This window comes from Bradyrhizobium sp. NC92 (assembly GCF_025200865.1).
Taxonomy (GTDB): domain Bacteria; phylum Pseudomonadota; class Alphaproteobacteria; order Rhizobiales; family Xanthobacteraceae; genus Bradyrhizobium.
In genome coordinates, this window is sequence record NZ_CP104171.1 from 1,639,416 (window position 1) to 1,752,383 (window position 112,968).

The following is a 112,968-nucleotide window of genomic DNA, read 5'->3' on the forward strand; positions in this document are numbered from 1 at the left end:
CGGATCGTCTTCGGACTCCTGATAGGCCGTGGAGCGTACGAAGGCGATCGAGCGCGTGGTGCGGTAGCAGACCGAATGCGCCTTGATGTCGAGACCCGGCGTCGCCGGCTTCTGGTAGTCGATACGCAGATCGAGGGTTGCGATGGCGCGCGTGCCGTCGAGCGCAAGTTGCACCGCCATGCCGCAGCTCTCGTCCAGCATCGCAGTGACGACGCCGCCGTGCAGCACGCCGGTCTCGGTGTCGCCGACGAAGACCGCACGGTAGGGCAGGCTGGACCAGGCCTCGGCCGGCGCGAAGCGGTCGAGCTGGAGCCCGCTGATGTGGCCATAATCGGAGCGGCGGTCCTTGATGGCCTCGGCGAGTTCCTCGAAGGCAAGCGTGGTCGGTAAGGTGCTCATGGGGACGTTCTAGACCAGTGCCGGGCCGCGCAAAACCCCGAATGGGCCCCGCACCGGGCGGTTTGGTCTCGACAGGGCGGGCCGAAGCGCCGATGGTGGACGCTTCGTTCGTCGATGAACTGCAAGGAGCGCCCATGGCCGACCCCGAAACGCCCGCCACCAATCAGGGGCCCGTCACCATTTCGAGCTCCAGCTCGGAGCGGGCGCCGATCATCTATTTCGACGGCGCATCCTGCTTCGGCCACCACAACGGCGCGATCCAGATCGAGCTCGCCGCAAATCTGTTGATGCCGGTCGGCGCCGCCGTCAGGGTCGACGTGGTCCAGACCGCGCACTTACGTTGCAGTGTGGCTGCGGCGCTGGCACTGCGCGAAGCCCTCGACAAGGCGCTGGCGATGTATCAGCAGGGTCAGAAGCAGCCGGTGGCGGAGGAGATACCGGCAGTGAAGAACTGAAGGCGGTTGCGATCGCGTGTCGTGCGATCGCACACTTGCTAAAGCGGAATGGCTTTAGGTTGAATCGATGCCACGGGCTCGCTGCAACCTCTCCCGCTTGCGGGAGAGGTCGCGCCGAAGGCGCGGGTGAGGGCTTTCTCCTCTAGGGGATTGTCCCGTCGCGGAAACACCCTCTCCCGCAAGCGGGAGAGGGAGTGCACCTCCGCTGCAGCGATCGAACTGATCTCATCACGCTCTAATTTAGCTCACATGCACCTTCGGCTTCTTCCCGCCGTTCCACTTGCCGTCGAGCGCGCGCTCGATCTGGGCGGCGAGCTGCAGCAGCAGGCCGTCATTGGCCTGCTTGGCGATCGCCTGGATGCCGAGCGGCAGGCCGTGGTCTTGCGCCGCCATCGGCATCGAGATGGCCGGCATGCCGCAGAGATTGGCGAGCGGCGTGAAGGCGAAGAAGCGCCAGAGATTGTCGAACCAGTCGCGCACATCGGGGTTGTCGGAAATGGTGAGATATTCCCTGGTGCCGACCTTCGGCGTCGGCAGCGCCGTGATCGGCGTCAGGATCACGTCCCATTGCTCGAAGAAGCTGCCGAAGCCGCGCGAGGTCGTGTTGAACACGCCCTGCATCTTCGCCCGCTCGGCGAAGCTGGTATGGCGCCCGGCTTCCCAGATGCGGATGTTCATCGGCTCGATCAGGTCCTCCGGCGGCTTTTCCAGCCCGCGCGCGGCGAGCATGTTGGAGATCACCACCGCGAAATTCGAGATGTAGCAGGTGGTCTGCGCCTCGAAGGCGGCGGGGAGGTCGATCTCCGGCAGCGCATAATCGACGTGATGGCCGAGGCCTTCGAGGAAGCGTCCGGTCTTCTCCAGTTCAGTGGCGATCTCGGGCGTCGCGGTGTAGTTGCCCCATGTGTGAGACAGCGCGATGCGAAGCTTTGCCGGGTCGCGCTTGATCATCTCGCAATAAGGCTGCGCCGTGGTCCAGAACGGCATGAACTCGCCGGGCGCAGGCCCGCGCGCATGATCGACGAAGGCGGCAGTGTCGCGCACGCTGCGCGACTGGCAGCCCTGGATCGAGACGAGGCCGGTGAGATCGGACATGTGCGGCGCCAGCGAGAACACGCCGCGCGAGACCTTCAGGCCGATATTGCCGTTGACGCCGGCGGGAATGCGGATCGAGCCGCCGCCGTCGGTCGCATGCGCGATCGGCACCACGCCCGCGGCGACCATCGCGGCGCTGCCCGCCGACGAGCCGCAGGTGGTGTAGTCGGTATTCCAGGGATTGCGGGTGACATAGACGGCGGGATTGTCGGCCGAACTGCACACGCCGAATTCCGGCGTCGTGGTGCGTCCGATCAGGTTCAGCCCCGCCTGGCGGAATTTACCGGTGAGGAACGTGTCGGCGCTCGCGCGATTGCCGCGCATCAGCAGCGAGCCCATCTCCTGCAGCCGGCCCTTCATGGTCGGCCCGAGGTCCTTCATCAGGAAGGGCAGGCCGGCGAAGGGACCTGCGAGATTGGCGCCGTCCTTGGCGGGATCGGCGATCACGTCCTCGAACAGCTCGACCACGCCCGACAGCGCCGGATTGACCTTGGCAACGCCGGCGACGGCCTGGCGCGCCAGCTCCTTAGCCGTCAGCTCGCCCTTGCGGACACGCCCCGCTAGCGCGACGCCATCGTGCTGCGCCCATTCATTCCAGCTCATCGGCAAAGTCATGAAGTCAAAGTCCCCTTAAGGTGCGGCGTCACCTTTTTCGCAAGGGACCGCGTGAATCAACCGAGCCGCCGCGAGGGGCAGGGTTGCATGGGACGGAGGGGTCGCAGAGGAAGGCCGTATCAATCCGACAGTCGTGCGATCACTGCAACCGGTCCGCCACCGGCGGGCCCCTGATGCTCGGCGCCGCCGGAGACATAGACCGCACCGGTGCCGGCGAGACCTGCAATCAGGCCGCCGACGGCGGCGCGGGCGTGGCGGGTCGAGCTGATGTCGGTGTCCTCCAGCATGGTGTGGCGAAAGCCGCGCACGCTGCCGTCAGGCGAGGCCTCCGCCTTGGCGAAGATGTTGACGAGCGCGCGGCCCGGCCGCGGATTTGCACCAAGCCCGACGCTCTCCAATGCCGCGGTCACCGCCGCGGCGTCGATGGCATCCCCCGTCACGGCATGCCCGATCTCGCACTCACTCGCTGAAGATACCGAGTTGCCGAGCACGATGACGACATTATGCATCAGCTCGATCCCGGACGAGGTCGAGGCGACCTTCGAGAACAGGTCGTAGCGCCGCAGCACATCCTCGTCCCTGATGTTGGAGGCGATCTCGCCGAGCGCGACCGCAACGCCGAGCGCGGAGGCGCCGCGCGAATAGGCCATCGAGCTGTAAGAGCTCGTCGTCGCCGTTGTGTTGCCGCGCGCATGTGCCGCCGCGACGCGGTCGCTGGTCAGCAGCGGGCATTTGATCTGCACGAAATGGACGTCCGCGGGATCGCTGATGCCGGCATCTGCCATCGCAGCCTTCACGGCCCTGGCCGTCTCGGTGATCTGCGCCGAGCGCCCGAGCTCCTCGGGCAGGAAGTCGCGCGTCTGCGCCATGCCGATGCTGAGGCGCTTGCCGGAGAGGCCTGCCGGGCGCTCGGCTTCGCGGCGCGTGAACACCGTGACGTGCGGGCTCAGCACGCCCTCGGTGCCGCCGGACATCACGAAGGCGATCCGCTGCTCGACGGCCTCCGGCGACAGGCCGAGCTTGGGCGCCAGCGCCGTACATAGCGCGGCCACCGCGTATTCCCGGGTAAAATCATTGACGCCGCCATTGCCTTCGGTCTTGCCGAGAACGGCGAGGATCGCGTGGGGATCGATCGCGCCAGACCCGATCAACTCCATCAGGCCGGAGACATCGCCGGGGCCCGTGGTGGCGATCCTGAAGACGCCGACCGATGTCGTACGCATGATTGGTCCTTGGTTCGGTGGCCCGGCGAGCCCACCAGCCGTGGAACGGGGGTGATGTCAAGGTGCAAGTGCGTAGGGCGGATTAGCGAAGCGTAATCCGCCTCTTCTGTCTCCGCGGGGATCAAAGCGGCGGATTACGCCTTCGGCTAATCCGCCCTACAAGACCTTGCGTTGCCCGACGGGCAAAACACCCGACCGGCTGGTCAATCCGCGTGCGCGAAAAGATTCGCCTTTACAGAATTTCCGATTTGTCGCATTCTCAGCTGCCGTAGGTTCGCTCCTTCCTGCTTGGCAAGCATCACAAACTCTCGCCGTTGATCCATGACTGACACCTCTCGCCACGGCATCGCTCGCCCCCTTGTTTGACGAATCGAGCCGATTTTGACGTGTCAACCATGTCCCCGAACACCTGTCAGTCATGTCTCCGGGCTAAACACTTTCGCTCGCATCGCTGGCGCGCTGCGCTGCGTCCGGGACACGAGAGCGCGGCCTCAAATCGACGAATGTGGCGAGATGGCATCGGTCGGGCAAAAAAAATCCTCTGTCGACGATTGCGCGCCGCACCTTGATGAATCAACCTTGGTTGGTCCATAAGCGGCGTCCCGCGGCCGGTGGTTCGCCCCTGCGCCCGCGTGCTAGGACAGAGGGAATCTCGCGTGGCCAACATCAACCAGAAGATTGCGCAGGAGCTTAGGGTTCGCGCCGAGCAGGTCGAGGCGGCGGTGACGCTGCTCGACGGCGGCGCCACGGTTCCCTTCATCGCCCGCTACCGCAAGGAAGCGACCGGTGCGCTCGACGACGCGCAATTGCGCACCCTGGAGGAGCGCCTGGTTTACCTGCGCGAGCTCGAGGACCGTCGCAAGGCCGTCCTCGAATCGGTCCGCGAGCAGGGCAAGCTCGACGCCGCGCTGGAAGCCAGCATCATGGCGGCCGACAGCAAGGCCCGCCTCGAGGACATCTATCTGCCGTTCAAGCCGAAGCGCCGCACCAAGGCGGAGATCGCCAAGGAAGCCGGCCTCGAGCCGCTCGCCAATCAGCTCATGGCCGAGCCCGGCGATGATCCGAAGGTCGTGGCGGAAGGCTTCATCAACGCGGAGAAGGGCGTTGCGGACGCGGCTGCTGCACTCGATGGTGCGCGCGCCATCCTGGTCGAGCGTTTCGACGAGGACGCCGACCTGATCGGGAGCTTGCGCGAGGAGATGTGGACCAATGCGCGCATGGCCTCCAAGGTGCGCGACGGCAAGAAGACCGAGGGCGAGAAATTCGCCGACTATTTCGATTTCTCCGAGCCGCTGACCAAGCTGCCCTCGCACCGCATCCTCGCGATGTTCCGCGGCGAGAAGGAAGAGATCCTCGATCTCCAGATCCAGGCCGAGGCGGAAGCGCCGCCGCCGGGCGTGCCGAGCGCCTATGAATTGAAGATCATGAAGCGGTTCGGCATTGCCGACCTCAAGCGCCCCGGCGACCGCTGGCTGATCGACACCGTGCGCTGGGCCTGGCGCACCAAGATCCAGGTGCATCTCAATATCGATCTGCGCATGCGGCTGTGGAACTCGGCCGAGACCGAGGCCGTGCGCGTGTTCGCCTCGAACCTGCGCGACCTCCTGCTGGCCGCGCCCGCCGGCACCCGCGTCACCATGGGGCTCGATCCTGGCTATCGCACCGGGGTGAAGGTTGCCGTGGTCGATGCCACCGGCAAGGTGGTCGACACCACCGCGATCTATCCGCACGAGCCGCAGCGGCAGTGGAACGAGTCGCTGGCGACCCTCGGCCGGCTCGCGATCAAGCACCGCGTCGAGCTGATCGCGATCGGCAACGGCACCGCCTCGCGCGAGACCGACAAGCTCGCGACCGAGCTGGTCAAGGGTCTGCCTGAGCTGAAGATGAACAAGATCGTGGTGTCGGAAGCCGGCGCATCGGTCTATTCGGCCTCGGCCTTCGCCTCGGAGGAGCTGCCCGGCCTCGACGTCACCCTGCGCGGCGCGGTGTCGATCGCGCGGCGCCTGCAGGACCCGCTCGCCGAGCTCGTCAAGATCGAGCCGAAGGCGATCGGCGTCGGCCAATATCAGCACGACCTCGGCCAGGCCAAGCTCGCCAAATCGCTCGATGCCGTGGTCGAGGATTGCGTGAACGCGGTCGGTGTCGACGTCAACACCGCCTCCGCGCCGCTGCTGGCGCGCGTCTCGGGCGTCGGCTCCGGCCTGGCCCAGAGCATCGTGGCGCATCGCGACGCCAACGGTCCGTTCAAGTCGCGCAAGGCGCTCAAGGACGTGCCGCGGCTCGGGCCGAAGGCGTTCGAGCAGTGCGCGGGCTTCTTGCGCATCCTCGGCGGCGAGGATCCGCTCGATGCCTCCGGCGTGCATCCCGAGGCCTATCCCGTGGTGCGGCGGATTCTCGAAGCGACCAAGAGCGACATCAAGGCGCTGATCGGCAACGGCGACGTCGTTCGCACCTTGAAGCCGAAGGATTTCGTCGACGAGACCTTCGGTCTGCCGACCGTGACCGACATCCTGCGCGAGCTCGAAAAGCCGGGCCGCGATCCGCGCCCGGCGTTCAAGGCCGCGGTGTTCAAGGAGGGCGTCGAGGAGATCAAGGATCTCAAGAAGGGCATGATCCTCGAGGGGACCGTGACCAACGTCGCCGCCTTCGGCGCCTTCGTCGACATCGGCGTGCACCAGGACGGCCTCGTGCACATCTCGGCGATGTCCAAGACCTACATCAAGGACCCGCGCGAGGTGGTGAAGCCCGGCGACATCGTCAAGGTGAAGGTGCTGGACTTCGAGGTCGCCCGCAAGCGCATCTCGCTGACGCTGCGCCTCGACGACGAGGTCGGGCCAAAGAAGGACGCACCGGGCATGCAGCGCGACAACAATCAGCGCAACGCCAGCCGCATGACCTCGTCCGCGCCGCGCAAGCAGGAGCCCTCGGGCGGCGGCGCGCTCGCCGAAGCGCTGCGCCGCGCGGCGGAGAAGAACAACGGCAAGCGGGCGTGACCTCTTTTTAATCTCTCCCCGCTCTCTGCGGGGAGAGGTCGGACCTCGCTCCATCCACATCGTCATTGCGAGCGCAGCGACTTGTCCGCCGAAGCCTTCGGCGAAGGCGGAAGCAATCCAGAATCCCACCGCGGAAAGACTCTGGATTGCTTCGTCGCAAGGGCTCCTCGCAATGACGGGGAGAGAGCTGGGACTCGCCTCCTAACACCCGCGTCAGAATCTGGCGCGTTTGTAAGTTGAAGATGCCGGTCCCTTGCTCTCATCTGAACGTCCTCGGGCGGCGCCAAGGCGACCGCACTGCAAGGAGGACGCTTCGATGAACAACAGGCTTCTCAAAGGCCTCACGGCGAGCGTGATCGCGGCCATGATGGCGGTCGCCTCACCGGCGCTCGCGCGCGGCGGCTTTGGCGGTGGCGGCCATGGCGGTGGCGGGCATGGTGGCCATTTCGGCGGCGCTGGGCATTTCGGCGGCGGCATGCACGCCGGCGGCTTTGGCGGTATGCGGGCCGGCGGCATGGGCGGTGCACGCTTCGCTCACGTCGGCGGTTCCGGCTTCGGCGGGGCACGGTTCGCGCATGCGGCGATCGGGCCGCGCTTCGCCGGCGCGGGCTGGCATGGCCATCACGGCTTCCGCCATCACCACCATTTCCGTCGGTTCGCCGTCTTCGGCGCCCCCTATGTCTACGCCGGCTACAATGACGGCTGCTGGCGCAGGAGCTGGACGCCCTATGGATGGCAATGGGTCAATGTGTGCGGAGACTATTGGTACTAGCATCGCCGTGCCGCACCATTGTCGCGATCGCCACCGGGCGGTTCCGTCCAGCCCCGGAACGGGATAGTCTGGTGGCGATTGTCGCGCGGAGTTTTGCATGACCGGAGGTCACCGTCGCATCCTGGTCGTCGAGGACGATCCGGAGACCGCAGGCCAGCTCGTCGAGGAGCTGACGGTTTCGGGCTACGACGTCGACCTCGCCGCCACCGGGCGCGAAGCCCTCAGCCATGGCGCCGCGCGCGACTATGCGGTGATCACCATCGACCGCATGTTGCCCGATATCGACGGCATCAGCGTGATGCGCCAGCTGCGCGACGACGGCGTTGCCGCCCCCTTCCTGATCATCTCCGCGCTCGGCGAAGTCGACGACCGCGTGCGCGGCCTGCGCGCCGGCGGCGACGACTACCTCGTCAAGCCGTTTTCCTTCACCGAATTGCTGGCGCGGCTCGAGGCGCTCGGCCGCCGCAGCGAGACCATCGCCAAGGAAACGCTGCTGCGCGTCGGCGATCTCGCCGTCGACCTGATCGCGCGCAGCGCCTCTCGCCGCGGCCGCAAGATCCCGCTGCTGCCGCGGGAATTTCAGCTGCTCGAATATCTCGTCCGCAACGAGGGCCGCGTCGTCTCCCGCGCGATGCTGCTGCAGCACGTCTGGGACCTGCATTTCGATCCCTCCACCAACATCATCGATGTCTATGTCGGCCGCGTCCGCCGCAAGGTCGACGATGCCCAGGCCTATCCGCTGATCCACACCATCCGCGGCATCGGATATTGCCTCCGTGCTCCTGGCTAAGACGCTCCGCTCCTCGACCTTCCGCCTGGCGCTGATCGCGATCGCAGCGTTCGGAATGATCGTCGCGGCGATCATGGCTTACGTCTATTTCGGCACCCTGGCCTATGTGGAGAGCCGGCTCGGCACGGTCGGCGATCATGACGGCTTCACCGGCATGATCGAGCTCGCGATGGCTGCCGTCGCCGCGCTCCTGCTGGTGCTCGCCGGGCTTGCGGCCGTGCTGGTGACGCGGCGCACCGTGGGGCGGATCGAGCAGATCAATGCCACCAGCCGCGCCATCATGCTCGCAGGCCTCGACCAGCGCATCCCCTTGCGCGGCAGCAACGACGAGTGGGATCGCGTCGCCGAAAACCTCAATCAGATGCTCGACCGCATCGAGACGCTGATGGGCGAGGTCAAGCAGGTCAGCGACAATGTCGCGCACGATTTGCGCACGCCGCTGACGCGGATGCGCGGCCGGCTGGAGAAGGCCTATCACGCCCCGCGCAACAGCGAGACGGACGCCGCGCTGATCGGCGACACCATCGCCGATCTCGATGCCGTGCTCGGCATGTTCGCCTCGATCACGCGGATCTCGGAGATCGAGACCCGCGCCCGCACCGGCGCCTTCCGCGTGCTTGATCTTTCCGAGATCGCCGCCGAGGTGGTCGAGCTCTACGATGCCGCCGCCGAGCAAATTGCCACGCGCCTCAGTTTCGATGGCGACCGCGAGGTCGCGATCACCGGCGACCGCGACCTTTTGTTCGACGCCATCGCCAATCTCGTCGACAACGCGATCAAGCACGGCCGCAGGGGCGGGCAGGTGATCGTGAGCTGCCGCAGGACCGATGGCGGTGCGGTGATCTCGATTGCCGACGACGGTCCTGGCATTCCCGCCGAGCAGCGCGATCATGTCTTCAAGCGCTTTTACCGGCTCGAGCAGAGCCGCTACACGCCGGGCAACGGCCTCGGTCTCAGCCTCGTCGCCGCGGTCGCGCGGCTTCATGGCGCCGAGATTGCGCTGCATGACAATGCGCCGGGCCTGAAGGTCGAGCTCAGCTTCCCGCCGATTTCGGCGAAGTGAGGCTCGGTGACTCAGAGCTCGATCACGCCGCGGCGTGCCGCATGCGCGACTGCATCGGTGCGACCGGTGGCATCGAGCTTGTCGAGCAACGAGCCGACATGGAATTTCACGGTGTGCACGGAGATGCCGAGCTGCCGCGCGATCATCTTGTTGGAGGCACCCTCGGCCATCAGCGCCAGCACGTCGAGCTCGCGCTGCGTCAGCGCGATGTCCGCAGGGCTGATGCGCGGATCGCGGGCGACAATCGTCGCCGCGGCGGCTTCGCTGGGCGCAGCGAGGCGCAGCCCGGCGACATTGCCGAGCAGGGCCGACAGGCGATCGGCGAGGGCGGGATCGTCGATCTCCAGGGCGAGTACGATCTCGGCCGCCTTGTCCTCGCTCACGCCTCCGGCCTCTCGCCGACCGTGACCTTGAAGCTGACCGGCTCGCCGCCGCGGCGCGCGGCGATCTCGACCACCGCGCCGACGCTCGCAGGTCCCAGCGCCTGCGACAGCGCGCGCACGCCCGACAGCTTTTGATCGTTGACCGCCACGATCACGTCGCCCTGTCGGATACCGGCCGCGGCGGAAGGCCCGGCCTTGTCGACATTCATCACCATCGCGCCGATGCCGTCGTCGAGGCGCACCGGCTGCAGCCCGAGGCCGAGATAGCCGCGCGCGATGCGGCCGCGGCTTTCCAACTGCGGCGCGACGCGCTCGATCGTTGCCGTCGGTATGACGAGCACCCGCCGCGGCCCCAGCACGGCCATGCCGAAGGCGTCGCCCGATGCGTCGAGCGCGAGGCCACCCTGCTGACCGCCGCTGAGGCGAACGTCGAGCTCGATCCGCGCATCGATGTCGCCGCCGCGCAAGGAGCGCCAGCTCTTGCCGGACGCCGAGACCATCCCAAGCGCCGCACTGGGTGTCTCCCGGTTGGTCGCGACCACGATCGACAACGTGCCAAGCGGTGGGACCGTGGTGGCAAGCTTGACCGGCGTGACCGCGGCCTCGGTGCGCAGCAGCGCAATGTCGGTCGTGTGGTCGCGCCCGGCGATCGTGGCGGCGGCCCGGCTACCGTCGGCGAGGCCGATCTCGACCTCGCCCTCGTCGGCCAGTGCCTCGTCCGCGGTGACAATGAGCCCGCTCTTCCAGACGAAGCCGGTTGAGCGGGAGCGATGCGAATGCACGGAAACGACGGACGGCGCGGTGCGCGCCACCAATTCCGCGAGCGCGGACGACAGTGAGGACAGGGGACTAGGATCGGTCATGGCGGGCTCCTGTAAGTTGCCCTCAATCTGGGATGCCGCAGGCGATTGCGAAACTGGCCGGGTGGCCAGGAGCAGAACGAGGACCAGAACAGGGGAGAGCGGCGGACCTCCGTAGGACCACGGCCGACGAACATGTGATTGGGAGCGCCTCACGGGAACGTGTAGCAATCCCGAAATTGCGCCCCGTGGCCTCTAGGATTTCGAGCCCTCATGACAATCGACCTCACCCGCCGCACCCTGCTGCAACTCGCCGGCGCCACCTCGCTCGCGATGGCCGCCGCAGCCGCAGCCCGTGCCGAGGGCACACCGCAGGGCGGCGGCCCGACCTTTGCCAGCCGCACGCCGATGCGGGTCGGCATGGTAACGCTGCGGGTGAAGAACCTCGACAAGGTTGCCGATTACTACCGCGACGTGATCGGCCTCACCGTGATGGAGCGCTCGGCGGCCACAGCCAGGCTCGGCACGTCAGGCCTCACGCTGCTGGTGCTGGAGGCCCGGCCCGATGCGGCGATCGAGCCGCGCAGCGCCGCCGGCCTCTACCACACCGCCTTCCTGATGCCGACGCGCAAGGATCTGGCGCGCTGGCTGGTTCATGCCGCCTCGCACCGCGTGCCGTTGTCGGGCTTTGCCGATCATCTCGTCAGCGAATCCGTCTATCTTGACGACCCCGAAGGCAACGGCATCGAGATCTATGCCGACCGCGATCCCTCGCAATGGCAGTGGAGCGAGGGCAGCGTGAAGATGGCGACCGACGAGCTCAACATCCCCGACCTGCTGTCACTGACCAATCCGCGCGTCCCTGATTACGCCAAGGCGCCGGACGGAATGCGCATCGGCCACATGCATCTGCGCGTCGGCGATCTCGCGCAGGCCGAGAGCTTCTACCACGGCACGGTCGGCCTCGACCCGACCCGCAAGCGCAACGGCGCCGCGTTCCTGTCGTCGGGTCGCTATCACCATCACCTCGGAATGAACGTCTGGCAGAGCCAGGGCGCCGGCCAGCGCGACGAGTCCGCGACCGGCCTTGCCTGGTTCTCGCTGGTGATGGCAAAGCCGGAGCTGCTCGCCGCGCAGGAAGAACGGCTGCGCAAGGGCGGTGCGAAAGTCACGGCGCTCGCGGATGGGGTGGAGGCGATCGATCCCTGGGGCACGCGGGTGCGTCTGCTCAGGGTTTGATCGCCGGCGCCGGCATTGGTAAGAGCGGCAGACGCAAACCTATCGACCGGGATCCGCGCCGACATGTCCGAATTCCACGGTGTCTTTCCGTACCTCGTCTCGCCCGTCGATGCCGATGGCACGGTGCGGACCAACGTGCTGGCAAAACTCTGCGACGACCTGATCGGCGCCGGCGTGCACGGGCTGACGCCGCTGGGCTCGACCGGCGAATTCGCCTATCTCAACGCCGCGCAACGCACGGCGGTCGTGCAGACCACAATTGAGGCCGCGCAAGGCCGCGTGCCTGTTGTCGCCGGCGTCGCCTCGACTTCGACGGCGGATGCGGTGGCGCAAGCGAAAGCCTACCAGAAGTGTGGGGCCGACGGCATCCTGGCTATCCTGGAGGCGTATTTCCCGCTGGCCGATGCGCAGGTCGAATCCTACTTCCGCGCCATCGCCGATGCCGTGGACATTCCCGTCGTCATATACACCAATCCGCAATTCCAGCGCTCCGATCTCACCCTCGACGTCATCGCGCGCCTCGCCGAGCATCCGCGCATCGGCTACATCAAGGATGCCTCGACCAACACCGGCCGGCTGCTCTCGATCATGAACCGCTGCGGCGACGCCTTGCGCGTGTTCTCCGCCTCCGCCCACATTCCGGCGGCGGTGATGCTGATCGGCGGCCGCGGCTGGATGGCGGGACCTGCCTGCATCATCCCGCGCCAGAGCGTGATGCTCTACGAACTCAGCAAGGCCGGCCGCTGGGACGAGGCGATGGCGCTGCAGCGCCGGCTCTGGCGGATCAACGAAGCCTTCGCCCGCTTCAATCTCGCGGCCTGCATCAAGGCCGGCCTTTCGATTCAGGGCTATGACGTTGGCGACCCCATCCCGCCGCAGGCACCGCTGACGGCCGAGGCGCGCAAGGTGGTGGAAGCTGCGTTGCGCGAGCTGACATAGCTGTTTGCCACGCGGCAATATGCCCCGGCACCCCTGCGGGAGCCAAAAAGGCCCTTACCTGCCCAACCGAGAAACTTCCGTCCGTTTGCGACGTTGCTGCGTCAGCGACCTCTGTCGCCTACGCATGCGCATGTCAGAGCCCGCGTTCAGCACAAGACACGGTGGTCACCAATGAATCGTCGCTACGCGATTGCCGCGGCCGCCTTCGCCGCCCTGCTGCTCGCCGTCACTGCCGCGAAAATCCTGCATGTCCCGATCTCATATGTCCCATGGGCGGCGCCCTCCGCACGTGCCGTCGAGCAGCGCGGCCCGCTGTCGGATGGCGAAAAGGCAACCATCGACATCTTCGAACGCGTATCGCCATCGGTCGTTCAGGTCGCGGCCAGGTCGGCGGCAAGTCCCCTCATGGGCGAGGAGAGCCAGGGCGGTGGCGGCGCTTCCGGCACGGGATTCGTCTGGGACGGCGAGGGTCACCTGGTGACGAACAATCACGTCATCGCCAATGGCGGCGAGATCGCCGTGCGCTTTGCGTCGGGTGAAGTGGCCAGGGTCGACCTGGTCGGCACGGCGCCCAATTACGATCTCGCGGTGCTGCGCATTCGCAGCGTGCGCCAGCTTCCAGCGCCGATCGCTCTCGGCAGTTCGAGTGACCTGAAGGTCGGGCAATCCGCCTTCGCGATCGGCAATCCCTTCGGGCTGGATCAGTCGATGACCTCCGGCATCATCAGCGCGCTCAAGCGCCGGCTCCCGACCCATGGCGGCCGGGAGATCGCCAATGTCATCCAGACCGATGCCGCGATCAACCCGGGCAATTCAGGCGGGCCGTTGCTGGATTCCGCCGGCCGGCTGATCGGCGTCACCACCGCCATCATATCGCCGTCCGGCTCGAACGCCGGCATCGGCTTTGCGGTGCCGGTCGATGTCGTGAACCGGATCGTGCCCGAGCTCATCCGCAATGGTCGCGTGCCGACGCCCGGCATCGGCATCGTCGCCGCCGGCGAGGATGTCGCGACGCGGCTTGGCGTCGAGGGGTTGATCGTGGTGCGCACGGCCCCCGGCAGTCCTGCCGAGCGGGCAGGCATTCGCGGCGTCAACTTTTCGACGGGCGCGGTCGGAGACATCATCACCGCGGCCGAAGGCAAGCCGGTGCGCCGCCTCTCCGACCTGACCGATGCGCTGGAGCAGGCCGGGGCCGGGAAGACCGTTCGGCTCACGGTTAAACGCGGCTCCGACAGCCGCGATGTCAATGTGGGCATCGTGGATATCGACCGGTCCTAGAGCATGATCCGGAAAAGTGTGAAGCGGTTTTCCGAAGAGATCATGCTCAACAAAGACCTTAAGCGCGATGACGATTCGTCCAAATCTCATCGCGCTTTAGCCAATCCGCGCCTGCAAGGGGCCTTGATGCGCATTGCAGATGTGCCGGGGCTCGGTTGTCTGGCGCGCAAAATCGGTTAAAACCGCCGCGGTCGTTTTCCGGATCTCGAGGATACAGCGGAATGAACATTCTTCCCGGCAATTTGCGTTTCGGAGCGGGGCAGCCCGTCAAGCGTTTGGAAGATCAGAGGCTACTCACCGGGAAGGGACAGTTCATCGACGACAAGCCGGCGGACGGCGCCTTGTGGTTGCACCTGCTGCGCTCGCCGCACGCCCACGCGAAGATCGTCGCGATCGACACCAGTGCCGCGGCCTCGATGCCCGGCGTCGCTGCGATCTACACCGGCGCGGACCTCATCAAGGACGACATCGGCACCATACCGACGCTGAACATCTTCAAGCGCCCGGACGGCAAGCCGATGACGGTGGCGCCGCGCCGGCTGCTCGCCCACGAGGTCGTGCGCTATGCCGGCGAGGCCGTGGCCGCGGTGGTGGCATCATCGCGCGTGGAAGCGCAGAGCGCGGCTGAAGCGATCGCGGTCGAATATGACGTGCAGCCCGCGGTGGTCGATCCCGTCGAGGCGGTGAAATCAGGCGCGCCCGTGGTGTGGCCGGAGGCGCCCGACAACATCGTCGGCGCGATGGCTTACGGCGATGCCGCCAAGGTCGACGAGGCTTTTGTCAAGGCGGCGCATACGGTCGAGCTCGATATCGTCAGCCAGCGTCTCGTTCCGTCCGCGATGGAGCCGCGCTCGACCATTGCCGAGATCGACAAGAAGTCCGGCCGTCTCTTGCTGCACGTGCAGTCGCAGACGCCGGCCTCGACCCGCGACGTGCTGGCGGAGGCTGTGCTCAAGCGTCCGAAGGACAGCGTCCGCGTGCTGGTCGGCGACATCGGCGGCGGCTTCGGCCAGAAGACCAATCTCTATCCCGAAGACGGCATCGTCGCCTATGCCGCGACCAAGCTGAACAAGAAGATTCGCTGGCGCGGCGATCGCACCGACGAATTCGTCGGCGGCACCCACGGCCGCGATCTGACCTCGACGGCGTCCTTCGCGCTGGACGAGAAGGGCAAGGTGCTGGCCTATCGCGTCAAGTCGATCGGCTGCACCGGGGCCTATTCCTCAGGCGCGGCCAACATCATCCCGCTGGTGCTCGGGCCGTTCGTTCAGACCGGTGTCTATGACCTGCCCCTGGTGCACTTTGAGGTGAAGACGGTGATGACCCACACCGCGCCTGTCGGCGCCTATCGCGGCGCGGGCCGGCCTGAGGCCGTCTTCATCGTCGAGCGCCTGTTCGACGCTGCTGCGCGAAAAATCGGCATGGATCCACGTGCGATCCGCAAAGCCAACTACATCAAGCCGGCGCAGCTGCCCTATACCAATGCGGCCGGCCAGGTCTACGATTCCGGCGCCTTCGCGCACATGCTCGACCGCGCCGTGAAGCTTGCCGACTGGGACGGCTTTGCCGCGCGCAAGAAGGCGGCGAAGAAGAAGGGCCTGCTCTACGGCCGCGGCCTCACCTCCTACATCGAGTGGACCGGCGGCCGCGCCCACACCGAGAAGGTCAGCCTGCACGCGACCTCGCAAGGGCGCGTCGTGCTGCATTCCGGCACCATGGCGATGGGGCAGGGCTTGCAGACCACCTACACCCAGATGATCTCCGACTCGCTCGGTATCCCCCTCGACAAGATCGACGTCGTGCAGGGCGACACTGATCTCGCCATGGGCTTCGGTAGCGTCGGCTCGCGCTCGCTGTTCGTCGGCGGCACCGCGGTCGCGGTATCCTCCAACGATCTGATCCAGAAGGCGCGCGAGAAGGCGGCGAACGTGCTGGAGACCTCGGTCGAGGACATCGAATATCAGGGCGGCTTGCTCACCGTGGTTGGCACCGACCGCCGCATCAGCCTGTTCGATCTCGCCGAGAAGGAGAACGGCGCCAAGCTCAGCGTCGATTCCGAAGGCGAGGTGGATGGACCGAGCTGGCCGAACGGCACGCATATCTGCGAGGTCGAGATCGATCCCGAGACCGGCGTCTCCAAGGTCGTGCGCTACACCACCGTCGACGACGTCGGCGTCGCCGTGAACCCGATGCTGGTCACGGGGCAGATCCATGGCGGCGTAGCGCAGGGCATTGGCCAGGCGCTGTATGAGGGCGTCTCCTACGATGCCGACGGCCAGCTGCTGACCGCGAGCTACCAGGATTATTGCATCCCGCGCGCCGACGACGTGCCGCCGATCGTGGTGACGCTCGACGACACCGCGCGCTGCCGCACCAATCCGCTCGGCGCCAAAGGCTGCGGCGAGTCCGGCGCCATCGGTGGCCCGCCCTGCGTCACCAACGGCGTGATGGACGCGCTCGCCGAGCTCGGAATCACCCAGCTCAACACGCCCCTGACGCCGCAGAAGATCTGGCAGGCGATCCGGGACGCGAAGGCGGGCTAATGGCCACAAGTGCACCGTCATTGCGAGTGTAGCGAAGCAATCCAGTTTATCTCCGCGGAAAGATTCTGGATTGCTTCGTCGCAAGAGCTCCTCGCAATGACAAGGGAGAGATCGTAGCCCTCAAATCCCCAGCATCATCTTCGCGATGATGTCGCGCTGGATCTCCGAGGTGCCGCCGAAGATGGTGTAGGCGCGGCCGTTGAGATATTCCGGCATCACCGTCAGCATCTCCTCAGGCGTCGCCGGCTCGTGGTTGAGCTTGTAGAGCGGGCGCATCGGCTCGACGGCGAGGGCGTCGTGGCCGATCACGTCGGCCCCGAGCCGCGTGACGGCCTGGCGGATCTCGCTGTTGCGCAGCTTCAGGATCGACGACACCGCACCGGGATTCTGGCCGGTCTGGAGTGCCGAGAGCACGCGCAGCTCCGTCATCTCCAGCGCGTCGATATCGACCTCCACCTCCGAGATCCGCGTTGCGATGTCGGGGCTGTCGATCGCCCGCCCCGTGAGGTCGGACTCGGCGAGATCCGCGATCGCCTTCAAGCCTTCGCGCAGCTTGGCCGAGGCGATGCCCGCGCCGCGCTCGAACTCGAGCAGGTATTTGCCATAGGTCCAGCCCTTGCCTTCCTCGCCGACCCGGTTGGCGACCGGCACGCGGACGTCGTCGAAGAACACCTGGTTGACCTCGTGGTCGCCGCCGATGGTCAGGATCGGGCGCGTGGTGATGCCCGGCGTCTTCATGTCGATCAGGATGAAGCTGATGCCGTCCTGCTGCCGCGGCCCGTCGCTGGTGCGCACCAGCGCGAACATGCGGTTGGCGTGATGGGCGTGCGTGGTCCAGATCTTGGTGCCGTTGATGATGTAATCGTCGCCGTCGCGCACCGCGCGGGTCTTGAGCGACGAGAGATCGGAGCCGGACCCCGGCTCGGAATAGCCCTGACACCAATAATCCTCGCCGGAGAGAATCCGCGGCAGGTAGAAATTCTTCTGCTCGGGGCTGCCGAAGCCGATGATGACGGGCCCGACCATCTTGACGCCCATCACGTTGACATTGGGCACGCCGGCGCGGGCGCATTCTGTCTCGAAGATCCAGCGCTGCGCCGGCGTCCAATCGGGGCCGCCATATTCGACCGGCCAGCCAGGCGCGCCCCAGCCCTGGGCGTGCAGCGCGCGCTGCCAGGCCATGCCGATATCAGGGTCGGAGAACACCGATGGCGTCAGCGCGGTCGCGCGCTTCATCTCCTCGGTGAGGTTCTTGGCGATGAATCCGCGCACCTCGTCCTGGAAGGCGCGCTCCTCGGCATTGAACGACAAGTCCATGATGCGCTCCTTGTTAGACCGAGACGGCCCTGCGGCCCAGCGCGGCGTGGCGGGCATAATGATGTGCGGTGCCGCCGAACAGCGTGTCGAAGGCGACCAGCCGCTTGAAATAGGCGCCAACCTCGAGCTCCTCGGTGACGCCCATGCCGCCATGGAGCTGGATCGACTGCTCGCCGACGAAGCGCGCGCATTTTCCGATCTTCGCCTTCGCGCCCGACGCAGCCCGGGCACGCTCGATCGCAGCGCTATCGGCCTTCAGCGCAGCCCGCAGCGCCATCGAGCGCGCCTCGTCGACCTGCATCGCCATGTCGGCGAGGCGGTGGCGGATCACCTGGTTGGCGGAGAGCGGCCGGCCGAATTGTTTTCGGATCTTGGTGTAGTCGAGCGTGGTGTCGAGCAGGGTCTGCATGATACCGACAGCTTCCGCCCCTAACGAGGCCATGGCGCGATCGATCGCCCATTCGATCGCGGGCAGGGCATCGCTGCCGTCGCCGAGCAGGGCGTCTTCCGGCAGATGCGCCTCGAGCAGCTCGATGTTGCAGGCCCGTCCGCCGCCGAGACGCGGATAATCGCTGATGACGAGACCTGACGTCGTCGCCTGCACGAGGAACAGGCCGATCCGCCCCTGGGGTCCCCGATGATCGTGGATATGGGCGGAGACGATGATCTCGTCGGCGGCATGTCCGTCAAGTACGGCGATCTTGCTGCCGGAGAGGCGCCAGCCTTGTCCTGTCTTGTTGGCGCTGGTCGTGACCCTGGCAAGATCGAACCGGGCGGCGCGCTCGGCATGCGCAAAGGCAAGCTTCAGCGATCCGTCCGCCACCTTGGGCAGGCTCGCCTGCTTCTGCTCGCTGGTGCCGCATCTGGCGATCAGCGCGGCCCCGAGCACGACCGTTGCGACATAGGGCTCCGACACCAGGCCCCGGCCAAAGGCCTCCATCAGGATACCGATATCGACCGCGTTGCCGCCGAGCCCGCCATACTCTTCGGGAAGCGGCAGTGCCAGCCAGCCGAGCTCGGCGAATTGCTTCCAAACGGCCGGGCTGAAGCCGAGCGGGTCATTCGCCATCTTGCGGCGATGATCGGCGTCATAGCTTTCGACTACAAAGCGTTCCGCGCTTTCGCGCAGCAACTTTTGCTCGTCACTGAGATTGAGATCCATCGCGTCTACTCCGCGGCGGCCGGCGGCTTGCGCACGGAGGGATGCAGGCCGGATGGATCGACGATCATGCCGAACTCCTGGAGATTGTGCGCGTGACAGAGCTGATGCAGCGCAAAAGCCTGGTCGATCGCGGCCGGTTGGCCCATGACGTCGACCGAGCGGTTGACCGCCTCCTTGGTCAGCTTCAGCGCGAAGGACGGCTTTGTCGCGATCCTTCGTGCCAGCTCCAGCACGCGCGACGACAGCTCGGCGCGCGGCACGATTTGGTTGACCATGCCGAGCTGGTGCGCCTCCTCGGCGCTCCAGCTGTCGGCGGTGAACAGGAACTCCTTGGCCTTACGCGCACCCAGCTCCCAGGGATGCACGAACCATTCGACGCCGCAGACGCCCATGGTGACGACGGGATCGCAGAACTGCGCATCGTCGCTGGCGACGATGAGATCGCAGGCCCAGGCCAGCATCAGACCGCCGGCGATGCACTTGCCATGGACCTCGGCAATGGTGGGCTTCGCCAGGTTGCGCCAGCGCCGCGTGATCTGGAGATAAATTTCCTGTTCGCGGGCGAAGCGGCCATGGGCGTTCGGCTCGGCAAAGCCACCCCAATTTCCAATCGGCGGAAAATCGACCCCTGCGGTATTCTTGTCTCCGGGACGCAGGTCGTGGCCGGAGGAGAAGTGCGGCCCGTTGCCGGCGAGAATGATCACCTTGACCGCGTCGTCCTGCACCGCCGCATCGAATGCGGCGTTGAGGTCGTAGGTCATTTGCAGGTTCTGCGCGTTGCGCGCCTCGGGCCGGTTCATCACGACACGGACGATCGCCGGCTCCGGCCGTTCCACGAGGATGGTCTCGAACGAGGACATCGCGTTCCCCCTGGCGTTTCCGCTTTTGTTTTGCGGGAGTTGACTATGTCGGCCTGCGATAGGCAAGAGGCTTGCGTCAGCCGGCTGCTTTTCTCGGGCGCGCAATCTGATAGTTTGCGTCGGATTCCACCGGGAGAAATTTAATGCGCAAGATCCTGACCGTGCTGGCCGCCCTGGCCTCGCTGAGCCTGACCAATTGCGGCTACAACGCGATCCAGAGCGAGGACGAGCAGATCAAGGCCAATTGGTCCGAGGTCGTGAACCAGTATCAGCGCCGCGCCGACCTCGTGCCCAACCTCGTCAACTCGGTGAAGGGCTTTGCCCAGCAGGAGAAGGACGTGCTGCTCGGCGTCACCAATGCGCGGGCCAAGGTCGGCAGCATCCAGGCGACGCCTGAGGTGCTGAACGATCCCGCCGCGTTCCAGAAATTCCAGGCCGCGCAGGGCGAGCTCTCCAGCGCGCTGTCGCGGCTCCTGGTCGTCACCGAGAACTATCCGCAGCTGAAGTCCGATGCCTTGTTCAAGGATTTGATGTCGCAGCTCGAGGGCACCGAGAACCGTATCACGGTCGCGCGCAACCGCTACATCAAGGCGGTGCAGGACTATAACGTCACCATCCGATCGTTCCCGACCAACCTCACCGCGATGGCGTTCGGCTACAAGGAAAAGCCGAACTTCACGGTCGAGAACGAGAAGGCGATCTCGACCGCGCCCAAGGTGGACTTCAATCCGGCACCGGCGCCGTCGAAGTAAGCGCGTTCGGTCCCGATGCGCGTCCTACCCACCACTGTCATTCCCCGCGAAGGCGGGGAATCCAGTACGCCGCGGCCTCTCCGCATCCCGCCGGCGTCTCTGGAATACTGGATCGCCCGGTCCAGCCGGGCGATGACAGCGAGGGTGTGGTGCGCGGTCCTCGCCATCGCACTCCTCCTCACCTTTGCCTTCCCCACCCACGCCGACGTCGCCGTCCCCCAGCTCACCGGCCGCGTCGTCGATCAGACCGGCACGCTCTCCAGCAGCGACATCGCCACGCTCACGCAAAAGCTGCGCGATTTCGAGAACCGCAAGGGCAGCCAGATCGCCGTCCTGATCGTCCCGACCACGCAGCCGGAGACGATCGAGCAATTCTCGATCCGGGTCGCGGAGGCCTGGAAGATCGGTCGCAAGAAGGTCGACGACGGCGCGATCCTCGTCGTCGCCAAGAACGACCGGCATTTGCGCATCGAGGTCGGCTATGGTCTCGAAGGCGTGCTCACCGACGTCAACTCGCGGCGCATCATCGACGAGGACATCACCCCCAAGTTCAGGAGCGGCGATTTCGCCGCGGGCATCAGCGCAGGCGTCGACCGCATGATGCGGGTGATCGACGGCGAGCCGCTGCCGTCACCCTCGCGCAGCGTCAACTTCGCCCACAATCTGGACGACCTCGCGCCGGTGTTCGCGGTGGCGCTGTTCGCCTCGATCGGCGTCGGCGGGTTTTTCCGCGCGATCCTGGGGCGGCTGCTCGGATCATTGGTGACCGGGGGCATCATCGCAGCGGTGACCTGGTTCATCCTCGGCTCCGCCGCGCTCGCCGCGGCCGTCGGAATCCTCGGCTTCATCATCGGATTTATCGCCGATCTGTTTTCGGCGATCACGCCGGGCACAGGTCGCTCGCGCGGCGGCTCGTGGTCGAGCGGCTCCTCGGGTGGCTGGAGCAGCGGATCTTCCAGCAGCAGCGACAGCGGCAGCTTCAGCGGCGGTGGCGGCAGTTTTGGCGGCGGCGGTGCCTCGGGGAGCTGGTAGGACATGAGCATCAAGCGCATTGCCACGCATCTTGTGCAGCATCATTGGCGGGCGAAGCAGATTTTCCCGCAAGCCGTGCTCGACCGCATCGAGCAGGCGATCAAGCGCGGCGAAGCCACCCATTCCGGCCAGGTCCGCTTCGTCGTCGAAGGGGCGCTCGACGGCCGTCCACTGTTCCGCAACCAGCCGGCCCGCGCGCGCGCGCTCGACGTGTTCTCGCATCTGCGCATCTGGGACACCGCCCATAACAACGGCGTTCTGATCTATCTCCTGCTCGCCGACCGCGACGTCGAGATCATCGCCGATCGCGGCATCGATGCGAAGGTTGGCGCCGAGGGCTGGGAGACGATCTGCCGCGCGATGGAGGCCGAGTTTAGGTCCGGTCAGTTCGAACGCGGCGTGATCAGCGGCATCGAGGCGGTGTCGCGCCAGCTGGCAAGGCATTTCCCGCCGCAAGGGCCGCATGCGAACGAACTGCCGGATGCTCCGGTCGTGATGTGACGGAGTGTGATGTGGACGGAGCGGGCGCCACTCCACATCCGTCGTTGCGAGCGTAGCGAAGCAATCCAGGCTGCCTCCGCGGAGGAATTCTGGATTGCTTCGCTGCGCTCGCAATGACGCTGGAGCAGCAGCGCGCTCAACGCTCTCCGTCATCCTGAGGCGCGAGCGTAGCGAGCCTCGAAGGATGAGCGGCCCAGCGCCCATTCCGCCGCCGTTCATCTTCCCCCCGATTACGAATTGTTTGACGCCCGCCACACCGGTTCCACTTTGCCGGCCCAATTCGGCCCCGGATAACTTCCTAAAATTTCGGTAAGCGGGTCCCGAGGTAAGGATTTCGCAAGCAATGAAAGTTACCAAAAGGTCAACCGAGACTGGAGTATTTGAGCCGTGAGCGAACCCATGCCCGAGCAGGCTGCCCAGGATTCCGGTGCTGTCGACGCCACAGCGCCGGTGGTCCTCGAGGCTGCCGCCGGTATCGACGCCCCCTCGATCGCCCCCGACCACGAAGCACCGCCCAAGCCGGATCCGGTCAAGGCGGACGCCCCGAAGATTGAGCTGCCGCGGATCGAAGTGCCGAAGGTCGAAGCCAAGACTGAAGTCAAGACTGAGGCCAAGCCCGAGCCGAAGCCCGGCAAGCTGATTGTCATGGCGCCCTCGGATCGTTCGTGGGACCGTGAGGACTTCGCCCCCCATGTGAAGGCGGACGAACCGCGCGAGGCCGGCAGCAAGCGTCACCTGTCGGCCATGGCCGCGGTGGTGGCGATTGCCGCCAGCGTCGGCGCGATCAGCGGCGCGCTTGCGACCGCCGGCGTGATGCATTTCGCTGCTCCAGCCCAGGCGCCGGTCCAGGTCGCCGACACCAGTGCGCTGGATGCCTCCGTCGCGCGGATCGATGCCGACTTGGTCGCACTGAAGGCCAATGTCGAGCAGAGCTCGAAGTCCGGCCTGAGCCAGTTCAACCGCGCCAACGACCGGCTGGACAAGCTCGAAAAGGCGCAAGCCGAGCCGCTGGCCAGGATCGCAAGGCTGTCCGAGGCCGTCGACAAGCTCCGCGCCACGCCGCCCGCCGCGCCCGCGCAGGCCGCAGCAGCGGCGCCCAAGGAGACCACCGGCTCGATCGCGCCGACACAGGTCGCGACCGCGGCGGCCGCAGCTCCCAAGACCGAAGCTCCCAAGACCGAAGTGGGACGTCTGCCGACGATCGAAGGCTGGCGGCTGCGCAACGCCGGCAACGGCGGCGCGCTGATCGAGGGCCGCGACGGCCTCTACGAGGTCTATCCCGGCGATCCCATCCCCGGCCTCGGCCGTGTCGATGCGATCCGCCGCCAGGATGGTCGCTGGGTGGTCGTCACCAGCAAGGGGCTGATCACGGCGCGCTGAGCGTCCGGTATCCGACTTTCGAAGAGGCGCTTCACCGCGATGTGAGGCGCCTTTTTGCTTGAATAGGCATCCCTGCGCGGTGTTACTTCAGGCATGGGCCGCGCCTTGCGAATTCTCGTTGCTGCCGCCGCATTGCTGGGCGGGGTCGTTCCGCTCTTCGCAGCGGAGAGCACTGCGCTGACCCGCGGCACCGCGATCACCGACCCCGCTCTCCTGCGCAAGTTCGACCAGACTAATGCGCTGACGATCTCGCGTCTTTTGTCGCCGGAGCGGAATTCCGACGTTCCGCTCACGACCGAGCTGATGTTCGCCTCGCTGCCGCAGCTGAAAGCGATTCTGCCTGCGATCGATGCGGAATTCGACCGCTACATCGCCTGGTACAAGTCGGCCTATCCGGGCGAGACCATCGGCGTCGGCGAGGGGTTCGACGCGCAATTGTTCGATCGGGCCAATCTGAAATCGCGCGAGGCGCGGTTCGTGCTCGCCGGCATCGTCAATCGCATGGACCGTGCCTATGTCTCGCAAGAGTCCTGCGGCGAGATCCGGCTGATCTTTCGTCTCGCGCGGTTCGACGGCGGGCCGGATGGCAGCAAGACCACAACGCGCCTGCCGATGACGTTCAATCTCGTGATGAAGGCGCGCGACGCGCGCCGGACGGATGCGAACGGCAAGCCGGTCAGCTGCGCCGAGATCGCGCGGCGCTGGCTCGACAATGGCGACTGGCAGGGCTTGATCGGCAGCCGCGCCCAGCCTTACGACGCCATGCTCGACCAGATCGAGACCAACATCCAGGTCTCGGTCGCGCCGAAATCGGCGCTGCACGATTTCCGCTCCGACTATCTTCTCAAGGTGTTCAAGTACGACGCCGCCACCAGGACGTTCGAGGAATCGACGCTGGAGAACCAGATCGACCGCGACCGCATTCTTGCCGACGACGCGCTGCGGCGCGACTTCAAGGCCTGGCTGCTCGCGCCCGAGAACTTGCGCGAGTTCGATCGCGGCACGGTGCTGATCCCAGAGAAATTCCTGGCCAAGGCCGCAATGGTGCCGACCCCAGCCGGCCTCGACGCTTCGGCCTTGCAGCCGGAGTTCGGCTTGATGCAGGGGGAGGGCAAAGGCGATCCCGTCTTCACTGACAATGACGTGGTTGGCGCGCTGAAGCAGGCGGCCGCCCGCGGCCTCGACCTGCAGAACGTCCGTTCGGTCGCAGGCTTCCAGCGCCGCCTCAACGACATCACCTGTGCCGGCTGCCACCAGACCCGAGGCATCGGCGGCTTCCATTTCCCGGGCGTCGATTGGCTTGCGGACAAGCCGTCTAATTCCACCATCGTGCCGGCCTCGCCGCATTTCTTCGGCGACCAGCTCCGCCGCCGCGACATCCTGACCGCGTTCGCGGCCGGCAAAAGCCCTGATTTCTCACGCGGATTTGCCGATAGGCCGCAGACCCGCGGCAGAAGCGAGCTGGCCGGCAGCGAATATCAGGACGGCTGGGGCGCGCATTGTTCCCTGCAAGATCCGGGATCGGGAACGCCGGACAAGAGTTTTACGTCATGGAGCTGTGCTAACGGTCTGACCTGCCAGGCCGCCGCGGCCTCGCGCCGCATCGGCATGTGCTTCATCAAGACGCGTTAGCGCGTGATCCGGACCCGGAGGGCCGCGCCAGCGCAAGTGTGTAGCCGTTTTCGGAAAAGATCACGCGCAAGCTAACAGATCGATTTGGATGACCCATGACGGACACGAGCGAAGCCAACAAGATGCGCAATCGCGAGATTGCGCGCAATGAGGAAGCCAAGCAGATCACCGGCAGCGCGCGTGTCAGCATCTGGGCGGTCGCGGTGGCTGTCATCATCGGCGGGATTCTGCTCACGCTGGGCTGGCTGTCGCTGAGGTGATCGGAGCCGTCACGTCGCGTAATTCGTCATCCGCTTGCCGGGTAGCAGCTCGTAGGCCGGCTTCCAGCCCGGCAGCGCGGCCATGCGGCCGAGCCAGGCATGGATGGCCGGATGGCTCGCGGCGAAATCGAAGCCGTGCTCATCGCTCGGATAATGCAGATAGGCCATCATCGAAATGTCGGCGACCGTCGGCCTTGCGCCGATCGCGAAAGCATTGTGCTGGAGATGACCGTCGAGGATACCGAGAAAGTCTTCGAGTCGCCGGCGAAAATGCTTCAGCACCTGCGGGTCGTTCTTCTCGGTGAAGGCGCGCATGAAGCGGTAGGTCGCCATGTAGCCGGTGAGCTTGTGGTTGTCCCAGAACAGCCAGCGCAACAGCTCGAACTTCTCGTCCTCCGTCTCGGCGCCAAAGCGGCCGTATTGCTCGGCCAGTTTCAGCAGCAGCGGCGCGGTCTGCGTCATCTTCACGCCGTCGACCTCGAGCACGGGAATCTCGCCCATCTCGTTGACGGCCTTGCGCCACTCCGCCGTGCGCGTGACGCCGCCGGCGAAATCGGTCCAGACCGGCTCGAACGTCTCGCCGCAGAGCGTCAGCATCAGCGCCAGCTTGTAGCTGTTGCCGGATTCGGGGAAGTAGTGAAGGCGATAGCTGGGCATGAGACCTCGCGGCATCGGTGTGTTGCCGGTTGTTATAGCGAGATAGTCCAGCATCGTCATTGCGAGCGCAGCGAAGCAATCCAGCAATGCATCCGCGGAGACACTCTGGATTGCTTCGCTGCGCTCGCATGACGGGGTTAGAGCGGCGCGTCCTAGCCGACAGCCCCCGAACCCCTCAGCTGCTTGATCGCCGCCTCGTCATATCCCGCCCCGCGCAAAATCTCGTCACTGTGCTCGCCGACGGCCGGCGGCTTGCGCGGCTGCACCTTCTTGGCGCCGTCGATCCAGATCGGGCTGTTGATGGTGAGCATGGTGTCGTTCTCGAACGGCACCAGCACCTCGTTGTCCAGCATCTGCTTGTCGTTCGGGATGTCGTCCAGGATGGCGACGACGCCGAACACGAGACCGTTGCCGTCGAGGATCTTTCGCCATTCGGCGAGATCCCTGGTGGCGAAGGTCTCGTCCAGGATCTTGATCAGCTCGACCGAGCGGGCGTGGCGGTCGGCCTTGGTGACAAAGCGGGGATCATCGATCAGGTCTTCGCGCCCCACGCACTTGGCCAGCGTCGGAAACTGCTTCTCTTCGTTGAGCAGCGACAGGATCAGCCAGCGGCCGTCCTTGCACTGATAATGGTTGGCGACCGCGTTGAGCGCGCGCTCGCGCGGGCGCCGCTCGCCGAACTTGGCGCCGCAGAGTTTTGCCTGCGCCAGCACGCTCGCCGCCCACAAGCCGTTCGCCATCAGGTTTGAGGCGACGTGCGAGCCCTTGCCGGTCTTCTCGCGCTGATACAGCGCGGTGACGATCGCGCCGTAGAATGCCATGGCGCAAGGGTGATCGCCCATGCCCGCGACCGAGCGCGCCGGCGTGGTGTCGGTGTCGGCGCGGACGAGGTCCATCAGGCCGGAGCGCGCCCAATAGGCGTTGCTGTCGAAGCCGGGCTTGTTGGCTTCCTCGCCCTTCTCGCCATAGCCGGTGAAGGAGGCGTAGATCAGCCGGTCGTTGAGATGAGCGAGATGGTCATAGGTGATGCCGAGCTTGATGCGCACCGGCGGCGGCATGTTGGTGATGAAGACATCGGCTTCTTCCACGAGCTTGTAGAGCACGGCCTGCGCCTCCGGCTTGGACAGGTCGAGCGCGATGCTCTTCTTGTTGCGGGCCTCCAGCAGCCAGGCGTAATTGTGCTCGCCGCCCGGATAGCCCGGAATGTTGGGCAGATTGCGGTAGGGGTCGCCGGCGCCGGGCGGCTCGATCTTGACGACGTCGGCACCGAAATCCGACAGCACGGTCGCGGCCGCGGGCGCTGCGATGAAGCTTGCGCAGTCCAGAACCTTCAGGCCGGCAAAAATGCCCTTCTCCATCGCAGCGTCGCTCCCTCGCTTCAGTCGTTTCCCGCGCGCTGGAATTGGCGCGGGCAGGTAGTGGGAGCATTAGACCGATGTTTTGCCGGGATGCAACGGCGCCTGGCGCGGGGCCTCACTCCTCTCCCGCAAGCAATGCGGCATTGCCGCCGGCAGCCGCGGTGTTGATCGTCACCGTCTGCTCGGTGGCGAAGCGCGCGAGGTAGTGCGGGCCGCCGGCCTTGGGGCCGGTTCCGGACAGGCCGCTGCCGCCGAACGGCTGCACGCCCACCACGGCGCCGATCATGTTGCGGTTGACGTAGATGTTGCCGACCTGGACGCGGTTGATGATGGCCTCGATCGTATCATCGATGCGGGAATGGATGCCGAGCGTGAGCCCGTAGCCGGTGCGCGCGATCGCTTGCAACACACGCTCGAGGTTTTCCGCGCGGTAGCGAACGACATGCAGGATCGGGCCGAACACCTCCTCGGTGAGTTGACCAGCCTCCTTGAGCTCGAAGATATGCGGCGCGACGAAGCAGCCATCCGGCGCGTGGCCTGCAAAGTGCAGCCGCGCCTCGCGCTTCATCCGCGCGACATGCGCATCGAGGCGTTGCTTGGCCTCCTCATCGATCACTGGACCGACATGGGTCGCGACATCGGCGGGATCTCCAATCCCGAGTTCGCGCGCGGCGCCCGCGATCATCTCGATCATGCGGTCGGCGACATCCTCTTGCACGAACAGGAGTCGCAGCGCCGAGCAGCGCTGGCCGGCGGAGCGGAACGCGGAAGTGACGACATCATCGGCCACCTGCTCGGGCAGCGCGGTGGCATCCGCGATCATGGCGTTGATGCCGCCGGTCTCTGCGATCAGCGGCACGATCGGCCCGTCCTTAGCCGCGAGCGTTCGGTTGATGCCGCGGGCAACCTCGGTCGAGCCGGTGAAGACGATTCCGGCGACATCAGGATGCGCGGTGAGGACGGCGCCGATACGGCCATCGCCGGTGACGAGATGCAGCGCGCTTCTGGGGATGCCGGCCTCGTGCAGCAAGGCGACGGCCTCGCGCGCGATGCGCGGCGTCTGCTCGGCGGGTTTTGCCACCACACTGTTGCCGGCCATCAGCGCCGCGGTCACTTGGCCCAGGAAGATCGCCAGCGGAAAATTCCACGGCGAGATTGCGACGAACACGCCACGGCCGCACATGACGAGCGCGTTGCTCTCGCCGGTCGGGCCCGGCATGGTCGTATCAACGCCGAACAGCTTGCGGCCCTGCGCGGCGTAATAGCGGCAGAAGTCGGCGGCCTCGCGCAGCTCGGACAGCGCGTCGTCGAGCGTCTTGCCGCCCTCGCCTTGCAGCAGCGCGATGAAACGGGCGCGGCGGCTTTCCAGGAGATGCGCGGCCTGCTCCAGCGCCGCGGCGCGTGTGCCTGCAGGCGTCCGGCTCCAGCCGGCAAAGCCGGCGCGCGCAGCCGTCACCGCCGCATTGGCTTGATCCGGTGTTGCGTTAGCGACAGGCTTGAGATCGGCCGCCTCGGCCCTGACGTCGGCCAGCAGCTGGTCGAGTGCGGCGCGCTCACCGAATTCGACGCCGCGCGAATTGCGCCGCTCCGGCGCGAACAGATCTGCCGGCAACGGAATTTTGGTATGAGCTGCCTGTTGCGGCCGGACAATGGCTTCCGCCGGACGCTGCAGCAGCGCCGAAACCGGCACGCGATAATCGGCCGCCTGCGCCACGAACGACGAGTTGGCGCCGTTCTCCAACAGCCGTCGCACCAGATAGGCGAGCAGATCGCGATGGCTGCCGACCGGCGCATAGGTGCGGTAGGCGATGTCAGGATGATCCTTGGCGAGTTGCTCGTACAGCGCTTCGCCCATGCCGTGCAGGCGCTGGAACTCGAAACCGCCGCCATCTTGCGCGAGCTCGAGCACGGTCGCGACCGTCAGCGCGTTGTGGGTGGCGAATTGCGGGAATATGCGCGGCCGCAAGGCGAGAAGCTTCGTCGCGCAGGCGATGAAGTTCAGATCGGTCATCGCCTTGCGCGTGAACACGGGATAGCCGTCGAGCCCGCGCTCCTGCGCGCGCTTGATCTCGGTGTCCCAATAGGCGCCCTTGACGAGGCGCACCATCAGCTTGCGGTCATGCGCGCGGGCCAGCGCATCGACATAGTCGATCACCGCGCTGGCGCGCTTCTGATAGGCCTGGATCGCCAGGCCAAATCCGTGCCAGCCGGCAAGTGACGCATCGGCGAGCGTCGCCGCGATCACGTCGAGCGACAGTTCCAGCCGGTCGGCCTCCTCGGCATCGACGGTGAAGTTCAAATCGTAGGTCTTGGCGCGCTGCGCGAGATCCAGCAGTTGCGGCACCAATTCGCGCATCACGCGGTCGCGGCTGATCGCCTCGAAGCGCGGATGCAGCGCCGAGAGCTTGACGGAGATACCGGGCCGGTCGGGCAGGGCATGGTTGCCCGCCGCCTTGCCGATCGTCTCAATTGCGGTGGCATAGGCGTCGAAATAGCGTTTGGCGTCAGCGGCCGTGCGCGCGCCTTCGCCGAGCATGTCGAAGGAATAGCGCGGCTTCTGGCCGGAGCGCGGCCGGCCCCGCTCCAGCGCCTGCTCGATGGTCTCGCCGAGCACGAAATGATTGCCCATCAGCCGCATTGCCTGGCGCGTCGCGGTGCGCACCGCCGGTGCGCCGAGCCGCTTCACCAGCCGGCCAATGGTGCCGTCGGGCGTCTCCCCCGGCTGGATCACCCGGGCGGACAGGCCGAGTGCCCAGGCCGAGGCGTTGACCAGGAACGCCGTGGACTTGGTCTCGTGATGGATGAAATCGCCCTCGCCGAGCTTGTCCTCGATGAACTGGTCGGCGGTGCGTGCATCGGGCACGCGCAGCAGCGCTTCCGCCAGCACCATCAGCGCCAGCCCCTCCTTGGTCGAGAGCGCGAACTCCCGCAGCATGTCCTCGACCCCGCCGAGCCGGTCGTCGCGCTTGCGGATGGCCTCGATCAGCCGCGTCGCAGTGCGGTCGATCCGCGCCTCCTGTGGTGGGGCGAGATGCGAAGCCGGCAGAAGCTTTGCGGCGATCTCGGCGTCATCGGGGGCGTAAGGCGCTAAGAAGGGCGGCGGGATGTTCGGCATGGCGTGTCCTGTGGCTAACATCCAGGATAAGGCCCGCGTGACCGCAGTTCGATAGACAATCTAGCCAGTTTGCCTTAGAAAATGAAGATAGGAAACAGCTTGGCCTCATAAAGTATGGAACTGGACCGAACCGACCGGAAAATCCTCTCGATTTTGCAGGAGGATGGGCGCATCGCCAATGTCGAGCTCGCCGAGCGCATCGGGCTGTCGCCGACCTCGATCGGCGAGCGGCTGAAGCGCCTGCAGCGCGAGGGCTTTGTCGAAGGCTATGGCGCGCGGCTCAATCCGCACCGGCTCGGCCTTGGGCTCCTGGTGTTCGTCGAGGTGCTGCTCGACAAGACCACGCCCGACAATTTCGAGCGGTTCGCACGGGCCGTGAGGCTCGCCCCTGAAGTGCTGGAGTGTCACATGGTTGCCGGCGGCTTCGACTATCTTGTGAAGGCGCGGCTTGGCGACATGACCGCCTATCGACGCTTTCTCGGCGAGACCCTGCTGTCGATGCCGGGCGTGCGCGAGACGCGGACCTATGCGGTGATGGAGGAGATCAAGCGCGACGCACCGCTGCCGGTGGGTTAGCGAAGTGCAGTCGCGATTGTCATTGCTGTGGTTCGATAAGCGGTCTTCGCAGGAAAAATAGCTATCCTTGTGCAATCGCAACGCCTGTCGTCGAATGCACCGGCCGTCTTCTTAAATTTTTTTGGCCCGCTCCCGGACAAATCCGGGAGGCAGCAAAGGCTGGCTCGGGCTTATACTTTGAGGTTCTCCGCGGAGGTCTTGCCCCGGTTTGCGATCTCTTCGTATTCCACCGTCTGTCCCTCGTTGAGGGTCGACAGACCGGCCTTCTGCACTGCCGAGATATGCACGAACACATCCTTGCCACCCGACGCAGGCTGGATAAATCCATAACCCTTCGTCGGGTTGAACCACTTGACCGTACCTTTAGCCATCACGACTTCTCCGCGGGTCTTCCTCCGAGATCTCGAACCGCCAGTCCCCGCCAACCGGCCGGTTCGGTCCTAACAGGATACGCGGAATGTGGCAGGCTTGGTAGCTCAAACCACATCGCCATTTCGCCGAATTCCGCTCAACTTCGCGGCGTTTTTGCCGCTTTTGCCCGTTTCGCGGTCAAATGGCCGGCACGCGTGCCGGCGTCCGTCAATACGTCGCAGCCAGATAATCGACGATCTTGCCGACATCGGCATCGTCGATCGGTGCGCCATAGACCTTGATCATCTTGGTCACCGCGGCCTGCCAGAAGGCCCTCTTGTCCTTCATCGGCGGCTGCGTGGCGACGTAGTCGGACGAATGGCAGGCGCCGCAATTGCCCTGCACGACCTCGAGATTGGGTCCGGGCTTGAAGGCGGCGACCTCGTCGGGGGTCTTGTAATTGACCGGCGCTGCAAGTGACGAGCCCATCAATGCGGCGGCGGCGAGCGTGATGGCGAGGAGAACGGTGCGCTGCATGATCAGTCTCCTTCAGGCCACGCTGACGCGGACGGTTTCGACGACGTTGCGCAAATAGCCCGCCGGGTTCCAGCGCGGCGTGTCCGGCTGGGTCTCGCCGCCATTGCCGGTGGCGCGGACCTTGAGCTCGTGGCTGCCGGCCGCGAGCTTCACCGGCAGCTTCCATTCGCGGAAGGCGTACTTGCCGAGATCCTTGCCGAGCTTGGCGCTGACCCAGGTCTTGCCGGCGTCGGTGGAGACCTCGACCGCCTTGATGCCCTTGCCGCCATCGAAAGCGATGCCGCGCAGGGTCACCGCTCCCGCCTTCAGCTTGGCACCGTCGGGGATGCTGGTGATGAAGGAGCGGATGGTGAAGCGGTTGATCGGGATGGTCGCCTTCGGCGCAGTGCCCGGCTCGACCGCGTTGTTCGGCGTGTCGGGGATGCGATAGGCCGACTTCATCCAGAAGCCGTCATAGACGTTGTCGATGACGGTGATCTCGTTGAGGTGCTTGACCCAGTAGGTGCCGTAATAGCCGGGCACGATCAGGCGCAGCGGGAAGCCGTTGAGGAACGGCAGGTCCTCGCCGTTCATGCCATAGGCCAGCATCACCTCGCCGTCGCTGGCGTGATCGATGTCGAGTGCCTTGACGAAATCCGGCGTCTTGTCGTTGACCGGCCCGTCCATGCCGTTGAACGTCACCTGCTTGGCGCCGGCCTGCACGCCCGCCGTCTCGAGCACCACCTTCAGCGGCACGCCGCGCCAGCGCGCACAGCCCATCGCGCCGTTGGCGAGCTGGCCGCCGGCCACGCGCGGCTCGAAGAAACCGCGGCTGTTGCCGGAGCATTGGTTGACGGCGACGAGCTCTGTCGCCTTCATCTTCCGGATGTCTTTCAGCGACAGTTTCAGCGGCTTGTCGACCTTGCCCTTGACCTCCAGCGTGAACTTGTCGGGGTCGAGATCGTAGGGCAGGTCGGAGAGGTGATAGCGCACGAAGAATGCGTTGTTCGGCGTGATCGGGCCGTCGTTGAACACCGCAAACGGCGTCTCGAGCTGCGGCGGCCGGCTGGTCAGGCCGATCATCGGCCGCTTCTGCGGATACTTCACCAGCGGTCGTTCGCCGTTGGCGAAGGGCAGGGTCACGGTGTCGAGGGCCAGCGCCCTGGTGGCGTCCAATCCTGCCGCCAGCGCGGCGAGGCCCGCACCTTTGAGCAGGTCGCGTCGATCGAACATGTGGTCTCCTCCCGGAGCTTTTCTTCTGACCGCGGTCATCACCGCGAGACCCGCGCTCATCTGTCGCCTCGATTTGGATGATGTCAATTCGTGCTTTCGCAGCAAGCCCATGCCGCTGCGTTGCAGCAGGCCGGTGTTGCGCTTGTAGGAGATTGAGCCGAGCTGCTGTAGCGCAGGCGGGAGAGGGAGCGCACCTCGCGCTTGGCTTGCGCCTTAAGCCGCCACGCGCTCGCTGCGATCGACCAGCCCCGCCAGCTCCCTCGCATTCGCCACCACGCGCACCGCGAGCACCTCGTCGCGGCCGCGGATGGCGACCTCCTGCTGCGGCAGGGCGTCCTCGGCAATATCAGCGGTGCGGCGGATTTCTTCCGAAACGATCGCCTCGCAGGCCAGCGTCTTGGTCATGTCCTGCAGGCGGGCCGCGACGTTGACGGCATCGCCGAGCGCGGTGAAGACGATGTGATCGCGATAGCCGATGTCGCCGATGATGACCTCGCCGCCGTGGATGCCGATGCCGAAGCGGATCGGCTGGCGCAGATCGTGGCTCAGGAGGTCGTTGAGCGCGTCGATATGCGTGGCGATCCCGGCTGCGGCCTTGAGCGCCTGCCGGCACGCGGTTTGCGGGTCGGCCGCGAGGCCGAACAGGGCCAGCATGCCGTCGCCGACGAACTGGTTCGGCTGGCCGCCGTTCTCGATGACCGCCTGCGACACCGCGCCGAGGAAGCGGTTGACGATGAAGACCGTGTCGAACGGCAGCCGCTTCTCGGCCAGCTGCGTCGAGCCGCGCATGTCCACGAACAGGCTGACGAGATAGCGCTCCTGGCCGATGCTGGCGGATGTCGAGGCCTGCCCGTCCGCTCCATGCGTGTGAGGCGTGAAGAGCTGGAAGAAGGAAAGGTCGGAGGTCGGGCGCAGCTGACAGGCCAGCCGGATCGAGGGATCGGCGGTGCCGACGCGGGTGAGCACGAAGGCCTCGCGCTGCGACGGTGTGGGAAGGGTGTCATGATCGCCGATGATGCGGATGCGGCAGGTCGAGCAGCGGGCGCGGCCGCCGCAGACGCTGGCATGCGGCACGTTGTGGCGCAGGCTCGCTTCCAGCACGGACAGGCCCTTGGGGACGCGCACCGTCTTGCCGTTGCCGTAGGACAGCGCGATCATGCCGCCGCGACGTTCGCGCAAGGCGCGCGCGCCGCGCGCCACGAGCACCAGTCCAAGCAGTCCGAAATAGCCGATGGTGAGACCGCCCGCGATGCGGTCGAGCGTGTTGCCTTCCGCAGCCGTTCCGACCTGGCGGCGGGTGAGATTGTGCGTACGCCATTCGCCGTCGTCACTGTCGGCGGCAACGCTGCGGCCGCCCTGGTAGACGCCGAGCAGCGACAGCGTCGGGATCAGCACGGCGGCCGCGAGCAGATAGGGCGCCGCGCGCGTGAAGAACGGCTTCAGCCGAAGCCAGAAATAGATGCCGATGCAGCCGTGCACCCAGGCAATGAGAAGCAGGATCGTCATCTGCCAGAGTCGGCCCGGCGCCGCGACGAAGAATAGATAGAGCTCCTGCGGATAGAGCTTCTCGTGTCCGTACAGCGTCTGTCCGAGCCGCACGCCGATGACGTGGCCCATGACGAGCACGGGGATGCTCAAGCCGAGCACGAGCTGGAGTGGCTCGATCGTCCGCCAGCGGAACTGGCGGCGCTGATATAGTGCGTAGAGGCCGAGCCCCATATGGGTGAGTGCGGCCGTGTAGAACACGATCGCGACCGGGAGGAACTGCCAGAACAGCGTGTGGTAGTAGACCCCGGTCTCCATAGCATCGACCGAGATGTTGCCGAGCGCATGGTTGAGGAAATGACTGACCACATAGGCGAACAGGATGATGCCGCAGACGAGCCGCACCTGCCGCACGCCGGTGGCGCGGACGACGGACATCTGTCTGGGAGCGGTGGCCATGATTCGATTGTATCAGTTCATGGAGGAGAACAGCCAGCGTAGCCTTTAATTCCCGGTGTGGACAGGTTGTAAGGTCACATGCGCGGCAAAGGTTACCAAACCGTAGGGTGGGCAAAGGCGCGCGCCGGCGCGCCGTGCCCACGATCTCTATCCTCAATAACCGTGGGCACGCTTCGCTTTGCCTACCCTACGGCCCCTGTGGTTATGGGTCACGGGTCTGCGCTGACGCTTGCCCGGGCCACAGCGGTATCTGCGGCACGCTCCCCACATTGACTCCCCCTCCCAAGTCGGGGAAAAGCGCGACCGTGACGATCGCTCCCGACATCTCTGCGAAGCCAGACGGCGCCGAACGCCGTCTCATCCTGATTGCTGCAGCGATCATCGCCGCGATGACGCTGCTCCGCATCGTCTACGCCTCCGTCATCGAGCTGCGCACCGACGAAGCCTATTACTGGACCTGGTCCAAGGAGGCTGCGCTCAGCTTTCTCGATCATCCCCCCGGCATCGCCTGGCTGATCCGCTTCGGAACCGCGATCTTCGGCGACACCAATCTCGGCGCTCGCTTCGGTGGCATCGTCGCGATGCTGGTGACGCAGCTGCTGCTCGCCGACATCGTCCGCCGCCTCACCCATGATGCGCGCGCGATCGTGTTCGCGGTGCTGATGCCGGAAGCCGCGCTTTACTACGGCCTTCTGATGGCCAAGGTCGCGCCTGATGTCGCCATGATCCCGTTCGCGGTCGCGATGATGTGGTCGCTGGTGCGGCTGGCGCAAAGCGGCGACGGACGCTGGTGGCTGGCGGCGGGCCTGTTCGCGGGCCTCGCGATGCTCTCGAAATTCACCGTGATCATGTTCGCGCCGGCGGTTGCCGCTTTTCTGCTGGTGCCGGATTGGCGCTGGCGCTGGCTGCGCAGTCCTTACCCTTATCTCGCCGTCCTGGTCGCGATCGCCGTGTTCTCGCCGGTGCTGATCTGGAACGCGCAGCACGACTGGGCCTCGTTCCGCTTCCAGGGCGTGCGCGCGACCGCCAATTACGGCCTCTCGCTGCGTACGATCGGCGATTACATCGGCCTGCAATTCGGCCTGGTCGGCTTCGTCATGCTGCCGGTGGTGTTGACGGGCCTGGTGCTGACGGCATGGCGCGGCTATCGCACGCGCGAGCCGGTCGCGATCCTGTTGTCGACCGCGGTGCTGGTGCCGTTCGCCTACTTCTTCTTCAAGTCGCTGACGCTTCGCGTCGGCGACACCTGGCCGATGTTCATGTGGCCGGTCGGTTTTGCCGCCACCGCGGTCAATCTCGTCACGATGAGGAAAGAGGGATGGTCCGCCCGGATGCTGGAATCCTCGCTGTTCTGGGTCAGGACAGCGATCGTCTCAGGCATCGGCTTCACCATCATCGTGTTCCTCTACTACGTCGCCGCGCCCTGGAATCTGCTCGGCAAGCTCGACCCGATCGGTGCCGAAGCCGGCTACGAGCAGGTGGCCGCGCGCGCGCAAGCTGCGCTCGACGAAACCGGCGCGACCTGGATCGCGACCACGGACTACCGCACCTACGCCATGATGCGCTGGCTGTTCCGTGGCCGCGTGCCCGTGATCGAGATCAACGAGCGCGGCCGCTTCCAGGATTTCCGCGATCCCGGCATGGACAAGATCAAGGGCCACGCCGGAATCTATGTCGGGCGCGAGCCGGACGATCGTTCATCGCTGTGGGAGAGCATCCCCGCCCAGCGCGAGCAACTCGGCCAGGTCGATCGCCGCTGGCGCGGTGTCGTGACGGACACCTATGTGCTGGAGAAGCTGACCGGCTGGACCCCGGAGCTGTCACCGCCCAAGGACTCGCCGCTATTTTTGTGGCGCGTGCTGGCGGGAGAATTCGAAGCCCGTTCGCGCGCATAGGGCGCTTTCTCTTACCCTCCCCTGGAGGGGGAGGGTCGATCGCGCGCAGCGCGAGCGGGGTGGGGTGATCTCTCCACACGGGGTACTGCCGGATGTGGAGGCACCGTCACCCCACCCCGTCTCGCATCGCTGGCGCGCTGCGAGCCGACCCTCCCCCTCCAGGGGAGGGTAAGAAAGAGAGCCGCTACTCTTCACCGTCCTTCTTCCGCAGCAGGTCCGTCGCCAGATCCGACAGCTTCGGCGGCGGCAGGGCCGCGAACGGCAGCGGCCGCGTGACATCGATCGCGGCCAATCCCAGCCGCGCCGTCAGCAATCCGTTCAGCACGCCTTCGCCGAGCCGCTGCGACAGCTTCGCCGCGATGCCGTGGCCGAGCATCTGCTGCACAAGGCTGTCGCTCGCGGCCATGCCGCCGGTGATGGCGAGATGGGTAATGACGTGGCGGAGCAGGCGGATCATGCCGAGCGCCCCGGGACGGCCGCCATAGAGATAAGCGAGCTGGCGGATCAGGCGCAGCGCCGCCACGAACACGAACAGCACGTCGATTGCGGCGCGCGGCGAGACCGCGGTGACGATCGAGACCTTTTGCGCCGCTGAGGACACCAGCCGTCGCGCTTCCGCGTCCAGCGGCGACATCAGCTCGCGCTCGGCGAGGCGGATCATGTCGGCGCCGTCGATGATCTCGCCGGCATGGCTCTCCAGCGTCGCGCGGGCGCGCGCCAGCTGCGGGTTCTGGTGCGCGATCTTGAGCAGGTCCTGCACGATGACCCGGCTCTCCTTGCGATCGTCACTGGCCAGCACGGCCGCTGCGCGCTGATGCAGCTTCTCGATGGTCGCAAGCCGCGCCAGCCCGAACGCCTCGCGCCCGATCACCACCGCGAGCGCCAGCGCGGTGACGCAGGCGAAGGCAAGACCGACGAAGCCGAGCGTTTCGTTGCGCGCGAACAGATCCTCGATCAGATGGACTACGCCGAGCCCGGTGCCGAGCAGCGTCAATCCCGCGAGCCCCGACCAGAACAGCGTGCCCCAGGGAAAACCGCGCCGCGCCGGGAGTGCGGCTTGCACCGGCACCGGCAGCATCGCGGGATCCGGCTCCGGCGTGATCTGGATCGTCGCGCGGGCGAGGCGGCTGGTCTCGTCGGCCTCGGTGACGACGACGCCGGGATCGTCCAGACGGAACGTCGCCGGCCGCCGTGGCTTCGATCGGTCGGTCATGACAGCTTGTCTCCGATCAGGAACTGCAAGGCACGGTCGAGGCGGATGTGTGGCAGCGTCGGCTCGTCGGCCCCCTCGCGTTCGAGCCTCGGCGGCCGGAAGCGCAGGAAGCGGAAATCGCTGTTCCCCGCCGCCTCCCTCGCGAGCCCGCGGAACGCATCCGTGCCGTTGAACAGCGGTTCGGGATCGACGGGCAGATCGCCCGGAAAGGTCGCAACCTCGGTGTTGCCGTCGAAGAACTCGCCACCGGCGCTTTCGCCTGCGGCCGGTGTTCCCAGGATCGACGGCAACTTGTCGCGGCCCCGCGCCACCTGCGCTTCGCGCGTGGCGCGGACGGCGGCGAGCGCGACGACGTCGATCGCCGCGCCGGTGTTTTCCGCGCGGGCGACCGCGCGCGACACGGCGCGGCGCAGCACCGCCTCGAGCCGGTCGTGGCTGGAATGATGCAGATGATCCGCCTTGGTGGCCGCGAACAGGATGCGGTCGATGCGTGGCCGGAACAGGCTGGAGAGGATCGTGCTGCGGCCGATGTTGAAGCAGTCGAGAATGCCTGATAGCGCGGCTTCGAGATCGTGCAGCGCCTCGGGGCCGGAGTTGAACGCGGAGAGCGCATCGGCCAGCACGATCTGGCGGTCGAGCCGCGCGAAATGATCGCGGAAGAACGGCCGCACCACGACGTCCTTGTAGGCCTCGAAGCGCCGCACCATCATCGCCCACAGCGATCCCTCGCCCGCCTCTCCGCCTGCGGGCAAATCCAGCGGCGCAAAGGTCAGCGCCGGCGTATCGGCGAGATTGCCGGGCATCAGGAAGCGGCCGGGCGGCAACAGGCTCATCGCAAAGCGCTCGTCGCGGCAGGCGCGCAAATAATCAGTGAAAAGCTTGGCGGCCGTCAGCGTCGCCTGCTCGTCCTCGCGCGCCTCGGGCTTGAGCGTTGCGAGATGGGTGTGCCACTCGGCCGCGAGAGGCGCGCGCGGCGCCTCGCGCGACAGCGCCAGGCTCTCCGCCGACCATTGCTCGTAGCTCTTGTGGAGCAACGGCAGGTCCAGCAGCCATTCGCCGGGATAGTCGACGATGTCGAGCGTCAGCGTGCGATCGGCGCCGTTCGGGCGCTGGTAGTCGATCACGAGCCTGAGCTCGCTGATGTCCACGGTCGAGTTCGGCCAGCGCCGTTCCTCGATCAGGGCGCGCAGATGGCTTTCATAGGCAAAGCGCGGCACGGCATCATCCGGTTGCGGCGCCAGGTGCGCCCGCGCGATCCGGCCCGAGGCATAGGCCTCGAACACCGGAAACCGGCCGCCGCGCGTCAGCCCGTGGATCAACGCGGTGATGAATACGGTCTTACCGGCGCGCGACAGGCCGGTGACACCAAGCCGCACCGTCGGGTTGAAGAAGTGCTCGCCATAGTCGATCAGCGCCCGGGCCGACAGCCGCGCCTCCTCGACCATATCCTGGAAACTGAATGCCATATGAACGTGGGGGATCTCGGGCGAGGGATACGCAAATTGGACTAGTCACAAAAGTGGCAATTGCCTGAGGAAATTCAAGCTTTCATACTTCCACCGCCTTTGTCGGCAAATCAGCCGTTTGAACGATGCGCCGATCCCGAGAGACCCATCCAAGAGGGCATTGCCACGCTTTGCGGATTGCCATGACCGTCTTCCAAATGAAACAGTTCGCGTCCAATTCCGTCCACGCCGCAGCCGACGCGATCGGCTGGGATTACGATCGCGCCGAGCTGATCGCCGACGGCATCGTCCACGCGATCGGTGTTCTCTCAGGCCTCATCGCCGCAACCGTGCTGGTGGTGCTGACGGCGGTCTATGCCGACGCCACCGACATCGTCGGCGTCTCGATCTATGTCGCCGGCCTGCTCTCGATGCTGGTGCTGTCGGCGACCTATAATCTCTGGCCGGTCTCGCCGGCCAAATGGCTGCTGCGTCGCTTCGACCATTCTGCGATCTATCTCTTGATCGCCGCGACCTACACACCGTTCATCCTGGAGCTGAAGGACAGCGTGTTCGCGCTGGTGCTGCTCGCCGGCGTCTGGTGCGTGGCAATTCTTGGCATCGTGCTGAAGCTGCTCTATCCCGGCCGGTTCGACCGCGTCTCGGTCGGCATCTATCTCGCGATGGGCTGGAGCGGCATGATGCTCTACGATTCCGTGGTCAGGGCGTTGCCCACGCTGGCGCTGGGCTTCATCCTTGCCGGCGGCTTGCTCTACAGCTTTGGCGTGATCTTCCACGCCTGGCGGCGGCTGCGCTTCCAGAATGCGATCTGGCACGGCTTTGTCTTGGCCGGCGCGGCATGCCATTATACCGCGGTGCTCGACCTCGTGTTGAGCTGACCCGCGACGCGGAATAAGCGGCGCGTTAAAAAAGCGACACAAGACAGAGGAGACGTCGCATGCAGGTGACCGGCAAGGTCGTGGTCGTCACGGGCGGCGCAAACGGCATCGGCAAGGCGCTGTGCGAGGCCTTTCACAATGCGGGTGCGGCCAAGGTCGTGGTCGCGGACATGGACGCCGCCAATGCGAGAGCGGTCGCCGCCATGGTCGATGGCGCCGCCTTCAAATGCGACGTCGCGCAGGAAAAGGACATCGTCCACGTCATCGAGGAGACCGAGCGGCAGTTCGGGCCGATCGCGCTGTTCTGCTCCAATGCCGGCATCGGCGGCGGCTTCGATCCGATGTCGGAGAATGCCGGTGGCGCGTCCGACGAGCCGTGGCAGCGCAGCTGGGCGATCCACGTCATGGCGCATGTCTATGCGGCGCGGCATCTCGTCCCCCGCATGAGGGCGCGCGGCGGCGGCTATTTCCTCAACACAATCTCGGCCGCGGGCCTGTTGTCGCAGGTCGGCAGTCCGGCCTATTCGACGACGAAGCACGCCGCGGTCGGTTTTGCCGAGAACCTCGCGATCTCGCACAAGGCCCACAACATCAAGGTCTCGATCCTGTGTCCGCAGGGTGTCGACACCAACATGCTGCGTTCGATCCCCAAGGGCCCGCAATCCGGCGACGGCGACCTGACGCCCGAGCAGGTGGCGAAAGACGTGCTCGCCGGCCTCGAGCAGGAAACATTCCTGATCCTGCCGCACCCGCAAGTGCTCGGCTACATGCGCAAGAAGACCGAGAACTACGACCGCTGGATCGGCGGCATGGCCAAGATCCAGGCCAAGATGCGGGACGAGTTCCGGAAGTAGACGCCGCGATTGATGCTGTCATGCCCCGCCTAGTGCGCAATTGCGCACGGGGGGCGGGGCATCCAGTACGCCGCGGCGTGTCGGCTCAACACAACCGTCTCGGCGTACTGGATCGCCCGGTCAAGCCGGGGGATGACACCGATAGTGTGGCTACACCGCCGCTTCCTCCACCCGGCTCTGTCTGAGCGCCTGCGCATAGAGCATCATGCCCTCGCGCACAGTGCGCTGCTCGGCCGGCGTCAGCGCCGCCAGCGCGCCGCGCACCTGCTGGCGGCCGAACGCATGCAGTGCCTCCAGCGTGCGCCGGCCCTTTGCCGTCAGCGACAGCCGCTTGCTGCGCGCATCCGCCTCGTCCGGCATCTCCTTGAGCTCGCCGCAATCGATCAGCTTGCGCACCAGGCGGCTGACGCTGGATTTCTCCAGCCGCAGGAAATCGCCGAGCTCGCCCGAATTCATCGGACCGCGGATGCCGATCTCCAGGATCGTGTGCACAGCGGAGGGCGGATAGCCCGAGGCCGCCACCGTGGCGTCCATGAAGCCGAGCTCGCGCACCATCAGGCGCGAGGCGGCGCGGATGTCGTCGATCAGCGAAAGTTCGGCCATGGCTTGACTCGGCCCATATAGTTGTATCATACAACTATATGCGCGCAACGGCGCGCGCAAGTGTTTTGGAGTGGACCATGAGCGGAGCTTTGCCGGCAGGTCATCGGATGAGCGGCAAGGTCTGCCTGGTCACGGGCGGCGGCAGCGGCATCGGGCGCGCCACGGTGCTGCGGATGGCATCCGAAGGGGCGGAGGCGGTCATCGTCGCCGGCCGGCGCGAGGCCGAGATCGAGGCCACCGCCGCCGCGTGCCGCGAGCTCGGCACGGAGGCGATCGCGCTCAAGACCGACATCACGAAGGAAGACGAGGTCGCGCGCCTCGTCGGCACGGCCGTCGAGCGCTGCGGCCGGCTCGACGTCGCCTTCAACAATGCCGGCTTCCAGGAGCGCCGGGCGCCGCTGGAGGAACAGGGCACGGAGATCTACGACAGCGTGTTCGACACCAATGTTCGCGCGCTGTTCCTGTGCCTGCGCCATCAATTGCCGGCGATGCTGGCGAAAGGCCGCGGCAGCATCGTCGTCAACGCCTCCGTCAGCGGCGTGCGCAACCCCAATCCCGGCTTCTCGCTCTATTCGGCCTCCAAGGCTGCCGCGATCTCGCTGACGCGCTCGGCGGCGATGGAGAGCGCGCCGCGCGGCATCCGCATCAACGCCGTCGCGCCCGGCCGCGTCGTCACCGACATGATGCTGCGCGCCGGCGTCGGCGATGTTGTGACGGTCGGCGCCGGCCTGCCGTTGCGGCGGATGGGCAGCCCGGAGGAAGTGGCGGAGGCCGTGGTGTGGCTGTCGTCGGATGCGTCGTCCTATGTGGTCGGGCACGTGCTCGCCGCGGATGGAGGATTTCTGGCGTCGTGATGCCGTAGCCGGGATGAGCGCGCGTCAGTGTTTCTGCCCGTACAGCACCGGCACCGCGGAATCCACGACGACCTCGACAAGGCTCGTGCCCTCGAACGCCATCCCGCGCTTCAGCGCTTCGCCCAGCTCCGCCGCCTTCGTCACCCGCATCGCATGGCAACCCATGCTCTCGGCAAGCCGGACGAAATCGATCCCCGGCAGCTCCAGCCCCGGCACGTTCCGCACCTGCATCACCTGGCTGAACGAGCGCATCGCGCCGTAGCCGGAATTGTTGATGACGACGACGGTGAGCGGCAGCTTGCGCTGCGCCGCGGTCCAGAGCGCCTGGATCGAATACATCGCCGAGCCGTCACCGATCAGGCACACGGTGCGCTGCTTCGGCTTGCCCAGTGCCATGCCGACCGCGGCGGGCAGGGAATAGCCGAGGCCGCCGCTCGACATGGTGTAGAAACTGTCCTGGCCGCGCATCGGCATGAACTTCTGCATCGCCGGCCGGTGCGAGGGCACTTCCTCCACCAGTGATGCGCCGTCGGGCATCGCCTGCGACAGCGAGTGCAGCAGGAATTCGACCGGCAGCGGATCGGCGGCCTGCGGCGCCGGTGGCAGCGTGCGGCCTTTTGGCGTGACGCGCTTGCTCTCGGGCAGCAGGTCGAGCAGCAGGCTCAGCGCTGGCTTTATCGTGGCGATGACGCTGGTGCCGACCGGTGTCACCGCGGCAGCATCCGCATCATCCGTGATCTGGAAGATGCTCGCGCCGCCGTCGAAGATCGCGGCGTGGCCTTCGACATGGAAGGTGAACACCGGCGCGCCGATGACGACGATGAGATCGTACTCGCGCAGCGCGTCGGACAACTGGGCCGGCGAGGCATGCAGAAAGCCCGCAAATTGCGGATGCCGCTCGGGGAAGGAGCAGCGGGCCGAGAACGGACTGACCCAGACGCTCGCCTTGGCCTTCTCGGCAACGCGCACCATCAGCTCGACCGCGCCGGCGCGATCGATTCCGGGACCGACGACGAGGGCAGGGTGCTTTGCCGAGCCGAGCGCAGCCACCAGCGCCTTCATCGGCTCCAGCTCTGGCCCGATCTCGCGACTGACCTTGCGCGCCTCGATCGGCGCGCAGGCATGGGCCCAGTCGTCGATCGGGATCGACACGAAGGTCGGCCCGCACGGCGGCTGCATTGCGGTGTAATAGGCCCGTGCGATCGCGGCCGGCACGTCCTCGGCCCGCGCCGGCTCGACGCTGTACTTGACGTAAGGCCGCGGAAACTCCGAGGCGCGCTCGGCATAGAGGAACGCCTGCAAGGGAAGGATCGAGCGCGCCTGCTGGCCCGCGGTGATCACCAGCGGCGTCTGGTTGCGGTGGGCGGTGTAGATGTTGCCGAGCGCGTTGCCGACGCCGGCGGCCGAATGCAGATTGACGAAACCGGCATTGCGCGTCGCCTGCGCATAGCCGTCTGCCATGCCGACGGCAGAGGCTTCCTGCAGCGCCAGCACGTAGTCGATATCGCCAGGCCAGTCGCTGAGGAACGGCAGCTCGGTCGAACCAGGGTTGCCGAACACCCTGTCGATACCGAAGGCGCGCAGCAGGTCCAGCGTTGCCTGCTTCACGGTGACGGACTTGCTGCCGGTCTTGCCGTTCTTGCCCATGGTTTCCGTCCCCTGTTTATTGCCGCGCTACCAGCCCCGCCCGTCATTGCGAGCGAAGCGAAGCAATCCAGACTATCTCCGCGGAGGCAGTCTGGATTGCTTCGTCGCTTCGCTCCTCGCAATGACGAGGAGAGACTATTACCACACCGCCGTGCCCTTCATCGTCGGCTGCCCCTCCGCGTTCGCGGTCCAAAGCTCCATGCTCTCGCCGCTGTCATTGGCGTTAACCGAGAACTCCGTGCCCTCGAACAGCGGCTGCACGCCGCGATACGTAAACTTCTTCGGTGCCTTGCCGCCGCGAAGCTTCGCCGCCATCTCGACGATCAGCGCCGCCTGCAGCGGGCCGTGGAAGATCAGGCCCGGATAGCCCTCGACCCTGGTGACGTAGTCGCGGTCGTAATGGATGCGGTGGCCGTTGAAGGTCAGTGCGGAATAGCGGAACAGCAGCACGGGATCGGACACATGCGTTTCGCGATGCTGCGCCTGCGGCGGCGGAGGCGGGGCCTTGCCGCCCGCCGGCGCGCCGCCCGTCATCTCGCGATAGACGATGTCCTGCCGCTCGCGGATCGCCGTGCCCCTCGGCGAGGAGATGCTGTGCTCGACCGAGACGAAGCACAGCGTGCCGGTCGATCCGGTCTTGATCTGCACGTCGGCGATGCGCGAGGTCCGCGTCGATTCATCGCCGACCTGCAGCGGCTGCAGGAACTCGATGTCGCCGCCCGCCCACATCCGGCGCGGCAGCGGCACCGGCGGCAGGAAGCCGCCGCGGGTCGGGTGGCCGTCGGGGCCGAGCATCGACATCGGAAACACCGGCTGCGCCAGGCACCAGTGCACCGTGAACGGCGCAACGTCGCCCGCCTTGGGCTCGCCGACCTCCTGGAACAATGTCGCGCGCAGGCCCTTCACGAGCTGCGCGGTGACGACGTCGGTGGCCTCCTGGCTGCGGCCGATCCATTGCCGCAAATGATCGATGTCGAGCTTCTCGGTCATGACGCCTCGCTCTCATTATTTGGATTGGGGACGCTCGCCGATGGCGGGCACGGCACCGTAAGAGCGCGTCTCGCCGACGACGATCGGCGCCGGCGCGGGATAGCTGACGCGGCCTTTCGGCGTGTCGACCTCGATGCGCCGCAGATGCGGATGGTTGGTGAGGTCGGCCATGGTGTTGACTTCGGCAAAGGCGATGTCGGCGTCCGACAGCCGCTTCAACAGCTCATCGCGCGTCATCCTGCCGAAGATGTCGGCCACGGTTTTGTCGGTGAAATCCCGGTTACGCACGCGCTCGACCATGTTGGCGACGCGGGGATCGGCTGGCAGGTCCGGCTGATCCAGCACTTTTGCGCACAGCGTCTTCCACTCGCGCTCGCTCTGGATCGAGATCAGGATGTCCTTGCCGTCTTTCGAGGTGAACACGCCGTAGGGCGCGATCGAGGGGTGGCGCAGGCCCATGCGCTTGGGCGGATTGCCGGCCTCGGCATTGAGCAGCGGCACGGTGCACCAGTCCGCCATCACGTCGAACATGGAGATGCGGATGTCGGCGCCCTTGCCGCTGCGCCCGCGCGCGATCAGCGCCTCCAGGATCGCCGCATGCGCGGTGGCGCCGGTCGCGACGTCCACGATCGACATGCCGACGCGCGAGGCGCCGTCGGGATTGCCGGTGATCGAGGCAAGGCCGCTCTCGGCCTGGATCAGCAGATCATAGGCTTTGCGATGCGCGTAGGGGCCCTCGTCGCCATAGCCGGTAATCGTGCACGAGATCAGCTTTGGATAGTCCTTCAGCAGCCGCTCGCGCGAGAAGCCGAGCTTGTCCATCGAGCCCGGCTTCAGGTTCTGGATCAGCACGTCGGCACCCGCGATCAGCTTCTCCAGCTCGGCGCGGCCTTCCTTCGTCGTGAGATCGACCACAGCTGATTGCTTGCCGCGGTTGAGCCAGACGAAATAGCTGCTCTGGCCCTTGGCCGCCGCGTCATAGCCGCGGGCGAAATCGCCCTCGGGCCGCTCGATCTTGATCACCTCCGCGCCGGCATCCGCCAGGCGCGATGAGCAGAACGGCGCCGCCACCGCCTGCTCGACCGCAATCACCCTGATCCCGTCAAGTGCTCCCATGGCCCGACCTCAGTACGAGCGCGGCATGCCGAGCACGTGCTCGGCGACGAAGGACAGCACGAGATTGGTCGAGATCGGCGCCACCTGATAAAGCCGCGTCTCGCGGAACTTGCGCTCGACGTCGTATTCCTCGGCAAAGCCGAACCCGCCATGGGTCTGGATGCAGGCATTCGCCGCTTCCCAGGACGCATCCGCCGCCAGCATCTTGGCCATGTTGGCCTCCGCGCCGCAGTCGAGTCCGGCCTCGTATTTGCGCGTGGCTTCCTTCACCATCAGCTCGGCCGCGCGCATCGAAGCGTAGGCCTTGGCGATCGGGAATTGGATGCCTTGATTCTGGCCAATCGGCCGGCCGAACACGGCGCGCTCCTTGGCGTAGTTCGTCGCTTTCGCGATGAACCACTTGGCGTCGCCGACGCATTCGGCGGCGATCAGGATGCGCTCGGCATTCATGCCGGACAGGATGTAGCGAAAACCCTTGCCTTCCTCACCGATCAGATTCTCCGCCGGCACCTTCATGTCGGTGAAGAACACTTCGGTGGTGGCGTGGTTCATCATGGTGCGGATCGGGCGGATCTCGAGGCCGTTGTTCTTGGCCTCGCGCATGTCGACGATGAACACCGAAAGGCCATCGGTGCGCTTCTTGACCCGGTCCTTCGGCGTGGTGCGCGCCAGCAGCACCATCAGGTCGGAATGCTCGGCGCGGCTGGTCCAGATCTTCTGGCCGTTGACGATGTAGCTGTCGTTGCCGTCCTTGCGCGCGAACGTCTTCAGCGAGGAGGTGTCGGTGCCGCTGGTCGGCTCGGTGACGCCGAACGCCTGCAGGCGCAATTCGCCGCTCGCGATCTTCGGCAGGTATTTTGCCTTCTGCTCGGCATTGCCGTGCCGCAGCACCGTGCCCATCGTGTACATCTGGGCGTGACAGCCGCCGCCGTTGCAGCCCGCGCGCTGGATCTCCTCCAGGATCGCCGCGGCCGCCGACAGCTTCAGGCCCGCGCCGCCGTATTCCTCGGGGATCAGCACCGAGAGATAGCCGGCCTCGGTCAGCGCATCGACGAACGCCTTGGGGTAGGCCATCTCGCGATCGAGCTTGCGCCAATATTCGCCGGGGAACTGCGCGCAGAGCTTGGCAACGGCCTCGCGGATGTCGGCGTAATCTTCGGTGTGGTGTTCTTGACTCATGGCGTTTCCAATTCTTAGCGGCAGTTAAGATAACGCCGGCCAACCCACGGGCGTTGTGAAAACAATGCCCGCCCCCTATGCTCATTTGTTATAGCGTATGGAGTAGCCTTCCAGGATTGGCAAGCATGGATTTCCGGCAGCTCAGGACCTTCAGTTGCGTGGCGGAGCTCGGCAGCCTGTCCAAGGCCTCCGACACCTTGCGCGTGGCGCAGCCGGCGCTCTCCCGGCAGATCAAGCTGCTGGAACACGAGCTGCGCACTGAACTCTTCACGCGCAACGGCCGCGGCATGGTGCTGACCGAGGCCGGCCGCCTCCTGCTCGCGCGCACCTCCGGCATCGTGCGGCAGATCGACCAGATCCGCGACGATATCCAGTCGGCCAAGGGGCCGCCCTCGGGTCAGGTCGTGCTCGGCCTCGTTCCGACCGTGAGCTGCGTGCTGTCGGCGCGCTTCGCACGGCGCTGCGTCGAAAAATTTCCCGGCATCTCGCTGCGCATCGTCGAAAGCTACAGCGGCCATCTGGTCGAATGGCTGCATCGTGGCGAGATGGACCTCGCCATCCTCTACGGCCGCTCGGCCGATCTGCATCTCAACGTGCAGAGCCTGGGGCGCGACAACATCGTCGCGGTCGGCCCGCGCGGCTGCGGGCTGGCGCGGAAGAAGAATGTCGACATCGGCTGGCTGCTGCGGCAGCGGCTGGTGCTGCCCTCTCATTCCCACGGCCTCCGCGCGCTGATCGAGCACGCCGCGGCCCAGCGCAAGATCAAGCTCGACGTCCAGCTGGAGGCGGATTCGTTCCGCGTGTTGACCAGCCTGGTCGAGGAGGGCCTCGGCTTCGCGCTGCTGCCGCCGTCCTCGGTCCACGGCGAGGTCGCGGACGGGCGGCTGGAAACCGCCCCCGTATCCAAGCCGATGACGCGCGAGCTCATCTTTGCTTCTCCAATCGACCGCCCGGCCTCGACGGCCTCGCTCGCCATCACCGCGCTGTTGCGCGAGGAGGTCGCCGCCTGCCGCAAGGACGGCGTGTGGGACATCAAGTTGAGTTAGATGGCGTGTGGTAGAACAGTCAGGCGCCGACTTGCCTTCGCATCTGGCGCGAGCTGTCATGCCGGAATTTTATAGCTGGGGGAGGTGTGATAGCCGAGCGTTAGGGACGACGTGCTCCTAGCCCCACCCTCGGTGTCATTGCCCGCGAAGGCGGGCAATCCAGTATTCCAGAGACAGCAGTGCTTGAACCGAGAAGCCGCGGCGTACTGGATGCCCCGCCTTCGCGGGGCATGACAGCGGAGTTTTGGAGAGGCGCCTTGCCTCAAAGAACTCCGCAGAGCGGCGCCTACCCCGGTATCCGCACCGGCAGCGTCTCATATCCATTGATGAAGCTCGAATAGATCCGCTTGGGCTCGCCGACCACCTCGATGCGGTCGAAGCGCTTCAGCATCTCCTCCCAGATGATCCGCAGCTGCAGCTCGGCAAGGCGCATGCCGACGCAGCGGTGGATGCCGAAGCCGAAGGACAAGTGCGTGCGCGGGCGCGGGCGGTCGATGATGAACTCGTTCGGCTTCTCGAACATCTCCTCGTCGCGATTGCCGGAGACATACCACATCACGACGCGGTCGCCCTTCCTGATGTGCTTGCCGCCGATCTCGGTATCGGCAAGCGCCGTGCGCCGCATATGCGCCAGCGGCGTCTGCCAGCGGATCACCTCCGGCACCATGGAATCGATCAGCTCCGGGTTGGCGCGCAGCTTGTCGTATTGTTCGGGATTCTCGTTCAGCGCCAGCACCGAGCCGGTCATGGTGTTGCGCGTGGTGTCGTTGCCGCCGACGATGAGCAGGATGATGTTGCCCATGAGGTTGTCGGGGTCCATGTGCCGCGTGGCCTCGTTGTGGGCCATCAGCGACAGCAGGTCGTTGCGCGGCGCCGAGTTGACGCGCTCGTTCCAGAGCTTGGACATGTAGGCGTAGCACTCGTCCATCTCGCGGCGGCGCTCTTCGGCGCTGGCGACGATGCCGCTCTTGGGCAGCGCGGTGGAGACGTCGGACCAGCGCGTCAGCTTGCGCCGCTCCTCCCAGGGGAAGTCGAACAGGGTTGCCAGCATCTGCGTGGTCAGCTCGATCGAGACGCGCTCGACGAAGTTGAAGGTCTCGTTGCGCGGCAGATTGTCGAGCACGGTCTGCGAGCGCTGGCGGATCAGCTTTGCGAGCTCGTCCAGATGCGTCGGCGTGAACATCGGCGACACCGTCTTGCGCTGCGCCGAATGCCTGGGCTGGTCCATCGCGATGAAGCTCGGATAGTCGTAGCCTTCCGGCACGTCGCGGATCGAGATGCCGCCGAGCTTTGAGTCCGAGGAGAAGATGCCGTGATTGGTGTCGACATGCATGATGTCGTTGTATTTCACCACCGACCAGTACGGCTCGATCGGCGCGTTGGTGCAGTAATGCACCGGCTCTTCGTTGCGCAGCCGCTCGAACCATGGCCACAGCGTATCGTCCTGGAACAACCGGGGCGCGCCGGGGTGGAACTGCGACAACGGCGTCGCATAGGCCTCCTCGCGGGCCCTGCGCATGCGTTCGGCCTTGTCGGATTTGACCGGCGCTTGGATGTTCATGATCGTGGCTCCAGTTGCGTTCGACTCACGCCGCAATCTTCACCGGCAGCGTCTCGATACCCTTCACGAAACTCGAATAGACCCGCGTGGGTTCGCCGACCACGTCAATATGGTCGAATCGCTTGAGAATTTCCTCCCAAATAATCTTGAGCTGAAGCTCGGCAAGCCGCAGGCCCACGCAACGGTGAATGCCGAAGCCGAAGGACAGGTGGGTGCGTGGGCGCGCGCGATCGATGATGAATTCGTAAGGCTTGTCGATCGCCTCCTCGTCGCGGTTGCCCGAGACGTACCACATCACGACCTTGTCACCCTTCTTGATCTGCTTGCCGCGGAACTCGAAGTCGGAGAGCGCCGTGCGGCGCATATGCGCCAGCGGCGTCTGCCAGCGGATCACCTCCGGCACGAAGCTGTCGAGCAGATCAGGGTTCTCGCGCAGCTTGCGATATTGGTCGGGATGCTGGCTCAGCGCGAGAAGCGAGCCCGACATGGTGTTGCGGGTGGTGTCATTGCCGCCGACGATCAACAGAACGAGATTGCCGAGGAAGTTCTTTGCATCCATGTCGCGCGTAGCAGTGCCATGCGCCATCATCGACAGCAGGTCGCTCTTCGGCGGCTGTTCGATGCGCTCCTTCCAAAGGCGGGAGAAGTAGGCGGCGCATTCGGCGAGTTCGGCCTGCCGCTCGTCCTCGGTCGCGACGAGACCGTCGGGGCCGGGAATCGTGGTGGCGACGTCCGACCAGCGCGTCAGCTTGCGGCGGTCCTCCCAGGGGAAGTCGAACAGCACCGCCAGCATCTGCGTCGTGAGCTCGATCGAGACGCGGTCGACCCAGTCGAACACCTCGCCGCGGGGCAGATTGTCCAGGCACTCGGCCGAGCGCTTGCGGATGTTGATGGCGAGATTGTCCAGGTGCGTCGGCGTGAACATCGGCGCCACGGTCTTGCGCTGGGCTGCATGGCGCGGCGGATCCATCGAAATGAAACTCTCGCGGCGCAGATCCGGATCGATGTCGCGGATGGTGATGCCGCCGAGCGAGGAAGCGGAGGAGAACACCGCATGGTTGGTCTCGATCTCCATGATGTCGTTGTAGCGCGTCACCGACCAGTACGGCCCGAACATCGAGTCCTTGCAGTAGTGCACGGGATCTTCCCGCCGCAGCCGGTCGAAATAGGGCCAGAACGTATCGGTCCTGAACAACTCGGGGTCGCCGGGATCGAATTGCTCCAGCGGCAGCGACGTTGCGCGCTCGCGCAATGCGTCGAGCTTGGCCGCGCTTTCGATGGTCCCGTGCATGACCGTTCTCCCTGGGTATGAACCGCGCGTCGTTGAATTCTGCGCTGCGGTATTTGATTTGCAATTACAGCCGGTTGTCTGCGCCGGGGCAAGGGAGAGTTTTGCCACATCCAACCCTTGAGCGTAGGCCGAATGGAAGCGCGTAGCCTGGATGGAGCGCAAGCGAAATCCGGGAATCGTGCCGCTGCCGCTGTCCTGGATTGCGCGTCGCTCCATCCAGGCTACGCGACATCGACGAGCGTGATCCCCCGCACACCGTTTTGTCGTGGAAGCATGGCAGAAACCGACCGGAATCGAGCTGAATCGAACCCGCCCATCTTGGGGATCGACTAACCTCTGATCTATAGTTTGACCGGAACAGATCCGCATCCCGAGGTTGCCGCCGTGAACGACATGCAATGGACCCCGATCGGGTCCGAACCCTTACCCCCGCCGCTGCCGCCGACGCGGGTCGATTTCTCCGGCAACCGCTCCGAGTTCCGCAAACTGGTCACCAAGGGTGCCTTGCTGGAGCTGGTCACCTTCGGCTTCTACCGGTTCTGGCTCGTCACCGACATCCGCCGTCATCTGTGGACGCACACCGCGATCGACGGTGATGCGGCCGAATACACCGGGCGGGCCAGGGAGCTCCTGGTCGGCTTCCTGTTCGCGCTCGCGATCCTGGTGCCGATCTATCTCGCCTATTTTCTCGTCGGCATCGAGTTCGAGCGCTGGCAGGGCTTCGCCTCGACGCCGCTGTTCATCGCCTTCTACGCCTTCGGCCAGTTCGCGATTTTTCGCGCGCGGCGCTACCGCCTGACGCGCACGGTCTGGCGCGGCGTCCGGTTCTGGATGGACGGCTCGGGCTGGGCCTACGCGTTTCGCGCCATGCTGTGGGGCTTGCTGGTGTTCCTGACGCTCGGCCTGGCGCTGCCCTGGCGCGAGGCTGCGCTCGAACGCTACAAGATGCGGCACACCCATTACGGCGATCTCCGCGGCGATTTCGAAGGCAACGGCTGGACCTTCTTCAAGCGCGCCTGGTGGCTGTGGCTGCTCAGCCCGATCGCGCTCTTCATCTTCCCGCTCGCACCGTTCTTCTACGCCGAGTTCAAGGCGCGCGAATGGCGCTGGTGGCTCGACGGCATCCGCATCGGCGGCGTCGGCCTGTCCTCGAACCTGCCGCACGACGCCTTCTACGGCCTGTACTGGAAAGTGATCGGCTGGTGGATGCTGCTCACGGTCGCGTTCGCGGCCTATATGGGCGGCAGCGCCTTGCTCGTCGTCACGCTGACCGGCGTTCCGGCCGAGGAGATCTTCGCCGGCGACAATGCGACGAAGAGCATCCCGATGGTGGCGATGATGGTGATCGGCTATTTCGCGCTCGCCCTTGCCATCAACATCGTCATGCGCGTCTATCTTCAGCGCGATCTCTGGGCCAAGGTGCTGGAGACCGTCGAGGTGCACAACATCGGGACCGCGGCGGACGTGCGCGGCAGCGGTCAGCTTGCCAGCGCGCTCGGCGAAGGCTTTGCCGACGGACTCGATGTCGCGGGATTCTGAGCTGTGAGTGACGTGTTTGCCGAGACCCCGGCGCAGTCGGCCAAGCCGACCATCTTCTTCGACGGCGTGTCGAGCCGCAGACGGCAAGTGACGCTGATCCTCGGCGATGCGCTCGAGATCGCCGAGGACGGCGCGACGCCCGTTCGCTGGGCCTATGCCGACATTCGCCGCGTCGACGGTCCCCCCGGAATGCTGCGCCTGGCTGCGACGTCAGCACCGCCTCTGGCCCGGCTAGAGATCCGCGATGCCGCGCTCGCCGCCGAGGTGGTCGCCCGCTGCACGCGTCTCGACGAGCACCAGACGACGCGCCGCGGTGTCGCCAAGATCGTGGGCTGGTCGGTTGCCGCCGCCGTCTCCATCGTCTGCGTCGTCCTGTTCGGCGTGCCGCTCGCCGCCGACCGGCTCGCGCCGCTGGTGCCCAAGCCCGTGGAACGGCGCATTGGCGATGCCGCCGAGGTCCAGATGAAGACCATTTTCGGCCGCAGCGTCTGCGAAGACCCCGCGGGCAAGGCCGCCTTCACGAAGCTCGTCAACCGCCTGCGCGATGCGGCCGGCCTCGACGATACCATGACGGCCGGCGTGCTGCCGACCGCGGTGCCGAATGCCTTCGCGCTGCCCGGCGGCAAGGTGTTCGTGCTGAAGGGCCTGCTCGACAAGGCCGAGAATCCCGACGAGCTTGCCGGCATCCTCGCCCACGAGCTCGGCCATCTCAAGCATCACGACAACATGCGCGGCCTGATCTATAACGGCGGCACCTCGTTCCTGATCGGCCTGTTGTTCGGCGACATCACCGGCTCATCGGCCGTGATCTTCGCCTCGCGCAGCCTGGTCGAAGCCTCCTATTCGCGCGAAGCCGAGACCGGCGCCGACACCTTCGCGATCGAGATCATGCATGCGCTCGGCCGTTCGCCGAAACCTGCGGCCCAATTGATGTTCCGCATCACCGGCAAGGAAGGCGGCTCCTCGCTCGCCACGATTCTCGCCAGCCATCCGCTGACCGAGGACCGGCTCGCGCGCATGACGACGGAGGATCGGCCGGTCAGCGGCCCACCGCTGCTGACCGACAAGGAGTGGCAGGCGCTGAAGGGCATTTGCGGCAGCGGGAAGGTGTGAGGGCCCGCTCTCAGCGCATCACTTCGCCGGCGCGGCAGGTGGATTCGATCCGGTCGTGACGCTCGGCGCGTTGTTCGGATTGGTCGACGTCGCCTGCGGACCCACCTCGCGTCCGTTGTAGAAGAAGACGGCGGCGACCACGGCGATCACGAAGATCGCGCCGATCGCCCAGCCCACCGGGCTGTTGCGGCGCGCTCTGTCGGCCCTGCGGTCATCATTCTGATAGGTCATCGTGCTCTCCATGCTAGAGCAGGAGAACCTCGCGCGATGGAAGCTGTTCCTAAAGCGCGCGCAGCGCTTAGCGCGTTCCGTAGGCGCGGTCGCCGGCATCGCCGAGGCCCGGCAGGATGAACCCGTTGTCGTCGAGCCCTTCATCCACCGCCGCGGTCCAGATCGGCACGTCCGGATGCAATCCGCGCAGCCGCTCGAGCCCTTCAGGAGCTGCGATCAGGCAGGCAAGGCGGATGTCCCTGGCGCCGCGCTCCTTCAGCCGGTCGATGGCGGCGACGGCGGTGTTGGCGGTGGCGACCACCGGCGTCACCACGATGGCGAGGCGCTCGCCGAGGTCAGAGGGCGATTTGAAGAAATACTCCACCGCCGCGAAGCTGTGCGGCTCGCGGTAGAGGCCGATATGGGCGACGCGAGCGGTCGGCACCAGGTCCATCATGCCGTCGACGAAGGTGGTGCCAGCGCGCAGCATCGGCACGAACACCAGCTTCTTGCCGGCGATCTTGGCCGAATGCATCGTCGCCAGCGGCGTCTCGATGACGGTGTCGGCGAGCGGTAGGTCGCGCGTCACCTCGTAGCACAGCAGCATGCCGATCTCCTTGATCAGCTCGCGGAACGACTTGGTCGAGATGGACTTGTCCCGCACCAGCGTCAGCTTGTGCTGCACCAGCGGATGATCGACGATCGTGACGCCTTCCATGTAATGCTCCCGGCGAAATGCACTTAGTTGACCTATGCGGTGCTTCTTCCCTTCTCCCCTTGTGGGAGAAGGTGGCGCGAAGCGCCGGATGAGGGGTATCTATCCGCGAACTCCAACTGAGAGATGTGCCCGCGGAGACAACCCCTCACCCGCCTCGCTTCGCGAGGCACCCTCTCCCGCAAGGGGAGAGGGTTTAGAAAACCGTGCCGTCGCTGATCACCTTGAGCGGCGGCGATCCATCGCGGCGGCGTGCAAAGGCGATGGCGCGGCCGGCGGCCCAGGTGCCGCCTTCCAGAATACTTGCAAGCGGCAATGTCTCGGACGTACGGCCGAGCTTGACGCGAACCCGTTCGGCAAGGCGATCCAGCAGAGCAACGGTCAGCGCGCGCCACTCCACGACGAGCAGCGAGTCCACCGCATGCGCGCGCTCGGCATCCGCGGCTTCGCGCAGGCGCAGCACCTCATGGTCGACGAACAGGCCGCCATTGCGATATTCGGCAAGCCCGGTCAGGCCGTCGATGTCGGTCACCTCGAAGCCGGCGCGCTGCAGCGGTTCGATCAGCGAATAGCTCAGCCATTGCGATAGCTTGTGCAGCGGGACGAGGCCCGCAGTGCCGTCGTCCGCCTTGATCGCAGGATGGCGCCAGCAATCGCCGAGCGGGACGCCCGCGAGCTCGAGCCGCGACGGCCAGATCGGGCCGAGCTGGTTCAGCACCGCGGACAGGATCGCGGGCGCAGCAACAGTGCCGCCGATCGCCCGCGCCGCGATATGATCGAACAGCCCGCCTGGCCGCGGCGTATCGTGCAAGCCGAACACTTCCGCACGCTCCGAGACCTGCTTGCCCAGACGACGCAGCAGGTCGGTGCGTCCCTCCAGGCCGAGCAGCGGATTGGCATCGCTCGCCTGAAAGGCCGCGGCGAGGGAGGCGAGGGGCAACTTTGCCAGCACCTCCGCATCGGCCCTGAACGGCGCACGCGCGTCGCGCGAAAACAGCCCGCTCGCGAACATGTCGAGGCTCGCGATCGCAAGCCCTTCCGATCGGCCTACCTCCGCTCCCGTCGCGGCGTCGCGATAGCGCCACGCCGCGCCGGCGCCGGCGTCGAGCAGCACGCTGACGATGGCGAGGTCGAACTCGGCGCGCGCCCGCGCCGCGCGATCCGGCCAGGACGCAGCCTCGGCAAGCCGGGCCCAGCGGTCGACGCCGCCGAGCACGAAGTGCCGCCAGCGCGCATGGAACGGAATGTCGAGCGTCGGATAGGCTTTACGCGTGACCGCGAGCACGGCCTCGGCAACGCCATCCATGCGGTCGAGATCAACGGTGAAATGGGTGAGCCCGCCGGCAAGGCCGAGCTCGAGCATCTGCCCGGCGCGCGCGCGCACCGCCTTTGCGGTGAGCAGTGCGCGCGCCTGTGATTCCAAAGCGTCCGCCATCGCGATCAGTATTTTTCCAGCGAACGCCCGACCACGCCGTTGACGTCCTTCTCCGGCGCGATGTCGGTGGAGTAATAGCCGGCGGCCTTCTTGGCGGCGATCTCGACATGGGCGTCGGCCGGGATCAGCTCCAGCGGGATCGGCACGCGCTCGACGATGTCGATGCCTTGCGAGGTCAGCGCGTCGTATTTCATGTCGCTCATCGACAGGAAACGGTCGATGCGCTTGAGGCCGAGCCAGTGGATCGTATCCGGCATCAATTGCTGGAAGCGCGCGTCCTGAACGCCGGCCACGCACTCGGTGCGCTCGAAATAGGCGGCGGCCGCATCGCCATCCTCCTGCCGCTTGCGCGCATTGTAGACCAGGAATTTGGTGACCTCGCCGAGCGCGCGGCCCTCTTTCCGGTTGTAGATGACGAGCCCGAGCCCGCCCTCCTGCGCGCCGCGCGCGGATTCCTCGATGCCGTGGATCAGATAGGGCCGGCAGGTGCAGATGTCGGAGCCGAACACGTCGGAGCCGTTGCATTCGTCATGCACGCGGCAGGTAATCCTGGTGCGATGGTCCGGCAGTTTTGTCACGTCGCCGAACAGATAGACCGTGGTGCCGCCGATCGGCGGCAGGAACACCTTCATGTCCGATCGCGTGACGAGTTCGGGGAACATGCCGGCAGTCTGCTCGAACAGCGTGCGCCGCAGCTCGGTCTCGCCGGTGCCAAAGCGCGCCGCAAGGCCCGGCAGGTACCACACCGGATCGATCGCGATCTTCACCACCGAGACGCTGCCATTGGCGTGCACGACCTCGCCGTCGGCGCGGAGCCGCTTTGCGGCGATCGCTTCGCGGATCTCCGGCAGGTCGAGCCGCGCCCGCGTCACCGCGATGCTCGGGCGAATGTCCGCGCCCTCGGCGATCTCCTGGCGAAAATTCTCGGCGACCAGGTGCCCCCAGGGATCGAGCGCGACGATTTTCGTGGGATCGCTCCATTGCGGGAACGGGCCGATGGTCGCGGCCGGAAAGGTGTTGGTGAGATCGGGCCTTCGAATCGGATCGAGCGCGCCGGCGGAGACCGCGAGCGCCCGGTACATCGCATAGGAGCCGCCATGGCTGCCGATCACGTTGCGGTCTCCGGCGCGCGATACCGTGCCGATGATCGGCCCGCGGGCGCGCGCATCAGTGGCGCCCCAATGGATCGGAAAGGCGGCCTTCCTGCCCGGCTCCGGATGGGAGGTCAGGCGGATGTGGTCGGTACGGTTGGCACGGCTCATGTCCAGGCTCCCAAAAAGCCAACGGCCCGCCGCTCGGACGGGCCTGGCTCGCTTGCGACGCCGAACCGGCGGCGCAAGCTCAATCCAACATATTGTAGCGGCCGGTGACGACAGACAAGTTAATCGTGGCAGGGCGCAGGGGCCGCTCGCGGCCAAATTCCGGGCATCGGGAGGGCCGTCAGGCCTGCCGGCATCCGATGCCGCGCCTCATCGAGCTTGCCGCCGCGCTCGGGAGGCCAGTTTAAGGAATTGAAATAGTTCTGTTTTTCGTGTTTTCAAGGAGGTGTTGCTTCGTGCGGCGGGCTTCAAGTTCGGCGCACCGCGCTTTCCCTGCCTTGGAGACTGCCATGCCTGCCGCCAGCTACATCGATCCCCGCAACGGAAAGCTCTATCCCCTGGACCAGCCGCGCTGGTGCTCGGACGAGCGCACGCCGCTGCTGGTGACGCCGGGGGCGGGCATCTCGCGCCAGGACATCGATGGCCGGACGCGGTCGCTCTGGCGCTATCGGGCGGCGCTGCCGGTCGAGATCAAGACCCCGATCACGCTCGGCGAGGGTTGCACGCCGCTGGTCCAGCAGGAATGGGGCGCTCTGCGCCCGCTGTTCAAGCTCGAATGGTTGAACCCGACCGGCAGCTTCAAGGATCGCGGCTCGGCGGTGATGCTGTCCTTCCTGCGGCAGATCGGCATCGACGCCATTCTGGAGGATTCCTCCGGCAACGGCGGCTCATCGATGGCCGGCTTGGGTGCGGCCGGCGGCATGCGCGTCAAGATTCTGGCGCCCGCCTCCACGTCGCCGGCGAAGATCGCGCAGGTCCGCGCCTATGGCGCGAGCGTGCAGCTCGTGGAGGGCCCGCGCGAGGAATCCGAAGCCGAGGCCATCCGCCAGTCGAGCCAGACCTTCTACGCCAGCCACAATTGGCAGCCGTTCTTCCTCGAAGGCACCAAGTCGCTGGCCTACGAGATCTGGGAAGATCTCGGCTTCCGCGCGCCCGACAACGTCATCGTTCCCGTCGGCGCCGGCAGCAGTCTCCTCGGTTGCGCCTTCGGCTTCCGCGAGCTGTTGAAGGCCGGGCAGATATCGAAGCTGCCGCGCCTGTTCGCGGCGCAGCCGCTCAACTGCTCGCCGATCGATGCAAGCTTCAAGGCCGGCGTCGATACGCCGGTCGCGCGCGAGGTGAGCAAGACCGTCGCCGAGGGCACCGCGATCAAGACCCCCCTGCGCCTGCGCGAGATCGTCGCCGCACTTCGCGAGAGCGGCGGCGGCACCATCGCGCTCACCGAGGACGAGATCGTCGCCGCCCTGCGCCGCCTCGCGCGGCAAGGCCTGTTCGCCGAGCCGACCAGCGCCAGCGCAGCTGCGGCCCTGGACAAGCTCGCGGCTGCCGGGGCGATCAGAGCGAACGAGACCACGGTCGCTGTTCTCACCGGCACGGGCCTGAAAGCCGCAACCACTGTCGCCGATCTCGTGCAATAGAGCCCTTGTGCCGCGGAGCTACGCTAACGCGTTGAACCTTCGGTGTGCGTCGCCAGCCTCATGAAGATTGAGCTCACGCAAAGGGAGAGTTCCATGACCGCGCAGGATCCGTTTGCAGGTTTCAAGGCCATCCAGAAGGAAGCTTGGTCGCTGTTCACGCCGATGGAGGTTTTCACGACTCCAACCGCGGCCAAGCTGGTCGGTTTTGCCGGCATTGCCGCCGGCCAAAAGCTGCTCGACGTCGGATGCGGCACCGGCGTTGTCGCGATCACGGCCGCGCGCCGCGGTGCGAAGGTCAGGGGTCTCGACCTCTCGCCGGTTCTGATCGAGCGCGCCCGCGAGCACGCAGGGCTGGCGAATCTCGATGTCGACTTCGTCGACGGCGACGCCGAGAGCCTGCCCTATGGCGACAGCGAGTTCGACGTGGTGCTCAGCCAGTTCGGCCACATGTTCGCGCCGCGTCCGGACGTCGCGATCGGCGAGATGCTGCGCGTGCTGAAGCCCGGCGGCACCATCGCCTTCTCCACTTGGCCGCCGCATCTCTATGTCGGCCGCATGTTCGCGCTGGTCGGCCGCCATCTGCCGCCACCCGAGGGCGTCGCATCACCGGCGTTGTGGGGCGATCCGAAAATCGTCGCCGAGCGTCTCGCGGGGAAGGCGAAGGAAATCTCGTTCGAGATGGACATGATGACGCCGTCCACGCTCAGCCCGCAGCATTTCCGCCGCACCATGGAAGCGACGATCGGGCCGTTGATCAAGCTCGTCGCCCAGTACAAGGACGAGCCGGACAAGCTCAGCAGCTTCCGTGCCGAGTTCGAGGCGTTGATCTCGGAGTATTTCGACGCCGGCAACAATATGATGCGCCAGCAGTTCCTGATGACGAAAGCCAAGAAGGCGTGAGGCGCGATCGAGGGTGAACGCGAGGTCTTCTGAGGATGAGGTTAATCAGCGTCAGTGCTCGTTGACACTGCTGCCGCGCACTCCGCCCTCATCCTGAGGAGCCCGCCCAAAGCGGGCGTCTCGAAGGATGGCCGCAGGGAAAAGCTCTCAAATGCGACTGCCCTCCCTTGCAAGGGGAGGGCAGTGCGCTTCACTCCTTCAGGTCATTCACCCGCTTCACCCAGGCGCGCACGTCCTTGAGCACGGCGGGCAGCACCGCCTTGACCTCCGCCACGGTCATGCCCGCCTTGATGCGGGGATCGTACAACAGGTTGAGGATGTACTGGTCGTAGACGTCGAAATAGCCCATCGAGACGTTGTCGTTGAACATCGTCCAGGGCACGCTCGTGGTGTCGTTGATCGGCCCGAGCGATTGCAACAGCTCCTCATAGGCGCAGTCGAGGAAGGTGAAATCGCCGTTGTCGACGGTGAGGATGACGTCGGAATGCTCGATCTCGAAATTGTCGTTCTTGCGGAAGCCTGACAGGCATTGCGGATCGAGTGAGGAGCGGATCTCGCGCGCCTTCTCGGCGCCGTAGAAGCTCGAGATGGTGCGGAAGAGATCGCGGTCGCGCACCAGCTTCACGCGCACGTTCGCCGCTTCGTTGGTCTCGATCATGGCGATGTCGAGATGCTGCACGCGCTTGCCGATGTCGGCCACGACTTTGGCGAGCTGCGTCTTGCGATCGGCGCGGTCGCTCTCGGCGTAGACGCGCACCGGCCCGTCGAACTTGCGGATGCGGTCGACGCGGCCAGCGAGGTGATATTCGGCGCCGAACGCGGTCTTCAGGAAGCCGTCGACGATCTCGCCGTCGGTGAAGCTCTTCTTCTCGGCGCGCTGGCGCGAGGAGATCGCCGGCAGCTCGCCGGCCGCGGCCATGGTAGCGGTGTCAGGCGCACAGGTGAGCGTCACGAGCACCAGCAGGGCGAAGCGAAGGCCGGGCGAGGGCGGGACAGATGCGCTCATCGTCCTGCGACGCTGCCGCATTCGCGCCCCGCGCACAAGACCGCAAATTCACGCGCCCTGCGGGTTCCGGCCGTCGTCTGTAGCAAGAGAGTTACAGTGTCGTAGGGTGGGCAAAGGCGCGCAAGCGCCGTGCCCACCATCTCAAAACCGTGGGCACGCCGGCGAACCGCGCGTTCGCGCGATCCTCCGGCTTTGCCCACCCTACTACGAGAGTTTGCGTCTGGTCAGTTGTTCAGCACCACCACCGTGGTGCCGATCGAGACGCGGCTATAGAGGTCGGTGACGTCGTCGTTGGTCATGCGGAAGCAGCCCGAGGAGACGGCCTGACCGATCGTCTCCGGTTCGTTGGAGCCGTGGATGCGGTACAGCGTCGAGCCCAGATACATGGCGCGGGCGCCGAGCGGATTCTCGATGCCGCCCTTCATGTGGCGCGGTAGGTCCGGCCGGCGCGCCAGCATCTGCGACGGCGGCGTCCAGTCCGGCCATTCCTTCTTGGCGGTGATCTTGTGCACCCCGCCCCAGCGGAAGCCGTCGCGGCCGACGCCGATGCCGTAGCGCAGCGCCTGCCCGTTCCCGAGCACCAGGTAGAGCCGCCGCTCGGAGGTGTTCACCACGACCGTGCCGGGCGCGTAATTGCCGTTATACATGACGGTGGTGCGGGGAATCGGGCTCGCACCGTGGCCGAGATAGCCGGTGGAACTGGTGCCCGTGAAGTCTATCATCCCCGCCGCGGATGCGTCGGCTGCGCCAGCCAGCAACAGCGCCATTGCGGTCATCGGTGCGGCAAAAAACCGGATCATCATTTCCCCCAGAAAAAATCGATTCAACCGAAGCCAGAGGCCACATTTGCGCGCGTTCCGCAAGCCACGGGCCCGTGAGGGTCGCATCGTTAACGACTGGCGTTACCAAATCGCAACTGCGCCAATTTGCTGGAAAGCGTTAGCCAAATCCGCGCCTCGTCACGCGGGGCAGGGCCGCAATGCCCGCTATTGCTTTGACGGGCCGCGCGAACAATGATTGACCGAACGGATTACTGGAAACGCCGGTTGCGGGAGCAGACAGAATGAACGGTGCGGAAAGCCTGGTGCGGACGATGGTCCAGGGCGGGGTGGACGTCTGCTTCACCAATCCCGGCACCTCCGAGATGCATTTCGTCGCGGCGCTCGATCGTGTCCCGGGCATGCGCTGCGTGCTCGGCCTGTTCGAAGGCGTGGTGACGGGTGCGGCCGACGGCTATTTCCGCATGAAGGGCACGCCTGCCTCGACCCTGCTGCATCTCGGTCCCGGACTCGCCAACGGCCTTGCCAATCTGCACAACGCCAAGAAGGCCAATTCCGGCATCGTCAACATCGTCGGCCAGCACGCCGTCTACCACATCGGCTACAACGCGCCGCTGACCTCCGACATCGAAGGCCTGGCCCGGCCGATGTCGTCCTGGGTCCGCACCTCCCCGGATTCCAAATCGGTCGCCGCCGACGGCGCCGCCGCGATTGCCGCCGCCAAAAGCGCGCCGCCGCAGATCGCGACCCTGATCCTGCCCGCCGACACCGCCTGGAACGAAGCCGACGGCATTGCCGAGGTTCCGGCCGAGCAGCAGCGCGCGAGCTATTCGCCGCAGGCGGTCGAGCAGGCCGCAAGAATCCTGCACGGCGACGGCGAAGGCACGCTGCTGCTGATGACCGGCAGCGCGCTGAGCGAGCATGGCCTCGCGCTGGCCGAGCGCATCGCCGGCAAGACCGGCTGCACCGTGATGGGCCCGACCTTCCGTCCGAAGATGGCGCGCGGCCGCGGCCGTTTCTCGATCGACCGCATCCACTACGTGATCGAGAACGCGCTGCCGATGCTGGCAAAATTCCGTCACATCGTGCTGGTCGAGTCCGACGATCCCGTGGCGTTCTTCGCCTATCCGAACAAGCCGAGCATGCTCAAGCCGCAGGGCTGCGAGGTGCATCGCATGACCTCCTGGGGCGAGAATTCGGTCGCAGCGCTCGAGGCGCTCGCCGGCGCCGTGAAGGCCAGCGCCAGGGACGTCAAGCCGCAGGCTTTGCAGGAGCTGGTCAAGCCGACCGGCGCGCTCACCTTCGCCTCGATCGCGCAGGCCATTGCCTGTGCGATCCCCGAGAACGCGATCATGGTCGACGAATCCCTCACCACCGGCCGCGGCTTCTTCCCGCCGACGGCGGCGGCCGCCCCGCACGACTGGCTGCAGAACATGGGCGGCTCGATCGGCTTCTCGACCCCGCTGTCGATCGGCGCGGCGATCGCCTGCCCGGACCGCAAGGTCATCACCATGGTCGGCGACGGCAGCGCGATGTACACGATCCAGTCGCTGTGGACCCAGGCGCGCGAGAACCTCGACATCGTCACCATCGTGTTCGCCAACCGCATCTACCAGATCCTGCGCGGCGAGTTCGACAATGTCGGCGCCGGCGAGCCCGGCCAGCGCGCCAACGACATGCTCCGCCTCGACCGGCCGACGCTGGATTTCGTGGCGCTGGCCAGGGGCATGGGCGTGCCCGGCCGCGCCGTCACCAACGCCGACGAGTTCAACAAGGCGTTGGCGGAAGCCGTCGCCGAGCCCGGCCCGCGGCTGATCGAAGTTCAGATGTAGGGCGGCAACAGACAGAGCGCCATGAGCCCGGAGGCATGATGCAGACCGAGCTGAACAAGGTGATCGCGGCGCTCCGGGACTTCTACGCCCAAGAGGCTTTCCTGTTCGAGAAGGATGTCGGCGAGCGGGCGGTCACGCACCGCTTCGCCGTGCATCTGGAAAAGCAGTTTTCGGGCTGGTCGGTCGATTGCAATTACGACCGGCTCGGCGAACGCACGCTGCATCTGCCGCACGGCACCATCATCTCGACCGACGACCATCTCGGCAAGTCGATCTACCCCGATGTCGTCGTGCATCAGCGCGAGATCCCGAACAATCTGCTCGCGGTGGAAATTCGCAAGGCGAGCAATCACACGCCGCTCGATCACGATCAGCACAAGCTGCGGGCGCTGACCGACGTCCATGTCTGGTTTCCCTATTGGGTCGGCTTGCTGCTGGTGCTGGACAGGCCCCATGTGACGATGTCGGAGGTCTATGTCTCCGGCGCCGTCGACGAGGCACTGTCGCGCTGGTTCGCGACGCGGCTGGAGGAGACCGGCCTCGGAGCGCGCGCATAGCGGGGCGCGGCGGCGCAGTGACGCGCGCTGCGATGTCATGACGATAGGCCATTGCCGGTAATGTGATCCCCACCACAGTTCCGGCATGGGATAGGACTATTGTCGACGGACTTGCACGCGTCGATGCCGGAGGCCTACGCTGGCCCATTCGGATCAGGCATATTGGAGGTTCTGATGCAGAAATCATATTTGCTGGCTGCGACGGCAGCGCTGGTGCTCATGGTGCAATCGCCGCTGGCGCTGGCGCAGGGCGCTCCAGCCACGGGCGGAACCGCCGCGCCTGCCGCGACAAGCCCTGCGCCGGCTGCGACGACGACAGCGCCGAGCGCGACCACCGACACGTCCAGCCAGCCCACTGACGGCAAGAAGAGCGCATCGAAGAAGCCGGCGAAGAAGAAGATGACCCGGCAGCAGGAGATCGATCATTCGATCGACACCGGCACCGTGCCGGCGCGCTACCGCAGCTCGGTGCCCAAGCAGTACCAGCAGTACATTCCGTTCGACAAACGGTAACGGATCGCACGGCGGCGCGACGTGAGCGAACGTGGTGCCGCCGATCATTCGGCCGGGGGGGGATTGATGAGTGACGAGGTGAAGGATGCCGGCCTTGTGGCCATGATCAGCAGCATCCTGGGAGGCAACAAGCGCGCAGACCATGTTGCACCGCCGCCGCTCGCCGAGGTTCCGCCGATTGTGCCGGCCGATCCCGCGGAGCCCGTCGAGACGTCCAAGTCCGATGCGGCCGCGGCCAAGGCCGAGCGCGCGCCCGATGCGGTCCCGGCGGCCACAAAGCCGGCCGAGTCAATCGCAACCACGCGGGACGGCAAGCGCCTGCTGCCGGCGGAGGCAATCGCCGATCTGGTGCTCGGCGAGCTGCGCAAGCTGGAAAACTTCCCGAGCTCCGGCGTTTCGGTCACGGTCTACGGTTACCGGCACTGGAACGCGATGCTGACCTTCGCGCCGTTCTCGACCAGTTTCCAGAACGCAACCCGGTTCCGTCAGGCCGTGCCGGATCTCGTCTTCAAGCTCCGCCGTTTTGTCGAACTTGAGATATAGTCTCGGACGTCGGCGCCACACGGCGTCGCCAACGAAACGTTCGACAGGATCTTCAAATTGAGCGTCGCCTTCACCAAGGAAGAGAGCGCCGAAACTGCGTCCGAGACGCTGTTGCCGGACCGCCCGATCTCGCCGCATCCGAACCTCGTGACGGAAGCAGGCTTCAAGGCGCTGCAGACGCAGCTTGCCGAAGCGCGCGCGGCCTACGAAGCCGCGCAAGCCATCGAGGACGTCAACGAGAAGCGCCGGCAGTCGGCCGTGCCCCTGCGCGATCTCCGCTATCTCACCGAACGCTTGCGCACGGCCCAGGTGATGACCGATCCTGTCGCGACCGAAATCGTCGCCTTCGGCAGCACCGTGAGCTTCAGTCGCGCCGACGGCCGGGTGCAGACCTACCGCATCGTCGGCGAGGACGAGGCCGATCCCAAGGCCGGCTCGATATCGTTCGTCGCGCCGGTCGCGAGGTCGCTGATGGGCAAGGCGGTCGGCGACGTCGTCGGCTCTGGCGCGCAGGAGATCGAGATTCTATCGATCTCGTAGGGTGCGCCAACCCAGGTGCGGTTGCGTGGCAAAGAGCGCCATCGACAGCATCAAGCCCATTGGCCTAAAGCATGATCCGGAACAGCGCGAGGCCGTCGTCTCCGCCAAACAAAGCTTGATGATTGGATGAGACGGTTTTTGTCGGGAGCGCTGCCGTTCTACGCGCTGGCTGCCCTCGCCATGTGCATGTACCTCGTACTTTACAGGACGAGCCTCTTCGACCTGAACGCCATCGTCCATGGCGCGACCGGGTCGGCATGGTTTCCGGCCTTCATGTTCGTCTGCGTGCTGGTGGAAGCGGTCTTTCCGTATTTCGGCTATTTTCCCGGCACCGCCCTCATCCTGATGTCCGTGGCGCTCAGTCCGAAGGCCGTGGATGGCTCCGTCTTCGTCGCGGCGTGGCTCGCCATCATCCTGGGCGCCGTTCTCAGCTACGGACAGGCTCGTTTCTTCCGGCCGTTCCTGCAGCGGGTGGCCTCTAAGGCGGCCCTGCGCCGATGCGAGTCCTTGTTCGACGCCTATGGCCCCTATGCGCGCATTGCCTTGTTCGTTCATCCCAACGCCTGCGCGATGTATTTCACGGCGCTCGGACTGCTCGGCCGCAGCCTGAGGCGCGAGCTCGCTTATCTCGGCGTCGGTGCGGCGGCGGCGGTGGGCATTCTGTTCCTCATCGTGACCAGGCTGGTGTCGTCCATCGGCCCCACCGACGATGGCGAATTGCAGGTGCTGCTGGCAGCCGCGCTGGTCGCCATCGGGACACTGATCGGTCTCTACACGGCCTGGCGGCCACAGCGCGCGGCGTGAAATGCACTCTCCGCCGTCATTGCGAGGAGCTCTTGCGACGAAGCAATCCAGAGTCTTTCCGCAGAGGGATTCCGGATTGCTTCGCTGCGCTCGCAATGACGAGGATTACATCGTGCATCACACCTCCGGCAGCGCAACGCCCGTCAGCTCGGTCAATTGGCCGATGAGCTGGTGCTGAAATCTCGGATCGGTCGCCTCGCGGGCCGGCTCTTGCTGCTCGAGATGATGCCAGTAGTGCCCGCTCACCCGCGCCGCGTGATCCTCGCTCACCGCCAGCCAGGTCTGGGTCCGTTGCCCCGTGTCGATATCGACCGGGGCGCCCGCGCCGCCCATCTTCGTGCGCACCCAACCGGGATCGACGGCGTTGCAGAGGACGTTGGGCCAGCGCCGCGCCAGCGCGTAGGCGAGCGCGACGACGTGCAGCTTGCTCTCGGCATAGGCCTTGGCCGCATTCCAGGCCCGCTTGGTCCAATCGAGGTCGTCGAGCGAGCCTTCTCCGCCGCGGTGCAATCCGCTGCTGAGATAGACCAATCGGGCGGGCCGCGCGATCAGGGCCGTCAGCATGAACGGCGCAAGCGTGTTGATGGCCAGCGTCTCGGCATGGCCTTCAGGGGTCGCGCCGCGGCTCGGCCGCGTGTAGACGCCGGCATTGTGGATGACCGCATCCGTGCGCCCGATCGCGTTGACCTGGTCGGCGATGCTCCGCGTCTCCTCGGCGCTTCTGAGATCGCCGATCACCAATCCCCGGGCGCGCGAAGCGAGCCCGCCGAGGGCCGCAGCACGATCGGCCGAACGCGCGTGCAGCACAACGTGGTGGCCCCGATCGAGGAGCGATTGCGCCGCCGCCCGGCCGAGGCCATCCGTGCTGCCGGTGATGAATATGGTCGCCATGGGGTTCTCCTAGGGTGTTTCAGGACGCAATCTACGGCGCTCGCGGCACTCGGGTCCCGCGCCCCCGAGGCCTGCGGACCCGAAGCAAAGCGGCCTCCAGCGGCATTTTGCGGAACTCGCCGCTTTCGTCGATCACGAAAGGCGAATTGACGCGTAGTCGATCGAAAATCAACTCACGGTACCTCTGGTCGAAAGCACCTGATGGTGGAATAATTCCCGATACATTCTTGATTAGATTTTGACGTCGGCCGCGAACCGGCTGGCGACGTGGATTTTCATCATGGCCGCGCTTCCTCAGGACGTTGTGGCGGATTTGCAGCAGGAGAACGCGCGGCTCCTGGCCGAATTGCGCGCCGCACAAGATCGCGAGACCGCCACCGCGGACATTCTCAAGATCATTGCCAGTTCGCCATCGGAGGTGAAGCCGGTATTCGATGCGATCGCGAGGCGCGCAAATGCCTTGCTCGGCGGCTTTTCGACGACCGTATTCCGCTTCATCGACGGCAATGCCCACTTGGCGGCGTTCACGCCGACGAATCCTGCCGCCGATGAAGCGTTGAAGAAGATGTTTCCGCGTCCGATCGCCGATTTCGAGAGTTTTGCGAGGGCAGAGGCCGGTAAGGTGGTGCCGACGCCCGATACTGAAGCGCTGACGAACGACATCAAATTCATCGCGCGGGCCCGCGGCTTTCGCAGCATGTTGTTCGTTCCGCTCGCGACCGGCGGCGTGGTGATCGGCATGATCAGCGTCACGCGAGCCGAGCCGGGGGCCTTCGCTCCGCATCATGTGCAGCTTCTGCAGACCTTCGCCGACCAGGCTGTCATCGCCATAGAGAACGCGCGGCTGTTCGACGAGGTGCAGGCGCGTACCGACGACTTGCGGGAATCGCTGCAGCAGCAGACCGCGACCGCCGATGTGTTGAAAGTCATCAGCCGCTCCGCGTTCGATCTGCAAACCGTTCTCGACACGCTGACGGAATCGGCGGCGTGGCTGTGTGGTGCCGACATGGCGGCAATCGTCCGGCACGATGGCGATGGTGGCTACTATCATGCAACTCGCTACAATTTCTCGCCCGAGTGGGCCAAGGCCTCGGCGGGCGTTCGGCTCAATGCGGGACGCGGTAGCCTGGTCGGGCGCGTCCTGCTGTGCGGCAAGGCTGTTCAGATCCCGGACGTCCTGGTCGATCCGGACTATGCCTATCCCGAGCAACAGAGGGCCGGCGGTTACCGCACCCTCCTGGGCGTACCCTTGCTCCGGTCCGGAGAAACGATCGGCGTGCTATTCCTGGGCCGCAAGACCGTGAACTCGTTCACGGATAAGCAGATTGACCTGGTCTCCACTTTCGCCGATCAGGCCGTGATCGCGATCGAGAATGTGCGGCTGTTCGATGAGGTCCAGGCGAAGACGCGCGACCTCGCCGAATCGCTCCAGCAGCAAACCGCGACGGCCGATGTGCTGAAGGTGATCAGCCGCTCGACCTTCGATCTGCAAACCGTGCTCGACACGCTGGTCGAGTCGGCGGCACGGCTGTGCGAAGCGGAGATGGCCTTCATCATGCGCCGCGAGGGCGATGAATATCAGGCCGGAGCAGCGGTCGGGTTTTCCGAGGACTACATCGCTTTTCTGCAGGCTCATCCGATCGCCCCCGGCAGGGGCACGGTCACGGGTCGAGCCGTCCTCGAACGCCGTCCGGTGCAGATCCTCGACGTCGCTGCCGATCTCGAATACGGCCTGCAGGCGTCGATCACGATGGCGGGTCAACGCACGGCGCTCGGTGTTCCACTCCTGCGCGAGAATGAGCCGATCGGCGCGATCGTGATCGCCCGCAAGCGCGTGCAGCCCTTCACCGAAAAACAGATCGAGCTCGTCGCCACGTTTGCCGACCAGGCGGTGATCGCCATCGAGAATGTCCGGCTGTTCGAACAATTGAAAACCAGGACGCGCGATCTGTCCGAGGCGCTGACGTACCAGACCGGCAGCGCCAATATCTTGCGGGTCATCGCTTCCTCCCCGACCGAAGTCGGTCCGGTGCTCAAGGCGATCGTGGAAAGCGCATGCGGGCTTTGCGAGGCATATGATGCACTGGTCATTCTGAGGGATGGCGACGATATCGTCATCCAGGCGCACCATGGCCCGGTTCCCGTGGTGTGGAGCCGACGACCGATCAGTGTCAAATCGCCGACCGGCTGGGCGATTATCGATCGTCGCACCGTTCAGGTGCACGACCTGCTCGGGCCCGAAGGGGAGCAATACCCGACAGGACGCGAATATGCGCTTCGCTCCAACGTTCGGACCGTTTTGAGTGTGCCGCTCTTGCGCGAAGGCGAGAGCATGGGGGCGATCGTGCTGCGTCGTACCGAGGTGCGCCCATTCGACGACAAGCAGATCACGCTGCTGCAGACCTTTGCCGATCAGGCTGTCATCGCCATCGGCAACGTGCGTTTGTTCGAGCAATTGAATGAATCGCTGGAGCGGCAGACGGCAACATCGGAGGTGCTGGAAATCATAAGCGCTTCATCGGGCGCACTTACTCCGGTCTTCCACAAGATGCTGGAGAATGCGACGCGAATTTGCGGCGCCGGTTTTGGCACCATGAATCTCTACGAGGAGGGCGGCTTTCGCACGGTCGCATTGCACAACGCGCCGCAAGCTTATGTCGATACCCGGCTCTACCAGCACATTCGCCCACATCCCGCGAGCGGGCTCGGCACCGTCGAGAAGACGCATCAGACGGTTCATATCGACGACATCAGGACGCAGCCGCCCTATGTCGAAGGCAACCCCAACGTTCGCGCGCTTGCCGACCTTGCCGGCGCAAGGACCCTCGTCATCGTGCCCATGCTCAAGGAAGATGAGCTGATTGGCACGATCACGATCTTCCGCCAGGAAGTCAAACCCTTCACGGACAAGCAGATCGAGCTCGTATCCAATTTCGCGCACCAGGGCGTGATCGCGATCGAAAATGCGCGCCTGCTGAATGAGTTGCGCGAGCGCACCATGGAATTGTCGCAATCGCTCGAGGAGTTGCGAAATGCGCAGGACCGGCTGATCCAGACCGAGAAGCTTGCCTCGCTCGGGCAACTCACGGCCGGCATTGCGCACGAGATCAAGAACCCGCTCAATTTCGTCAACAACTTTGCGGCGCTGTCCTCCGAACTCACCGACGAGCTCGGCGACGTGCTGCGCTCAGCCGGCCTGGGCGAGGCGGAAAGGCAGGACATCGACGCGCTGATACACATGCTGAGAGGTAACCTTAAAAAGATCGTGCAGCACGGAACGCGCGCCGATTCCATTGTCAAGAATATGCTTCTGCATTCCCGCGAAGGGTCTGGCGAACGCCGCGCGGCCGACATCAACGCCATCCTCGAGGAAAGCCTCAACCTCGCCTATCACGGAGCCCGCGCGGAAAGAGCCGGCTTTAACATCACGCTTGAAAGAAAGCTGGATCCGTCTGCGGGCGCGCTCGAGCTGTATCCGCAGGAAATCACGCGGGTGTTCCTCAATCTGGTTTCAAACGGCTTCTACGCGGCAAGCAAGCAAAAGGACGCCGCCGGTGACGGCTTCGAGCCAAGGCTGCGCGCGACGACCACAGACCTCGGCGGCGCCGTCGAAATCCGCATTCGCGACAATGGCACCGGCATCCCGGCCGATGTCAGAGAGAAGATATTCAATCCGTTCTTCACCACCAAGCCTGCCGGCGAAGGAACGGGCCTTGGCCTTTCGATCTGCCACGACATCATCGTGAAGCAGCACGGCGGCAGCATCGAGGTCGATACCGAGCCGGGCGAATATACCGAGTTCATCATTACGCTGCCGCGCACGCGGGCGGCACCGTTGCAGACGGGAGGCAGAAGTTGAGCGTCTATATAATGGTCGTTGACGACGAGCCCGATGTCGAGGCGCTGTTCCGCCAGCAGTTTCGGCGCGATCTGCGCGCCGGTCGTTTTCTGATGGAGTTCGTATCCTCGGCACCCCTGGCATTGCAGCGCGCGGCCGAGATTGCGGATGCCACCCTGATTCTGATCCTGTCCGACATCAACATGCCCGGAATGAGCGGACTGGAGATGCTGCCTATCGTGCGCTCGGCCCGCCCCGATGTGCCTGTCATCATGATCACGGCCTACGGTGATGCCGAGACCAGGCGCAAGGCGCTGGAGAAGGGCGCCGCCGACCTATTGACCAAACCAATCGACTTCGCGGCGCTGCGCCAGGAGATCGATACGAGGCTTGAGCAGGCCGCATGATTGCAACCATTGTGACAAACTGAATCGCTCGCAAAGTGAAAATTCGCAAACGCTACCCCAATTGAAAGCAGGCATCCTCCGTCAATCTTCGTCAGAAAAATCGGGGATTCAAAATGAAGACGCTCTTGGTCCCGCTTCAGAATATTCCGATGATGACAGCCACGCTCGCTGTGGCCTTGGATATCGCGCGACGTTCCGGCGCCTATATCGAAGGTTTTCCACTCCGGTTCGGCATCCCTCAATATGCGGCCGCCGAATTGGCCACCGGCATTCTCCTGGATTCGTATCAAGTGAAGAGCGAAGCCGAATTGAACGACATGCGCAACTTCTTCGAAGCATTCATGCTCAAGCATGTTGTTCCTCGAGCCACCGCAGGGTCGAACCCGCCATGCTTCGGCTGGCTGGAGAACGCGCCTGAGGGCGAAGACTTTATCGGAAGTTATGGGCGCGCTTTCGATCTGATCGTGATGGCGCGGTCTGACGTTGATGCTGCGGGCCCTCACCGCCGCGCGATCGAATCCGCGCTGTTTGAGAGCGGCAGGCCCGTTCTGCTGGCGCCGTCGAATGCACCAAGAAGCGTCGCAACAAACATCATGATCCACTGGAACGGGAGTACCGAGCAAGCTCGGGCAAACGCATTTGCCATGCCGTTGCTTCGTCTGGCCGAAAGGGTATCGGTCCTAACGGTTGTCGGCGGCCAAGCGGTGCCGGGACCGTCTGCCGGTCAGATCGCTCGGCAACTCCAATACAATGGCATTGCGGCCAGCTTGATCAGCGTTGAGCTGGAGGGGCGCGAAACTGGTGAGGCGGTCCTCGATGCCGCCAGGGCACACGGTTGCGATCTATTGATCAAAGGAGCCTTCACCCGCACGCGGCTGCGGCAGATGATATTCGGTGGGGCGACCAGCCATATCCTGGAGCACGCGGATATCCCCGTTCTCATGGCTCACTAGCGCACAAAAGGCATGGTTCTTTCGTCGCTGGTGAGACAATCTATTGATTCACGGAGCGACAGCGCTTGGCTTTGGCTATCAACATTCGGTCCGACGATCCCTCGGCAAAGCGGATCGAAGCCTTGTGGGATGAAGTTGCCGCGTTTGAGAGCCAGCCTTCGATGAGGGCTCTCGCCTATCGGCCGCATTTTACATTCGCCATCTATGATACGCCCGAGGTTACCGCGAAGATCGCGTGGGAGACCATGCTCCGCGCGGTAGGAGGCGAAGGGCAACTACTCGTCGCGTTCAAGCGAATTCGTTGGTTCGCAGGTCCGCCGCTGGTGCTCTGGGCGGAGCCGGAATTCGATGAAACGCTCGTCCGGTGGCATGCTTCGATCAGCGCTGCGATCGATCCAGCCTTTTGTCGGCTGCACTATCGGCCGGGAAACTGGCGACCTCATTGCACGCTCGGCACACAAATCGCCGACGCAAAGCGTGATGACGCGATCGCTTTCGCGCAGTCATTCGACGGGAGCATCACCGTGATGTTCGACGTCGTGGATTGCGTTTCTTTTCCGCCCGTGCGGGTGGTTGCAGAACAGCGCTTGCCAGTTCGGGCTCCGTGAGCCGACGTCCCGCTCATCGATGCGTCCGTCCGCTCCAGCCGCGACGATTATCTGTAAGGCCTCTCCCGACGATGCCATCCTGCCCCTGTTTTGCCCGACAAGTCAAACGCGACTTCGGAAAAGGCGTAACCCCTTGATCCGGCTGATGCCGTCTACTGTGCATGGGGTTGTTTTCGAATTTTTGACGGAGCGGAAGCAAGACTCCCAGTCCGTCTGCGCTCTTCGAGCTACGCCGGACACGCGTCGCTACTATTGGGCGTGGTTGCGCCACGCGAAGCCTTTGGCGAAGCGTGGTGGGCGCACAAGGGATCGAACCTTGGACCTCTCCCGTGTGAAGGGAACGCTCTCCCGCTGAGCTATGCGCCCGGGACCATCATGCAGGCGGCCGGACCTTTCGGCCGGCCGGCACATTGGAGCCCGCGATTTAGAAGTGCCGGCCGAAGGTGTCAAGTTTTCAGGCGTCGCGGGGGCGGAAAACCTTCGGCAGGTCGGCCGATTTGCTAGGGAAGCCGGATTTTGGCCGGTTACGCGCCCTGCTGGCGGGCGCGGGAGGCGTGGGCCTGGAGCGCGCGGATGCGCTCGGCGAGCGTTCCGCCGCCTTCGGGCAGGCGGGCCGCTGGAGCGCCATTGGTCGCGGCGTCGTTGGCCGGGCGCGGCGCGGGCTTCGGCGGCTGGCCGGCCTCGGCCGCGAGCAGCGCCTCGATCGGCGAGTTCGGGCCTTCGAGCTGCATCGCGAGCTTGGCGACTTCGGCCGCGATGTCGTTGATGCGTTCGCGCAGCAGCGCGTTCTCCATCCGCTCCGTCGCCCAGGAACTCTCGGCCTGCTGCTGGATCGCGTTGATGTCGCGCTGGAGTTTCGCGCGCTCGTCGCGCGCGCTGCGCAGCTGCTCCTCCAGCGTGGCCTTTTCCGCACGCAGCTGCTCCATCGCAGCCGACGACTTGCCGCCGCTGAGGCCCGCGATCTCGACGCGCAGCTCCTTGATGGTGCGCTCGTTGGCCTCGTTGGCCTGGCGCAGCTGGTTGTTCTCGTAGTCGCGCTCGGCGAGCAGCTTGCCCTGCGTGGCAAGGCGTCCTTCGAGATCGGCGACGCGGCTCGACAGCATCTCGGCCTCCTTGACCTGCACGATGAGCTGGCGGTCGAGCTCGGTGACGCGCTGGCTCAGATTCTCGACGCGGCCGCGCGCCTCGTTGAGCTCGCGCGAGGCGGTCTCGGATTCGGTGCGCTCCTGTGCGAGACGCGCTTGCGTCGCGGCAAATTCCTTCTCGGCATCGCCGACGCGGTGCTTCAATTCCTCGATCTGCGTTCGCACCGCGACCAGCTCGACCTGGCGGCTCTCCGCCATCATCGAGCGGTCGGACAGTTCGGAGTTGATCTTGGCGAGCTCGGCCTGCTTGTCGGCCAGCGCGATCTCGGCCTGGCGCAAGGCTTCCGTCTTGGCGCTGAACTCCTCCTCGGTGGCGCGGAGCTGCTCCTTCACCGCCTTCTCGCGCGCCTCCAGCGCGAAGATCGTGGCGTTCTTCTCGCCGAGCTCGATCTTCATGCGGTTGATGGCGTCGCTCTTCTTGCCGAGCTCGGCCAGCTGGCTCGTGGTCTTGTTCTTGAGCTGCTCGACGCTCATCTCGAGCCGCCGGGCGGACATGGCGAACTCGGCGCGGAGCTGGTCCTTGTCGGCCTGGATCTCGGCCATCGACAGCGGGGTGGCGGCCTCTAACCGGCGCGTGGTCAGGCGCACCGCGCGGTTATGCACCAGCGGCACGATTGCGAGCCCGCACAGCATGGAGAGCAGGAAACCGATCGCCAGGTACATGATCGGTTCGACCATGGGCCATAACTCCCAAGCTTAAGGAAAAATTCACCAACGACAATGCCATGGCGGGCCGGCAAAAAGCCAGCCCCGCGCTGTCGTTAACCTTGATCGGTGGGCAGTGGGGAGGGCGGGGGCCTAGAACGGGTTCCAGGTCGCGCGCGGGGTGTATTTGAGATAGCCGATATTGGCGCCCAGCCGCAGGCCGAGCCCGGAGCGGATCGGCACCAGCACGATGTTGTTGGCGGTGAGCGCCGTCATGCCGAAGCCGCCGATGATGTAGGCCGAACCGTCGATGCCGCCGAAGCGCTGGTAGATCGCATTGGTGGCGGGCAGATTGTAGACCAGCGTCATGGTGCGCGCGCCGTCGCCGCCCCAGTCGAAGCCGAGCGAGGGGCCCTGCCAATAGACGCGCAAATCGCCGGCGTTCTTGGTGTAGAGCGTGCCTTCGCCGTAGCGCAGGCCGGCGACGAAGGCGCCGGAGCCTTCTTCACCCAGGATGTAGCCGTTCGGCAGGCCCCATTGGCTGACCGCCTTCTCGATGATCGAGGCGAGCCCGCGCGAGACGTTGCCGAAGAAGCGATGGCCGGCGGTGACGAGCTCGTCCGGCCCATAGGTGTTGGGCGTCGGGGTCCGTTGCGGCGGCGGCAGGTCAGGCGGCGGCGCCTGCTGGGCGGAGGCCGGCACGATCCAGCCGATCATCCCGGCAAGCGCGAGCGCAGCAAGGCGTGATGCGAAAGTCATAAAAGAACCCCTGGTATCGAATCCGGTCGCTTCCTTAACCTGACGCCAACAGGCACGGCTCTAGGTTGCGCCGGATGTCCCCTCGACTCGGATGTTATCCGCAGCAACTATGACGGCACAACGGCAGGAAGATAGCCCTTTGCGCCCCGGAATTGCCTTGATCGCCCGCCGCCTCTGCCTGCTTGCGGGCATTTGGATCGTCGGCGCGGGGGGGCCGGCAGGGGCCGCCACCACCGAGCGGATCGTCGTCAACCGCTTCACCGGCGTCGCCATCGAGGGTTTCGACCCCGTCGCCTATTTCGTCGCCGGCGCGGCCGTGCAGGGGACGGCGGAGTTCGAGGCGAACCTCTGGGGCGCCGTCTGGCGCTTCCGGAACGAGGGCAACCGCGCCTCTTTCCAGGCCCATCCCGAGATCTACGGACCGCAGTTCGGCGGCTATGATCCAGCCGACATCGCCCGCGGCGTCACCGTTGCCGGCAATCCGCATTTCTTCGCGATCGTGGCGCAGCGGCTCTATCTGTTCAGCCGGGAAGACAATCGCGACGCCTTCGTCGCCGATCCCGATCGCTTCCTCTATGAGGTGGGCAAGCGCTGGCCGGCCCTGCAGGAGAAGCTCGGGCAGTAAGCGAGCCCGGTCAGTAGCAGCCTACCGCCTGCGGGTCGCCCCAGGCGATGAATTCCGGGATGATGAAGCCGGTATCGCTGCGCTGGCCGAATCGGAGCTCGCCGCCCTTGCCATCGGTTACCTTGCCGCCGGCCGCGGTCACGACTGCGCAGCCGGCCCCGACGTCCCATTCCGAGGTCGGCCCGAAACGGGGATAGATGTCGGCGCTGCCTTCCGCGATCCGGCCGAATTTCACGGCCGAGCCGCACGTCATCCGGTCCGCACTGGGCCTGTTGTCGATGAACGCCTCGCTTCTGGCATCGCCATGCGAACGGCTCACCGCCGCGATCCAGGGCTCCCCTCGCGTCGGCAGCTTGCGGGTGCGGATCGGCTCGGCGCCGGCGATCGTCGCGCCGTTGAACCTCACGCGTTCGGCGCCGTGGCCGACGATGCCGCGCCAGAGCAGGCCGAGCGCGGGGGCGGACACGATGCCGAGCAGCGGTACGCCTTCCGTCACCAATGCGAGATTGACCGTGAATTCGTCGCGGCCGGCGACGAACTCCTTGGTGCCGTCGAGCGGATCGATCAGGAAGAAGCTGCCCTGAAACGGCGGGGAGGCGAGCCCGGTCCGCTCCTCTGACAGCGTCGGAACGTCGCCCGCGAGCTGCGCGAGGCCGTCCGCGATGATGCGGTCGGCGGCAAGGTCAGCCTCGGTCACCGGCGAGCCATCCTGCTTGCCGTCGATCCGCATGGCAGCGCGGTTGACGGCGAGGATCGCCTCGCCCGCCTTCACCACCAGCGCGGTCAGCGGCTCCATCAGGCCAAAGGCGGCCGCTCCGTCAATGATCCGCTTCACCTGCATGCCTCATCTGTCGGCAAAATCGTTCCTCGTCCACTGATTCGCCCCGATCGATTCGCTTGGGCTTATGGCCGCCTCGAGCCGATCGCAAGCTAGCTGCCGCGGGGTTGCGAATGTTAGAACCCGCAGCATCCGTCAAGCATGCGTGATTCGCGGCGTCCAGCGCCGTGCAATTCCAGGAACCCTCCAGGACCCCATTATATGTCTGACGCTTCGTCGCCCGCGACCGCTACTGCTCCCGATATGCTCGAACTCGCCGCGCTGTTGTGCTCGCGGGTCTGCCACGATCTCATCAGCCCCGTCGGCGCCATCGTCAACGGGCTCGAAGTGCTCGACGACGATCCCAAGCCCGAGGACCGCGAGTTCGCGCTCGACCTGATTCGCAAGAGTGCCAAGACGGCCTCCGCCCGGCTCCAGTTCTGCCGCCTTGCCTTCGGCGCGGCCGGCTCGTCCGGCGCGCAGATCGATCTCGGCGATGCCCAGACCATGGCGAAGGGCCATATCGAGGACGGCAAGTGCTCGATCACGTGGAATCTGCCGCGGCTGCTGCTGCCGAAGAACCGCGTCAAGCTGCTGCTCAACATGCTGGTCGTCGCCCAGCACACGATCCCGCGCGGCGGCATGCTGATGGTCGATCCGGTCGGCGAGGGCGAGGCGATGAGCTTTCGCATCACCGCGACCGGACACAATGCGCGCCTGCCGCAGAACATCTCCGAGCTCCTGAGCGGCGAGCGCGGGCCGGCTGCGGATGCCCATGCGATCCAGCCTTATTATACGCGGCTGCTCGCGCAGGCCTGCGGGCTCACCGTGACGCTCAAGCCGGAAGGCGAAGCAATCATCGTTATCGCTTCGTAAACGCGAAGCGTCGCTCGCGAAGCGTTAATCCAATCTTTACGAGGCGCTTCGGCTTGTCCGGAGCGCCTTATCTCTTTGTTGGTTCCGTTCTTTTGCACATACTCAACCAATATTAAACGCTTTGCGGTGAAGCTGGCCCCATTCCGAAATGGCGCATCACGCCTCGTGCGCGCCCTTCCTGTATGAAGGCCTGTTTTCATGGATGATCTGTTGCGGGAGTTTCTGACGGAGACCAGCGAGAGCCTGGACACCGTGGACAATCAGCTGGTGAAGTTCGAGCAGGAGCCGAACAACGCCAAGATCCTGGATAACATCTTCCGCCTGGTCCACACCATCAAGGGCACCTGCGGCTTTCTCGGCCTGCCGCGGCTGGAAGCGCTGGCGCATGCCGGCGAGACCCTGATGGGCAAATTCCGTGACGGCATGCCTGTCACCGCCGAGGCGGTGACGGTGATCCTGTCCTCGATCGACCGCATCAAGGAGATTTTGGCCGGCCTGGAGGCAACCGAGGCCGAGCCTGAAGGGAACGACCGCGATCTCATCGACAAGCTGGAGGCCATGGTCGAGCAGGGCATGGCCGCCATGTCAGGCTCGGCGCAGCCGATGCCGGCCGGCACCCCCGTTGCCGACGCGCCGCCGTTGGCGCCGGAAGCACCAGTTGCCGCGGCGCCGGCCAAGGAGATGACCACGGGCTCGCTGGTCGAGCAGACCCTGGAGCGCCCGCTGCGTCCGGGCGAGGTCTCGCTCGACGAGCTCGAGCGCGCCTTCCGCGAGACCGCGATCGAAGCGCCGGTCGCCGCGCCCGTGGCCAAGACTGAGGTCAAGGCTGCACCTGCGCCGGCTGCCGAAGCCGCCGTTGCCAAGGAAGCCGCAAAGGCGCCCAAGGAGAAGGCCGCGAAGAAGTCGATGGCCGACGAGATGGCGGGCGAGGGCGACCGCATCGCCAACCAGTCGATCCGCGTCAACGTGGATACGCTGGAGCACCTGATGACCATGGTCTCCGAGCTGGTCCTGACCCGCAACCAGCTCCTGGAGATCTCCCGCCGCAACGAGGACACCGAGTTCAAGGTGCCCTTGCAGCGCCTCTCCAACGTCACCGCCGAGCTGCAGGAGGGCGTCATGAAGACGCGCATGCAGCCGATCGGCAATGCCTGGCAGAAGCTGCCCCGCATCGTCCGCGACCTCTCATCCGAACTCGGCAAGCAGATCGAGCTCGAGATGCACGGCGCCGACACCGAGCTCGACCGCCAGGTGCTCGATTTGATCAAGGACCCGCTCACCCACATGGTGCGCAACTCCGCCGATCATGGCCTCGAGACCCCCGCCGAACGCCTCGCCAGCGGCAAGGGCGAGCAGGGCACCATCCGCCTCTCCGCCTATCACGAGGGCGGCCACATCATCATCTGCATCGCCGACAACGGCCGCGGCCTCAACACCGAGAAGATCAAGGCCAAGGCGCTTTCCTCAGGTCTCGTCACCGAGGCCGAGCTGGAGAAGATGAGCGAAGCCCAGATCCACAAGTTCATCTTCGCGCCGGGCTTCTCCACGGCGGCCGCCATCACCTCGGTCTCCGGCCGCGGCGTCGGCATGGACGTGGTCCGCACCAATATCGACCAGATCGGCGGCACCATCGACATCAAGAGCGTGGCCGGCGAGGGCTCCTCCGTCACCATCAAGATCCCGCTGACGCTCGCCATCGTCTCGGCGCTGATCGTCGAAGCCGCCGGCGACCGCTTTGCGATTCCGCAGCTCTCGGTGGTCGAGCTGGTGCGGGCCCGCGCCAACTCCGAGCACCGCATCGAGCGCATCAAGGACACCGCGGTGCTGCGCCTGCGCAACAAGCTGCTGCCGCTGATCCACCTGAAGAAGCTGCTCAAGATCGACGACGGCGCCGCCAGCGATCCCGAGAACGGCTTCATCGTGGTCACCCAGGTCGGCAGCCAGACCTTTGGCATCGTCGTCGACGGCGTGTTCCACACCGAAGAAATCGTGGTCAAGCCGATGTCGACCAAGCTGCGTCACATCGACATGTTCTCCGGCAACACCATTCTGGGCGATGGCGCGGTGATCATGATCATCGATCCCAACGGCATTGCCAAAGCGCTCGGCGCCGCCGGCTCCTCGGCCCATGACATGGGCGACGAGAACGGGGCGCATCACATCGGCTCCGGCGAGCAGACCACCTCGCTCTTGGTGTTCCGCGCCGGCTCGTCGCAGCCCAAGGCGGTCCCGCTTGGCCTCGTCACGCGCCTGGAAGAGCTGCCCGCCGACAAGATCGAGTTCAGTAACGGCCGCTACATGGTGCAGTACCGCGAGCAGCTGATGCCGCTGGTCGCCATGGACGGCGTCACCATTGCGAGCCAGGGCGCCCAGCCGATCCTGGTGTTCGCCGACGACGGCCGCTCCATGGGCCTCGTCGTCGACGAGATCATCGACATCGTCGAGGAACGCCTCAACATCGAGGTCGGCGGCTCCTCCTCCGGCATTCTCGGCTCGGCCGTGATCAAGGGCCAGGCCACCGAGGTGATCGACGTCGGCCACTTCCTGCCGATGGCGTTCGCCGACTGGTTCACCCGCAAGGAGATGAAGCCGTCGCTGCACTCGCAGTCGGTGCTGCTGGTCGACGACTCGGCGTTCTTCCGCAACATGCTGGCGCCGGTGCTGAAGGCCGCCGGCTACCGCGTCCGCACCGCGCCGACCGCGCAGGAGGGCCTCGCTGCCCTGCGCGCCCAAAACTTCGACGTGATCCTGACCGACATCGAGATGCCCGACATGAACGGGTTCGAGTTCGCGGAAGTCGTCCGCTCCGACAACAACCTCGCCGCGACGCCGATCATCGGCCTCTCGGCGCTGGTGTCGCCGGCGGCGATCGAGCGCGGCCGGCAGGCCGGCTTCCACGATTATGTCGCCAAGTTCGACCGTCCCGGTCTGATCGCGGCGCTGAAGGAGCAGACCGCGGGCGCCGCCGGCGCCTCCGAGCTGAGCCGGGCGGCGGCGTAAGCAGGACAGGGATCAGGAGACACCGAGATGAGCAAGAAGACCCAGTCCGCTGAAGGCGCCATGGTCGAGTACGTCACCGCGATGATCGGCGGCCAGCTGTTCGGCCTGCCGATCTCGCGCGTCCAGGACGTGTTCATGCCCGAGCGCGTCACCCGCGTGCCCCTGTCCTCGCGCGAGATCGCGGGCGTCCTCAATCTGCGCGGCCGCATCGTCACCGTGGTCGACATGCGTGCCCGCCTCGGCCTGCCCAAGGCCGAAGACGGCAAGGTGCCGATGGCGGTCGGCGTCGACCTGCGCGGCGAATCCTACGGCCTGCTGATCGACCAGATCGGCGAGGTGCTGCGCCTGCCCGAGGCCGGCATGGAGGAGAACCCCGTCAACCTCGACCCCCGCATGGCCAAGCTCGCCGGCGGCGTCCACCGCCTCGACGGCCAGCTCATGGTTGTGCTCGACGTCGATCGCGTCCTCGAGCTCGCGCCCGAGATGATGGCAGCCTGATACGGCGGCACTGCCTCCGGCGGGCTCGCAATTGGAAGTATCCCCGCAAAGGGGAGGAAGCAGAGGTTCACATGCGAACGTGTCTCGTCGTTGATGATTCCAGCGTCATCCGCAAGGTTGCGCGCCGGATCCTGGAGGGGCTCGACTTCCAGATCCTCGAAGCCGAGGATGGTGAGAAGGCGCTGGAGGCCTGCAAGCGCGGCCTGCCCGATGCGGTGCTGCTCGACTGGAACATGCCGGTCATGGATGGCTACGAGTTCCTCGGCCATCTCCGCCGCATGCCCGGCGGCGACCAGCCGAAGGTGGTGTTCTGCACCACCGAGAACGACGTCGCGCATATCGCGCGCGCGCTGCACGCCGGCGCCAACGAGTACATCATGAAGCCGTTCGACAAGGACATCGTGACGGCGAAATTCCAGGAAGTCGGCCTGATCTGAGCGATCGCCCGGAGGCTGAACGGATCCTTCGGCGCTTGTTTTCAACTGAACCGTTTCAGTCTGAGTTGGTGAGTAATGAGTGTTGCGTTCGCAGGTAATTCGACCACGGGCACGTCGCGCGAAGCCGGACCTTTGCGGGTAATGATCGTCGACGACTCCGTCGTCATCCGCGGTCTGATTTCGCGCTGGATCGGTGCCGAGCACGACATGGAGGTTGCGGCGTCGCTGCGCACCGGGCTCGAGGCGGTCAACCAGCTCGATCGCATCAATCCCGATGTTGCCGTGCTCGACATCGAAATGCCCGAGCTCGATGGCCTCTCGGCACTACCGCAACTGCTCGCCAAGAAGCGCGATCTCGTCATCATCATGGCTTCGACGCTGACCCGCCGCAACGCGGAGATCAGCTTCAAGGCGTTGTCGCTCGGCGCGGCCGATTACATTCCCAAGCCGGAATCGACGCGTGAGGCGTCGGCCGCAGACATTTTCCATCACGACCTGATCCAGAAGATCCGCCATCTCGGCGCGCGGCTGCGTCGCAAGTCTGCGGTTGCGAGCCCGCCGCTGGCGCCCGCGAGCCCGGCTCCCGTTGTCCGCGGTCCTGTTGCGCGGCCTGCCGCGCCTGCGCCCGCTCCGGCCGTGCATGCCCCCTCGTCAGGATCGCTAGCGACACGTCCGTTCTCGACCCAGGCGCCGAAGGTGCTGCTGATCGGCTCCTCGACCGGCGGTCCTCAGGCGCTGATGGCGCTCGTCACCGAGCTCGGCCCCGTGATCGATCGCTTCCCGGTGCTGATCACCCAGCACATGCCACCGACCTTCACCACCATCCTTGCCGAGCATCTGGGGCGCACGAGCCGCCGGCCGGCGGCCGAGGCGGTCGACGGTGAGCCGGTGAAGCCGGGACGGATTTACCTTGCTCCGGGCGGCAAGCACATGCGTGTCGCGCGCAGCGGCGCTGACCCGGTGATCGCGCTCGACGACGGCCCCGCCGTGAATTTCTGCAAGCCTGCGGTCGATCCGCTCTTCACCTCCGCCATCGACGTCTGGCACGGCAACATCCTCTCCGTGATCCTGACCGGCATGGGCTCGGACGGGATGCGCGGCGGCAAGGACATCGTCGCGGCCGGCGGCAGCGTGATCGCGCAGGACGAAGCCTCCAGCGTGGTCTGGGGCATGCCGGGCGCGGCGGCCAATGCCGGCATCTGCGCGGCGATCTTGCCGCTCAACCAGATCGGCGCCAAGGTCAACCGCCTGTTCGCGGGAGACCGCTCGTGACACCCGCAGATTACGACTATCTGCGCAAGTTCCTGAAAGAGCGCTCCGGTCTCGATCTCTCCGCCGACAAGCAATATCTGGTCGAGAGCCGGCTGCTGCCGCTCGCCCGCAAGGCAAGCCTTCCCGGCATCCCCGATCTCGTTCTGAAGATCAGGAACGGCGACGGCCGGCTTGCGACCGACGTGGTCGAGGCGATGACCACCAACGAGACCTTCTTCTACCGCGACAAGATCCCGTTCGATCATTTGCGCGACACCATCCTGCCGGGCCTGATCCAGGCGCGCGCGGCGCGCAAGTCGCTTCGCATCTGGTCAGCGGCCTCCTCGACCGGGCAGGAGCCCTATTCGATCGCGATGTGCATGAAGGAGATGGGCGCAGCTCTCGCCGGCTGGCGCGTCGAGATCGTTGCCACCGACCTGTCGCAGGAGGTGCTGGAGAAATCCAAGGCCGGCGTGTACAGCCAGTTCGAGGTACAGCGCGGCCTGCCGATCCAGCATCTGGTGAAATACTTCACGCAAGTGGGCGAGCTCTGGCAGCTCAACGCCGACATTCGTGCCATGGTGCAGTTCCGCCAGCTCAATCTGCTGCAGGACTTCTCCCATCTCGGCACCTTCGACGTGATCTTCTGCCGCAACGTGCTGATCTATTTCGACCAGGACACCAAGGCGGTGATTTTCGAGCGCATGGCGAAGGCAATGGAGGCGGACGGCACGCTGCTGCTTGGCGCCGCCGAATCCGTCGTCGGCATCACCGACGCGTTCCGCCCGGTCGCCGATCGCCGCGGTCTCTATCAGCTCAACCCCGCGCGTTCCGGCCGTCCGATGGGCGGATTGATGCCGCAGCCGCTGAAGCTCGCCGCGGCGAGGTGAGATGCTTCTTGTCATTCCGGGGCCGCGCGTAAGCGCGGAGCCCGGAATCCATAATCACAGGCGGTCGTAACAGGCACGCGGTTAGACGAGAGCCATTCCATCCGCCTGGGGTTATGGATTCCGGGCTCGCGACTGCGTCGCGCCCCGGAATGACATTACAAAATTGCATGCGGCAAAAACCGCGAGCGGTTGCCTGTGATCGGGCTCTCGTCCTCGCGGATCGACAGGCCGCAGGGCTCGTGGTTCACCAGCCAGCTTCCGATCACCGGATAAAAGCCCGAAAAGTTCGGCAGCGGTGACAATGCCTGGCGCACGAAACCTTCGGCGCCGTAGGGCCCTGCCTGCTCGTCGAGCTGCATGCCGCCGGACACCAGCGTGACATTGGCGCCTTCGCGCGACAGCAGCGGCTTGCGCACATAGGACGAGCCGAGCTCGGCGGCGCGCGGATCATCCTCGAAGAAGGCCGGCAGCAAATTGGGATGATTCGGAAACATCTCCCAGAGCAGCGGCAAGATGCCCTTGTTGGAGAGCACCGCCTTCCACGGCGGCTCGATCCAGCGCGTCGGCGCATCCTTCAGCTTGGCGCCGAAGGCGTCCTGGAACATCCATTCCCAGGGGTAGAGCTTGAAGGCGAGAGCGATATCGTTCTCGTCAGCATCGACGAAGCCGCCGGCCTCGTCGCGCCAGCCGACCTGTTCGATGTCGAGCAGCGTCGTCGAGAGTCCGGCCTGGCGCGCGGTGTCTTCGAGATAAGCGAGCGTGCCGGCGTCTTCCTCGTTGCCGGTGATCCCGGTGAGATGGACGGGACGACCGCCAGCGATTTCCTTCCAAGCTGCGATCAGCCGCTCATGGATGGAGTTGAACTGGTCGGCGCGCGAGGGGATGATGCGGCGTTCGATCGCCTGTTCGAGCCAGGTCCATTGGAACACCGCGGCCTCGAAGATCGAGGTCGGCGTATCCGCGTTGTATTCGAGCAGCTTTGCCGGCGACTTGCCGTCGAACCTCAGATCGAGCCGGCCGTAGAGGCTGCGGTCGTCGCGCTTCCAGCTCTCGGCGATCAGGCTCCAGAACGCTTCCGGAATCTTCAAGCGCTGCAAGAAGCGCTCGTCGCCGATGACGCGGCCGGCAAGATCGAGGCACATCGCGTCGATCTCGCCGGTCGGCGTCTCGATGCCGCGCTCGATCTCGTCCAGCGTGAAGCCGTAATAGGCGCGCTCGTCCCAATAGCGCTCGCCGTCGATGGTGTGGAAGACGAAGCCGCATTGCGCCGCGGTCTCTCGCCAGTCGTCGCGCTCCAAGCAAGTGATGCGTTGCATGGTCAACCCCCGCCGGAGAAGCCATGGCCGAACGAGCCGAAGCCGCCACGGCTCACGCTGCTGTGGCCGGAATCCGACGACGTGCCCGACGAGGAATGGCTCGATGAATCGCTCTCGAAGAAGCTCGATCGCGACGACCAGCGCGAGCTGCTGCCGCCCGACGAACTGCTGCTGCTGCTGGTGGTGGTGCAAGTTGTGGTCGTCTGCCCCGGCACGGCGCCGGGGGAGGGCTCGCAGGTCTGCCGCGGCATCAAGGTGTAGGCGGTGGTGCCGACGGCGATCGTACCCATCACCAGCAGCGCGACGTGGCCGGAGCGCTTCATCGGCGGCCGCGAGGGCGGCGTCTCGGCCACCGGCCGGCGCTTGCCGAACTCCTTCTTGGCGGGTTTGTCGGCCATGTCAGTAGATCATGCTGGCGGCGTTGAGCAGCCCCGCGGCGAGCGAGGACAGGCCGAGCCAGATCGCCGGGGCAAGCTCGCCGGCGGAGATCCGCTCCGAGAGGTTGGGGACCGGGACCTTGATGAGGAAGAACACGATGACCTGCACGATCAGCGCGATCGTCGCCCAGATCAGGCAGTCCAGCACGTTCGCCGAATGCGCGATGGCGCTGACCAGCGGCGCCACGAAGCCGAGCAGGCTCAGCCCGAGCGCAATCGCCGCAGCCGGCTCGTTGTCGCGGATGAGCTGGAACTCGTTATGGGCCGTGATGCGGGTATAGACGAACAGATAGGCCACGATCGCGATCAGCCCGGTGCAGAAATAGACCAGGAAGGCGGGCAGGCCGGCGAGTGATTGCAGGATCATCGTTCCCCCATCGTGCAGCGACCATTCGTCGGCAGGGGAAGGCTAGTGGTTCAAACGTTAAGCTTCGGATGAAGCCTCACCCCCCAAAAACGAAAACCCCGCCATTTGCGGCGGGGCCCAGGCTGGGAGGAGCGAGCCTGACTGGGCTCGCGACGTAACCTTAAGATCAGGCGGGGATGCGCTCGTCGGCCTCGTGCGGCTCGCGCAGCACGTAGCCGCGGCCCCAGACGGTCTCGATGAAGTTGCGGCCCTCGGAGGCGTTGGCGAGCTTCTTGCGGAGCTTGCAGATGAAGACGTCGATGATCTTCAGCTCGGGCTCGTCCATGCCGCCATAGAGATGGTTGAGGAACATTTCCTTGGTGAGGGTCGTGCCCTTGCGCAAGCTGAGCAGCTCCAGCATCTGATATTCCTTGCCGGTCAGATGCACGCGCTGGCCGCCGACTTCCACCGTCTTGGTGTCGAGGTTGACGACGAGGTCGCCGGTCTGGATGACCGACTGGGCATGGCCCTTGGAGCGGCGCACGATCGCGTGGATGCGGGCCACCAGCTCGTCCTTGTGGAAGGGCTTGGTCATGTAGTCGTCGGCGCCGACGCCGAGACCCTTGACCTTGTCCTCGATGCCGGCGAGGCCGGAGAGGATCAGAATCGGTGTCTTGATCTTGGAGACCCGGAGCTGCTTGAGCACGTCGTAGCCGGACATGTCGGGCAGGTTGAGGTCGAGGAGAATAATGTCGTAATCGTATAGTTTACCGAGATCGACGCCTTCTTCCCCCAAATCGGTCGTGTAGACGTTGAAGCTCTCCGACTTCAGCATCAGCTCGATCGACTGCGCGACGGCGCTGTCATCTTCAATCAGCAAAACGCGCATGCCAGTTCCCCATAGTCGCCGCTCCTGGGCGTCAGGTCGGCCGCATTCGCGGCACTCAACAAAACGCCTTTGAACAACTGATTCGGATCCTGACAACAGATGGTTAACAAAGTCTGATTCTGGAACGCAAGTCCCCCCGGTGCAATTTTTGTCGAATCGCCCTAAGGTCTTGCGGGAGAAGCAGCTTTCGTTACCCGATTCCGTTCAAGCTCCACTTTAAGAGACGGGCCTAACCGACTCCCGCGACTCAGCCTTCTTCTGAAGGGGAGTCACGCTCAGTCTCAAAGACAGTGACGCAATGATTAATGATGCGGGTAAACACGAAGTTAAGCGCCGTTCAGAAATATGGCGAAACTTAAGGTTTCCACCGTGATGTCCCGGGATCACCAAAGGCGACCATCTCATGAGGCCCCTCATATGAAGGTGCGCTGCCGATGAAGGCCCCCCTATGAAGGCGCTGGCCGAACAGATCGGCGACATCGACGGCATCAACATCTATGGCCGCGTCGTCGGCGTTCGCGGTCTGATGGTCGAGGTGGCCGGCCCGATTCACGCGATGTCGGTCGGCGCGCGGCTCGTGATCGAGACCGGCGCCAACCGCACCATTCCCTGCGAGGTGATCGGCTTCTCCGGCAACAATGCCGTGGTGATGCCGTTCGCCGGCCTCGAGGGCGTGCGCCGCGGCTGCAAGGCGGTGATCGCCAACGCCGCCAATCAAGTACGGCCATCCGCGGCCTGGCTCGGCCGCGTCGTCAACGCGCTGGGCGAGCCGATCGACGGCAAGGGGCCGCTGCCGCAAGGCTCTTCGCCGATGCCGTTCCGCAATACGCCGCCGCCTGCACATTCGCGCAAGCGCGTCGGCAGCCCGCTCGATCTCGGCGTGCGCGCCATGAACACCTTTCTCACCTGCTGCCGCGGTCAGCGCATGGGCATCTTCGCAGGTTCCGGCGTCGGCAAGTCGGTGCTGCTGTCGATGCTGGCGCGCAACGTCGATGCCGATATCAGCGTCATCGGGCTGATCGGCGAACGCGGCCGCGAGGTGCAGGAATTCCTTCAGGACGATCTCGGCGAGGAGGGCCTTGCGCGCTCGGTCGTGGTGGTCGCGACCTCCGACGAGCCGGCGCTGATGCGCCGCCAGGCGGCGTACCTCACGCTCGCGGTCGCCGAGTACTTTCGCGACGAGGACAAGGACGTGCTCTGCCTGATGGACTCGGTGACGCGCTTTGCCATGGCCCAGCGCGAGATCGGCCTGTCCGCCGGCGAGCCGCCGACGGCCAAGGGCTACACGCCGACCGTCTTCACCGAGTTGCCGAAGCTCTTGGAGCGTGCCGGGCCGGGACTGGGCGAGGGCGCCATCACCGCGATCTTCACGGTGCTGGTCGACGGCGACGACCATAACGAGCCGATCGCGGATGCCGTGCGCGGCATCCTCGACGGCCATATCGTGATGCAGCGCTCGATCGCCGAGCGCGGCCGCTACCCCGCGATCAACATTCTCAAATCCGTCTCGCGCACCATGCCGAAATCGGCCGATCCGCAGTTCTGGCCGGTCATCCAGAAGGCGCGCCAGGTGATGGCGACCTATGCCGACATGGAGGAATTGATCCGTCTCGGCGCCTACCGCGCCGGCTCCAGTCCCGAGGTCGACGAGGCGATCCGCCTGAATGAGCCGCTGGAAGCCTTCCTGCGCCAGCGCAAGGACGAAAAGGCATCGCTCGCGGAGGGCTATCGCCAATTGGCGCAAATCCTCGGCAATTTGGAAACGGAACGCTAACTTTGTCCGGTCATCATCCGATCCCACAGAGTAGCAGAGCCGGTCTGGGCCCCCTTCGGGCCCGTGGGGTGACCGGTATCGTCCCACGTGCAGCGGGGGGACTTCTGGGGAGTACGAGTCGATGAAGTCACGAGATACCCTCATCCGCCTGAAGAAATTTCAGGTCGACGAGAAGCGCCGCCGGGTCACCCAGATCGAGACCATGATCGCCGACTTCCAGCGCATGTCGGTCGATCTCGAACGCGAGATCCAGACCGAGCAGGAGCGCGCCGGGATCAACGATCCCTCGCACTTCGCCTACCCGACCTACGCCAAAGCCGCGATCCAGCGCCGCGAGAACCTGACCCGTTCGGCCGACGAACTCAGGGGCCAGCTCGAGGAGGCCAAGGCCGCACTGGCCGAGGCCTTCGAGGAGCTGAAAAAGGTCGAGCTGCTCGACGAGCGCGACCAGGCCCGCGAGCGCGCCGAGGAGAACGCCCGCGAGCAGGCCGACCTCGACAGCATCGGCCTGATGCGTGCCCGCATCGGCGCCGTCGCCTGAGCCGCTAGCGCCAGACCATCCAGAAATTCCAAAACCCGGACCCGCAAGGTCCGGGTTTTCGCATGTGCTGTCCACAGTGAGGCGCCGCGCCCCTTGGTGGTCGGCTTGGCCGCGCGCTATGGTAGCGGGGATGAATGCTGTGCCAGCGACGGCGGTGACCACCTCTCCCTTGGGAGAGGTCGGCGCGGAGCGCCGGGTGAGGGGTAACGGTCTCCCGTCAGCCCTGCGCCCCCTCACCCGATTTGCTGCGCAAATCGACCTCTCCCCGTCGGGGAGAGGTGAAGGGAAGCGACTGGGCCGCGTTTCAGGGGGCTGAATGCTGACGCCAGCAGAGCTGGTCGGGTTGATCGAGGCGGTGGCAAAGGGCGATCAGGCCGCGTTCGAGCGCCTCTACGCCGCCACGCGCGCGAAACTCTATGGCGTCGTGCTCCGTATCTTGCGCAGGCAGGATCTCGCGGAGGAGGTCATTCAGGAGACTTACGTCAAGATCTGGAACAGCGCCGGCCAGTTCAATCCGGCCCTGTCGTCGCCGATCACGTGGATGGCCTCGATTGCGCGCAACCGCGCGATCGACATCGTGCGGAAAAAATCGGAAACCTCCATCGAGGAAGAGCCTCAGGCGATGGAGGTGGCGGCCGAAAGTCCCGATCCGCTGGCGCGCCGCGAGATGACCGAGGAGCTGAAGCGGCTCCTGGAATGCGTCGGCCGGCTCGAGCCGGACCGTCAGAGGCTCGTGCTGCTCGCCTATTACAACGGCTGGAGCCGCGAGCAATTGGCGGAGAAATTCGCCGCGCCCGTCAACACGGTGAAGACGTGGCTGCGGCGCAGCATGCTGGAAATCCGGGAGTGCCTCGGACTGTGATCGCTTGGATGATGAGGGTGGTTCTGGACTGCAATTGATGGCCTACACGGAGGACCATATCGCGCTCGCCGCGGAATACGCGCTCGGTACGCTCGGCGCCGACGAGCGCGCGCAGGTCGAGACCATGATGGCGGTGGACCCGGCGTTCGCCGAAATCGTGCAGGCCTGGGCCTATCGGCTCGGCGTGCTCAACCAGATGGTCGGCTCGGTCGAGCCGCGTCCGATCGTGTGGGAGAACATCAGGGCGGAGATCGCGCGCACGGCCGCCGCGCAGGAGCAGCCCGCGCGCGTCGAGGCTTCGCCGCCGCCGCCGCCACCTGTGCCCGACTCGTTCTCGCTGGGACCTGCGGAGCCTCCGTCCGAAAGCTCGCAGCCGCTGGAGACGCTGCATACCGAAGCCGGGCCAATCGAGGCGCCGCATCCCGAGCCTGATGCGCTTCCGGACATCGCGCCGCAATTCATCCCGCAGGTCCATGCTCCGGATGCCAACGTCGTCCGTGCGCCGCAGCCGCCGGTGGTCGACGACAGCAATGTGATTCGTCTCGAGGGCCGGGTGAAGCGCTGGCGCAATGTCGCATCCGCAATCGGCGCGCTCGCCGCCGCGCTGCTCGTGACGTTGTCGCTGCAGATCTTCCTGCCCGAGGCGCTGCCGGGCGCCTTGCGTCCCGCGCCGCGCATCCAGACGGTCGAGGTGAAGACGCCGGCGGCGCCGCTCGCCGCCTCCGCGCAATATGTCGCGCTGCTGCAGGGCCAGGGCGGTGGTCCCGCCTTCATCATGACGATCGACGGCGCGACGCGGAATTTCACGGTGCGCAAGGTCGGCGCGACACCGGAGCCGGGCAAGAGCTTCGAGCTCTGGCTGATCTCGGACAAGCTGCCGCGCCCGCGCTCGCTCGGCGTCATCGGCGCCAGCGATTTCACCGCGCGTCCGCTGCTCGCTTCCTACGATACCGAGGTCATCAACGGCGCGACCTACGCCGTCACCGTCGAGCAGGCCGGCGGCTCGCCGAACGGCCAGCCGACCTCCGCGCCGGTGTTTTCCGGCAAGCTGATCGAGACCGTGCCGCCGTCCCAACCGCAGGCGCCCGCGCAAAAATAGGGGCCGTGGCGACTGTCGCTACGGTCCGTCCCACCGTCGCATCCCGACAAATGCCCCTGAATCCGCCCCTGATTTGAACCTCCGCTCGGTCCGCGGCGTCAAATTCCCGGAATTTGCACGCGGTGATGCCGGAAAGGGCGAGAAATCAGATGGATGCAGCGAGAACGCCGGGCATCTTCGTTCACCAATATACCGGCCTGCCGCACGGTGCGGCCTTCGAACATTGGCGCGAGCGGGCCGTCGGTCCGTGTGGCCTCGATATCGGGCCGAGCCATGGCGACAGCATCGATTGCCGGCTACAGATCAGCGTCGTCGACAACATCGCGCTCGCCATTGCCGAAGGCGCCTCGGCGCAATATTCCCGCACGCAGAGCCACCTTGCCGACGGCAGCGACGATCTCGTGCTGATTTCGGCCCATGCGGGGCTCGTCCGCGTCGGGCAGAACGGCCACACTGTCGAGCTCGCGCCCGCCCAGATGGTGCTGGTCGACATGAGCGTGACCGGGACAGTCGGCCACACCGAGGCAGACCGCTTCACCACCATTCGCATGCCGCGCCGTGCGCTGCTCGACATCAGCCCGCGCGCCGAGGACAAGCTCTCGCAGGTGCTCATCGACGGCGCGGTCGCCGAGACCATCTTCCGCTACCACGCGCTCGCCGCCAATCACGCGCCGCATCTCGATGCGGTCGGCCAGCGCCTGACCGCGCAGCACATGGTCGATCTCGTCGGTCTCCTACTCGGCACCGATGCCGAGCACGCAAGCCGCGCCCGCGGCCGCGGGCAGGCGGCGGCCCGCCTCGATCTCATGCGCGCCGACGTGATGGCCGCGCTCGGCCGCAACGATCTCTGCCTCGCCGAAGTTGCGACGCGCTCGGGCTTGAGCCCGCGCCAGGCCCAGCGCCTGTTCGAGCAGGCCGGCACGACCTTCACCGAATTCGTGCTGGAGCAGCGCCTGCTCCAGGCACGCAAGCTGCTCGGCGATCCCCGCGCCAGGATGCGCAAGATCAGCGACATCGCGCATTCCTCCGGCTTCTCCGACCTGTCCTATTTCAACCGCGCCTTCCGCAAGCGCTTTGGCGCGACGCCGTCGGAACTGCGCGAGGCGTAGATCGCAGGTCTGTAGGAAGGTCGTCATTGCGAGCGCAGCGAAGCAATCCAGTCTGCCCCAGCGGAAAGATTCTGGATTGCTTCGCTGCGCTCGCAATGACGGTGTATGTCGCACCAGGTCGTCCTCAAGCTGCGCTCCGCTTCGCTCCACCCATCCCACGGCCGCGTTGCGCGAAGCGTAGATCGCGATTTCGTGTTGGCGGCGCGGGCGCTGCCGCATTTGGTCGCCGCCCGCTGTTGAGCTAGTCTGTCTCTGCGGGCAGGCCGCAGGTAATCCTCGGGAAAGTGCAGTAGGCGGAGATGGCGCGTATCGTCGTGCTCGGCGCCGGGTTTGCAGGCTTGTGGGCGGCCATCGGCGCTGCGCGCAAGCGCGAGGAGATCGGCGCAAGCGAGCGCGACATCGAGATCCATCTCGTCGACCGCAATCCCTATCACAACATCCGCGTGCGCAATTACGAGGCCGATCTGGCCGAGGTCGCGCTTCCGCTTCCGCAATTGCTCGATCCGATCGGTGTCAGCCACCGCCTCGGCGAGATCGAAGCCATCGATCCGGCCCGGCGCGAAATCTCGCTCGTCACCAGCGCCGGCGAGGAGACGCTGTCCTATGACCGCCTCGTGCTGGCGCTCGGCAGCGAGGTGATGCGCCCCGACATTCCCGGCCTTGCCGCGCATGGCTTCGACGTCGACAGCTATGCCGCGGCGCTCCGCCTCGAAGATCATCTGGTTTCGCTCGGACGCAGCGCGCCGTCTGTCGGCCGTTCAACGGTGGTTGTGGTCGGCGCCGGCTTCACCGGCATCGAGGTCGCGGCCGAAATGCCGGCGCGGCTCGCGCATGCGGGCATCACCGGCAGCCGCCGCATCATCCTGGTCGATTCCAATCCGAGCGTCGGTGCCAGCATCGGCGCGCATGCGCGTCCCGTCATCGAGACGGCGCTGGCTTCGCTCGACGTCGAGATGCGGCTCGGCGTGCGCGTCGCCTCGGTCGAGGCGGCCGGCGTGCATCTGAGCTCGGGCGAGTTCATCCCGGCGCAGACGGTGATCTGGTGCGCAGGCATGCGAGCAAGTCCTTTGGCGGCGAGCTTTCCGGGCGGGCGCGATCGCCTCGGGCGTCTGCTGGTCGATCCCTTCATGCGGGTTGCGGATGTGCCTGGCGTGTTCGCGGCCGGCGATGTCGCCTCGAGCGTGATCGACGGTCTGCATCCGACCGTGATGTCCTGTCAGTTCGCCCGTCCCATGGGCCGCTTCGCCGGCCACAACGTCGTCGCCGATCTCGTCGGCCTGCCCATGCTGCCGCTGCGGATCGATTGGTACGTCACCGTGCTCGACCTCGGCGGCTGGGGTGCGCTCTATACGGAAGGGTGGAATCGCGAGGTCCGCGCCACCGGCGCCGCGGCAAAGGCGACCAAAGAGACCATCAACCGCAAGCGCATCTATCCGCCGCTGACCGGCCGCAAGGACGAGCTGTTCGCCGCGGCCGCGCCGACCGTGCAGGCGCCGCCGCCGACTTATGGGGCGCGATAGTTGCCAAAGATTTGGTGTCATCGCCCGCGAAGGCGGGCGATCCAGTATTCCAGAGACAATAGGGGGATACGGAGGGGCCGCGGCGTACTGGATTCCCCGCCTTCGCGGGGAATGACAGCAGAATTTGTGGGACCGCCGTCGCTACACCCGTCAGCAAAAACACCCCAGACATGGGAAAGCGCCCGTGGGGGGCGGGCGCTTTCTGTAGTCGACTTGGGGTTGGGGTCGTCTACATATCCACGTGGCGACTTTGGGGGGCTGGTAAAGAGCCGCGTGAATTCAGAAAACTCGTCAGATCTCCTTAGCGAACGAGGGACGCGTTCGAGCTGGTGACAACGACCGGCTTGCCGGCCTTGATGACGCGGGCGGTCTGGGTCAGGCCTTCATCCGAACCCGAGCGTGCCGTGATGCCGAGGCCTGCCAACGCGATCCCTGCGACGAGGGCGACGACCACGACTTTCAAATGGGTCGCGCGATCTGCGCTGTAGATCGAGTGGTTCATGGAAGCCTCCTGCCGCCATCTACCCGAAGTAGTCGCCGGCCGCTTCAGGCAGGTTCATACTTCCGGTGCCCAACAACCTAGTATTGGGTGGATTCGTTCCCAAGAGGCCATCACAAGAGCGTGATAGGACGTGAAAGATCGCGATCAAAAGCGACCTTCGATCGTCGTTTTATACAATTATTTCAAAGCTGTAATGTGCCTGTGGCCCGACTTTTGGGCGCTTGGTCGACAAAGCGCCAGGAACTCAAAAACCATTTGCCTGTGACTGAAAAACACACGGCTTCTTAAGGCAAATCAGATGCTTCCGACCGTTTTCAGCCTCGCCCTGGGGTGGATTTCGGCCTGCGACAGCACGGTGGTCTGGGCCCGGAACCGTTCCACCAGGGACCGCACGAAGGGCCGGATGGAAGCGGAGGTGACCAGCACGGGCGCCTCGCCCTCGCGGGCGGCGCGCTCGAAGGCCTCGCGCACGGCGGTCATGAATTCCGACAGCTTCGACGGCTGCATCGCCAGGCTGCGCTCCTCGCCCTGGCCGATGATGGATTCGGCGAAGGCCTGCTCCCATTTCGCCGAGAGCGCGATCAGCGGCAGATAGCCGGCGTAGGAGGTGTTCTGCGCGCAGATCTGCCGCGCCAGCCGCGCGCGGACGTGCTCGACCATGGTGGCCGGGTTGCGCGAGAAGGCGAGCGAATCCGCGATGCCTTCGAGGATGGTGGAGAGATCGCGGATCGAGATGCGCTCGGCGAGCAGCAGCTGCAGCACGCGCTGGATGCCGGAGACCGTGACCTGGCCCGGCACGATGTCCTTGACCAGCTCGCTCTGCTCCTTCGGCAGCTCCTTGAGCAGTTTCTGCACCTCGCCGTAGGACAACAGGTCCGACATGTTGGCCTTGAGCAGCTCGGTGAGATGGGTCGACAGCACGGTCGCGGCGTCGACAACGGTGTAGCCCTTGAGGGAGGCCTCTTCCTTGAGGCTGGCATCGACCCAGGTCGCGGGCAGGCCGAAGGTCGGCTCGGTGGTGTGGATGCCGGGCACCTGCACCTGGCTGCCGCCGGGGTCCATGACCATGAACTGGTTCGGCCAGATCTTGCCGGTGCCGGCGTCGACCTCCTTGATCTTGATGATGTAGGTGTTGGCCTCGAGCTGGACGTTGTCGAGGATGCGCACCGCCGGCATCACAAAACCCATCTCGATCGCGAGCGAGCGGCGCAGCGCCTTGATCTGCTCGGTGAGGCGGTCGGTGCCGTCGGGCCCGTTGACCAGCGGCAGCAGCGCATAGCCGAGCTCGATCTTGAGGTCGTCGATCTTGAGCGCGGCGGAGATCGGCTCTTCCGCCGCGGCAGCGCCCGGAGCGCCCGGCGTTCCCGGAGCGGGTGCGGCCATGGCGGCCCGCTCGGCCTTGATGGCGGTCTTCTTGTGGTTGCGGGCGTGCCAGGCCAGCGCGCCGGCGCCGGCGCCGAGCGCGAGGAAGGGAATGGTCGGAATGCCCGGCAGCGCCGCCAGCACCAGCATCACCGCCGAGGACATCGCCAGCGCCTGCGGATAGCCGGAGAACTGCTTCATCAGCGCCTTGTCGGCGGCGCCGGAGACGCCGGCCTTGGAGACGAGCAGGCCGGCCGCGGTGGAGACGATCAGCGCCGGCACCTGGGTGACGAGGCCGTCGCCGACGGTCAGCAGCGTGTAGGTGCGGCCGGCGTCGGCGAAGGACATGCCCTGCTGCGCGACGCCGATGATCATGCCGCCGACGACGTTGATGAAGACGATCAGGAGGCCGGCGATGGCGTCGCCGCGGACGAACTTGGAGGCACCGTCCATGGCGCCGAAGAAGCCGCTTTCGTCCTCCAGCTCCTTGCGCCGTTCCTTGGCGACCTTCTCGTCGATCAGGCCGGCGGAGAGGTCGGCGTCGATCGCCATCTGCTTGCCGGGCATGGCGTCGAGGTGGAAGCGCGCGGCAACTTCGGCGATGCGGCCCGAACCCTTGGTGATGACGACGAAGTTGACGATGATCAGGATGGCGAAGACGATGATGCCGATGACGAAATTGCCGCCCATCACGAAGTTGCCGAAGGCCTCGATGACGTGACCGGCCGCAGCCGTGCCCTCGTGCCCGTGCGACAGGATCAGGCGGGTCGAGGCCATGTTGAGCGACAGGCGCAGCATGGTCGAGATCAGGAGGATGGTCGGGAAGGCGGAGAATTCGAGCGGCGCCTGGATGAACAGCGACGTCATCAGGATCAGGATCGAGAGCGTGATCGAGATCGCCAGGAACAGGTCGAGCACGATCGCGGGCAGGGGCAGGATCAGCACCACCAGGATGGTGAGGATGCCGAGCGCCAGCGCGATGTCGCCGCGCTTGAGGACGGTGACGATGTCGTTGAGGGAGGGGATGCCGGGCTTGGCGTTGCCTACGCCCTGTCCCGCGGTGACGTCGACCATGGTAGCTGCCTCCCCGCGCGACTGCCGTCCGCGCGCCCCAAACGTCTGCGCGGCGGCCGAAGGGCCGCCGTTCCGAAAGTGAGGCACCGCACTGGCGTCCACGGGGTTCCTCCCGTTCTACGCGGCCGACGACACTCGACTTCACCCGGCAATTTTTGCCCGGTGTATGGTTAGCAAAGGGTTAACGGAAGGGTGGAGAAGGGGTGGACCGGGGTGTTTCGGGGTCCCGATCGTCATTCCGGGGCGCCCGCAGGGCGAGCCCGGAATCCATCGGGCGGCAGAGTCGGTTGATGAATGGATTCCGGGTTCGCGCCAAGGGGCGCGCCCCGGAATGACAGAGCGTCCTACTTCGCCTTCTCCATCTTCGTCACCGTGTAGCCCGACGACGCCTCCTCGGCCTCGAAGGTCACCTTGTCGCCGACCTTCACCTGCTTGAGCATCGCCGCGTCCTTGACGCGATAGACCATGGTCATGGGGTCATCCATGCCGAGGCTCTTTGCCGGTCCGTGCTTGAGCGTGATCTTGCCGGCGCCTTCGTCGATCTTCTTGACCTCGCCGCTGATCGCGGCGCCCTCGGCGGCGAGGGTTGCGGTCGCAAGGCCGACGGTCAGCGCCAGTGCGGCCGTGATACGGATGATGCGGTTCATGGGACTCTCCTTTCGCGTTACTTCACGGTGACCTGGCCGACCATGCCGTACTCGCGGTGGTCGGGAATGAGGCACGAATATTCGAACGTGCCGGGCTTGCTGAACTTCCAGAGGATCTCGGTCGTCTTTTTTGGTGCAAGCCGCACCGCATTGGGATCGTCGTGCTCCATGTGCGGATGCTTCTTCATCTCGACTGCATGCGCGAGATTCTCTTTCGTCGTCGCGAGCAGGAATTCATGGTCCTCCTTGCCGACATTGCGCAGCACGAAGCGGATCTGCTCGCCGCGCTTCACCTCGATTTTCGCGGGCGTGTAGTCCATCTCGTTCAGCAGAATCTCGATGGTTCGTGCGGGCTTCTTGGGATCGCCGGGCTCGCCGGCCGAATAATTTCCGTGCCCGTGCTTGTCGTGAGCAAAGGCCGGTGCGGTCGAAAGTGAAGCCAGCGCGAGGGCGAGTTTGATCGTGGTCTTCATCGTGGTCTCCAGTTGGTGGTTCATCGAAACGCTCACATCTTGTGCTTCATCGGCGCCCTGCCGGGTTTGTGCCGTGCCGGCTCCGTGGCGGGTGCGGCCACTTCGTAGGCGACGGTGCCTTGCGGGAACTTGTACGGACCGGGATCGCGGTAATCGTCGCGCGCGAGGTCTTCGCGGATCTTCATCACCGTGAACATGCCGCCCATCTCGATCGGGCCGAACTGGCCGGTGCCGGTCATCATCGGCAGCGTGTTGTCGGGCGCGGGCATCTCCATGTTGCCCATCGCCATGCCGGTCGAGCCCATGGCCATGCCGTCAGGCGCGAGCTTGCCGACGGCCTTGGCGAGGTCCTTGCGCGACACGCCGATCAGGTTGCGCACGTCGTGTCCCATCGCGTTCATGGTGTGGTGCGACTTGTGGCAGTGGAACGCCCAGTCGCCGGGATTGTCGGCGAGCACGTCGAACACCCTGATGGCGCCGACCGGCACGTCGGTGGTCGTCTCCGGGATCTGCGCGCTCTCGGCAATCCAGCCGCCGTCGGTGCAGGTCACCGCGAAGCTGTGGCCGTGCAAATGGATCGGATGGTTGGTCATGCTGAGATTGCCGATGCGCACGCGCACCTTGTCGCCGAGCCTGACCGGCAGCGGATCGATGCCGGGAAAGACCCGCGCGTTCCAGGTCCACATGTTGAAGTCCGTCATCTCGTTGACGTGCGGCAGATAGGTGCCGGGGTCGACGCGATAGGTGCTCATCACGAACACGAAGTCGCGGTCGACGGCGCGGAAGTTCGGATCGCGCGGGTGCACGACGACCATGCCCATCATGCCCATCGCCATCTGCACCATCTCGTCGGAGTGCGGGTGGTACATGAAGGTTCCGCTCTTCTTCATCTCGAATTCGTAGACGAAGGTCTTGCCGGGCTCGATGTGCGGCTGGGTCAATCCGCCGACGCCGTCCATGCCGCTCGGGATGATCATGCCGTGCCAGTGCACGGTGGTGTATTCGGGCAAGCGGTTGGTGACGAAGATGCGGAGCTTGTCGCCCTCGACGGCCTCGATGGTCGGGCCCGGCGATTGCCCGTTGTAGCCCCACAAATTCACCTTCATCTCTTCCGCGAACTCGCGCACCACCGGCTCGGCGACGAGATGGAATTCCTTCCAGTCGCCGTTCATGCGGAATGGCAGCGACCAGCCGTTCAGCGTGACCACGGGACGATAATCCGGGCCGCTGGTGGGGTGCAGCGGCGGCTGCATCACCACCTTGTCCATGGTGGCGGCTTCCGGAATCGAAGCGGCCTGGACGCGGCCTTGAATGGCCGATGCGCCGACCAGCGCGGCGGTGCTCAAAAATCCTCGGCGGGAAAACATCTCAGCCTCCGTCTTTAGTGGCCGCCGCCTTCGGCAGGAGCTGCCGCGGCGATGGTGATTGAATTGTCGCCGCCGGCGGCGGGCGCGCCGCCGCCGTTGACGGCGGTCTGCAAATCGGCCTGGGCAAGGAAGAATCTCTGCCTGGCGTCGATCGCGCCGCGCAGCGCCGCGAGGCGCTGCCGCGCTTCGGTGAGCAGCGCGAAGATGTCGACCTGCATGCTGGAGAAGCGCAGCTGCATCTCCTCGGTGATGATCTTGCGCAACGGGATGATCTCGCGCTGGTAGTGGCCGGCGATGTCGTAAGTGGAGCGATAGACGCGATAGGCGTCGCGCGCCTCGGAGCGCACATTCACGGCCCGCTCGGTCAGGCGGTTGAAGGCGAGATTGTAGGTCTCGGCGGCCTGGCGCACGCGCACCTCGCCGCCGTCGAAGATCGGAATCTGGAATTGTATGTCGAAGCCGCGCTCGCGGAACGGCGGCCCTTCCGGATCCTGGGTGCGGCGGGAGATGCCGGCGAGATCGAGCAGCGTCACGAAACGCGTCGCCTCGGTGAGATCAAGCGCCTTCGCCAGCGCGGCCAGCTCCAGCCGTGCGATCTGCAGGTCGATGCGATGCGCGACCGCATCGGCTTCGATCCTGGGAAGCGCGAGCGGCCGACGCGGCAGCGGCGGCAATTGATTGGGCAGGCGGAAGTCGAGACCGTCGTCCCACAGCCCCATCAGGCGCGCCAGCCTTTCGCGCGCGCTTCCCGCCGCCTGCCGCGCGCTGGCGAGGTCGGCGGTGGTCTCGGCGTAAAACACCTGCTCGCGGGCCTGGTCGAGCTTGTTGAGCGAGCCGGTCTCGCCGAGCTTGAGCGCGAGCTGTGCGGTCGATTCCGCCGTCGCTTTCGCGTCGGTCAATAGCCCCACCATCTCGTTGGCAGCGACAGTGCGGACATAGGCGCGGCGCACGTCCGCGGCGAGCCGCAGCGTCGCCAGTGCGGCGCGCAGCTGCGCGCCGCGAAAGCGTTCGCGGGCGATCTCGGAGCGGAACGGCAGGGTGGCGAGCGCGAGGATGTCGCCGACCACCTGACGCTCGATCTCGCTGGCGCCATTGCCTGTGATGCGCGAGACCGCGAACACCGGATTGGGCGGCAGGCTCTGCTCGACCAGGTCGGCCTCCGCCAGCGCCAGCTCGTTGTAGCTGGCCTGCAATCCCTTGTTGTTGAGCAGTGCGATCTGCACGGCGGCGTCGACGCTGAGGGTGCGCGAGAGCAGCTGGCGGACGCGGGCGTCGACCGTGGCGGCGCCCTCGGCCGAGCGCACGAAGGCGACGTCCTTGTTGATGGTCCGGCTCGTCAGATCCGCGACATCAGTCATGCCGCCGTCGGGCGAGAACGCAGCGCAGCCCGACATGCCGAGCGCGGCGAGCAGGAGCAGGGCTCGCGCAAAATGCTGTGCCATGGCGCGCCCCTAGCGGTCTTGCTTCGGCCGCGGCGTCACCGCCTGGTTGCGGTCACGCCACGGCGCCGGCGTCGCCGGCCGCAGGCTGGTATAGGGCGCGGTGGTCGAGCGATAGCCGATTGGGGCCACCTTCGCCGCCGGATCGGCGGGATCCGCGCTGGCTATCTGCGTCGTTGCCGGCATGCAGCCGGACAGTGCCGACGCAGCAAAGGCCAGCAGCAGCCAAATGAATCGAGCGTGTCGTTCACCCACCGCAGATGCGGCGGATGTCGCCCCGGAAAGCGCAAGCATGTCTTCATTCCTGATCTGAAAGACCACAGGTTCGCGCGCGCAAAAGCGCGCGTCGAAACCGACGCCGTCGTGTCAGATCAGGCGATGGGAGGACGGTAGTGCTGGGGCGGCGCGGCGCTGTGCAGGCTGGGCACGATCTCGGGCGCACAGGTCGACATCGGCCGGACCGGCGTGGCGACGCTGGGCAGATCGGCCGGCAGCGCGCTGACGCACATCATCGCACAGCACGGGCCCACTGTTCCCTTGCCGTCGTGATGATTCGGAAGAGGTGCATCCTTCGCGGCAGTCTGGGAAGGGGTGCCCGCATGCTCGTGCTGAACATCGCCATGGCTCGCAGCCATGTGATGATGCACCGGGACGAGGTCGGCCAAGGTCTCGTCGCCAAGGCAGGGCGCAGCACTGCCCCAGGCAAGGCTTGCGGCTGGCGCGAGCACGCAGAACAGATAGGCGAGGGCGATGATTCGCCCCACCCTGATCCGCACCGATCGCGTCAATCGCAACAACATCCCGCCGATAGGCTCCTCGCGCGGCAATGTTGCACGCGCATATTGCAACCTAATGTCAAAAGACGCATTCGCCAAGAACTTATTACCGCAGCGCACCGCGCATGCCCAATATCGCGGCACGCTGGTTGACCATGCGACGGTCCGCGAACATGGTCCTGACCGTGCACGCGCCAAATCATCCAGGACAAACACCTGCTTCCTTCACCCCTGACTCCCGTCAGGCCTGGGTGCGACTCGTCCTTGCCCTCGTGATCGGCTCGATCGGCGCCGTCGGCATGTGGGCGGTCGTGGTCGTGATTCCCGTGGTGCAGACCGAATTCGCTGCCACGCGCGGCGCGGTGTCGCTGGCTTTCACCCTGATGATGTTCGGCTTCGGGCTTGGCGGCGTGATCGCCGGCAAGATCACCGACCGGTTCGGCATCGTGCCGGCGATGGCGATCAGCATCGCCTTTCTCGGCGTTGCCAATGTGCTCGCGGGCCTGTCGGGGCAGCTGTGGCAGTTCGTGGCGGCATATTTCCTGATCGGGCTCGGCACTTCCGCAACCTTCGCGCCGCTGATGGCCGAAGCCTCGCACTGGTTCGAGCGCTATCGCGGATTGGCCGTGACCATCGTCGCCAGCGGCAATTATGTCGCCGGCGCGATGTGGCCGCCGATCGTGAGCTGGGGCACGCAGGAGATCGGCTGGCGCTACACCCATATCGGCATCGGCATCGTCTGCGCCGGCCTGATGACGGTGCTGGTGCTGATCCTGCGCGCGCAAATGGGCCGCGACACCGTCCACGATCATGCCAACGCACCGCCGCCGCCGGTCGATCTCAGGCTGTCGACGAATACGCTGACGGTGCTGCTCTCGATCGCCAGCATCTCCTGCTGCGTGGCGATGGCCATGCCGCAGGTGCACATCGTCGCCTATTGCGGCGATCTCGGTTATGGCGTCGCGCGCGGCGCCGAGATGCTGTCCTTGATGATGGGCTGCGGCATCGTCAGCCGGATCGGTTCGGGCTACCTCGCCGACAAGATCGGCGGCATCCGAACGCTGCTGGTGGGATCGCTGGCGCAGGGCTTTGCGCTGGTGTTCTATCTGTTCTTCGACAGCCTGACCTCGCTGTATCTGATCTCCGCGATGTTCGGCCTGTTCCAGGGCGGCATCGTGCCGAGCTACGCCATCATCGTGCGCGAGGCGATGCCGGCGAGCGAGGCCGCGACCCGCGTCGGCATCGTGATCTTTGCATCCGTGTTCGGCATGTCCTTCGGCGGCTGGGTGTCAGGCGTCATCTTCGATGCCACCGGCTCCTATGCCGCGGCGTTCGCCAATGGCGTCGCCTGGAATGCGCTCAACATCGGCATCGTCGTGCTGCTCTTGATCCGCGCGCGGATGGGCTCGGTCAAGGCCGGGGCGGGTTTTGCCACTTGAAGTTTGAGCATGATCTTTTCGGAAAACCGCTACACACTTTTCCGGATCATGCTTTAAACGGCCTGTCCCGCCTTCAGCAGCGAGCAGCCGGTGATCTTGTAGCTGCCGTCGCCCTGCTGCTCGAGCGTGTAGAGCGCCTCCCAGGCCTCGCCATTGGCATCGACGATATGAACGCGCTGGGCGATCCAGGTGCCATCGGTCTTGCTCTCGCCGAATTCGAAACTCTTGTGACGATAGACCGGCGCGTAGCCGTTCTGCACCATGGACATGAAGATGTCGGGTGCGGGAAAGATCTCCTTGATTGCCGGTGCCGCATGGGAATAGGCCGCCGTCGCATCGTCGCGAACGAAGGCCTGCTCCTGGGCGCGGATGACGCTTTGGGCGACCGCGACATCGCCGGCAAACGCTGCGTGATGACAGGCAACGATGAGAGCGATCAGCAAGGCTGCGATGCGCATGGCAGGCTCCGCGTTGAGATCCCGGCGGAGGCGATCCTAGCACATCTGCACCGACAGGGCGTGCACTCAGATATCACGCGCTGGGCTTGGATGCTCCAGATGCCCATTTCCGGGACAGCGAGACAAACCGCAGGCAGCTGCGACATGTTCTCCTAAGGCAGGCACGGCTCCGCGATGGCCGAGTTAAGCCGGCAAAACCACCTTATCAAGGAGCAAAGTCATGGCCCGTGCAACAGCCCATCCGGATCATCACTGCATCTCAAGCGAGGACATTGAGGGAACCGAAGTCTATGGAGCAGATGGGACGAATATCGGCGAGATTGATCACCTCATCATCGACAAGATGTCAGGCCGCGTGGCTTATGCGGTCATGAGCTTTGGTGGATTTGTGGGCTTGGGTCACAGCCACTACCCCATTCCCTGGGGCGCTCTGACATATGACAGGTCGCTTGGCGGTTTTCGAACCAATATCACCGAGCAACAGCTGAGGGATGCGCCCGAGTTCAGCGATGACTCCTGGGAAGATAGAGACTGGGAACAGCGAACTCACCGGTATTATGGAACGCCAACCTACTGGGAAGGGCGAGGTGGCCTATAACGCCAGCTGCGCGTCCGGACAGCTGAACTGACGGCGGCACCAACATCAGAGGTCGTGCAAGTCGCCAATCGGGCAGAAGCTGATTGACTTGTCCTCACTGGATCGGAGGACTGGACTTCGCAATGACTAGTGCTTTCGCCTTGGAGAAAGGATGGGTTTCGCTGGCGATCTACCCCCATCCTACGAGCTGTCCAGCAGCGCTGCCATTCGGTGTCGGTCGATGATGTTGGGATCCGGCGGGATTTGATAGCCGTCCATTTCAGCCAGTTTTGCGGCGACGCGCGGTCTGGTGACGACCTCCTGAGGCAGCGCAACGCACATTGCGATCTCAATGATGCCACGGAGCACGTCGGCGTCTTGAGACGACGCAATGAGAAGCTTGGCCATGACCGGGTTGGGTGCGGGCAGCGGCGTGCCCGCTTCCAGAGCATTCATCTCAGCGATCCGCGCGCGGTCCGCGGCGATCTGGTTGCGGTAAAACGGACCGACCTGGATTTCGGTCTCGGCGTCGTATTCCCGGGAGAACGCTTCGGGATCGTCGAGGTGTCGGCTGGCAACATTGCGAAGCACCTGTGCGTGCAGAAGTCCGACGCTCAAGCCTCGTCCGGCGGACGGGTTGGTGCACGCCCATGCATCGCCGACAGCAGCGAATCCCGTGATGACGGGACGGCCATCGACGACAAATCGCCGGTATCGGTCGATAACTCCCGCCATCAGAAGGACGGGTGTTATTGGCTCGCCGTCGAGCCAATGGGCTTGCCGTGGGCACGCTGAGACGACGCGATGGAATGTCGCCGTATCGCGCAAGGCGCGCATCGCCTTGTTTCTCGACGAGGTATACAAGGTGACCGACCAGGTGTCGTTGTCGCCGTCCAGGGTCAGGATCGAGAACAAGCCCATCGGAGTAAGCGCGCGTCCCATCCTGCGAGGCCGCTGTTGCCCCGAGAAATATCGCGTAAAATAGACAAAGTTGCTGTCTTCGGCCTCCTCGAACGGGCTGCGGGCACCCGCGCCGCTGATCCAGTCACAAGCCGTGCTTCGCCGTCCCATGGCGTCGATGACCAAATCAGCGCGAATCTCTTCGCCGGATGTCGTGCGCACCCCCGTGACGTGCGGCACACCCGCGACCGCCGATGCGCCAATGATCAGTTCGCGAACCTTGGTCCCCCGACGAATAGCCACGTTAGGCGCGGCTTGCGCCATTGCAGCTACGGACCATTCTATAATTGGCCTCCTTCCAGTGACGAAGCGCATGGCCTCGTCGCCGGGACGCGGTGTCTTGTCCGTTAGCGTCGGGGGAAGAGATCGACTGTCGAGAAAGTCCACCCAAACGCATCCGGCGCGCAGCAAATCATCCGTCAATCCCGGCAATTCCAGATCGCTGATCATCCGAAATCGCGAACCGAGGCTGTGTGGTTGCCTGAATTGTGCAACTCCCGGACGTGCCCACGTGTCCCATCCCTCGGCAGCGGCCACAGGGTGACCGGCCGGATCAGCCTCCAGGACCGTGACGTCGTGGCCGTCGCGACCAAGCATCGTCGCAACGCTCAATCCAATCACGCCTCCGCCGCAAATGACGATTTTGCTCATCTTCTTCCCCACCTGTTCGAGCTCGGCGGGCCGCAGAAGCGGCGATGAAATCGTCATCGTCTCCTCCCGGCGAACGACAACGATGCCCACCCACGTGGGCACGGGTACTCAAGAGATTGAGTCGGTGTGGCGAACCGGAGGTTCAAAGAAAGGCGCCAGAAGCGGCCTCGCCCCTTGCAGCTCCTCGTCCAATAGGTCAGCATCAACGCTGCGAGCGTGCAATGCTTTCCACTAGTGATCATAGGGGAAGTCATGTCGGTCGAAGAACATTGGCAAATGGATGCCACCGCGCCGGAACTTTACGATCGGTACCTGGTACCAGCGATCACTTCACTATGGGCCGGCGACCTGCTCGACCGCATCGCGCCAAAGCGCGGCGACAGCGTACTCGACATCGCCTGTGGAACTGGGGTCGTAGCGAGGTTCACGGAGCAGCTTGGCCTGGCGAGACGTGTCGTTGGCCTTGATCTCAATAGTGCCATGCTCGCGATTGCGCGCTCGAAGACCCCACAGGTTGAATGGATCGAGGGGAGCGCGCTCGACCTTCCATTCGATGCAGGCAGTTTCGACGTGGTGCTTTGCCAGCTCGGGCTTCAATTTTTTCCAGATCGGCTTCTCGCGCTAAAGGAAATGGTGCGGGTGCTCAAGCCCGGAGGCCGCGCAGGCTTCAGCGTTTACAGCGCAATTGAGAACACCCCCGCAGCGTACGCATTTGTCCAGGCGCTCGATGAGTGCCTCGGAGAAGAGGCGTCACGCACCAAGCGTTCTGAGCATCTCTCTTGCGATGCTCAGGAGATCGCCGATTGGACGAAGCAGGCGGGCTTTGATCTTGTCGATGTGGCCACGGTCACCAAACAGATCAAGTTTCCGTCAATGTTGGATTATGTTCGCTTTCAGCTCACGGCAACACCAATGGCTGGGCTCCTGAAGGACAAGGAGGTACCTGAGCGGGAGCGCCTAATCGTCTCGATTTCCGATGATGCAGCCTCTCGCCTTGATCGTTCGATGTTGGCAGGTGGCAAGCTGACATTTCCGCAGCAATCCTTCGTAGCGATTGCTTCCCTCTAGTGAGCCCCGCTTGGGTTAAAATGCGAAGGAGATCGCTGCTTCCGTCTCCTCCGAGGACCGAACGGTCATGAGCCTCGCAGCGTGACGCAAGGGGCCAGTTCAGACATTTCGATGCTATTCAATCACCTCATCCGCACGAGCAATGAGGACCGATGGCAAGTCGGCTCCAATGAGACGTGCCGTCGCAAGGTTGAGTACCAGCTCGTATTTTGAAGCCTGCTCGACAGGGAGGTCGCCCGGCTTTTCCCCTTTCAGTATCTTGTCGACAAAGAAGGCGACGTAACGATACATGCTGTTGAAGTTCGGTCCATAACTCATGAGCCCGCCAGCTTCCACGTTCGCTCTGTTCGCAAACATGGTCGGTAATCGGTGCTTGATACCCAGTTCGGCGAGCGCCCGACGGCGAGCGTTTGTGATCGGGGACGATGGGACAAGCACCGAAGCAACCTTTTCGTTCACCATCAGGTCAAAAGCTCGGTTGAAATCGTCGGCCGTGCTGATCGGCGCTCCCACCAAATCGATGCTCTTGCGCTTAGCCGCTTCTTCAAGGACGGACAGTACACGGGCATGCGTCGGCGTGGTCAAATTCCACAGCACCCCCACACGCTTCGTCCCCGGTTGTGCCTCGACAAGGATTTCCAATCCTTTGGCAGCCATTTCTGTAAGGACCATCGATACCCCGGTAACATTGCCACCCGGGTGCGCCAGACTGGCTACGTGCCCAATTCCGACTGGGTCGGCGTGCTGCGCAAAAACGATCGGGATCGTCCTCGTGGCCCGCAGTGCGGGTTCAACCTGCGTCGACGCCGGCGCGATGATAATGTCGACATTCAACTTCGAAAGCTCTTCGGCAAACCTATCCAATTCAGCAATCGCGGCGGCCCATCGAAATTCGATCAGCAGGTTGCGGCCTTCGTGATATCCGAAGCGCTTAAGTCCGAGGCGCAAGGCTTCGATCTGGTCAGTCCAATCCTCGGACTTGCCAAGACCGAGAAACCCGATGCGAGGAACACTCCCGGTCCGCTGCGCCAGCCCCACGACTGGCCACCCAATCATGCAAACCGCCGTGGCAATGAACTGCCTCCGGTTCATCCCTGACTCCAGCTGTACTTAAAAGCCATCGTAGAGACCGGCAGTTCATCCAGAAGGGCCATGTCCGTTACTGTCATAGGCACCGCTCTGGCGCATTGCACGCTCAGTGATCTTGGTTGGGGACCCATTCCTCAGCGGTTTCATCCCAATGATGGGTATCGTCGAAATGCTTCCAGAGTGGCTGCCTTTGCTTCCTTTCGTCCTCCTGCCGGTTTGCCTGTACGCCGACGACGAGTGTCATAGCCAACATTACCCATTCGCGAGTGCGAGAATTCCATTTGATTGCTGAGAGCATGGGAGGCCTCCGTCAAAGCAAGAAATTGTCTTCACACTAGGCCGCGCCATGAGCGAGGAGATGTAAACTACTTCACAAGCAGTCAATATCTTCGACAGAGGTGACGGTGATGCGGTGCAGCGAACGAGAGGCAAAGCGTCGGCTTGCCTTCCAGGTTAAGAAGAGTTGCGGCCTGCGGCCCCTGGCGAGGACTCATGGCAGGGGATGCCCAGGCGGCTCGAAAAGCCAGTCCACCTTCCATTGCGGCGGAGCAGATCGAAGCCCACAACCTGTTGGCGCACGAGCGAGCTTCGGTTGGTTCGACACCGCGCCTGCATGTGCGAGATGGAATGGGCCTGGTATGGAAGCAGCGATGCCTGCAACAACTGACTCACCCACCGATGTTGCTGCAATCGTGATTGTCACCATGGATATGACGACTACAAGGACATGGGGCACAACGCTGTTTGAAAAGTGCTTCGTCATGAGTTGAGTCCTCACAACCGAAATAAACGACCGTGCAGCTACAATCTCAGTTCGTGGCAGATGGTTATTTGTATCGGTGCTCGCAGCAAATGGCGTGCTCGTCGCCTTTGTAGGGCAGACGTGAACAATGTTGTAGCAGCGATCCAGACCTAGTCTGGCGCAAAAACAGCTCCCATCGTGCGTAGGCGCTCCTGAAAAGAGCGCCTTCATAAATCAGAGATCGTGCTGCCGGTTTTCACATGATCTTGGATTGTGGTTTGCGACCCGCGTGGCGAAGCGCTTCGCCCGCGGCGTAGGTCGCTCTGCACGCCCTACCGCTTCCGCTTCGTCGCGGGCTTCGTCTTCGACGAGCGAGCCTTGGCCTTGCTGGGCGGCGGCACCCGCAAGCCGTCGACGAACACGTCGAGCAGGCGCAGCGCCGTCGCCTGCCAGCCGGGCTGGTCGTGCACGTAGCACATGCCGAAGAAGGCGCGCAGCAGGTCCTCCGGGCTGAGGTCGGCGCGCATCTCGCCAGCTGCGACCGCCCGGTCCAGCAGCGAGCCGATCGCCTTGGTCAGACGCTCGAAGGAGAAAGCATGCAGCTCCGACCCGCTCTGCACCGCGAGCGCCAGCGCCGCCATCATCCCCTTCTTGGTCGCAACGAACTCGACCCCCGAGTGCAACCAGCGCCGCAGCGCCTCGACCGGGTCCTTCTCGTTCTTCAGCAACTCGGCAAGCTCGCTGAACTGCTCGACCTCGCGCCGATACACCGCCTCGAACAAGGCCTCGCGCGTCGAAAAATGCCGATACAGCGTGCCGATGCCGACGCCGGCCCGCTTCGCCACGGCTTCCAGGCTCGCCTCGGGCCCGCCCGCGCTGAACACCAGCTTGGCCGCTTCGAGCACGCGCTCGCGATTGCGCACGGCATCGGCGCGGGGCTTTCGGGTCTGGTCGGTGTGGTCGTCCATGGCGCGCAATGTAGATCACGAATTGGTTAGATTGAACCCTCGCCGGACCCATGCAGGGCTGCATCGCGTTGGCGGCGCACGCGGTTTTGACGAATTCCAAATATTTCCGGGCGGCTCTTGTTAAACGGAGGGTGCCTCCGTATCTTCGCTCGTGCGCCGGCCGCATCATGTTCGGGCGGCGCTATTCGACGGCGGCCACGGCGGTGGCGCGCTGCGCGATGACTCATGTCCAAATCTGATCGGAGCCTTGTATGAACCACTCCATCAGCCTCACCGTGAACGGTGCGCGGCGCGACTTCGTCCTCGACGATCCGCGCGTCACGCTGCTCGATCTCCTGCGTGAGCGCCTCGATCTGACCGGAACCAAGAAGGGATGCGACCGCGGCCAGTGCGGCGCCTGCACCATTCTGGTCGACGGCAAGCGCATCAACTCCTGTCTCGCGCTCGCCATCAGCCACGACGGCGCCGACATCCTCACCATCGAAGGCCTCGCGCGCGGCGACCAGCTGCATCCGGTGCAGGCCGCCTTCATCGCCCATGACGGCTTCCAGTGCGGCTTCTGCACGCCCGGCCAGATCATGAGCGCGATCGGCATGATCGGCGAAGGCCAGGCCGGCAACGATCCCGAGCGCGTCCGCGAATGCATGAGCGGAAATTTGTGCCGCTGCGGCGCTTACGCCGGCATCGTCGATGCCGTGCTGGACGCGCAGGCCGGGATGGACGAGACCAATCAGAGGCGCTCCGCATGAAACAGTTCGATTATGTCAGGCCGGCCACGGTCACTGAAGCCGTTGCTGCCGCGGCCGAGCCGGGCGCGGTCTACCTCGCTGCCGGCACCAACCTGCTCGACCTGATGAAGGGCGGCGTCAGCCGTCCGGACCGGCTGGTCGACGTCACGCGTCTCGATGGCCTCGACCAAATCGAGACGCTCGCGGACGGGTCGTTGCGCATCGGCGCGCTGGTGCGCAATGCCGATCTCGCCCATGATGCGGAGTTTGCGCGGTCCTATCCCGCTGTGGCCGAAGCGCTGCTCTCCGGTGCGTCGGCTCAGTTGCGAAATGCCGCCACCGTCGGCGGCAACCTGTTGCAACGGACGCGCTGCGCGTATTTCTACGACACTGCCAGCCGCTGCAACAAGCGCGCGCCCGGCTCCGGCTGCGACGCGCGCGACGGCGAGAACCGCAGCCATGCCGTGCTCGGCTGGAGCGAGAGCTGCATCGCCACGCACCCCTCCGACTTCTGCGTGCCCCTGGTCGCGCTCGATGCCATCGTCGAGATCGAGGGCAGGGGCGGCCGGCGCGAGGTTGCGCTCGACGAGTTGCACCACCTGCCGGGCGATGCGCCCGAGCGCGAGTCCGTGCTCGAGCCCGGCGATCTCATCGTCGCGGTGCGCCTGCCGCCCGCCGCACGCGGCTTTGCCGCGCATGCGCGCTACCTCAAGGTCCGCGAGCGCACCTCCTATGCATTTGCCGTCGTCTCGGCCGCGGCTGCGCTGCGGATCGAGAACGGCAGAATCGCACAGGCGCGGCTCGCGCTCGGCGGCGTCGCCGCAAAGCCCTGGCGCGCTCGCGCAGCGGAAGGCGTCCTCAAGGGCGTCGCGCCCACGGCAGACGCATTCCAGGAGGCGGCCTGGCGCGCGCTCGAGGGCGCAAAGCCGTCCGGCGACAACGCCTTCAAGATCGAGCTCGCGCGTCGCATCGTCGTGCGCGCGCTGACCTTGGCCGCCGCCGGCACGCCCGCGCGGATACCCGCGCTGCCGGCCTCTCCCTTTGCCTCGACCTCCGGAGCCTTCCATGCCTGAGTTCAACCTCACCAGCGCTCCCGCTCACCTGCGGCACGGCTCGAATATCGGCCAGCCGCTGACCCGCCGTGACGGCATCCTCAAGGTGACGGGGCAGGCGACTTACGCCGCGGACAACCATCCGCCCGGCATGCTGTTTGCAGTGATGGCCGTCTCCAGCATCGCGCGAGGCCGCGTCGTCTCGCTCGATGTCGCTGCCGCAAAACGCCATCCCGGTGTCGTCGACGTCATGACGCCGGAGAATAAGCCGGCGCTCGCGATCGATCCGGAGATCAAGACCAATCCGTTCGTGTTTCGGATGGAGGCGTTGCAGAGCAACGAAGTCCGCTACGCCAACCAGCCGATCGCCGTCGTGATCGCCGAGACGCTTGAATCCGCGACCGAAGGTGCCGCGCTGCTGGCACCGCGCTACGAGACGCTGCCTCCGCTGGTTGGGCTCGACGCCGGCGAGAGTTTTGTGCCGCCCGTCGTCGGCGTCGGAAACCCGACCGAAAATCACCGCGGCGATGTCGAGGCCGACCTTGCCGCAGCCGAAAAGCAGATCGATGCGACATACGAGACCCCGCCGCAATATCATAACGCCATGGAGCCGCATGCTGTCGTGGCGCACTGGGATGGCGACAGGCTGTCCGTGGACATGCCGACCCAGGGCCTGAAGCTGTCGCTGGCGCGCATCGCCGAACTGTTCGGCATCGCGCCCGACAAGATCCACGTGCGCAGCCCGTTCCTCGGCGGCGGCTTCGGGTCGAAGGGGCTCATGGGCGGGCCGCCGGTCCTCGGCATCATGGCGGCGAAGCTCGTCGGCAGGCCAGTCAAGCTGGTGCTGCGCCGCGAGCAGATGTACGGCCCGGTCGGCCACCGCGCGCCGACGCGTCAGCGCCTGCGGCTCGGCGCTGATCACGAGGGCCATCTGACCGCGCTCGACCACCATGCCAGAACGGTGTCGAGCACCTTCGACGATTTCTACGAGCCCGCCGCCGATGCCTCGCACAC

General features: G+C 65.3%; 106 protein-coding genes and 1 tRNA gene (2 of these 107 running past the window's edge). 56 read left to right on the forward strand and 51 right to left on the reverse strand.

The window, feature by feature from the left end; translation table 11 throughout:
- On the reverse strand, positions 1-399 hold the beginning of the coding sequence (locus N2602_RS07745; protein ID WP_260382247.1) for a PaaI family thioesterase. It extends 510 nt beyond the left edge of the window; 399 of the gene's 909 nt are visible here — the first part of the coding sequence; it begins with the start codon at positions 397-399; its stop codon lies off the left edge, out of view.
- Between the two features lie 134 nt (positions 400-533).
- Here N2602_RS07745 and N2602_RS07750 point away from each other — a divergent pair, with 134 nt between their 5' ends.
- Complete coding sequence (locus tag N2602_RS07750) at positions 534-854, forward strand: hypothetical protein (protein ID WP_172788450.1); 321 nt, start codon at positions 534-536, stop codon at positions 852-854.
- 240 nt (positions 855-1,094) lie between these two features.
- Here N2602_RS07750 and N2602_RS07755 read toward each other — a convergent pair whose 3' ends face one another.
- Both N2602_RS07755 and N2602_RS07760 read right to left on the reverse strand, forming a co-directional pair.
- Positions 1,095-2,564 (reverse strand): amidase, encoded by a 1,470-nt coding sequence (locus N2602_RS07755; RefSeq protein ID WP_260382248.1) that lies wholly within the window; start codon positions 2,562-2,564, stop codon positions 1,095-1,097.
- A 119-nt stretch (positions 2,565-2,683) separates the two neighbouring features.
- Positions 2,684-3,787: a ring-opening amidohydrolase gene (locus tag N2602_RS07760; RefSeq protein ID WP_260382249.1), complete on the reverse strand. Its 1,104-nt coding sequence runs from the start codon at positions 3,785-3,787 to the stop codon at positions 2,684-2,686.
- Positions 3,788-4,443: 656 nt separating this feature from the next.
- On the opposite strand from N2602_RS07760, the gene N2602_RS07765 reads away from it, so the two are divergent.
- The 4 genes from N2602_RS07765 to N2602_RS07780 all read left to right on the forward strand — a co-directional run bounded on the left by N2602_RS07765 (position 4,444) and on the right by N2602_RS07780 (position 9,405).
- Positions 4,444-6,780 carry a Tex family protein gene (locus tag N2602_RS07765; RefSeq protein ID WP_260382250.1) on the forward strand — a complete coding sequence of 779 codons (2,337 nt, stop codon included), beginning with the start codon at positions 4,444-4,446 and terminating at the stop codon, positions 6,778-6,780.
- Positions 6,781-7,096: 316 nt separating this feature from the next.
- Positions 7,097-7,552, forward strand: a complete 456-nt coding sequence (locus tag N2602_RS07770; RefSeq protein ID WP_212259847.1) for a hypothetical protein — start codon at positions 7,097-7,099, stop codon at positions 7,550-7,552.
- A gap of 97 nt (positions 7,553-7,649) precedes the next feature.
- Entirely contained in the window at positions 7,650-8,342 is a 693-nt protein-coding gene (locus N2602_RS07775; protein ID WP_172788444.1) for a response regulator transcription factor, read from the forward strand.
- On the forward strand, positions 8,329-9,405 hold the full coding sequence (locus N2602_RS07780; RefSeq protein WP_260382251.1) for a HAMP domain-containing sensor histidine kinase: 1,077 nt from the start codon (positions 8,329-8,331) through the stop codon (positions 9,403-9,405). Before N2602_RS07775 ends, N2602_RS07780 begins: the two co-directional genes overlap by 14 nt.
- Before the next feature lie 11 nt (positions 9,406-9,416).
- Here the strand turns inward: N2602_RS07780 and N2602_RS07785 are convergent, their stop codons facing one another.
- Positions 9,417-9,788 carry a response regulator transcription factor gene (locus tag N2602_RS07785; protein WP_260382252.1) on the reverse strand — a complete coding sequence of 124 codons (372 nt, stop codon included), beginning with the start codon at positions 9,786-9,788 and terminating at the stop codon, positions 9,417-9,419.
- Entirely contained in the window at positions 9,785-10,651 is an 867-nt protein-coding gene (locus N2602_RS07790) for a S1C family serine protease (protein WP_260382253.1), read from the reverse strand. The genes N2602_RS07785 and N2602_RS07790 overlap by 4 nt, the downstream gene beginning before the upstream one ends.
- 210 nt (positions 10,652-10,861) lie before the next feature.
- Here N2602_RS07790 and N2602_RS07795 point away from each other — a divergent pair, with 210 nt between their 5' ends.
- The 5 genes from N2602_RS07795 to N2602_RS07815 all read left to right on the forward strand — a co-directional run bounded on the left by N2602_RS07795 (position 10,862) and on the right by N2602_RS07815 (position 16,587).
- Positions 10,862-11,827, forward strand: coding sequence for a VOC family protein (locus N2602_RS07795; protein WP_260382254.1), 966 nt, complete (start codon positions 10,862-10,864; stop codon positions 11,825-11,827).
- Between the two features lie 63 nt (positions 11,828-11,890).
- Positions 11,891-12,766 (forward strand): dihydrodipicolinate synthase family protein, encoded by an 876-nt coding sequence (locus N2602_RS07800; RefSeq protein ID WP_260382255.1) that lies wholly within the window; start codon positions 11,891-11,893, stop codon positions 12,764-12,766.
- A 171-nt stretch (positions 12,767-12,937) separates the two neighbouring features.
- Positions 12,938-14,044, forward strand: a complete 1,107-nt coding sequence (locus N2602_RS07805; protein WP_260382256.1) for a S1C family serine protease — start codon at positions 12,938-12,940, stop codon at positions 14,042-14,044.
- Positions 14,045-14,047: 3 nt separating this feature from the next.
- Positions 14,048-14,224 carry a hypothetical protein gene (locus N2602_RS07810; protein ID WP_260382257.1) on the forward strand — a complete coding sequence of 59 codons (177 nt, stop codon included), beginning with the start codon at positions 14,048-14,050 and terminating at the stop codon, positions 14,222-14,224.
- A 41-nt stretch (positions 14,225-14,265) separates the two neighbouring features.
- A complete protein-coding gene (locus tag N2602_RS07815; protein ID WP_260382258.1) occupies positions 14,266-16,587 on the forward strand; it encodes a xanthine dehydrogenase family protein molybdopterin-binding subunit in 2,322 nt (773 codons plus the stop codon).
- 120 nt (positions 16,588-16,707) lie between these two features.
- Here N2602_RS07815 and N2602_RS07820 read toward each other — a convergent pair whose 3' ends face one another.
- The 3 genes from N2602_RS07820 to N2602_RS07830 are packed head-to-tail and all read right to left on the reverse strand — an operon-like array spanning position 16,708 to position 19,926.
- Positions 16,708-17,904, reverse strand: a complete 1,197-nt coding sequence (locus N2602_RS07820) for an acyl-CoA dehydrogenase family protein (protein WP_172788436.1) — start codon at positions 17,902-17,904, stop codon at positions 16,708-16,710.
- A 13-nt stretch (positions 17,905-17,917) separates the two neighbouring features.
- Positions 17,918-19,066, reverse strand: coding sequence for an acyl-CoA dehydrogenase family protein (locus N2602_RS07825; RefSeq protein WP_260382259.1), 1,149 nt, complete (start codon positions 19,064-19,066; stop codon positions 17,918-17,920).
- A gap of 5 nt (positions 19,067-19,071) precedes the next feature.
- Positions 19,072-19,926, reverse strand: coding sequence for an enoyl-CoA hydratase (locus tag N2602_RS07830; RefSeq protein ID WP_172788434.1), 855 nt, complete (start codon positions 19,924-19,926; stop codon positions 19,072-19,074).
- A gap of 143 nt (positions 19,927-20,069) precedes the next feature.
- Here N2602_RS07830 and N2602_RS07835 point away from each other — a divergent pair, with 143 nt between their 5' ends.
- The 6 genes from N2602_RS07835 (at position 20,070) to N2602_RS07860 (ending at position 25,483) form a co-directional block, all read left to right on the forward strand.
- Positions 20,070-20,678, forward strand: a complete 609-nt coding sequence (locus tag N2602_RS07835; RefSeq protein WP_212259825.1) for a LemA family protein — start codon at positions 20,070-20,072, stop codon at positions 20,676-20,678.
- 132 nt (positions 20,679-20,810) lie between these two features.
- Entirely contained in the window at positions 20,811-21,710 is a 900-nt protein-coding gene (locus N2602_RS07840; RefSeq protein WP_260382260.1) for a YgcG family protein, read from the forward strand.
- 3 nt (positions 21,711-21,713) lie between these two features.
- Positions 21,714-22,211 (forward strand): TPM domain-containing protein, encoded by a 498-nt coding sequence (locus N2602_RS07845; RefSeq protein ID WP_260382261.1) that lies wholly within the window; start codon positions 21,714-21,716, stop codon positions 22,209-22,211.
- Positions 22,212-22,610: 399 nt separating this feature from the next.
- On the forward strand, positions 22,611-23,591 hold the full coding sequence (locus N2602_RS07850) for a hypothetical protein (RefSeq protein WP_260383619.1): 981 nt from the start codon (positions 22,611-22,613) through the stop codon (positions 23,589-23,591).
- Between the two features lie 93 nt (positions 23,592-23,684).
- Positions 23,685-25,223, forward strand: a complete 1,539-nt coding sequence (locus N2602_RS07855) for a hypothetical protein (protein ID WP_260382262.1) — start codon at positions 23,685-23,687, stop codon at positions 25,221-25,223.
- Between the two features lie 95 nt (positions 25,224-25,318).
- Positions 25,319-25,483, forward strand: a complete 165-nt coding sequence (locus tag N2602_RS07860; protein WP_212259817.1) for a hypothetical protein — start codon at positions 25,319-25,321, stop codon at positions 25,481-25,483.
- 9 nt (positions 25,484-25,492) lie between these two features.
- On the opposite strand, the gene N2602_RS07865 is transcribed toward N2602_RS07860, so the two are convergent.
- The 3 genes from N2602_RS07865 to putA form a co-directional block, all read right to left on the reverse strand.
- Positions 25,493-26,140: a glutathione S-transferase family protein gene (locus N2602_RS07865; protein WP_172788428.1), complete on the reverse strand. Its 648-nt coding sequence runs from the start codon at positions 26,138-26,140 to the stop codon at positions 25,493-25,495.
- A 152-nt stretch (positions 26,141-26,292) separates the two neighbouring features.
- Complete coding sequence (locus N2602_RS07870) at positions 26,293-27,498, reverse strand: CaiB/BaiF CoA-transferase family protein (RefSeq protein WP_260382263.1); 1,206 nt, start codon at positions 27,496-27,498, stop codon at positions 26,293-26,295.
- 115 nt (positions 27,499-27,613) lie between these two features.
- A complete protein-coding gene (gene putA / locus N2602_RS07875) occupies positions 27,614-30,613 on the reverse strand; it encodes a bifunctional proline dehydrogenase/L-glutamate gamma-semialdehyde dehydrogenase PutA (RefSeq protein ID WP_260382264.1) in 3,000 nt (999 codons plus the stop codon).
- Positions 30,614-30,727: 114 nt separating this feature from the next.
- Here putA and N2602_RS07880 point away from each other — a divergent pair, with 114 nt between their 5' ends.
- Complete coding sequence (locus N2602_RS07880) at positions 30,728-31,189, forward strand: Lrp/AsnC ligand binding domain-containing protein (protein WP_260382265.1); 462 nt, start codon at positions 30,728-30,730, stop codon at positions 31,187-31,189.
- Between the two features lie 170 nt (positions 31,190-31,359).
- On the opposite strand, the gene N2602_RS07885 is transcribed toward N2602_RS07880, so the two are convergent.
- The 4 genes from N2602_RS07885 to N2602_RS07900 form a co-directional block, all read right to left on the reverse strand.
- A complete protein-coding gene (locus tag N2602_RS07885) occupies positions 31,360-31,560 on the reverse strand; it encodes a cold-shock protein (RefSeq protein WP_008563500.1) in 201 nt (66 codons plus the stop codon).
- 208 nt (positions 31,561-31,768) lie between these two features.
- Positions 31,769-32,077: a cytochrome c gene (locus tag N2602_RS07890; protein WP_172788425.1), complete on the reverse strand. Its 309-nt coding sequence runs from the start codon at positions 32,075-32,077 to the stop codon at positions 31,769-31,771.
- Positions 32,078-32,089: 12 nt separating this feature from the next.
- Complete coding sequence (locus N2602_RS07895; protein WP_172788424.1) at positions 32,090-33,289, reverse strand: molybdopterin-dependent oxidoreductase; 1,200 nt, start codon at positions 33,287-33,289, stop codon at positions 32,090-32,092.
- Between the two features lie 213 nt (positions 33,290-33,502).
- On the reverse strand, positions 33,503-35,233 hold the full coding sequence (locus N2602_RS07900) for an adenylate/guanylate cyclase domain-containing protein (RefSeq protein WP_172788423.1): 1,731 nt from the start codon (positions 35,231-35,233) through the stop codon (positions 33,503-33,505).
- A gap of 389 nt (positions 35,234-35,622) precedes the next feature.
- On the opposite strand from N2602_RS07900, the gene N2602_RS07905 reads away from it, so the two are divergent.
- The gene (locus tag N2602_RS07905) at positions 35,623-37,128 is read left to right on the forward strand and encodes a glycosyltransferase family 39 protein (RefSeq protein WP_260383620.1); all 1,506 of its coding nucleotides are present in this window, start codon (positions 35,623-35,625) and stop codon (positions 37,126-37,128) included.
- Positions 37,129-37,312: 184 nt separating this feature from the next.
- Here the strand turns inward: N2602_RS07905 and N2602_RS07910 are convergent, their stop codons facing one another.
- Positions 37,313-38,341 (reverse strand): YcjF family protein, encoded by a 1,029-nt coding sequence (locus tag N2602_RS07910; RefSeq protein WP_172788422.1) that lies wholly within the window; start codon positions 38,339-38,341, stop codon positions 37,313-37,315.
- Positions 38,338-39,807 (reverse strand): YcjX family protein, encoded by a 1,470-nt coding sequence (locus tag N2602_RS07915; protein WP_260382266.1) that lies wholly within the window; start codon positions 39,805-39,807, stop codon positions 38,338-38,340. The genes N2602_RS07910 and N2602_RS07915 overlap by 4 nt, the downstream gene beginning before the upstream one ends.
- Before the next feature lie 182 nt (positions 39,808-39,989).
- Between N2602_RS07915 and trhA the strand changes: the two genes are divergently transcribed.
- Both trhA and N2602_RS07925 read left to right on the forward strand, forming a co-directional pair.
- Positions 39,990-40,685 (forward strand): PAQR family membrane homeostasis protein TrhA, encoded by a 696-nt coding sequence (gene trhA, locus N2602_RS07920; RefSeq protein WP_260382267.1) that lies wholly within the window; start codon positions 39,990-39,992, stop codon positions 40,683-40,685.
- A 59-nt stretch (positions 40,686-40,744) separates the two neighbouring features.
- Positions 40,745-41,539, forward strand: a complete 795-nt coding sequence (locus N2602_RS07925; protein WP_172788419.1) for an SDR family oxidoreductase — start codon at positions 40,745-40,747, stop codon at positions 41,537-41,539.
- A gap of 150 nt (positions 41,540-41,689) precedes the next feature.
- Here the strand turns inward: N2602_RS07925 and N2602_RS07930 are convergent, their stop codons facing one another.
- Positions 41,690-42,142: a MarR family winged helix-turn-helix transcriptional regulator gene (locus tag N2602_RS07930; protein WP_260382268.1), complete on the reverse strand. Its 453-nt coding sequence runs from the start codon at positions 42,140-42,142 to the stop codon at positions 41,690-41,692.
- Between the two features lie 77 nt (positions 42,143-42,219).
- Between N2602_RS07930 and N2602_RS07935 the strand changes: the two genes are divergently transcribed.
- Positions 42,220-42,996: an SDR family NAD(P)-dependent oxidoreductase gene (locus N2602_RS07935; RefSeq protein WP_260382269.1), complete on the forward strand. Its 777-nt coding sequence runs from the start codon at positions 42,220-42,222 to the stop codon at positions 42,994-42,996.
- 24 nt (positions 42,997-43,020) lie between these two features.
- On the opposite strand, the gene mdlC is transcribed toward N2602_RS07935, so the two are convergent.
- The 4 genes from mdlC to N2602_RS07955 form a co-directional block, all read right to left on the reverse strand.
- A complete protein-coding gene (gene mdlC, locus N2602_RS07940; RefSeq protein ID WP_260382270.1) occupies positions 43,021-44,643 on the reverse strand; it encodes a benzoylformate decarboxylase in 1,623 nt (540 codons plus the stop codon).
- Between the two features lie 138 nt (positions 44,644-44,781).
- Complete coding sequence (locus tag N2602_RS07945; RefSeq protein ID WP_260382271.1) at positions 44,782-45,633, reverse strand: MaoC family dehydratase N-terminal domain-containing protein; 852 nt, start codon at positions 45,631-45,633, stop codon at positions 44,782-44,784.
- A gap of 15 nt (positions 45,634-45,648) precedes the next feature.
- The gene (locus tag N2602_RS07950; protein ID WP_260382272.1) at positions 45,649-46,749 is read right to left on the reverse strand and encodes a CaiB/BaiF CoA-transferase family protein; all 1,101 of its coding nucleotides are present in this window, start codon (positions 46,747-46,749) and stop codon (positions 45,649-45,651) included.
- Positions 46,750-46,758: 9 nt separating this feature from the next.
- Positions 46,759-47,928, reverse strand: a complete 1,170-nt coding sequence (locus N2602_RS07955; protein WP_260382273.1) for an acyl-CoA dehydrogenase family protein — start codon at positions 47,926-47,928, stop codon at positions 46,759-46,761.
- Between the two features lie 125 nt (positions 47,929-48,053).
- Here N2602_RS07955 and N2602_RS07960 point away from each other — a divergent pair, with 125 nt between their 5' ends.
- Positions 48,054-48,974 (forward strand): LysR substrate-binding domain-containing protein, encoded by a 921-nt coding sequence (locus N2602_RS07960; RefSeq protein WP_172788413.1) that lies wholly within the window; start codon positions 48,054-48,056, stop codon positions 48,972-48,974.
- Positions 48,975-49,260: 286 nt separating this feature from the next.
- Here the strand turns inward: N2602_RS07960 and N2602_RS07965 are convergent, their stop codons facing one another.
- Positions 49,261-50,535, reverse strand: coding sequence for a cytochrome P450 (locus N2602_RS07965; protein ID WP_260382274.1), 1,275 nt, complete (start codon positions 50,533-50,535; stop codon positions 49,261-49,263).
- 25 nt (positions 50,536-50,560) lie between these two features.
- The gene (locus N2602_RS07970) at positions 50,561-51,826 is read right to left on the reverse strand and encodes a cytochrome P450 (protein WP_212260433.1); all 1,266 of its coding nucleotides are present in this window, start codon (positions 51,824-51,826) and stop codon (positions 50,561-50,563) included.
- A 393-nt stretch (positions 51,827-52,219) separates the two neighbouring features.
- Here N2602_RS07970 and N2602_RS07975 point away from each other — a divergent pair, with 393 nt between their 5' ends.
- Both N2602_RS07975 and N2602_RS07980 read left to right on the forward strand, forming a co-directional pair.
- Positions 52,220-53,365, forward strand: a complete 1,146-nt coding sequence (locus tag N2602_RS07975; RefSeq protein ID WP_260383621.1) for a YjgN family protein — start codon at positions 52,220-52,222, stop codon at positions 53,363-53,365.
- A gap of 3 nt (positions 53,366-53,368) precedes the next feature.
- Positions 53,369-54,478 carry a M48 family metallopeptidase gene (locus N2602_RS07980; RefSeq protein ID WP_260382275.1) on the forward strand — a complete coding sequence of 370 codons (1,110 nt, stop codon included), beginning with the start codon at positions 53,369-53,371 and terminating at the stop codon, positions 54,476-54,478.
- A gap of 18 nt (positions 54,479-54,496) precedes the next feature.
- On the opposite strand, the gene N2602_RS07985 is transcribed toward N2602_RS07980, so the two are convergent.
- The 4 genes from N2602_RS07985 to N2602_RS08000 all read right to left on the reverse strand — a co-directional run bounded on the left by N2602_RS07985 (position 54,497) and on the right by N2602_RS08000 (position 58,100).
- Positions 54,497-54,709, reverse strand: coding sequence for a hypothetical protein (locus tag N2602_RS07985; protein WP_212260431.1), 213 nt, complete (start codon positions 54,707-54,709; stop codon positions 54,497-54,499).
- A 67-nt stretch (positions 54,710-54,776) separates the two neighbouring features.
- Complete coding sequence (upp, locus tag N2602_RS07990) at positions 54,777-55,406, reverse strand: uracil phosphoribosyltransferase (protein ID WP_172788408.1); 630 nt, start codon at positions 55,404-55,406, stop codon at positions 54,777-54,779.
- 193 nt (positions 55,407-55,599) lie between these two features.
- Positions 55,600-56,838: a URC4/urg3 family protein gene (locus N2602_RS07995; RefSeq protein WP_260382276.1), complete on the reverse strand. Its 1,239-nt coding sequence runs from the start codon at positions 56,836-56,838 to the stop codon at positions 55,600-55,602.
- A gap of 5 nt (positions 56,839-56,843) precedes the next feature.
- A complete protein-coding gene (locus tag N2602_RS08000; protein ID WP_260382277.1) occupies positions 56,844-58,100 on the reverse strand; it encodes a GTP cyclohydrolase II in 1,257 nt (418 codons plus the stop codon).
- A gap of 347 nt (positions 58,101-58,447) precedes the next feature.
- Between N2602_RS08000 and N2602_RS08005 the strand changes: the two genes are divergently transcribed.
- Positions 58,448-59,575: a threonine synthase gene (locus tag N2602_RS08005; RefSeq protein ID WP_260382278.1), complete on the forward strand. Its 1,128-nt coding sequence runs from the start codon at positions 58,448-58,450 to the stop codon at positions 59,573-59,575.
- A 93-nt stretch (positions 59,576-59,668) separates the two neighbouring features.
- Positions 59,669-60,475 carry a class I SAM-dependent methyltransferase gene (locus N2602_RS08010; protein WP_172788404.1) on the forward strand — a complete coding sequence of 269 codons (807 nt, stop codon included), beginning with the start codon at positions 59,669-59,671 and terminating at the stop codon, positions 60,473-60,475.
- 190 nt (positions 60,476-60,665) lie between these two features.
- On the opposite strand, the gene N2602_RS08015 is transcribed toward N2602_RS08010, so the two are convergent.
- Together N2602_RS08015 and N2602_RS08020 are read right to left on the reverse strand one after the other, a co-directional pair.
- On the reverse strand, positions 60,666-61,481 hold the full coding sequence (locus N2602_RS08015) for a DUF2927 domain-containing protein (protein WP_409241888.1): 816 nt from the start codon (positions 61,479-61,481) through the stop codon (positions 60,666-60,668).
- 224 nt (positions 61,482-61,705) lie between these two features.
- A complete protein-coding gene (locus tag N2602_RS08020) occupies positions 61,706-62,281 on the reverse strand; it encodes a L,D-transpeptidase (RefSeq protein WP_172788402.1) in 576 nt (191 codons plus the stop codon).
- Positions 62,282-62,544: 263 nt separating this feature from the next.
- On the opposite strand from N2602_RS08020, the gene N2602_RS08025 reads away from it, so the two are divergent.
- The 6 genes from N2602_RS08025 (at position 62,545) to N2602_RS08050 (ending at position 67,049) form a co-directional block, all read left to right on the forward strand.
- The gene (locus N2602_RS08025) at positions 62,545-64,092 is read left to right on the forward strand and encodes an acetolactate synthase large subunit (protein WP_260382279.1); all 1,548 of its coding nucleotides are present in this window, start codon (positions 62,545-62,547) and stop codon (positions 64,090-64,092) included.
- A 38-nt stretch (positions 64,093-64,130) separates the two neighbouring features.
- Positions 64,131-64,649 carry a hypothetical protein gene (locus tag N2602_RS08030; protein WP_260383623.1) on the forward strand — a complete coding sequence of 173 codons (519 nt, stop codon included), beginning with the start codon at positions 64,131-64,133 and terminating at the stop codon, positions 64,647-64,649.
- 174 nt (positions 64,650-64,823) lie between these two features.
- The gene (locus N2602_RS08035; protein WP_260382280.1) at positions 64,824-65,162 is read left to right on the forward strand and encodes a hypothetical protein; all 339 of its coding nucleotides are present in this window, start codon (positions 64,824-64,826) and stop codon (positions 65,160-65,162) included.
- A 66-nt stretch (positions 65,163-65,228) separates the two neighbouring features.
- Positions 65,229-65,705, forward strand: coding sequence for a hypothetical protein (locus N2602_RS08040; protein ID WP_260382281.1), 477 nt, complete (start codon positions 65,229-65,231; stop codon positions 65,703-65,705).
- A gap of 57 nt (positions 65,706-65,762) precedes the next feature.
- The gene (greA, locus tag N2602_RS08045) at positions 65,763-66,245 is read left to right on the forward strand and encodes a transcription elongation factor GreA (protein WP_260382282.1); all 483 of its coding nucleotides are present in this window, start codon (positions 65,763-65,765) and stop codon (positions 66,243-66,245) included.
- Between the two features lie 126 nt (positions 66,246-66,371).
- Positions 66,372-67,049, forward strand: a complete 678-nt coding sequence (locus tag N2602_RS08050; protein WP_172788397.1) for a hypothetical protein — start codon at positions 66,372-66,374, stop codon at positions 67,047-67,049.
- 117 nt (positions 67,050-67,166) lie between these two features.
- Here N2602_RS08050 and N2602_RS08055 read toward each other — a convergent pair whose 3' ends face one another.
- Positions 67,167-67,940 (reverse strand): SDR family NAD(P)-dependent oxidoreductase, encoded by a 774-nt coding sequence (locus N2602_RS08055; protein WP_260382283.1) that lies wholly within the window; start codon positions 67,938-67,940, stop codon positions 67,167-67,169.
- Between the two features lie 280 nt (positions 67,941-68,220).
- On the opposite strand from N2602_RS08055, the gene N2602_RS08060 reads away from it, so the two are divergent.
- The 4 genes from N2602_RS08060 (at position 68,221) to N2602_RS08075 (ending at position 73,746) form a co-directional block, all read left to right on the forward strand.
- Complete coding sequence (locus N2602_RS08060) at positions 68,221-71,799, forward strand: GAF domain-containing protein (RefSeq protein ID WP_409241913.1); 3,579 nt, start codon at positions 68,221-68,223, stop codon at positions 71,797-71,799.
- Positions 71,796-72,185, forward strand: coding sequence for a response regulator (locus N2602_RS08065; protein ID WP_260382285.1), 390 nt, complete (start codon positions 71,796-71,798; stop codon positions 72,183-72,185). Before N2602_RS08060 ends, N2602_RS08065 begins: the two co-directional genes overlap by 4 nt.
- A 113-nt stretch (positions 72,186-72,298) precedes the next feature.
- Positions 72,299-73,138: a universal stress protein gene (locus tag N2602_RS08070; protein WP_260382286.1), complete on the forward strand. Its 840-nt coding sequence runs from the start codon at positions 72,299-72,301 to the stop codon at positions 73,136-73,138.
- Between the two features lie 65 nt (positions 73,139-73,203).
- The gene (locus N2602_RS08075) at positions 73,204-73,746 is read left to right on the forward strand and encodes a 2'-5' RNA ligase family protein (protein WP_260382287.1); all 543 of its coding nucleotides are present in this window, start codon (positions 73,204-73,206) and stop codon (positions 73,744-73,746) included.
- A gap of 291 nt (positions 73,747-74,037) precedes the next feature.
- Here N2602_RS08075 and N2602_RS08080 read toward each other — a convergent pair.
- From N2602_RS08080 to N2602_RS08090, 3 genes are all read right to left on the reverse strand, one after another.
- A tRNA-Val gene (locus N2602_RS08080) sits at positions 74,038-74,112 on the reverse strand.
- Positions 74,113-74,270: 158 nt separating this feature from the next.
- Positions 74,271-75,569 (reverse strand): hypothetical protein, encoded by a 1,299-nt coding sequence (locus tag N2602_RS08085; protein WP_172788391.1) that lies wholly within the window; start codon positions 75,567-75,569, stop codon positions 74,271-74,273.
- A gap of 120 nt (positions 75,570-75,689) precedes the next feature.
- Positions 75,690-76,295 carry a DUF1134 domain-containing protein gene (locus tag N2602_RS08090; protein WP_172788390.1) on the reverse strand — a complete coding sequence of 202 codons (606 nt, stop codon included), beginning with the start codon at positions 76,293-76,295 and terminating at the stop codon, positions 75,690-75,692.
- Positions 76,296-76,434: 139 nt separating this feature from the next.
- Between N2602_RS08090 and N2602_RS08095 the strand changes: the two genes are divergently transcribed.
- Positions 76,435-76,920 (forward strand): YHS domain-containing (seleno)protein, encoded by a 486-nt coding sequence (locus N2602_RS08095; protein WP_212260416.1) that lies wholly within the window; start codon positions 76,435-76,437, stop codon positions 76,918-76,920.
- Positions 76,921-76,930: 10 nt separating this feature from the next.
- Here N2602_RS08095 and N2602_RS08100 read toward each other — a convergent pair whose 3' ends face one another.
- Positions 76,931-77,761: a 3'(2'),5'-bisphosphate nucleotidase CysQ gene (locus N2602_RS08100; protein ID WP_260382288.1), complete on the reverse strand. Its 831-nt coding sequence runs from the start codon at positions 77,759-77,761 to the stop codon at positions 76,931-76,933.
- 198 nt (positions 77,762-77,959) lie between these two features.
- Between N2602_RS08100 and chpT the strand changes: the two genes are divergently transcribed.
- The 6 genes from chpT to N2602_RS08130 all read left to right on the forward strand — a co-directional run bounded on the left by chpT (position 77,960) and on the right by N2602_RS08130 (position 84,689).
- Positions 77,960-78,613 (forward strand): histidine phosphotransferase ChpT, encoded by a 654-nt coding sequence (gene chpT, locus N2602_RS08105; protein ID WP_260382289.1) that lies wholly within the window; start codon positions 77,960-77,962, stop codon positions 78,611-78,613.
- A 198-nt stretch (positions 78,614-78,811) separates the two neighbouring features.
- Complete coding sequence (locus N2602_RS08110; protein WP_260382290.1) at positions 78,812-81,613, forward strand: hybrid sensor histidine kinase/response regulator; 2,802 nt, start codon at positions 78,812-78,814, stop codon at positions 81,611-81,613.
- A 27-nt stretch (positions 81,614-81,640) separates the two neighbouring features.
- Positions 81,641-82,111 (forward strand): chemotaxis protein CheW, encoded by a 471-nt coding sequence (locus N2602_RS08115; RefSeq protein ID WP_260382291.1) that lies wholly within the window; start codon positions 81,641-81,643, stop codon positions 82,109-82,111.
- A gap of 71 nt (positions 82,112-82,182) precedes the next feature.
- Positions 82,183-82,548, forward strand: a complete 366-nt coding sequence (locus N2602_RS08120; protein ID WP_007600538.1) for a PleD family two-component system response regulator — start codon at positions 82,183-82,185, stop codon at positions 82,546-82,548.
- Between the two features lie 75 nt (positions 82,549-82,623).
- Positions 82,624-83,820 carry a chemotaxis response regulator protein-glutamate methylesterase gene (locus N2602_RS08125; RefSeq protein WP_260382292.1) on the forward strand — a complete coding sequence of 399 codons (1,197 nt, stop codon included), beginning with the start codon at positions 82,624-82,626 and terminating at the stop codon, positions 83,818-83,820.
- Positions 83,817-84,689 (forward strand): protein-glutamate O-methyltransferase CheR, encoded by an 873-nt coding sequence (locus N2602_RS08130; RefSeq protein WP_172789633.1) that lies wholly within the window; start codon positions 83,817-83,819, stop codon positions 84,687-84,689. The genes N2602_RS08125 and N2602_RS08130 overlap by 4 nt, the downstream gene beginning before the upstream one ends.
- 155 nt (positions 84,690-84,844) lie before the next feature.
- Here N2602_RS08130 and N2602_RS08135 read toward each other — a convergent pair whose 3' ends face one another.
- The 4 genes from N2602_RS08135 to ctrA all read right to left on the reverse strand — a co-directional run bounded on the left by N2602_RS08135 (position 84,845) and on the right by ctrA (position 87,677).
- Positions 84,845-86,005: a glutathionylspermidine synthase family protein gene (locus N2602_RS08135; RefSeq protein WP_260382293.1), complete on the reverse strand. Its 1,161-nt coding sequence runs from the start codon at positions 86,003-86,005 to the stop codon at positions 84,845-84,847.
- Positions 86,006-86,007: 2 nt separating this feature from the next.
- Complete coding sequence (locus tag N2602_RS08140) at positions 86,008-86,403, reverse strand: hypothetical protein (RefSeq protein ID WP_260382294.1); 396 nt, start codon at positions 86,401-86,403, stop codon at positions 86,008-86,010.
- Position 86,404: 1 nt separating this feature from the next.
- Positions 86,405-86,809: a DUF350 domain-containing protein gene (locus N2602_RS08145; RefSeq protein WP_172789636.1), complete on the reverse strand. Its 405-nt coding sequence runs from the start codon at positions 86,807-86,809 to the stop codon at positions 86,405-86,407.
- Between the two features lie 166 nt (positions 86,810-86,975).
- Positions 86,976-87,677 carry a response regulator transcription factor CtrA gene (ctrA, locus tag N2602_RS08150; RefSeq protein WP_016848562.1) on the reverse strand — a complete coding sequence of 234 codons (702 nt, stop codon included), beginning with the start codon at positions 87,675-87,677 and terminating at the stop codon, positions 86,976-86,978.
- Positions 87,678-88,125: 448 nt separating this feature from the next.
- Between ctrA and fliI the strand changes: the two genes are divergently transcribed.
- The 6 genes from fliI (at position 88,126) to N2602_RS08180 (ending at position 94,582) form a co-directional block, all read left to right on the forward strand.
- Positions 88,126-89,451: a flagellar protein export ATPase FliI gene (fliI, locus tag N2602_RS08155; protein ID WP_172789637.1), complete on the forward strand. Its 1,326-nt coding sequence runs from the start codon at positions 88,126-88,128 to the stop codon at positions 89,449-89,451.
- 121 nt (positions 89,452-89,572) lie between these two features.
- On the forward strand, positions 89,573-89,992 hold the full coding sequence (fliJ, locus tag N2602_RS08160; RefSeq protein WP_172789638.1) for a flagellar export protein FliJ: 420 nt from the start codon (positions 89,573-89,575) through the stop codon (positions 89,990-89,992).
- 316 nt (positions 89,993-90,308) lie between these two features.
- Complete coding sequence (locus N2602_RS08165; RefSeq protein ID WP_172789639.1) at positions 90,309-90,854, forward strand: sigma-70 family RNA polymerase sigma factor; 546 nt, start codon at positions 90,309-90,311, stop codon at positions 90,852-90,854.
- A 37-nt stretch (positions 90,855-90,891) separates the two neighbouring features.
- A complete protein-coding gene (locus tag N2602_RS08170) occupies positions 90,892-91,953 on the forward strand; it encodes an anti-sigma factor domain-containing protein (protein ID WP_172789640.1) in 1,062 nt (353 codons plus the stop codon).
- A gap of 149 nt (positions 91,954-92,102) precedes the next feature.
- The gene (locus tag N2602_RS08175; protein WP_172789641.1) at positions 92,103-93,062 is read left to right on the forward strand and encodes an AraC family transcriptional regulator; all 960 of its coding nucleotides are present in this window, start codon (positions 92,103-92,105) and stop codon (positions 93,060-93,062) included.
- Between the two features lie 299 nt (positions 93,063-93,361).
- On the forward strand, positions 93,362-94,582 hold the full coding sequence (locus N2602_RS08180; protein WP_260382295.1) for an NAD(P)/FAD-dependent oxidoreductase: 1,221 nt from the start codon (positions 93,362-93,364) through the stop codon (positions 94,580-94,582).
- Between the two features lie 301 nt (positions 94,583-94,883).
- Here N2602_RS08180 and N2602_RS08185 read toward each other — a convergent pair whose 3' ends face one another.
- The 8 genes from N2602_RS08185 to N2602_RS08220 all read right to left on the reverse strand — a co-directional run bounded on the left by N2602_RS08185 (position 94,884) and on the right by N2602_RS08220 (position 102,210).
- Positions 94,884-95,084, reverse strand: a complete 201-nt coding sequence (locus N2602_RS08185; RefSeq protein ID WP_172789643.1) for a hypothetical protein — start codon at positions 95,082-95,084, stop codon at positions 94,884-94,886.
- Positions 95,085-95,378: 294 nt separating this feature from the next.
- A complete protein-coding gene (gene flhA / locus N2602_RS08190; RefSeq protein WP_260382296.1) occupies positions 95,379-97,520 on the reverse strand; it encodes a flagellar biosynthesis protein FlhA in 2,142 nt (713 codons plus the stop codon).
- Positions 97,521-97,864: 344 nt separating this feature from the next.
- Positions 97,865-98,167, reverse strand: coding sequence for a copper-binding protein (locus tag N2602_RS08195; protein WP_260382297.1), 303 nt, complete (start codon positions 98,165-98,167; stop codon positions 97,865-97,867).
- Between the two features lie 17 nt (positions 98,168-98,184).
- Entirely contained in the window at positions 98,185-98,640 is a 456-nt protein-coding gene (locus N2602_RS08200) for a cupredoxin family protein (protein ID WP_260383624.1), read from the reverse strand.
- 32 nt (positions 98,641-98,672) lie between these two features.
- Positions 98,673-100,007, reverse strand: coding sequence for a copper oxidase (locus N2602_RS08205; RefSeq protein WP_260382298.1), 1,335 nt, complete (start codon positions 100,005-100,007; stop codon positions 98,673-98,675).
- 14 nt (positions 100,008-100,021) lie between these two features.
- Positions 100,022-101,449, reverse strand: a complete 1,428-nt coding sequence (locus tag N2602_RS08210) for a TolC family protein (RefSeq protein ID WP_260382299.1) — start codon at positions 101,447-101,449, stop codon at positions 100,022-100,024.
- 9 nt (positions 101,450-101,458) lie between these two features.
- Positions 101,459-101,740 carry a hypothetical protein gene (locus tag N2602_RS08215; protein ID WP_260382300.1) on the reverse strand — a complete coding sequence of 94 codons (282 nt, stop codon included), beginning with the start codon at positions 101,738-101,740 and terminating at the stop codon, positions 101,459-101,461.
- Positions 101,741-101,817: 77 nt separating this feature from the next.
- Positions 101,818-102,210, reverse strand: a complete 393-nt coding sequence (locus N2602_RS08220; RefSeq protein ID WP_260383625.1) for a hypothetical protein — start codon at positions 102,208-102,210, stop codon at positions 101,818-101,820.
- Here N2602_RS08220 and N2602_RS08225 point away from each other — a divergent pair.
- The gene (locus N2602_RS08225; RefSeq protein WP_172788125.1) at positions 102,197-102,457 is read left to right on the forward strand and encodes a hypothetical protein; all 261 of its coding nucleotides are present in this window, start codon (positions 102,197-102,199) and stop codon (positions 102,455-102,457) included. The two genes, N2602_RS08220 and N2602_RS08225, sit on opposite strands and share 14 nt — an antisense overlap.
- Entirely contained in the window at positions 102,396-103,661 is a 1,266-nt protein-coding gene (locus tag N2602_RS08230) for an MFS transporter (RefSeq protein WP_260383626.1), read from the forward strand. The genes N2602_RS08225 and N2602_RS08230 overlap by 62 nt, the downstream gene beginning before the upstream one ends.
- Positions 103,662-103,714: 53 nt before the next feature.
- Here N2602_RS08230 and N2602_RS08235 read toward each other — a convergent pair whose 3' ends face one another.
- Positions 103,715-104,119 carry a DUF4864 domain-containing protein gene (locus N2602_RS08235; RefSeq protein WP_260382301.1) on the reverse strand — a complete coding sequence of 135 codons (405 nt, stop codon included), beginning with the start codon at positions 104,117-104,119 and terminating at the stop codon, positions 103,715-103,717.
- 220 nt (positions 104,120-104,339) lie between these two features.
- Here N2602_RS08235 and N2602_RS08240 point away from each other — a divergent pair, with 220 nt between their 5' ends.
- Positions 104,340-104,717 carry a PRC-barrel domain-containing protein gene (locus N2602_RS08240; RefSeq protein WP_172788132.1) on the forward strand — a complete coding sequence of 126 codons (378 nt, stop codon included), beginning with the start codon at positions 104,340-104,342 and terminating at the stop codon, positions 104,715-104,717.
- A 180-nt stretch (positions 104,718-104,897) separates the two neighbouring features.
- Here N2602_RS08240 and N2602_RS08245 read toward each other — a convergent pair whose 3' ends face one another.
- The gene (locus N2602_RS08245) at positions 104,898-106,364 is read right to left on the reverse strand and encodes an NAD(P)/FAD-dependent oxidoreductase (protein WP_260382302.1); all 1,467 of its coding nucleotides are present in this window, start codon (positions 106,362-106,364) and stop codon (positions 104,898-104,900) included.
- Positions 106,365-106,559: 195 nt separating this feature from the next.
- On the opposite strand from N2602_RS08245, the gene N2602_RS08250 reads away from it, so the two are divergent.
- Positions 106,560-107,375, forward strand: a complete 816-nt coding sequence (locus N2602_RS08250; RefSeq protein WP_260382303.1) for a class I SAM-dependent methyltransferase — start codon at positions 106,560-106,562, stop codon at positions 107,373-107,375.
- Between the two features lie 114 nt (positions 107,376-107,489).
- Here N2602_RS08250 and N2602_RS08255 read toward each other — a convergent pair whose 3' ends face one another.
- Both N2602_RS08255 and N2602_RS08260 read right to left on the reverse strand, forming a co-directional pair.
- Positions 107,490-108,467: an ABC transporter substrate-binding protein gene (locus N2602_RS08255; protein ID WP_260382304.1), complete on the reverse strand. Its 978-nt coding sequence runs from the start codon at positions 108,465-108,467 to the stop codon at positions 107,490-107,492.
- A 1,071-nt stretch (positions 108,468-109,538) separates the two neighbouring features.
- Positions 109,539-110,174, reverse strand: coding sequence for a TetR/AcrR family transcriptional regulator (locus N2602_RS08260; protein ID WP_260382305.1), 636 nt, complete (start codon positions 110,172-110,174; stop codon positions 109,539-109,541).
- Positions 110,175-110,425: 251 nt separating this feature from the next.
- Here N2602_RS08260 and N2602_RS08265 point away from each other — a divergent pair, with 251 nt between their 5' ends.
- The 3 genes in view from N2602_RS08265 to N2602_RS08275 are tightly spaced (each overlapping or abutting the next) and all read left to right on the forward strand, a layout consistent with a single transcriptional unit that may run on beyond the window.
- On the forward strand, positions 110,426-110,923 hold the full coding sequence (locus N2602_RS08265; protein ID WP_172788138.1) for a (2Fe-2S)-binding protein: 498 nt from the start codon (positions 110,426-110,428) through the stop codon (positions 110,921-110,923).
- Positions 110,920-111,975, forward strand: coding sequence for a xanthine dehydrogenase family protein subunit M (locus N2602_RS08270; RefSeq protein ID WP_260382306.1), 1,056 nt, complete (start codon positions 110,920-110,922; stop codon positions 111,973-111,975). The genes N2602_RS08265 and N2602_RS08270 overlap by 4 nt, the downstream gene beginning before the upstream one ends.
- A protein-coding gene (locus N2602_RS08275; protein WP_260382307.1) for a xanthine dehydrogenase family protein molybdopterin-binding subunit crosses the window boundary here: on the forward strand, positions 111,968-112,968 show its beginning. 1,261 nt of this gene lie beyond the right edge of the window; the window shows 1,001 of its 2,262 coding nt (coding positions 1-1,001); its start codon is at positions 111,968-111,970; its stop codon lies beyond the right edge, outside the window. The genes N2602_RS08270 and N2602_RS08275 overlap by 8 nt, the downstream gene beginning before the upstream one ends.

Bases quoted from the DNA above. Each gene is read 5' to 3' on its own strand.
- N2602_RS07750 (WP_172788450.1), top strand. From the start codon at position 534: ATGGCCGACCCCGAAACGCCCGCCACCAATCAGGGGCCCGTCACCATT.
- N2602_RS07755 (WP_260382248.1), bottom strand. From the start codon at position 2,564: ATGACTTTGCCGATGAGCTGGAATGAATGGGCGCAGCACGATGGCGTC.
- N2602_RS07760 (WP_260382249.1), bottom strand. From the start codon at position 3,787: ATGCGTACGACATCGGTCGGCGTCTTCAGGATCGCCACCACGGGCCCC.
- N2602_RS07770 (WP_212259847.1), top strand. From the start codon at position 7,097: ATGAACAACAGGCTTCTCAAAGGCCTCACGGCGAGCGTGATCGCGGCC.
- N2602_RS07775 (WP_172788444.1), top strand. From the start codon at position 7,650: ATGACCGGAGGTCACCGTCGCATCCTGGTCGTCGAGGACGATCCGGAG.
- N2602_RS07790 (WP_260382253.1), bottom strand. From the start codon at position 10,651: ATGACCGATCCTAGTCCCCTGTCCTCACTGTCGTCCGCGCTCGCGGAA.
- N2602_RS07795 (WP_260382254.1), top strand. From the start codon at position 10,862: ATGACAATCGACCTCACCCGCCGCACCCTGCTGCAACTCGCCGGCGCC.
- N2602_RS07800 (WP_260382255.1), top strand. From the start codon at position 11,891: ATGTCCGAATTCCACGGTGTCTTTCCGTACCTCGTCTCGCCCGTCGAT.
- N2602_RS07805 (WP_260382256.1), top strand. From the start codon at position 12,938: ATGAATCGTCGCTACGCGATTGCCGCGGCCGCCTTCGCCGCCCTGCTG.
- N2602_RS07810 (WP_260382257.1), top strand. From the start codon at position 14,048: ATGATCCGGAAAAGTGTGAAGCGGTTTTCCGAAGAGATCATGCTCAAC.
- N2602_RS07815 (WP_260382258.1), top strand. From the start codon at position 14,266: ATGAACATTCTTCCCGGCAATTTGCGTTTCGGAGCGGGGCAGCCCGTC.
- N2602_RS07820 (WP_172788436.1), bottom strand. From the start codon at position 17,904: ATGGACTTGTCGTTCAATGCCGAGGAGCGCGCCTTCCAGGACGAGGTG.
- N2602_RS07825 (WP_260382259.1), bottom strand. From the start codon at position 19,066: ATGGATCTCAATCTCAGTGACGAGCAAAAGTTGCTGCGCGAAAGCGCG.
- N2602_RS07830 (WP_172788434.1), bottom strand. From the start codon at position 19,926: ATGTCCTCGTTCGAGACCATCCTCGTGGAACGGCCGGAGCCGGCGATC.
- N2602_RS07835 (WP_212259825.1), top strand. From the start codon at position 20,070: ATGCGCAAGATCCTGACCGTGCTGGCCGCCCTGGCCTCGCTGAGCCTG.
- N2602_RS07840 (WP_260382260.1), top strand. From the start codon at position 20,811: ATGACAGCGAGGGTGTGGTGCGCGGTCCTCGCCATCGCACTCCTCCTC.
- N2602_RS07845 (WP_260382261.1), top strand. From the start codon at position 21,714: ATGAGCATCAAGCGCATTGCCACGCATCTTGTGCAGCATCATTGGCGG.
- N2602_RS07850 (WP_260383619.1), top strand. From the start codon at position 22,611: ATGCCCGAGCAGGCTGCCCAGGATTCCGGTGCTGTCGACGCCACAGCG.
- N2602_RS07855 (WP_260382262.1), top strand. From the start codon at position 23,685: ATGGGCCGCGCCTTGCGAATTCTCGTTGCTGCCGCCGCATTGCTGGGC.
- N2602_RS07860 (WP_212259817.1), top strand. From the start codon at position 25,319: ATGACGGACACGAGCGAAGCCAACAAGATGCGCAATCGCGAGATTGCG.
- N2602_RS07865 (WP_172788428.1), bottom strand. From the start codon at position 26,140: ATGCCCAGCTATCGCCTTCACTACTTCCCCGAATCCGGCAACAGCTAC.
- N2602_RS07870 (WP_260382263.1), bottom strand. From the start codon at position 27,498: ATGGAGAAGGGCATTTTTGCCGGCCTGAAGGTTCTGGACTGCGCAAGC.
- putA (WP_260382264.1), bottom strand. From the start codon at position 30,613: ATGCCGAACATCCCGCCGCCCTTCTTAGCGCCTTACGCCCCCGATGAC.
- N2602_RS07880 (WP_260382265.1), top strand. From the start codon at position 30,728: ATGGAACTGGACCGAACCGACCGGAAAATCCTCTCGATTTTGCAGGAG.
- N2602_RS07885 (WP_008563500.1), bottom strand. From the start codon at position 31,560: ATGGCTAAAGGTACGGTCAAGTGGTTCAACCCGACGAAGGGTTATGGA.
- N2602_RS07890 (WP_172788425.1), bottom strand. From the start codon at position 32,077: ATGCAGCGCACCGTTCTCCTCGCCATCACGCTCGCCGCCGCCGCATTG.
- N2602_RS07895 (WP_172788424.1), bottom strand. From the start codon at position 33,289: ATGTTCGATCGACGCGACCTGCTCAAAGGTGCGGGCCTCGCCGCGCTG.
- N2602_RS07900 (WP_172788423.1), bottom strand. From the start codon at position 35,233: ATGGCCACCGCTCCCAGACAGATGTCCGTCGTCCGCGCCACCGGCGTG.
- N2602_RS07905 (WP_260383620.1), top strand. From the start codon at position 35,623: ATGACGCTGCTCCGCATCGTCTACGCCTCCGTCATCGAGCTGCGCACC.
- N2602_RS07910 (WP_172788422.1), bottom strand. From the start codon at position 38,341: ATGACCGACCGATCGAAGCCACGGCGGCCGGCGACGTTCCGTCTGGAC.
- N2602_RS07915 (WP_260382266.1), bottom strand. From the start codon at position 39,807: ATGGCATTCAGTTTCCAGGATATGGTCGAGGAGGCGCGGCTGTCGGCC.
- trhA (WP_260382267.1), top strand. From the start codon at position 39,990: ATGACCGTCTTCCAAATGAAACAGTTCGCGTCCAATTCCGTCCACGCC.
- N2602_RS07925 (WP_172788419.1), top strand. From the start codon at position 40,745: ATGCAGGTGACCGGCAAGGTCGTGGTCGTCACGGGCGGCGCAAACGGC.
- N2602_RS07930 (WP_260382268.1), bottom strand. From the start codon at position 42,142: ATGGCCGAACTTTCGCTGATCGACGACATCCGCGCCGCCTCGCGCCTG.
- N2602_RS07935 (WP_260382269.1), top strand. From the start codon at position 42,220: ATGAGCGGAGCTTTGCCGGCAGGTCATCGGATGAGCGGCAAGGTCTGC.
- mdlC (WP_260382270.1), bottom strand. From the start codon at position 44,643: ATGGGCAAGAACGGCAAGACCGGCAGCAAGTCCGTCACCGTGAAGCAG.
- N2602_RS07945 (WP_260382271.1), bottom strand. From the start codon at position 45,633: ATGACCGAGAAGCTCGACATCGATCATTTGCGGCAATGGATCGGCCGC.
- N2602_RS07950 (WP_260382272.1), bottom strand. From the start codon at position 46,749: ATGGGAGCACTTGACGGGATCAGGGTGATTGCGGTCGAGCAGGCGGTG.
- N2602_RS07955 (WP_260382273.1), bottom strand. From the start codon at position 47,928: ATGAGTCAAGAACACCACACCGAAGATTACGCCGACATCCGCGAGGCC.
- N2602_RS07960 (WP_172788413.1), top strand. From the start codon at position 48,054: ATGGATTTCCGGCAGCTCAGGACCTTCAGTTGCGTGGCGGAGCTCGGC.
- N2602_RS07965 (WP_260382274.1), bottom strand. From the start codon at position 50,535: ATGAACATCCAAGCGCCGGTCAAATCCGACAAGGCCGAACGCATGCGC.
- N2602_RS07970 (WP_212260433.1), bottom strand. From the start codon at position 51,826: ATGCACGGGACCATCGAAAGCGCGGCCAAGCTCGACGCATTGCGCGAG.
- N2602_RS07975 (WP_260383621.1), top strand. From the start codon at position 52,220: ATGCAATGGACCCCGATCGGGTCCGAACCCTTACCCCCGCCGCTGCCG.
- N2602_RS07985 (WP_212260431.1), bottom strand. From the start codon at position 54,709: ATGACCTATCAGAATGATGACCGCAGGGCCGACAGAGCGCGCCGCAAC.
- upp (WP_172788408.1), bottom strand. From the start codon at position 55,406: ATGGAAGGCGTCACGATCGTCGATCATCCGCTGGTGCAGCACAAGCTG.
- N2602_RS07995 (WP_260382276.1), bottom strand. From the start codon at position 56,838: ATGGCGGACGCTTTGGAATCACAGGCGCGCGCACTGCTCACCGCAAAG.
- N2602_RS08000 (WP_260382277.1), bottom strand. From the start codon at position 58,100: ATGAGCCGTGCCAACCGTACCGACCACATCCGCCTGACCTCCCATCCG.
- N2602_RS08005 (WP_260382278.1), top strand. From the start codon at position 58,448: ATGCCTGCCGCCAGCTACATCGATCCCCGCAACGGAAAGCTCTATCCC.
- N2602_RS08010 (WP_172788404.1), top strand. From the start codon at position 59,669: ATGACCGCGCAGGATCCGTTTGCAGGTTTCAAGGCCATCCAGAAGGAA.
- N2602_RS08015 (WP_409241888.1), bottom strand. From the start codon at position 61,481: ATGAGCGCATCTGTCCCGCCCTCGCCCGGCCTTCGCTTCGCCCTGCTG.
- N2602_RS08020 (WP_172788402.1), bottom strand. From the start codon at position 62,281: ATGATCCGGTTTTTTGCCGCACCGATGACCGCAATGGCGCTGTTGCTG.
- N2602_RS08025 (WP_260382279.1), top strand. From the start codon at position 62,545: ATGAACGGTGCGGAAAGCCTGGTGCGGACGATGGTCCAGGGCGGGGTG.
- N2602_RS08030 (WP_260383623.1), top strand. From the start codon at position 64,131: ATGCAGACCGAGCTGAACAAGGTGATCGCGGCGCTCCGGGACTTCTAC.
- N2602_RS08035 (WP_260382280.1), top strand. From the start codon at position 64,824: ATGCAGAAATCATATTTGCTGGCTGCGACGGCAGCGCTGGTGCTCATG.
- N2602_RS08040 (WP_260382281.1), top strand. From the start codon at position 65,229: ATGAGTGACGAGGTGAAGGATGCCGGCCTTGTGGCCATGATCAGCAGC.
- N2602_RS08050 (WP_172788397.1), top strand. From the start codon at position 66,372: ATGAGACGGTTTTTGTCGGGAGCGCTGCCGTTCTACGCGCTGGCTGCC.
- N2602_RS08055 (WP_260382283.1), bottom strand. From the start codon at position 67,940: ATGGCGACCATATTCATCACCGGCAGCACGGATGGCCTCGGCCGGGCG.
- N2602_RS08060 (WP_409241913.1), top strand. From the start codon at position 68,221: ATGGCCGCGCTTCCTCAGGACGTTGTGGCGGATTTGCAGCAGGAGAAC.
- N2602_RS08070 (WP_260382286.1), top strand. From the start codon at position 72,299: ATGAAGACGCTCTTGGTCCCGCTTCAGAATATTCCGATGATGACAGCC.
- N2602_RS08085 (WP_172788391.1), bottom strand. From the start codon at position 75,569: ATGGTCGAACCGATCATGTACCTGGCGATCGGTTTCCTGCTCTCCATG.
- N2602_RS08090 (WP_172788390.1), bottom strand. From the start codon at position 76,295: ATGACTTTCGCATCACGCCTTGCTGCGCTCGCGCTTGCCGGGATGATC.
- N2602_RS08100 (WP_260382288.1), bottom strand. From the start codon at position 77,761: ATGCAGGTGAAGCGGATCATTGACGGAGCGGCCGCCTTTGGCCTGATG.
- chpT (WP_260382289.1), top strand. From the start codon at position 77,960: ATGTCTGACGCTTCGTCGCCCGCGACCGCTACTGCTCCCGATATGCTC.
- N2602_RS08110 (WP_260382290.1), top strand. From the start codon at position 78,812: ATGGATGATCTGTTGCGGGAGTTTCTGACGGAGACCAGCGAGAGCCTG.
- N2602_RS08115 (WP_260382291.1), top strand. From the start codon at position 81,641: ATGAGCAAGAAGACCCAGTCCGCTGAAGGCGCCATGGTCGAGTACGTC.
- N2602_RS08120 (WP_007600538.1), top strand. From the start codon at position 82,183: ATGCGAACGTGTCTCGTCGTTGATGATTCCAGCGTCATCCGCAAGGTT.
- N2602_RS08125 (WP_260382292.1), top strand. From the start codon at position 82,624: ATGAGTGTTGCGTTCGCAGGTAATTCGACCACGGGCACGTCGCGCGAA.
- N2602_RS08135 (WP_260382293.1), bottom strand. From the start codon at position 86,005: ATGCAACGCATCACTTGCTTGGAGCGCGACGACTGGCGAGAGACCGCG.
- N2602_RS08140 (WP_260382294.1), bottom strand. From the start codon at position 86,403: ATGGCCGACAAACCCGCCAAGAAGGAGTTCGGCAAGCGCCGGCCGGTG.
- N2602_RS08145 (WP_172789636.1), bottom strand. From the start codon at position 86,809: ATGATCCTGCAATCACTCGCCGGCCTGCCCGCCTTCCTGGTCTATTTC.
- ctrA (WP_016848562.1), bottom strand. From the start codon at position 87,677: ATGCGCGTTTTGCTGATTGAAGATGACAGCGCCGTCGCGCAGTCGATC.
- fliI (WP_172789637.1), top strand. From the start codon at position 88,126: ATGAAGGCGCTGGCCGAACAGATCGGCGACATCGACGGCATCAACATC.
- fliJ (WP_172789638.1), top strand. From the start codon at position 89,573: ATGAAGTCACGAGATACCCTCATCCGCCTGAAGAAATTTCAGGTCGAC.
- N2602_RS08165 (WP_172789639.1), top strand. From the start codon at position 90,309: ATGCTGACGCCAGCAGAGCTGGTCGGGTTGATCGAGGCGGTGGCAAAG.
- N2602_RS08170 (WP_172789640.1), top strand. From the start codon at position 90,892: ATGGCCTACACGGAGGACCATATCGCGCTCGCCGCGGAATACGCGCTC.
- N2602_RS08175 (WP_172789641.1), top strand. From the start codon at position 92,103: ATGGATGCAGCGAGAACGCCGGGCATCTTCGTTCACCAATATACCGGC.
- N2602_RS08180 (WP_260382295.1), top strand. From the start codon at position 93,362: ATGGCGCGTATCGTCGTGCTCGGCGCCGGGTTTGCAGGCTTGTGGGCG.
- N2602_RS08185 (WP_172789643.1), bottom strand. From the start codon at position 95,084: ATGAACCACTCGATCTACAGCGCAGATCGCGCGACCCATTTGAAAGTC.
- flhA (WP_260382296.1), bottom strand. From the start codon at position 97,520: ATGGTCGACGTCACCGCGGGACAGGGCGTAGGCAACGCCAAGCCCGGC.
- N2602_RS08195 (WP_260382297.1), bottom strand. From the start codon at position 98,167: ATGAACCGCATCATCCGTATCACGGCCGCACTGGCGCTGACCGTCGGC.
- N2602_RS08200 (WP_260383624.1), bottom strand. From the start codon at position 98,640: ATGAAGACCACGATCAAACTCGCCCTCGCGCTGGCTTCACTTTCGACC.
- N2602_RS08205 (WP_260382298.1), bottom strand. From the start codon at position 100,007: ATGTTTTCCCGCCGAGGATTTTTGAGCACCGCCGCGCTGGTCGGCGCA.
- N2602_RS08210 (WP_260382299.1), bottom strand. From the start codon at position 101,449: ATGGCACAGCATTTTGCGCGAGCCCTGCTCCTGCTCGCCGCGCTCGGC.
- N2602_RS08215 (WP_260382300.1), bottom strand. From the start codon at position 101,740: ATGCTTGCGCTTTCCGGGGCGACATCCGCCGCATCTGCGGTGGGTGAA.
- N2602_RS08225 (WP_172788125.1), top strand. From the start codon at position 102,197: ATGATTCGCCCCACCCTGATCCGCACCGATCGCGTCAATCGCAACAAC.
- N2602_RS08230 (WP_260383626.1), top strand. From the start codon at position 102,396: ATGGTCCTGACCGTGCACGCGCCAAATCATCCAGGACAAACACCTGCT.
- N2602_RS08235 (WP_260382301.1), bottom strand. From the start codon at position 104,119: ATGCGCATCGCAGCCTTGCTGATCGCTCTCATCGTTGCCTGTCATCAC.
- N2602_RS08240 (WP_172788132.1), top strand. From the start codon at position 104,340: ATGGCCCGTGCAACAGCCCATCCGGATCATCACTGCATCTCAAGCGAG.
- N2602_RS08245 (WP_260382302.1), bottom strand. From the start codon at position 106,364: ATGACGATTTCATCGCCGCTTCTGCGGCCCGCCGAGCTCGAACAGGTG.
- N2602_RS08250 (WP_260382303.1), top strand. From the start codon at position 106,560: ATGTCGGTCGAAGAACATTGGCAAATGGATGCCACCGCGCCGGAACTT.
- N2602_RS08255 (WP_260382304.1), bottom strand. From the start codon at position 108,467: ATGAACCGGAGGCAGTTCATTGCCACGGCGGTTTGCATGATTGGGTGG.
- N2602_RS08260 (WP_260382305.1), bottom strand. From the start codon at position 110,174: ATGGACGACCACACCGACCAGACCCGAAAGCCCCGCGCCGATGCCGTG.
- N2602_RS08265 (WP_172788138.1), top strand. From the start codon at position 110,426: ATGAACCACTCCATCAGCCTCACCGTGAACGGTGCGCGGCGCGACTTC.
- N2602_RS08270 (WP_260382306.1), top strand. From the start codon at position 110,920: ATGAAACAGTTCGATTATGTCAGGCCGGCCACGGTCACTGAAGCCGTT.